At 30.0% G+C, this 115,343-nt stretch carries 109 protein-coding genes, 1 tRNA gene, 1 riboswitch and 2 other annotated features (2 of these 113 cut by a window edge); of the genes, 25 read left to right on the forward strand and 85 right to left on the reverse strand.

Annotated elements, in window-relative coordinates:
- Positions 1–1,203, reverse strand: the 5' portion of a protein-coding gene (locus JK634_RS04575) for a phospho-sugar mutase (protein WP_202766441.1). Its footprint begins 531 nt before the window's first position; 1,203 of the gene's 1,734 nt are visible here — the first part of the coding sequence; the start codon lies at positions 1,201–1,203; the stop codon falls past the left edge of the window.
- 252 nt (positions 1,204–1,455) lie between these two features.
- On the reverse strand, positions 1,456–2,046 hold the full coding sequence (locus JK634_RS04580) for a 50S ribosomal protein L25 (protein ID WP_207753587.1): 591 nt from the start codon (positions 2,044–2,046) through the stop codon (positions 1,456–1,458).
- A 137-nt stretch (positions 2,047–2,183) separates the two neighbouring features.
- Here JK634_RS04580 and JK634_RS04585 point away from each other — a divergent pair, with 137 nt between their 5' ends.
- Entirely contained in the window at positions 2,184–3,647 is a 1,464-nt protein-coding gene (locus tag JK634_RS04585; protein ID WP_202766442.1) for an aminotransferase class I/II-fold pyridoxal phosphate-dependent enzyme, read from the forward strand.
- A 45-nt stretch (positions 3,648–3,692) separates the two neighbouring features.
- Here JK634_RS04585 and JK634_RS04590 read toward each other — a convergent pair whose 3' ends face one another.
- The 13 genes from JK634_RS04590 to ytxC form a co-directional block, all read right to left on the reverse strand.
- Positions 3,693–4,136: a 2-thiouracil desulfurase family protein gene (locus JK634_RS04590; RefSeq protein ID WP_202766443.1), complete on the reverse strand. Its 444-nt coding sequence runs from the start codon at positions 4,134–4,136 to the stop codon at positions 3,693–3,695.
- A gap of 32 nt (positions 4,137–4,168) precedes the next feature.
- Positions 4,169–6,526: an endonuclease MutS2 gene (locus JK634_RS04595; RefSeq protein WP_202766444.1), complete on the reverse strand. Its 2,358-nt coding sequence runs from the start codon at positions 6,524–6,526 to the stop codon at positions 4,169–4,171.
- A gap of 11 nt (positions 6,527–6,537) precedes the next feature.
- Positions 6,538–8,871 carry a U32 family peptidase gene (locus tag JK634_RS04600; RefSeq protein ID WP_202766445.1) on the reverse strand — a complete coding sequence of 778 codons (2,334 nt, stop codon included), beginning with the start codon at positions 8,869–8,871 and terminating at the stop codon, positions 6,538–6,540.
- Positions 8,872–8,952: 81 nt separating this feature from the next.
- Complete coding sequence (locus JK634_RS04605; protein ID WP_202766446.1) at positions 8,953–9,498, reverse strand: cell division protein ZapA; 546 nt, start codon at positions 9,496–9,498, stop codon at positions 8,953–8,955.
- Between the two features lie 216 nt (positions 9,499–9,714).
- Positions 9,715–12,099: a phenylalanine--tRNA ligase subunit beta gene (pheT, locus tag JK634_RS04610; protein ID WP_202766447.1), complete on the reverse strand. Its 2,385-nt coding sequence runs from the start codon at positions 12,097–12,099 to the stop codon at positions 9,715–9,717.
- Between the two features lie 19 nt (positions 12,100–12,118).
- Positions 12,119–13,138: a phenylalanine--tRNA ligase subunit alpha gene (pheS, locus tag JK634_RS04615; RefSeq protein ID WP_202766448.1), complete on the reverse strand. Its 1,020-nt coding sequence runs from the start codon at positions 13,136–13,138 to the stop codon at positions 12,119–12,121.
- A gap of 175 nt (positions 13,139–13,313) precedes the next feature.
- Positions 13,314–13,571: a binding site (T-box leader), on the reverse strand.
- Positions 13,572–13,609: 38 nt separating this feature from the next.
- Complete coding sequence (locus JK634_RS04620; protein WP_202766449.1) at positions 13,610–14,401, reverse strand: TrmH family RNA methyltransferase; 792 nt, start codon at positions 14,399–14,401, stop codon at positions 13,610–13,612.
- Positions 14,402–14,416: 15 nt separating this feature from the next.
- Positions 14,417–15,085, reverse strand: a complete 669-nt coding sequence (locus JK634_RS04625; protein WP_202766450.1) for a potassium channel family protein — start codon at positions 15,083–15,085, stop codon at positions 14,417–14,419.
- A 10-nt stretch (positions 15,086–15,095) separates the two neighbouring features.
- A complete protein-coding gene (locus JK634_RS04630) occupies positions 15,096–16,442 on the reverse strand; it encodes a TrkH family potassium uptake protein (protein ID WP_202766451.1) in 1,347 nt (448 codons plus the stop codon).
- A gap of 143 nt (positions 16,443–16,585) precedes the next feature.
- Positions 16,586–16,945 carry a 50S ribosomal protein L20 gene (gene rplT, locus JK634_RS04635; protein ID WP_202766452.1) on the reverse strand — a complete coding sequence of 120 codons (360 nt, stop codon included), beginning with the start codon at positions 16,943–16,945 and terminating at the stop codon, positions 16,586–16,588.
- Positions 16,946–16,972: 27 nt separating this feature from the next.
- A complete protein-coding gene (rpmI, locus tag JK634_RS04640) occupies positions 16,973–17,170 on the reverse strand; it encodes a 50S ribosomal protein L35 (protein WP_202766453.1) in 198 nt (65 codons plus the stop codon).
- 19 nt (positions 17,171–17,189) lie between these two features.
- On the reverse strand, positions 17,190–17,711 hold the full coding sequence (gene infC, locus JK634_RS04645) for a translation initiation factor IF-3 (RefSeq protein ID WP_202766454.1): 522 nt from the start codon (positions 17,709–17,711) through the stop codon (positions 17,190–17,192).
- A 20-nt stretch (positions 17,712–17,731) separates the two neighbouring features.
- Positions 17,732–17,849: a sequence feature (ribosomal protein L20 leader region), on the reverse strand.
- Positions 17,850–17,890: 41 nt separating this feature from the next.
- Complete coding sequence (ytxC, locus tag JK634_RS04650) at positions 17,891–18,784, reverse strand: putative sporulation protein YtxC (protein ID WP_202766455.1); 894 nt, start codon at positions 18,782–18,784, stop codon at positions 17,891–17,893.
- Between the two features lie 143 nt (positions 18,785–18,927).
- On the opposite strand from ytxC, the gene JK634_RS04655 reads away from it, so the two are divergent.
- A complete protein-coding gene (locus JK634_RS04655; protein WP_202766456.1) occupies positions 18,928–19,635 on the forward strand; it encodes a DUF6873 family GME fold protein in 708 nt (235 codons plus the stop codon).
- Positions 19,636–19,755: 120 nt separating this feature from the next.
- Positions 19,756–19,829: transfer RNA gene (locus JK634_RS04660), tRNA-Cys, on the forward strand.
- Between the two features lie 49 nt (positions 19,830–19,878).
- Here the strand turns inward: JK634_RS04660 and hslO are convergent.
- From hslO to JK634_RS04675, 3 genes are all read right to left on the reverse strand, one after another.
- Entirely contained in the window at positions 19,879–20,769 is an 891-nt protein-coding gene (gene hslO, locus JK634_RS04665) for an Hsp33 family molecular chaperone HslO (protein ID WP_202766457.1), read from the reverse strand.
- A 12-nt stretch (positions 20,770–20,781) separates the two neighbouring features.
- Positions 20,782–21,519: a class I SAM-dependent DNA methyltransferase gene (locus tag JK634_RS04670; RefSeq protein ID WP_202766458.1), complete on the reverse strand. Its 738-nt coding sequence runs from the start codon at positions 21,517–21,519 to the stop codon at positions 20,782–20,784.
- A 62-nt stretch (positions 21,520–21,581) separates the two neighbouring features.
- A complete protein-coding gene (locus JK634_RS04675; RefSeq protein ID WP_202766459.1) occupies positions 21,582–21,833 on the reverse strand; it encodes an alpha/beta-type small acid-soluble spore protein in 252 nt (83 codons plus the stop codon).
- A 269-nt stretch (positions 21,834–22,102) separates the two neighbouring features.
- Here JK634_RS04675 and JK634_RS04680 point away from each other — a divergent pair, with 269 nt between their 5' ends.
- The 3 genes from JK634_RS04680 to dapB all read left to right on the forward strand — a co-directional run bounded on the left by JK634_RS04680 (position 22,103) and on the right by dapB (position 24,870).
- Positions 22,103–23,092 (forward strand): aspartate-semialdehyde dehydrogenase, encoded by a 990-nt coding sequence (locus JK634_RS04680; protein ID WP_202766460.1) that lies wholly within the window; start codon positions 22,103–22,105, stop codon positions 23,090–23,092.
- Positions 23,093–23,216: 124 nt separating this feature from the next.
- The gene (dapA, locus tag JK634_RS04685) at positions 23,217–24,098 is read left to right on the forward strand and encodes a 4-hydroxy-tetrahydrodipicolinate synthase (protein ID WP_202766461.1); all 882 of its coding nucleotides are present in this window, start codon (positions 23,217–23,219) and stop codon (positions 24,096–24,098) included.
- Between the two features lie 10 nt (positions 24,099–24,108).
- Entirely contained in the window at positions 24,109–24,870 is a 762-nt protein-coding gene (gene dapB / locus JK634_RS04690) for a 4-hydroxy-tetrahydrodipicolinate reductase (protein WP_202766462.1), read from the forward strand.
- Positions 24,871–24,949: 79 nt separating this feature from the next.
- On the opposite strand, the gene JK634_RS04695 is transcribed toward dapB, so the two are convergent.
- The 7 genes from JK634_RS04695 to JK634_RS04725 form a co-directional block, all read right to left on the reverse strand.
- Entirely contained in the window at positions 24,950–26,596 is a 1,647-nt protein-coding gene (locus tag JK634_RS04695) for a peptide ABC transporter substrate-binding protein (protein WP_202766463.1), read from the reverse strand.
- Between the two features lie 52 nt (positions 26,597–26,648).
- Positions 26,649–27,623, reverse strand: a complete 975-nt coding sequence (locus JK634_RS04700; RefSeq protein WP_202766464.1) for an ABC transporter ATP-binding protein — start codon at positions 27,621–27,623, stop codon at positions 26,649–26,651.
- Between the two features lie 3 nt (positions 27,624–27,626).
- On the reverse strand, positions 27,627–28,634 hold the full coding sequence (locus tag JK634_RS04705) for an ABC transporter ATP-binding protein (protein ID WP_202766465.1): 1,008 nt from the start codon (positions 28,632–28,634) through the stop codon (positions 27,627–27,629).
- Between the two features lie 11 nt (positions 28,635–28,645).
- Entirely contained in the window at positions 28,646–29,581 is a 936-nt protein-coding gene (locus JK634_RS04710) for an ABC transporter permease (RefSeq protein ID WP_238884890.1), read from the reverse strand.
- 16 nt (positions 29,582–29,597) lie between these two features.
- Entirely contained in the window at positions 29,598–30,527 is a 930-nt protein-coding gene (locus JK634_RS04715; protein ID WP_202766466.1) for an ABC transporter permease, read from the reverse strand.
- Between the two features lie 548 nt (positions 30,528–31,075).
- On the reverse strand, positions 31,076–32,209 hold the full coding sequence (locus tag JK634_RS04720; RefSeq protein WP_202766467.1) for a pyridoxal phosphate-dependent aminotransferase: 1,134 nt from the start codon (positions 32,207–32,209) through the stop codon (positions 31,076–31,078).
- Positions 32,209–32,745 carry a cob(I)yrinic acid a,c-diamide adenosyltransferase gene (locus JK634_RS04725; protein WP_202766468.1) on the reverse strand — a complete coding sequence of 179 codons (537 nt, stop codon included), beginning with the start codon at positions 32,743–32,745 and terminating at the stop codon, positions 32,209–32,211. Before JK634_RS04725 ends, JK634_RS04720 begins: the two co-directional genes overlap by 1 nt.
- Before the next feature lie 137 nt (positions 32,746–32,882).
- Between JK634_RS04725 and dapD the strand changes: the two genes are divergently transcribed.
- Positions 32,883–33,593 carry a 2,3,4,5-tetrahydropyridine-2,6-dicarboxylate N-acetyltransferase gene (gene dapD, locus JK634_RS04730; RefSeq protein WP_202766469.1) on the forward strand — a complete coding sequence of 237 codons (711 nt, stop codon included), beginning with the start codon at positions 32,883–32,885 and terminating at the stop codon, positions 33,591–33,593.
- A 203-nt stretch (positions 33,594–33,796) separates the two neighbouring features.
- Here the strand turns inward: dapD and JK634_RS04735 are convergent, their stop codons facing one another.
- On the reverse strand, positions 33,797–34,483 hold the full coding sequence (locus JK634_RS04735) for a single-stranded DNA-binding protein (RefSeq protein WP_202766470.1): 687 nt from the start codon (positions 34,481–34,483) through the stop codon (positions 33,797–33,799).
- 459 nt (positions 34,484–34,942) lie between these two features.
- On the opposite strand from JK634_RS04735, the gene JK634_RS04740 reads away from it, so the two are divergent.
- Positions 34,943–35,467 carry a DUF4364 family protein gene (locus tag JK634_RS04740; RefSeq protein ID WP_202766471.1) on the forward strand — a complete coding sequence of 175 codons (525 nt, stop codon included), beginning with the start codon at positions 34,943–34,945 and terminating at the stop codon, positions 35,465–35,467.
- Here JK634_RS04740 and JK634_RS04745 read toward each other — a convergent pair.
- From JK634_RS04745 to JK634_RS04775, 7 genes are all read right to left on the reverse strand, one after another.
- Positions 35,456–36,340: a YncE family protein gene (locus JK634_RS04745; RefSeq protein ID WP_202766472.1), complete on the reverse strand. Its 885-nt coding sequence runs from the start codon at positions 36,338–36,340 to the stop codon at positions 35,456–35,458. The two genes, JK634_RS04740 and JK634_RS04745, sit on opposite strands and share 12 nt — an antisense overlap.
- A gap of 186 nt (positions 36,341–36,526) precedes the next feature.
- Positions 36,527–36,772, reverse strand: coding sequence for a hypothetical protein (locus tag JK634_RS04750; RefSeq protein WP_202766473.1), 246 nt, complete (start codon positions 36,770–36,772; stop codon positions 36,527–36,529).
- A 13-nt stretch (positions 36,773–36,785) separates the two neighbouring features.
- On the reverse strand, positions 36,786–38,633 hold the full coding sequence (locus JK634_RS04755; RefSeq protein ID WP_202766474.1) for an LTA synthase family protein: 1,848 nt from the start codon (positions 38,631–38,633) through the stop codon (positions 36,786–36,788).
- A gap of 121 nt (positions 38,634–38,754) precedes the next feature.
- Positions 38,755–40,059, reverse strand: a complete 1,305-nt coding sequence (locus JK634_RS04760) for a bifunctional folylpolyglutamate synthase/dihydrofolate synthase (protein WP_202766475.1) — start codon at positions 40,057–40,059, stop codon at positions 38,755–38,757.
- A gap of 14 nt (positions 40,060–40,073) precedes the next feature.
- The gene (locus JK634_RS04765; protein WP_202766476.1) at positions 40,074–40,871 is read right to left on the reverse strand and encodes an HAD family hydrolase; all 798 of its coding nucleotides are present in this window, start codon (positions 40,869–40,871) and stop codon (positions 40,074–40,076) included.
- A gap of 211 nt (positions 40,872–41,082) precedes the next feature.
- Positions 41,083–43,725 carry a valine--tRNA ligase gene (locus tag JK634_RS04770; RefSeq protein ID WP_202766477.1) on the reverse strand — a complete coding sequence of 881 codons (2,643 nt, stop codon included), beginning with the start codon at positions 43,723–43,725 and terminating at the stop codon, positions 41,083–41,085.
- Positions 43,726–44,247: 522 nt separating this feature from the next.
- A complete protein-coding gene (locus tag JK634_RS04775) occupies positions 44,248–48,513 on the reverse strand; it encodes a 2-hydroxyacyl-CoA dehydratase (protein ID WP_243425553.1) in 4,266 nt (1,421 codons plus the stop codon).
- Positions 48,514–49,023: 510 nt separating this feature from the next.
- On the opposite strand from JK634_RS04775, the gene JK634_RS04780 reads away from it, so the two are divergent.
- On the forward strand, positions 49,024–49,368 hold the full coding sequence (locus JK634_RS04780; protein ID WP_202766479.1) for a tetratricopeptide repeat protein: 345 nt from the start codon (positions 49,024–49,026) through the stop codon (positions 49,366–49,368).
- A gap of 114 nt (positions 49,369–49,482) precedes the next feature.
- On the opposite strand, the gene JK634_RS04785 is transcribed toward JK634_RS04780, so the two are convergent.
- From JK634_RS04785 to JK634_RS04795, 3 genes are read right to left on the reverse strand one after another with little or no spacing between them, the layout of a single operon-like run.
- Entirely contained in the window at positions 49,483–50,637 is a 1,155-nt protein-coding gene (locus tag JK634_RS04785) for a transglutaminase-like domain-containing protein (RefSeq protein ID WP_243425554.1), read from the reverse strand.
- Between the two features lie 48 nt (positions 50,638–50,685).
- On the reverse strand, positions 50,686–51,324 hold the full coding sequence (recX, locus tag JK634_RS04790; protein WP_202766480.1) for a recombination regulator RecX: 639 nt from the start codon (positions 51,322–51,324) through the stop codon (positions 50,686–50,688).
- 2 nt (positions 51,325–51,326) lie between these two features.
- Positions 51,327–52,580 (reverse strand): M16 family metallopeptidase, encoded by a 1,254-nt coding sequence (locus tag JK634_RS04795; protein ID WP_202766481.1) that lies wholly within the window; start codon positions 52,578–52,580, stop codon positions 51,327–51,329.
- Between the two features lie 80 nt (positions 52,581–52,660).
- Between JK634_RS04795 and JK634_RS04800 the strand changes: the two genes are divergently transcribed.
- Positions 52,661–53,335: a response regulator transcription factor gene (locus tag JK634_RS04800; RefSeq protein WP_338031212.1), complete on the forward strand. Its 675-nt coding sequence runs from the start codon at positions 52,661–52,663 to the stop codon at positions 53,333–53,335.
- A complete protein-coding gene (locus JK634_RS04805; protein ID WP_202766483.1) occupies positions 53,332–54,831 on the forward strand; it encodes a sensor histidine kinase in 1,500 nt (499 codons plus the stop codon). The genes JK634_RS04800 and JK634_RS04805 overlap by 4 nt, the downstream gene beginning before the upstream one ends.
- A gap of 72 nt (positions 54,832–54,903) precedes the next feature.
- On the opposite strand, the gene ymfI is transcribed toward JK634_RS04805, so the two are convergent.
- From ymfI to glyA, 4 genes are all read right to left on the reverse strand, one after another.
- A complete protein-coding gene (ymfI, locus tag JK634_RS04810) occupies positions 54,904–55,647 on the reverse strand; it encodes an elongation factor P 5-aminopentanone reductase (RefSeq protein ID WP_202766484.1) in 744 nt (247 codons plus the stop codon).
- 20 nt (positions 55,648–55,667) lie between these two features.
- Positions 55,668–56,591: a dipeptidase gene (locus JK634_RS04815; RefSeq protein WP_202766485.1), complete on the reverse strand. Its 924-nt coding sequence runs from the start codon at positions 56,589–56,591 to the stop codon at positions 55,668–55,670.
- Positions 56,592–56,609: 18 nt separating this feature from the next.
- On the reverse strand, positions 56,610–57,461 hold the full coding sequence (locus tag JK634_RS04820; protein ID WP_202766486.1) for a metallophosphoesterase: 852 nt from the start codon (positions 57,459–57,461) through the stop codon (positions 56,610–56,612).
- A 146-nt stretch (positions 57,462–57,607) separates the two neighbouring features.
- The gene (gene glyA, locus JK634_RS04825) at positions 57,608–58,843 is read right to left on the reverse strand and encodes a serine hydroxymethyltransferase (RefSeq protein ID WP_202766487.1); all 1,236 of its coding nucleotides are present in this window, start codon (positions 58,841–58,843) and stop codon (positions 57,608–57,610) included.
- A gap of 142 nt (positions 58,844–58,985) precedes the next feature.
- Here glyA and JK634_RS04830 point away from each other — a divergent pair, with 142 nt between their 5' ends.
- Positions 58,986–59,753 (forward strand): threonine/serine exporter family protein, encoded by a 768-nt coding sequence (locus JK634_RS04830; RefSeq protein WP_202766488.1) that lies wholly within the window; start codon positions 58,986–58,988, stop codon positions 59,751–59,753.
- A 2-nt stretch (positions 59,754–59,755) separates the two neighbouring features.
- The gene (locus tag JK634_RS04835) at positions 59,756–60,190 is read left to right on the forward strand and encodes a threonine/serine exporter family protein (protein ID WP_202766489.1); all 435 of its coding nucleotides are present in this window, start codon (positions 59,756–59,758) and stop codon (positions 60,188–60,190) included.
- 54 nt (positions 60,191–60,244) lie between these two features.
- Here JK634_RS04835 and JK634_RS04840 read toward each other — a convergent pair whose 3' ends face one another.
- From JK634_RS04840 to JK634_RS04940, 21 genes are all read right to left on the reverse strand, one after another.
- Complete coding sequence (locus tag JK634_RS04840) at positions 60,245–60,514, reverse strand: metal-sensitive transcriptional regulator (protein ID WP_202766490.1); 270 nt, start codon at positions 60,512–60,514, stop codon at positions 60,245–60,247.
- 201 nt (positions 60,515–60,715) lie between these two features.
- Positions 60,716–62,500 (reverse strand): aspartate--tRNA ligase, encoded by a 1,785-nt coding sequence (aspS, locus tag JK634_RS04845; protein ID WP_202766491.1) that lies wholly within the window; start codon positions 62,498–62,500, stop codon positions 60,716–60,718.
- A gap of 15 nt (positions 62,501–62,515) precedes the next feature.
- Positions 62,516–63,766, reverse strand: coding sequence for a histidine--tRNA ligase (gene hisS / locus JK634_RS04850; RefSeq protein WP_202766492.1), 1,251 nt, complete (start codon positions 63,764–63,766; stop codon positions 62,516–62,518).
- A gap of 13 nt (positions 63,767–63,779) precedes the next feature.
- Positions 63,780–65,207, reverse strand: a complete 1,428-nt coding sequence (locus tag JK634_RS04855; protein WP_202766612.1) for a coproporphyrinogen III oxidase — start codon at positions 65,205–65,207, stop codon at positions 63,780–63,782.
- Between the two features lie 10 nt (positions 65,208–65,217).
- Complete coding sequence (locus JK634_RS04860; protein WP_202766493.1) at positions 65,218–65,820, reverse strand: MBL fold metallo-hydrolase; 603 nt, start codon at positions 65,818–65,820, stop codon at positions 65,218–65,220.
- A gap of 10 nt (positions 65,821–65,830) precedes the next feature.
- Complete coding sequence (gene dtd, locus JK634_RS04865) at positions 65,831–66,280, reverse strand: D-aminoacyl-tRNA deacylase (RefSeq protein ID WP_202766494.1); 450 nt, start codon at positions 66,278–66,280, stop codon at positions 65,831–65,833.
- Positions 66,281–66,294: 14 nt separating this feature from the next.
- Positions 66,295–68,469 carry a RelA/SpoT family protein gene (locus JK634_RS04870; RefSeq protein WP_202766495.1) on the reverse strand — a complete coding sequence of 725 codons (2,175 nt, stop codon included), beginning with the start codon at positions 68,467–68,469 and terminating at the stop codon, positions 66,295–66,297.
- Between the two features lie 106 nt (positions 68,470–68,575).
- Positions 68,576–69,094 carry an adenine phosphoribosyltransferase gene (locus JK634_RS04875; RefSeq protein ID WP_202766496.1) on the reverse strand — a complete coding sequence of 173 codons (519 nt, stop codon included), beginning with the start codon at positions 69,092–69,094 and terminating at the stop codon, positions 68,576–68,578.
- 26 nt (positions 69,095–69,120) lie between these two features.
- Complete coding sequence (locus tag JK634_RS04880) at positions 69,121–69,987, reverse strand: DHH family phosphoesterase (RefSeq protein WP_202766497.1); 867 nt, start codon at positions 69,985–69,987, stop codon at positions 69,121–69,123.
- A gap of 348 nt (positions 69,988–70,335) precedes the next feature.
- Positions 70,336–71,214 carry a protein translocase subunit SecF gene (secF, locus tag JK634_RS04885; protein WP_202766498.1) on the reverse strand — a complete coding sequence of 293 codons (879 nt, stop codon included), beginning with the start codon at positions 71,212–71,214 and terminating at the stop codon, positions 70,336–70,338.
- 4 nt (positions 71,215–71,218) lie between these two features.
- On the reverse strand, positions 71,219–72,475 hold the full coding sequence (gene secD / locus JK634_RS04890; RefSeq protein ID WP_202766499.1) for a protein translocase subunit SecD: 1,257 nt from the start codon (positions 72,473–72,475) through the stop codon (positions 71,219–71,221).
- A gap of 91 nt (positions 72,476–72,566) precedes the next feature.
- Positions 72,567–73,931, reverse strand: a complete 1,365-nt coding sequence (gene scfB, locus JK634_RS04895; protein ID WP_202766500.1) for a thioether cross-link-forming SCIFF peptide maturase — start codon at positions 73,929–73,931, stop codon at positions 72,567–72,569.
- Positions 73,932–73,991: 60 nt separating this feature from the next.
- Positions 73,992–74,129, reverse strand: coding sequence for a six-cysteine ranthipeptide SCIFF (scfA, locus tag JK634_RS04900; protein ID WP_202766501.1), 138 nt, complete (start codon positions 74,127–74,129; stop codon positions 73,992–73,994).
- 70 nt (positions 74,130–74,199) lie between these two features.
- Positions 74,200–74,565, reverse strand: a complete 366-nt coding sequence (locus tag JK634_RS04905) for a TIGR04086 family membrane protein (RefSeq protein ID WP_202766502.1) — start codon at positions 74,563–74,565, stop codon at positions 74,200–74,202.
- Positions 74,566–74,711: 146 nt separating this feature from the next.
- Entirely contained in the window at positions 74,712–74,990 is a 279-nt protein-coding gene (yajC, locus tag JK634_RS04910) for a preprotein translocase subunit YajC (protein WP_202766503.1), read from the reverse strand.
- 15 nt (positions 74,991–75,005) lie between these two features.
- On the reverse strand, positions 75,006–76,145 hold the full coding sequence (gene tgt / locus JK634_RS04915; protein WP_202766504.1) for a tRNA guanosine(34) transglycosylase Tgt: 1,140 nt from the start codon (positions 76,143–76,145) through the stop codon (positions 75,006–75,008).
- 20 nt (positions 76,146–76,165) lie between these two features.
- Complete coding sequence (queA, locus tag JK634_RS04920; protein WP_202766505.1) at positions 76,166–77,191, reverse strand: tRNA preQ1(34) S-adenosylmethionine ribosyltransferase-isomerase QueA; 1,026 nt, start codon at positions 77,189–77,191, stop codon at positions 76,166–76,168.
- Between the two features lie 17 nt (positions 77,192–77,208).
- Entirely contained in the window at positions 77,209–78,240 is a 1,032-nt protein-coding gene (gene ruvB, locus JK634_RS04925) for a Holliday junction branch migration DNA helicase RuvB (protein WP_202766506.1), read from the reverse strand.
- A gap of 10 nt (positions 78,241–78,250) precedes the next feature.
- Complete coding sequence (ruvA, locus tag JK634_RS04930; protein ID WP_202766507.1) at positions 78,251–78,844, reverse strand: Holliday junction branch migration protein RuvA; 594 nt, start codon at positions 78,842–78,844, stop codon at positions 78,251–78,253.
- Between the two features lie 122 nt (positions 78,845–78,966).
- On the reverse strand, positions 78,967–79,563 hold the full coding sequence (locus JK634_RS04935) for a hypothetical protein (RefSeq protein WP_202766508.1): 597 nt from the start codon (positions 79,561–79,563) through the stop codon (positions 78,967–78,969).
- Positions 79,564–79,624: 61 nt separating this feature from the next.
- A complete protein-coding gene (locus tag JK634_RS04940) occupies positions 79,625–80,446 on the reverse strand; it encodes a patatin-like phospholipase family protein (protein ID WP_202766509.1) in 822 nt (273 codons plus the stop codon).
- A 201-nt stretch (positions 80,447–80,647) separates the two neighbouring features.
- Here JK634_RS04940 and sufC point away from each other — a divergent pair, with 201 nt between their 5' ends.
- From sufC to sufU, 5 genes are read left to right on the forward strand one after another with little or no spacing between them, the layout of a single operon-like run.
- Entirely contained in the window at positions 80,648–81,400 is a 753-nt protein-coding gene (gene sufC / locus JK634_RS04945) for a Fe-S cluster assembly ATPase SufC (RefSeq protein ID WP_202766510.1), read from the forward strand.
- Between the two features lie 10 nt (positions 81,401–81,410).
- Positions 81,411–82,817, forward strand: a complete 1,407-nt coding sequence (sufB, locus tag JK634_RS04950; RefSeq protein ID WP_202766511.1) for a Fe-S cluster assembly protein SufB — start codon at positions 81,411–81,413, stop codon at positions 82,815–82,817.
- An 11-nt stretch (positions 82,818–82,828) separates the two neighbouring features.
- Positions 82,829–83,920 carry a SufB/SufD family protein gene (locus JK634_RS04955; protein ID WP_202766512.1) on the forward strand — a complete coding sequence of 364 codons (1,092 nt, stop codon included), beginning with the start codon at positions 82,829–82,831 and terminating at the stop codon, positions 83,918–83,920.
- A complete protein-coding gene (locus JK634_RS04960; RefSeq protein WP_202766513.1) occupies positions 83,913–85,133 on the forward strand; it encodes a SufS family cysteine desulfurase in 1,221 nt (406 codons plus the stop codon). Before JK634_RS04955 ends, JK634_RS04960 begins: the two co-directional genes overlap by 8 nt.
- A complete protein-coding gene (gene sufU, locus JK634_RS04965; protein WP_202766514.1) occupies positions 85,120–85,545 on the forward strand; it encodes a Fe-S cluster assembly sulfur transfer protein SufU in 426 nt (141 codons plus the stop codon). The genes JK634_RS04960 and sufU overlap by 14 nt, the downstream gene beginning before the upstream one ends.
- A 28-nt stretch (positions 85,546–85,573) precedes the next feature.
- Here the strand turns inward: sufU and JK634_RS04970 are convergent, their stop codons facing one another.
- The gene (locus JK634_RS04970; RefSeq protein ID WP_202766515.1) at positions 85,574–86,845 is read right to left on the reverse strand and encodes an Nramp family divalent metal transporter; all 1,272 of its coding nucleotides are present in this window, start codon (positions 86,843–86,845) and stop codon (positions 85,574–85,576) included.
- A 109-nt stretch (positions 86,846–86,954) separates the two neighbouring features.
- Positions 86,955–87,434, reverse strand: a complete 480-nt coding sequence (locus JK634_RS04975; protein WP_202766516.1) for a metal-dependent transcriptional regulator — start codon at positions 87,432–87,434, stop codon at positions 86,955–86,957.
- Positions 87,435–87,755: 321 nt separating this feature from the next.
- Here JK634_RS04975 and JK634_RS04980 point away from each other — a divergent pair, with 321 nt between their 5' ends.
- Positions 87,756–89,504, forward strand: a complete 1,749-nt coding sequence (locus JK634_RS04980) for a ferredoxin hydrogenase (RefSeq protein WP_202766517.1) — start codon at positions 87,756–87,758, stop codon at positions 89,502–89,504.
- A gap of 50 nt (positions 89,505–89,554) precedes the next feature.
- Here JK634_RS04980 and JK634_RS04985 read toward each other — a convergent pair whose 3' ends face one another.
- The 10 genes from JK634_RS04985 to JK634_RS05030 all read right to left on the reverse strand — a co-directional run bounded on the left by JK634_RS04985 (position 89,555) and on the right by JK634_RS05030 (position 99,480).
- Positions 89,555–90,454 carry a Gfo/Idh/MocA family protein gene (locus JK634_RS04985; protein WP_202766518.1) on the reverse strand — a complete coding sequence of 300 codons (900 nt, stop codon included), beginning with the start codon at positions 90,452–90,454 and terminating at the stop codon, positions 89,555–89,557.
- Positions 90,455–90,470: 16 nt separating this feature from the next.
- A complete protein-coding gene (locus JK634_RS04990) occupies positions 90,471–91,055 on the reverse strand; it encodes a nitroreductase family protein (protein WP_202766519.1) in 585 nt (194 codons plus the stop codon).
- 22 nt (positions 91,056–91,077) lie between these two features.
- The gene (nfsA, locus tag JK634_RS04995; protein WP_202766520.1) at positions 91,078–91,815 is read right to left on the reverse strand and encodes an oxygen-insensitive NADPH nitroreductase; all 738 of its coding nucleotides are present in this window, start codon (positions 91,813–91,815) and stop codon (positions 91,078–91,080) included.
- A gap of 161 nt (positions 91,816–91,976) precedes the next feature.
- The gene (locus tag JK634_RS05000; protein ID WP_202766521.1) at positions 91,977–92,423 is read right to left on the reverse strand and encodes a hypothetical protein; all 447 of its coding nucleotides are present in this window, start codon (positions 92,421–92,423) and stop codon (positions 91,977–91,979) included.
- Between the two features lie 130 nt (positions 92,424–92,553).
- Positions 92,554–94,557 carry an acyltransferase family protein gene (locus tag JK634_RS05005; protein ID WP_202766522.1) on the reverse strand — a complete coding sequence of 668 codons (2,004 nt, stop codon included), beginning with the start codon at positions 94,555–94,557 and terminating at the stop codon, positions 92,554–92,556.
- 260 nt (positions 94,558–94,817) lie between these two features.
- On the reverse strand, positions 94,818–96,821 hold the full coding sequence (locus tag JK634_RS05010) for an acyltransferase family protein (RefSeq protein ID WP_202766523.1): 2,004 nt from the start codon (positions 96,819–96,821) through the stop codon (positions 94,818–94,820).
- Between the two features lie 282 nt (positions 96,822–97,103).
- Positions 97,104–97,502: an HsmA family protein gene (locus tag JK634_RS05015; RefSeq protein WP_202766524.1), complete on the reverse strand. Its 399-nt coding sequence runs from the start codon at positions 97,500–97,502 to the stop codon at positions 97,104–97,106.
- Between the two features lie 319 nt (positions 97,503–97,821).
- Entirely contained in the window at positions 97,822–97,977 is a 156-nt protein-coding gene (locus JK634_RS05020) for an aspartyl-phosphate phosphatase Spo0E family protein (protein ID WP_202766525.1), read from the reverse strand.
- 325 nt (positions 97,978–98,302) lie between these two features.
- The gene (locus JK634_RS05025) at positions 98,303–98,773 is read right to left on the reverse strand and encodes a hypothetical protein (protein ID WP_202766526.1); all 471 of its coding nucleotides are present in this window, start codon (positions 98,771–98,773) and stop codon (positions 98,303–98,305) included.
- Positions 98,774–98,880: 107 nt separating this feature from the next.
- Positions 98,881–99,480 (reverse strand): nitroreductase family protein, encoded by a 600-nt coding sequence (locus JK634_RS05030; RefSeq protein WP_202766527.1) that lies wholly within the window; start codon positions 99,478–99,480, stop codon positions 98,881–98,883.
- A gap of 238 nt (positions 99,481–99,718) precedes the next feature.
- Here JK634_RS05030 and JK634_RS05035 point away from each other — a divergent pair, with 238 nt between their 5' ends.
- A complete protein-coding gene (locus JK634_RS05035) occupies positions 99,719–100,345 on the forward strand; it encodes a nitroreductase family protein (protein ID WP_202766528.1) in 627 nt (208 codons plus the stop codon).
- A gap of 44 nt (positions 100,346–100,389) precedes the next feature.
- Here the strand turns inward: JK634_RS05035 and JK634_RS05040 are convergent, their stop codons facing one another.
- From JK634_RS05040 to tenA, 4 genes are read right to left on the reverse strand one after another with little or no spacing between them, the layout of a single operon-like run.
- Positions 100,390–101,394 carry an ABC transporter substrate-binding protein gene (locus tag JK634_RS05040; protein WP_202766529.1) on the reverse strand — a complete coding sequence of 335 codons (1,005 nt, stop codon included), beginning with the start codon at positions 101,392–101,394 and terminating at the stop codon, positions 100,390–100,392.
- Positions 101,375–102,157, reverse strand: a complete 783-nt coding sequence (locus tag JK634_RS05045) for an ABC transporter permease (protein WP_202766530.1) — start codon at positions 102,155–102,157, stop codon at positions 101,375–101,377. The genes JK634_RS05040 and JK634_RS05045 overlap by 20 nt, the downstream gene beginning before the upstream one ends.
- Positions 102,158–102,919 carry an ABC transporter ATP-binding protein gene (locus JK634_RS05050; protein ID WP_202766531.1) on the reverse strand — a complete coding sequence of 254 codons (762 nt, stop codon included), beginning with the start codon at positions 102,917–102,919 and terminating at the stop codon, positions 102,158–102,160. It abuts the gene before it with no gap.
- On the reverse strand, positions 102,920–103,588 hold the full coding sequence (tenA, locus tag JK634_RS05055; protein ID WP_202766532.1) for a thiaminase II: 669 nt from the start codon (positions 103,586–103,588) through the stop codon (positions 102,920–102,922).
- 90 nt (positions 103,589–103,678) lie between these two features.
- A riboswitch (TPP riboswitch) is annotated at positions 103,679–103,778 on the reverse strand.
- A 149-nt stretch (positions 103,779–103,927) separates the two neighbouring features.
- Between tenA and JK634_RS05060 the strand changes: the two genes are divergently transcribed.
- Positions 103,928–105,607 carry a flavin monoamine oxidase family protein gene (locus JK634_RS05060; RefSeq protein ID WP_202766533.1) on the forward strand — a complete coding sequence of 560 codons (1,680 nt, stop codon included), beginning with the start codon at positions 103,928–103,930 and terminating at the stop codon, positions 105,605–105,607.
- Positions 105,608–105,623: 16 nt separating this feature from the next.
- On the opposite strand, the gene JK634_RS05065 is transcribed toward JK634_RS05060, so the two are convergent.
- The 4 genes from JK634_RS05065 to JK634_RS20635 form a co-directional block, all read right to left on the reverse strand.
- A complete protein-coding gene (locus tag JK634_RS05065) occupies positions 105,624–106,307 on the reverse strand; it encodes a DinB family protein (protein ID WP_202766534.1) in 684 nt (227 codons plus the stop codon).
- A 23-nt stretch (positions 106,308–106,330) separates the two neighbouring features.
- On the reverse strand, positions 106,331–107,659 hold the full coding sequence (locus tag JK634_RS05070; protein WP_202766535.1) for an MATE family efflux transporter: 1,329 nt from the start codon (positions 107,657–107,659) through the stop codon (positions 106,331–106,333).
- Between the two features lie 93 nt (positions 107,660–107,752).
- Positions 107,753–107,998, reverse strand: coding sequence for a hypothetical protein (locus JK634_RS20630; protein WP_338031206.1), 246 nt, complete (start codon positions 107,996–107,998; stop codon positions 107,753–107,755).
- Positions 107,983–108,282 carry a 2'-5' RNA ligase family protein gene (locus tag JK634_RS20635; RefSeq protein ID WP_338031207.1) on the reverse strand — a complete coding sequence of 100 codons (300 nt, stop codon included), beginning with the start codon at positions 108,280–108,282 and terminating at the stop codon, positions 107,983–107,985. The genes JK634_RS20630 and JK634_RS20635 overlap by 16 nt, the downstream gene beginning before the upstream one ends.
- Positions 108,283–108,435: 153 nt before the next feature.
- Between JK634_RS20635 and JK634_RS05080 the strand changes: the two genes are divergently transcribed.
- The 3 genes from JK634_RS05080 to JK634_RS05090 all read left to right on the forward strand — a co-directional run bounded on the left by JK634_RS05080 (position 108,436) and on the right by JK634_RS05090 (position 110,019).
- Entirely contained in the window at positions 108,436–109,164 is a 729-nt protein-coding gene (locus tag JK634_RS05080) for a YetF domain-containing protein (RefSeq protein ID WP_202766536.1), read from the forward strand.
- 13 nt (positions 109,165–109,177) lie between these two features.
- A complete protein-coding gene (locus JK634_RS05085; protein WP_202766537.1) occupies positions 109,178–109,543 on the forward strand; it encodes a DUF4363 family protein in 366 nt (121 codons plus the stop codon).
- Positions 109,544–109,647: 104 nt separating this feature from the next.
- Positions 109,648–110,019 carry a four-helix bundle copper-binding protein gene (locus tag JK634_RS05090; protein ID WP_202766538.1) on the forward strand — a complete coding sequence of 124 codons (372 nt, stop codon included), beginning with the start codon at positions 109,648–109,650 and terminating at the stop codon, positions 110,017–110,019.
- Positions 110,020–110,064: 45 nt separating this feature from the next.
- Here JK634_RS05090 and JK634_RS05095 read toward each other — a convergent pair whose 3' ends face one another.
- Positions 110,065–110,913, reverse strand: a complete 849-nt coding sequence (locus JK634_RS05095) for a GNAT family N-acetyltransferase (RefSeq protein WP_202766539.1) — start codon at positions 110,911–110,913, stop codon at positions 110,065–110,067.
- 189 nt (positions 110,914–111,102) lie between these two features.
- Between JK634_RS05095 and JK634_RS05100 the strand changes: the two genes are divergently transcribed.
- Positions 111,103–111,978: a radical SAM/SPASM domain-containing protein gene (locus JK634_RS05100; RefSeq protein ID WP_202766540.1), complete on the forward strand. Its 876-nt coding sequence runs from the start codon at positions 111,103–111,105 to the stop codon at positions 111,976–111,978.
- A gap of 37 nt (positions 111,979–112,015) precedes the next feature.
- Here the strand turns inward: JK634_RS05100 and JK634_RS05105 are convergent, their stop codons facing one another.
- From JK634_RS05105 to amrA, 3 genes are all read right to left on the reverse strand, one after another.
- Entirely contained in the window at positions 112,016–113,185 is a 1,170-nt protein-coding gene (locus JK634_RS05105; protein ID WP_202766541.1) for an amidohydrolase, read from the reverse strand.
- Between the two features lie 61 nt (positions 113,186–113,246).
- Complete coding sequence (gene amrS / locus JK634_RS05110) at positions 113,247–114,101, reverse strand: AmmeMemoRadiSam system radical SAM enzyme (RefSeq protein WP_202766542.1); 855 nt, start codon at positions 114,099–114,101, stop codon at positions 113,247–113,249.
- 14 nt (positions 114,102–114,115) lie between these two features.
- Positions 114,116–115,343: the 3' portion of an AmmeMemoRadiSam system protein A gene (amrA, locus tag JK634_RS05115; RefSeq protein ID WP_202766543.1), read on the reverse strand. 179 nt of this gene lie beyond the right edge of the window; 1,228 of the gene's 1,407 nt are visible here — the last part of the coding sequence; the start codon falls outside the window, past its right edge — the gene reads right to left on this strand; its stop codon occupies positions 114,116–114,118.

Here is a 115,343-nt window from a genome sequence, read left to right on the forward strand (position 1 = left end):
CCCAAATAAATATTTTTTACTATTATCCTTTTCAAATTCAGTCATCTTTTCCCCGATGTATTTGAATCCAGTTAGTACATTAATTAATTCTATATCAAAACTTTTGGTTATGTTTTTAGCTGATTCAGTTGTTACTATTGTTTTTACTATTACTCCATTATCAGGAAGTTCATTTCTTTCCTTTAATGAACTTAGTATATACTGTGTTAATAGCATTCCAGTTTGATTTCCTGTTAAAACTTTATATTCTCCTAAGCTATTTTTAACAACTACACCTATTCTATCGCAATCTGGATCAGTTCCGAATATTATATCTGGCTCTGATGTTTTTGCCATTTCTAATGCCATCTTAAATACTTTCGGATCTTCTGGATTTGGGTATGGTGCAGTTGGGAAGTTTCCATCTGGCAATTCTTGTTCTTTAACAACACTAACATTTTCATACCCTAATTCTCTTAACACTCTTCTTACAGGAATATTTCCTGAACCATGAATTGGTGTATAGATTATTTTTAAATCTTTAGCTTTTTCTTTCACTAATTCTTTTCTTATTGTAGATTCTTTTACTGCATCAATATATGCCTTAATAACATCTTCACCGATATAATTAAGATACCCTTTTTCTAATGCTTCCTTCTCATCCATAGTCTTTATTCTATCAAATGACTCTATCTCATTAACAAACTTTAATATATTTGCAGCGTCATTATCCGTAACTTGTCCTCCATCAGGTCCATATACCTTATACCCATTATATTGCTTTGGATTGTGGGATGCAGTAATAACAATTCCGCCTATACATTCTAAGTGTCTAACTGCAAAAGATAATACTGGAGTTGGCTCTAAAGATTCAAATAAAAATACTTTTATCCCATTTCCACATAAAGTTAATGCTGTAGCCTTTGCAAATTCCTTGGACATATTTCTTGAATCATATGCTATTGCTACTGATGTATTTCTATCTTTATATTCATTATTTATATATTCAGCAAAACCTTGTGTTGCCTTACCTATGGTATATATATTCATTCTATTGCTTCCAAATCCTATTATACCTCTAAGACCACCAGTTCCGAATTCTAATTCCTTATAGAAGCGATCTTCAATTTCTTTATCATCACTTATCTCTTTAAGTTCATTTTTAACTTCTTCCTCAATAATACTAGAGTCTAACCATTCCCTATACCTTACTTTATAATCCATAAATATACCTCCAATCATCTATTATAATTATATACATTTTTTTCATATGTTCAAGTATTTTACCACCTATGCAAAATATAAATGCCAATGAAATCTACCTTCATCAGCATTTATATTATAATAATTTTAATTTATTCTAAGTTTATATAGTTTTATTTATATATAATGCAAAAATCATATTACATTTCATTTAAACTCTTAGTTGAAACGCCTAAGAGTTCTAAGACATGAAATTCTTTAATGCATTATACATTATTCTCTCTTTTCTCTAATTTCTTCTTCCTTTAACTCCATGTCTAAAGATACAGTTTTACGTTCATAACTTATTGCAGCAATAACTGTATTAAGATCTTCAAGTATTGATATTTCCTCTCCTACTTCTACATCACTAAGTTTATATACGGAACCAATTCCACCATGTGAAATATCAAAGTATATTGCTTTAGGTAAATTTTCTGGTGTACATTTAACTTTAACGGATTTTTTCTCTTTTTGTACTACTGCTCCCGACTTAGTTACTAAGTCTTCTCCAGTAAATTGAATAGGTACATAGGAAGAAATTTCATTGTTTCCTTTTAATTCTTCTAAATCAATATGAATTATTTTTCTAGTAACTGGATCTCTTTGGACTTCTTTGATGATTGTCTTATGTTTTTGCCCATCAAAATTAGTTTCTAGAAAACCATGCTCTCCATGTTTAAGTATTTCTTCATTTAACTCTAATTCTGATACTTCAAACATAAAGTTTTGAATTGATCTTCCATATACAATTCCAGGTACATTTCCCATCCTTCTTATTTTATTCGCATTATTGTGAAGTTTTTCTCTCTGTTTAAGTTCCATTTCAATCCCTCCTATTGTGTATTATTACCATTGATAAAATTTTTATACTTTCTTTACAAGCTTTTTATTGAAATGGACATAATAGTCAAATATAATAATATTGTTTCTAATTTATTTATGTTACGAAGGAGTTTGATATGTACAGATTTAATCAAGATGAAACCCCACTATTTAATGCCCTAATGGAATATGTAAATAATAATACTATTCCATTCCATGTGCCAGGTCATAAAAAAGGTATTGGTATTGAAGATTCTTTTAAAGAATTTATAGGAGAAAATGCCTTTAAGATAGATGTTACGGTATTTAAGCAAGTAGATTCCCTACATCATCCAACTGGTGCCATAAAAAAAGCTCAAGAATTAGCAGCTGATGCTTATGGTTCAGAAGCGTCATTCTTTTCTATTCATGGAACTTCTGGTGCTATTCAAGCAATGATTTTATCGGTAGTTGGCGATGGGGATAAGATACTTATACCTAGAAATGTTCACAAATCAGTAACTTCAGGAATAATTTTAAGTGGTGCAACGCCAATTTTTATGACTCCTGAACTTGATAGAAAACTAGGTGTTGCTCACGGTGTTACCCCAGAAACTGTTGAAGCTTCATTAAAAGAACACCCTGATGCAAAGGCAGTGCTTGTAATTAATCCAACATACTATGGTGTATCAACTGATATAAAGAAAATTTGTGACATAGTACATAGTCATGGAATACCATTAATAGTTGATGAAGCACATGGACCACACTTAAAATTTAATGAAAAGCTACCAATGTCTGCTCTTGAAGCTGGTGCTGATATTTGTGCACAAAGTACGCACAAAATAATCGGTGCACTTACTCAGGGCTCATTACTGCATGTTAATAGTAAATTTGTAAGTCCTAAAAGAGTACAACAAGTTTTAAATTTACTTCATACTACTTCCCCATCATATATTTTGATGGCAAGTTTAGATTGTTCAAGAAAACAAATAGCTCTTGAGGGAAAAGAACTTCTTGATAAGACCATTGAACTTGCAAACTATACAAGAAATGAAGTAAATAAAATTCAAGGATTATACTGTTTTGGCTCAGAAATACTTGGAAACCCTGGTATCTTTGCTTTAGATCCAACAAAATTAACTATAAACTGTAGAGAACTTGGGATTACTGGCTACGAATTAGATAGAATTCTAGCAACAAAATATCATATACAAGTTGAACTTTCAGATCTTTATAATGTATTAGCTGTTGGTTCTTTTGGAGATACTAAAGAAAATCTAGATGCTTTAATTTCCGCTTTAAGAGAAATTTCTCATGAACATATGGAAAAAAATAATATTAAACCTGATTTTCTTGATATTCCTGAAGTACCAGAGATGAAAGTTAATCCTAGAGTTGCTTTTAATGCAGATAAAAAGAGCTTGCTTATAGAGAATTCTATAGGTGAAATAAGTGGAGAATTTCTTATGGCATATCCTCCTGGAATACCTGTTTTATGTCCAGGCGAAATAATAACACCAGAGATAGTTCACTATGTCAAAGATCTTAAAAGAGCTGGACTATATGTTCAAGGAACAGAGGATCCTAATGTAGAATATATAAATGTTTTAATTGATTAATTTAAATATAAAGAAAAACTCTTGCCATTTGGCAAGAGTTTTTCTTTATTTTGTAGATTCAGATAATAATCCCTTAAAGTTTTCTTCATTATATACTTTGATATTATTTTTATTTAATAATTCTGCAGTTATTCCATTCCCACTTTTTTTTACCCCTTGAAATGTCCCACTATATATTTCTCCAAATCCACAAGATGGAGAATTCTTCTTTAAAATAGCTGCATTAACATTATAGAGTTTAGCAATTTTTAATGTCTCCTCTGCTCCTTTAGTAAACTCTTTAGTAACATCATTACCGTTTTTAGTAATTACATTACCTAATTCATCAATCTCAGCAGGAGGTCTAGGAGTTGTGAGACCCCCTAATTGTTCTGGACAAACCAGAACAATTTCATCTTTATCGATAAATTTTAAAATATCATTTACTTCATTATTTTGTCCGTTATATTTGCAATTTACTCCTAGTAAGCATGCGCTAACTATTATCATTTCTCCACCTCCCACTCTGGGCGAAGCTATTTTTAGCTAAGTTTAACTACTGTTACTCCACTTCCACCTTCACCATATTCTCCTAATCTATATTCCTTTACATGAGGATGGTGTTTTAGCATATCATTTATTGATTTCCTTAATACTCCTGTTCCTTTACCATGAATTAATGAAACTTCTCCAAGGCCAGCTAAATATGCCTCATCTAAATATTTATCAGCTGTATAACAGGCTTCTTCTGAGTCCATTCCTCTCAAATCTACTGAAGAACTTACTGATTTTAAATTTAGACTTACTTCTCTCTTAGTTTTTTTCTTATCCTCTTTTACATCCCCAGAGACAACTAAATCCTTAAGTTTTACACTTATCTTCATTATGCCTGCTTCAACTTTTACTTCTCCTTTACTATCAGGCTTTGATATAATTACTACTTTTTGATTTAAAGACGGTAAAAATGCTTCCATTCCAAGCTTTACTTCTTTAATTTCTTTGCCATTACTTTTAGCTGATGGAGTTGCTTTTTCCTCAGTACTATCTAGCTTATCCCTTAATTTTCCTCTCTCTTCTTCAAGCTTTCTCCTTGCTTCAGATGATCCTCCTAATCTTTCTAATTCTCTCATATTTTTTAGGATTTCATCAGCCTGGTCTTTTGCATCTCTTAAAAGCTGTTTAGCTTCTCTTCTAGCTTCTACAAAAGCATTCTCCCTCATTTTATCTAATGATTCTAATTTACTGTTATACTTATCTCTTAATTTTTCTGCTTCTACCCTTAATGCATTTGCCTTTATTGCCTCTGACTCAGCCTTTATACTCTTTTCTTGTAGGTTTTGGATTAAATCTTCAAATTCCAACGATTCTGATGATATTAATTCTTTAGCACTATGAATTATATTTTCATCTAAACCAAGTTTTCTAGAGATTTCAAACGCATTTGATTTTCCTGGTATACCAATTAGCAGTTTATAAGTTGGCTTTAATGTATCTACATCAAATTCTACTGAGGCATTTTCTACACCAGCAGTTTTAAGTGCATATGCTTTAAGTTCACTATAATGAGTTGTAGCAACTATTTTACAATTTCTTTCTCTTAAACATTCAAGTATCGATATAGCTAGTGCTGCCCCTTCAGTGGGGTCAGTTCCTGCTCCAAGTTCATCAAATAATACTAATGCATCACTTGAAGCTTCATTAATTATTTCTACTATGTTTTTCATATGAGATGAAAAGGTTGATAAGCTTTGTTCTATACTTTGCTCATCTCCTATGTCAGCATATATATTTTTATAGAAACTTATAACTGAACTTTCTTCTGCAGGAATTAATAACCCACTCATACCCATAATATGAATTAATCCAATAGTCTTTAGTGTAACTGTCTTACCACCAGTATTAGGTCCTGTTATTATAAGCGATGTAAAGTCTCCTCCTAAATAGGATGTAGATGGAACAACTTTTCTCTCATCTATAAGTGGATGTCTTCCTTGTATTATATGAAATGCTCCATCTGCACTAACCTCAGGAGCAATAGCTCTAATTGAACTTCCATATTTAGCTTTTGCAAATATAAAATCCAATTCTATTAAAATGTCTAAATTTCTTTTTACTTCTACTTTATTGTTATATATCATGCTAGAAAGTGCTGATAATATTCTTTCAATTTCAGCTTTTTCTTTTAACATTAGTTCTTTAATTTCATTATTTAAATGTACTAGACTCATAGGTTCAATAAATAATGTAGCTCCCGAAGAACTTTGATCATGTACTAACCCATTAACCTGCCCTTTATATTCAGCCTTTACTGGAATTACATATCTATCGCCTCTCATACTATATAAATTATCTTGAAGATACTTGGAATTTTCTCTTATTAAAGAATTTACTTTTTCTCTAATGGATGAATTCTTCTCCTTAAGCGTTCTTCTAATGTTATATAATGTAGCACTAGCTCTATCCGAAACTTCCTCTTCAGAAACAATTGCATTAAATATTTGATCTTCAATGTTTTTTAAAGGTCTTATATTTTCACATATTTCTTCAAGTATTCTGTGCTGCTCTTCCCCCTCTTTTCTCTTTATATACTCTAAGAAGTTTCTTGAAGACTTAAGTACATTTCCTATTCTTAGTAATTGAGATGGATTTAATGTAGCCCCTTTAGCTGCTCTAGATACCCCATCTCTAACATCATAAAATCCTTCAAAAGGAGGATTCCCTTTTGTTATAAGTAAATGAACAGCTTCCTTTGTTTCTTGAATGTGTTCACGTACTTCATATATATTTTCATATGGTTTAAGCTCATCAATTATTTCTCTTGATGCTTCTGTTATCGCATATTCTTTTACTCTATCTTTTATTTTATTAAACTCTAGTACTCTTAAAGATCTCTCTTTCATTTTATACTCCTTTATTCAACTCCTCTTCTATAATGTCCCTTTGTATATTCACCACTTAGAGAAATTGAGTTATTTTTAATGGATTTAAGTATGTTAGTTACCTCTTCTTTAGATTCATCTATAAAATCAAACCTAAAGCTAGTAACTCCTTTTTCTTTTAATTCATCTATTTCATTTATTAAGTTTAATGTATCTGGATTATATATATATCCTCTGCAGAATTTATCTGTAAGCATCCTAAAATCTTTATTCATTCTGTCTCTTAATATAAAGTCCTCATTAATGCACGGTGCAGAACAGTTATTACAGGAGCTTTTCCCACCAACAGTTGATCCTATTGGGCAATATTCTGATATCATTACTTCTGTTTTGCCGTATACACTCATTCCAAAGTTTTTTTCTTTTCCCAATACATCTAAGATTTCTTTCCTATTTAGTTCTTGACTAATATACGGATACACATTGTTTTCCTTGAAGAATTTAATAGTATTTGAATTAAACATATTGCTCTTATAATCACTTATTATATTGATTTTCCCATTGAATCTTTTAACTATTCCTAAATTAGTAGTTATAATTCCACTAAATAGTAAGAAATTCTCTTCTATATCCTTAACGATTTGATTATATTCATTTTTTATTATATGAGGAAGCTTTAAGTAAATGTTTTTATTTTTAATCTTTTTTACATCTTCAATTGTAATACCTTTATTGCTTTTATTGTATATATTAACACCTATATTTTGCTCTCCAGAATCGAAAAGTGCTTCTAGTTGCTCTTTGGTATTAACAATGAATAGCTTTTCTGGAGCCATTACTTTAGCTTCAGAACCAAAAGAACTATTAATTTCTCTAGAGGACTTCAAGGTTCTTTTATACTTTGATATTTCGTGAGCTTGAATTTTTTCAATTACTTTTCTTCTTATTTCATTTAGTGCAGAAATAGGTAAAAAGCCTTCGTCATATTTTTCAAATTTAACATTAACTATTTTATAAGGATTATCACCAGATTTAGTTATAGAGTCAATAATTCTTTCTTGGGATAAAGGTCTTTTTTCAGCCTTTTGAATTATTTCTCCTTTTTCAGAGAATGTTTTATCTGCATATTGCACTGTAATCTCAATCGGCTTTCCGACTTCAAAAATAACTGTGCAGTCTAAATTTATTTTTTTACCAAAAATATTATTATATGATTCACTTAAGCTCTTTAACAATAGAGTATCTGAGGTCTTAAACAATTCATCCCCTCTATGATACTGCTTAGGATAAATAATGGCCTTTTCACCTTTGTAGGCAATTTCTCTTATTTCTCCATTAACTTGAATTTTTGAAACTACAAAGCCACCCTCACCAACACGCACACCATCTTTAAGTGATAAATCTTCCTGAAGTACCACTTGACTCTTTTCATCTACTTTTCCAAGTAATACTCCTGTGTTCTTAGGAAACTTATATGCCATCATATCTTTTCCTTCATTTTTATATAGATACGCCTTAGAAAAACCTTCTCTATTAAATAGCTTTAATAAAACATCTTTACCTTTTTTATTTTCTCCTTCATCAACGGCTTTTCTATATTCCTTAACCACACCTGCAACATATTCAGGTCTTTTCATCCTACCCTCAATTTTTAAAGAACTCGTTCCTGTAGAAATAATTTCTTTAATATCTTCTATTGTACAAATATCCTTTGGGCTTAACAGATATCCTTTAAATTCCTTGTTTCCAGTTAAGGATTTTAGTGTATAAGGTAATCTACAGCTTTGAGCACATCTTCCTCTATTACCACTTCTTCCTCCAATCATTGAACTCATTAAACACATTCCGGAGTAACATACACATAGCGCTCCGTGCACAAATATTTCTGTTTCAATATCCAAATCCTTAGATATATATTCAATTTCTTTAAGGGAAAGTTCTCTTGATAAAACTATTCTCTTAAATCCCTTTTCTTTTAAAAATAATGCTCCATCACCATTGTGTACAGTCATTTGTGTAGACGCATGTAGTTCAAAATCAGGTAATATATTTCTAACTAAATTAAATAGGCCAAGATCTTGTATTATTAAACCATCAACCCCAATTTCATATAAAAACTTAATATATTTGAGTGCTTCTTTTATTTCATTTTCTTTTATAAGAGTGTTAATAGTGATATATATTTTTAGCCCATACATATGAACATAGTCTACAGCCTTTATCATGTTTTCTTCATTAAAATTAGAAGCATAAGCTCTTGCTGAAAACTTATCTCCTCCTAAATACACAGCATCCGCACCATTATTTATAGCTGCATACAAACTTTCAAAACTTCCCGCTGGTGCAAGTAATTCTACCTTTTTCATCTTTTCATCTCTCCTGTTAAAATTCCTTAACTTATGTAAACAAATTTATTTTATGAAAAAAAGGAGCATTATTTACTCCTTTTATTTCAATTTATTTTTATTCTTTAAAAGTAAATTATCTTTTCCTTTTTCACTTGCTAGTTTAAATTGTATATCCATATACTTCTTTTCTAAATCCAAAACTTTATACTTATAGTTATGAAGCTGTTGACTAATTTCCTTATTCCTATTGAATAATACCTTATTCTTATCTCTTAGATCTTTATATTCCTTTTCTATCTCTTGTCCTTCTAGCTTTTGTCTTTCAGTTTCTTTTTTTAGTTCATCGATAATGTCTTTAGCTTGGTTTAACTCAAGAATCTCATTCTTTAATTGTTCATTCTCTTTTTTTATACTTTTATATTTTTCAGCTAATACTTCGTATTCCATATCTCTTTTATATAGTTCATCCGATATATTGATTGCTGCAAGCACTGTAGCTGAAGGTTGATTTAATTTAGGGTTTTTATCTAATAACTCCATGATTTTAGTATTAACATATTCTGCAACACTTTTCATATATTTTTCATCTTCTTGACCCTTTAAATTGTATTCAATTCCATTTATTTTAACTATTACAGAACTCATATTCCACCTCTTTTTAAGGTTATAACATCTTTACATAATACAAACTAATTTTAGCATATAACCTTGCATTTATCAATGAATCAAGCATTTACTTTATTAATAAATTAATATTTTTTTACTTTCTATATAACTGAGGATTCCCTCATATTTTATATTTATTACAATAAGTAGCCCTGGAATGATTACTACATTCCAGGGCCCTTATTTACAATATTCTTAATTGTCTCTTAATTGTGCTCCTAATTTATATTCTAAACTTCTTAATATCTTATCGTGTACCTTATTTACTTCTTTATCAGTTAAGGTTTTATTTTCATCTCTATAAGCTATAGCGTAAGCTATGCTTTTCTTGCCTTCTGGTATTTGTTTACCCTTATAGATATCGAATAGTGTTACTTTCTCAACTAAGCTTCCACCTGCTTTTACAATAGTATCTTCAATTTCTCCAACTAATACTGAATCATCAACTAATAATGCAATATCCCTAGTAACAGCTGGGAATTTTGGAAGTGGTTTATATGCTTTTATTGTATTTGATGCCTCATACAATACATCTAAATTTAATTCTGCCATATATCCTAAAGTGTCTATGCCATAGTTATCTAATAAGTCTGGATGTATCTCTCCAAAAACTCCTGCCTTTTGTTTTCCAACTAAAAGCGCTGCTGTTTTACCTGGATGATAACATACATTATCAATTTCTCTTACTAATGAAGTTTTAACAACACCTAATGCATCAAGTATGTTTTCTACTACACCCTTAAGATCAAGATAATCACATTCACCATACATTCCTATTGTTAAAATATTATTTTCCTTTGGTAAAGCATTTTCATTTTCATTTGGTATATAGGTTCTACCTATTTCAAATAATCTTACATAGCTATTGTTTCTCGAATAGTTTCTCTTTAATGATTCCATCATTGAAGGAATTGTAGTAGTTCTCATAATGCTATAATCTTCACCTAATGGATTCTTTATCTTTACAACGTTTCTTAAAACACTATCCTTAGGTAAATTTATTTCATCAAATACCTTTGGTGATACAAATGAATAACTTATTGATTGATTAATTCCTGATGAAAGTAAAGTTTCAATAACCAAATCATCAAGTCTTTCTTTTCTGTACTTTGGTTCTCTTTCAGTTGTACTAGTGCTTATAGTCATAGGAATATTGTTGTAACCATATATTCTTGCGATTTCCTCTGCTATATCCTCTTTGATATCTATGTCTATTCTAAATGTAGGAACTTTAATAATAAGTTCATCTCCATTTATGCTCGTATTTAACTCTAATCTATCTAAGAATTTCTTCATATCTTCGCTAGATATTTGTGTACCTAAGAACTTATTTACCCAACTTGAAGAAACCTTAAGTTCCTTTTCTTCTTTAATTTCCGGATATACATCTATAGTTCCATCAATAATCTCTCCGCAGCCAAGTTCTTCAATTAATGAGCATGCTCTATCCGCTGCTAAAAGTGCTAAATTAGGATCTATATCTTTTTCAAATCTTGAAGATGCTTCTGTTCTTAAGTTTAGTTTTTTAGAATTTACTCTAATGTTTGTTCCATCAAAGTTTGCAAATTCAAATATTACTTCTGTAGTATCTTCTTTTATTTCTGAATCTAAACCACCCATAATACCTGCTAATGCTATAGTTGTTTCTCCATTTTTAATACAAAGCATAGTATCATCTAAGTTTCTTTCAAGTTCATCTAAAGTTGTGAATTTTTCTCCAGCTTTAGCTCTTTCAATAACAATATGATTTGAACTAATTTCCCTCTTATCAAAAGCATGCATTGGTTGACCTAGTTCTAACATTACAAAATTAGTTATATCAACTATATTATTAATAGGTCTTACCCCTGCATCAAGTAGTCTTTCTTGCATCCAAGCCGGTGATGGGGCTACTTTTACATTTCTTACACCCCTTGCTAAATATCGTCTGCAAAGCGAATCATTTATAGTAACCTTAAGCTCATCATTAATATTTTTATCTTTTGCTACAGAATATTTTAAGTTTGGCATTTTAAATGATGTACCTAATGTCGCAGCAGTTTCTCTTGCTATTCCGATTACGCTTAAACAATCTGGTCTATTAGAAGTTATCTCAAAATCAATAACTTCCTTATTAAGGCCTAATACATCCTTAATATCTTTTCCAAGTGGAGTTTTAGGATCTAAAATCATTAGCCCATGTACTGGCTCATCTCCAGCAATACCTAATTCTTCCTCAGAACACATCATTCCATTTGAAACAACGCCTCTAAGCTTACCTTTTTTAATCTTTAAGTCATTAGGTAATATTGCACCATGTAACGCTACAGGAACAGTATCCCCTTCTTTCATGTTATTAGCTCCTGTTACAATTTGAACTAATTCTTCTGCTGCTACATCTAGTTGACATATTACTAACTTTTCAGCATCTGGATGAGGTTCTATTTTAACAATCTTACCTGTTACTACATTTTTAATTTCATCGCCTGAAATTATTACTTCTTCAACCTTTGAACCAGATAGTGTTAATCTATCTCCTAGTTCTTTTCCGTTAATATCTATATTTATATAATCCTTTAGCCAATAAACTGGTACTTTCATATAATTACTCCTTTCTATTTTAGAACTGATTTAAAAATCTCATATCACTTTCATATAGAAGTCTAATATCATCTATGCCATATTTAAGCATAACCATTCTATCTACTCCAAATCCAAAAGCAAATCCGCTATAAACCTCTGGGTCAATTCCACAATTTCTTAAAACTTGAGGATGAACCATTCCACATCCAAGTAGCTCTATCCAACCTGAACCTTTACAAACTCTGCATCCTTCTCCTTGACATACAAAGCATGTAGCATCCATTTCAGCTGATGGTTCTGTAAATGGGAAGTGGTGAGGTCTAAATTTAGTTTGCACCTTATCTCCAAACATCTTCTTTGCAAACAATTCTAAGGTTCCTTTTAAATCTGCAAATGTAATTCCCTTATCTATAACCAATCCTTCCATCTGGTAGAATATAGGTGAATGTGTAGCATCTACTGCATCACTTCTATATACCTTTCCTGGTGAGATCATCTTAATAGGTGGAGTTTGTTTCTCCATAACTCTTATTTGAACTGGAGATGTTTGAGTTCTTAAAACTAAAGAATCATTCACATAAAAAGTATCTTGTTCACTTCTTGCAGGGTGATTCTTTGGAATATTTAAAGCCTCAAAGTTATAATGATCTAATTCTACTTCCGGACCGTCTTCTATGGTAAATCCCATAGATATAAAGATTTCCTTCATTGATTCTAGTGTTAAATCTAAAGGATGTCTTTTACCAATAGTATTTTTCTTACCGGGCATTGTTATATCAATAACTTCATTAGCAATCTTCTCATTTTTTTCTTTATCTTTAATTACTTTTGTTACTTCTTCTAATTTTGCTTCAATCTCAGCTCTTACTTCATTTGCTAACTTACCAATAAGTGGTCTTTCCTCAGCTGAAAGCCCTCCCATTCCTCTTAAAATTGAAGTTAATTCTCCTTTTTTCCCTAGAAACTTTACTCTTAGATTTTCAACTTCTGATGAAATCTTTGCATTTTTTAATTCAGCTAAAGCAGCCTCTTTTATTTCAACCAACTTTTCTTTCATTAAAAATTCTCCTTTCTTTATTAAAAGTTATATATTAGGTTTTTATGTTCAACTAATAACTTATTCACGCCTGAAATCAAACAAGAATAACTTAAGCTTCCTACAAAAAACCCTATATTAGGCTTTAATTTTAAGATTAAAACCTTATAATACAAAATAAAATCCCCGTCCCAAACAAAGGGACGGGGTATCCGTGGTACCACCCTAATTAGCATATGCTCACTCATTAAATAACGGTTTCCCGCTAATGACTACTATTTTGTGTTTCCAAATCTCTAACTAAAAATTAGTTATCATCAAAGAAACTAAAAACTTCACCATTAGGACTCCTGAGGGAACTTCAATATAAAAACTACTAAGAAGGCTCTCAGTCTATGACCTTCTCTCCCTTAAGAAGTTTACTTATATCTACTTTCTCATTCACAGTCTTTCAATATAAATTTCATAATAAAGATTATACTCATAATTTTACTAGAATTCAATACCTTTTAGCATATTTTGTCTTATTCTTTCATAAATCATTATCGCTGCAGCAGTTGAAACATTTAATGACTCTGCTCCACCAGGCATTGGAATTTTAACTAATTTATTTGATAAACTATAAATATAATCACTTATTCCATTTCCTTCATTTCCAACGCATATTACTAAATTATTAGTTATATCCTCTTGAAAGAAATTTTTATCTGTATCTAAACTTGAAGCCAAAATATCATAACCTTGATTTTTCAAGCCATTAATTACTTCAAAGTTCATATCCTCTATAATTGGTATATGAAATATCGAACCCATTGTTGATCTTAATGTTTTATCATTATATGGATCAACTGTTCCTTTTGTGATTATAACTCCTGACGCCCCTGCTGCATGAGAGGTTCTAATTATAGTACCTAAGTTACCTGGATCCTGAACCTGATCGCATAATACATAAAATCCATCTTTCTTTATTTCTGAAATTTTTACATTTACGACCCCAACTACTCCTTGAGGAGCTTCGGTATTACATAACATCTGTAGCAACTTGGAATCTAATAAAAAAACCTTTGTGTTTTTTAGTTCTTCTTTATTAAAATAAATATTAAACTTTTCTATTTCATTTTCTGCAAGAAATATAATATCTACAGAACAAGTACTTTTAAAAGCTTCTGATAAAAATCTAAAACCTTCAACTAAAAACTTACCTGTTTTCTTTCTTTCTTTCCTATTTTTTAAATTTTTAGCTTCTTTAAAAATAGAATTTTCTTTGCTTTCTATTTTAATCAAAATATAAGTACCTCACTAACTCTTTTTTATTACAAAGTCTTCTAACTTAGTTAAATCCTCAGCAGACCCTATTGCAACAAGAATGTCATTTCCATCTATTGTTTCATCTGGAGATGGTGATATATTAACATCCTCATCCTTTTTTATAGCCATAACATTAATTCCATATCTACTTCTTAAGTTTAATTCTCTTAAACTCATATTATGCCACTCTTTTGGAGCTTCAATTTCAATTATACTATAATCTGATGATAATTCTATATAATCAAGAATATTAGATGATACAAGATTATGTGCCACTCTCACGCCCATATCTTTTTCAGGTTGTATTACTCTATCTGCTCCTATTTTATATAGAACCTTAGCATGCAAGTCGCTCGCACCTTTACATATAATATATTTTACTCCTAATTCCTTAACTAATAATGTTGTCATAACACTTGCTTGAATGTTAGAGCCTATAGTTATAACGGCCACATCAAAATTTCTTATTCCTAAAGTTCTCAATGCATTTTCATCTGTAGAGTCCATTTGTACTGCATGAGTTACAGAATCCGATATTTCTTGTATTAACTCTTCATCTTTATCTATTACTAACACATCATGACCCAAACTATATAATGTTTTGGCTACTGAAGTTCCAAATCTACCTAAACCTATAACTACAAATTGTTTATTACTCATAATTTCTCTCCTATCCTATTAAAACCTTATCCTCTGGATATCTTATACCTTTACTAGTTTTGATTTTAGTTAATGCTAATGCAACTGTAAGAGGCCCAACTCTTCCTAAATACATAGTAAAGATTATTAGTAGCTTCCCTATCCATGTAAGATTTGGTGTTAATCCAAGAGTTAATCCTACAGTTCCAAATGCAGACGTCACCTCATATAATATATATTCAAAAGATGCACCTACTTCAGTAATAGATAATAACATTGTCATAATAATTACTATAGTAAGTCCAACAAAGAATACTGTAAACGCCTTATATACTAAATCTTTTGAGAATCTTTTGCCAAAGACCTCGGTATCTTCTCTACCTTTTACTACTCCTATTAATGTTAAGACTAGAATCCCTAGAGTTGTTGTTTTAATTCCGCCAGCTGTTGACCCTGGAGATCCACCTATAAACATAAGTACAATTGTCAAAAACTTAGCAGCACCTGACATTCCATCTGTTGATATGGAATTAAATCCTGCTGTTCTTGGTGATACAGATGCAAACCATGAGTTTAACAACTTCTCCGGCATGGAAAAGCCCTTCATAGTATTAGGATTATTCCATTCAAATGCAAGCATTAAAACAGTTCCACCAATTAACAATATTGCTGTTACTAGTATTACGACCTTTGAATGAGTTGTAATTTTCCTAAAGGATTTCAAATTATATATCTCTGTCCATACAGTAAATCCGAGCCCACCAATTATTATAAGAAAACTTATTGTAAGCAATATTACTGGATTGTTATGATATGCTGTGACTGAATTGAAATTTCCAATTATATCTATTCCCGCATTGCAAAATGCCGAAACTGAGTGAAATATACTATAATAAATCCCTTTCCCTACTCCAAGTTCTGGAATAAACTGAGTAGCTAAAAGTAACGCTCCAAGAAGCTGCACTGAAAATGTAAATACTAGTACATATTTCACCATTTTAACCATACCTTGAAAGCTAAAAGTATTCATTGCTTCTTGCATAAGAAGCCTTTCTTTTAATGTTATTTTTTTACCTATAATAATTGCTATTAAAGTGGCAAAGGACATAAATCCAAGTCCACCAATCTCAATTAATAACATTATAACTGTCTTACCAAAGTAATTCCAATGTGTTCCAGTATCGACTGTTACGAGACCAGTTACACACACTGAAGTTGTAGAAGTAAATAGCGCATCTATAAAATTTGTATATTCTCCATTTGCCGAAGCAATTGGAAGAGAAAGTATAATTCCTCCTATTAGTATTACTGTAAAGAAACCTAATGACAGTACCTGAACTGCGTTAAATCCAATATTTTTTGTTAATTTATACTGCATAACTATCACTCCAAAACAACAAAATATAATAATACTTCTATTATAACCCAAATAAATGGTAATGGTAATGGTTATATTAATTGTCCAATAAAGTTTTTATCATTATATAACGCAAAAATGCGACCTAAGCCGCATTTTATATATTATCCATTAATTTGTTTTTTTGCTATTTCAACTAAATCTGCAAATGCTTTTGGATCATTAATAGCAATTTCAGATAACATTTTTCTATTTATATCAAGTCCAGCTAACTTAATTCCATTCATGAACTTTGAGTATGAAAGTCCATTTATTCTTGTAGCTGCATTTATTCTTGCTATCCAAAGACTTCTATAGTCTCTTTTCTTTAACTTTCTTCCTACATAAGCATTTCTTAATGCTCTAATTACTGATTCATTAGCTGTTCTAAATAATCTGCTTTTTCCACCGTAATATCCTTTTGCAAGTTTTAAAACTTTTTTATGATTCTTACGAGCGTTCACAGCTCTCTTAACTCTTGCCATATTTTAAACCTCCTACGATCTACTCTATTATAGATATGGTAATAATTTCTTCATTACTTTTTCTTGTGCTGGTGATACATATGCTGTAGTTCTAAGATTTCTCTTTCTCTTTGAGCTTTTCTTTGTTAAGATATGGCTCTTGAAAGCTTTAGCTCTCTTTAATTTTCCTGTACCTGTCTTCTTAAATCTCTTTGCTGCACCTCTATGAGTTTTCATTTTTGGCATGATAAAATCCTCCTCTCAGTTACACTTTCTTTGGAGCCAAAATCATTGTCATATTACGGCCCTCTAACTTAGCTGCCTTTTCTATCACACAAACCTCTTCTAATTTTGAGAAGAAGTTATCTAGTATTTTTCTACCTACGTGTGAATAATCAGCTTCTCTTCCTCTAAATCTTACGGTAATCTTTACTTTATCTCCATCATCTAAGAACTTACGAGCATTATTTGCTTTAATATTAATGTCGTGTTCCTCAATTGTTGGACTCATTCTTACTTCTTTCAAATTAATAACGTTTTGCTTTTTCTTAGCTTCTTTTTCTTTTTTAGATTGTTCGTAGATGTACTTTCCTAAGTCCATGATTTTACATACTGGTGGATTCGCAGTTGGTGAAATCATAACTAAGTCTAAGTCCTTTTCCTCAGCAATCCTTAAAGCTTCCTTAGTAGATATTACCCCTAACTGTTCACCGTCATCAGCAATAACTCTAATTTCTTTTTCTCTAATTTCTTCATTAACAGCAAAATTCTTATTAATATTGTTCACCTCCGATAAATATACCCATAAAAACAATAAAAGGACGGCATACGCCGTCCTTAATTATCCAATTCAAAAATTATATGGGATAACATAACCCTACTAGCAATGCTGTAAGGTGAGAAACGGCTGTTTCTTCTTTACTCAACCTATTATATTCTGATATCCCAATATTGTCAACACTTTTTTTATTTTTTAATTTTTACTCTACTAGAAACACATGATTTGCAACCTTCACAATATATAACCCTACTCTCAAATACTTGCTCGATTGTTTCTAGGAACTCAGGATTCTGGCAAAATTCTCTTCTATGGATAGTGATATTTTGTGGAGCATTAGTAATAAGACCACTTATGATAACATCCTCCATATTTGTGTTACTACCTAATTTACACTCGCCAATTTCCTTTAAAAAATCTTCATATAAATCTTTTCCATTTTCATCGATTATTCTATAAATTCCTTCATCTTGAACTATTAAATTGACCTCTTTAATTTTACTCTCTTGAATATCAACAAAATACTTAAGAAGCTTAATAAATTCTTTGTATTCTTTTTCAACTAAGTATTTCTCAACTACTTTATCAATAATATCTTCTATATCTAACGCCAATTCCTTCATTCTGAAGGTTATAAATCCATTTATATTTATATCATGATTTTCTTCCATGCATATTTTAATTTTTTCAATTATATTATTTATTCTATTATAACAGTATACGGAATTTTCGTCTTTAATTATTTCGTCTCCATTAAGAATTTTCATTATTCTATCTTCAACTTCTAATATCTCATCATGCTTTAAAAAGAAAAAAGTATCATTTAAATATTCAAATAAAGCTTTATTTTTATACGTATTTATTACCAACTTATAAAGTATATTACTTATATATAATTGAATTAGATTTAATATCTTCTTATCTTCTTCTTCATCACAAAAAATCTTTATAAAATGAGTCTCTCCTTCAAGACTCTCTGAAACACCTAAATGGATATTTTTCTCTTTAAAAAGGGCTCTTATTTCTTGTATATCTTCTATGAAATTCACTTCACCATCATATGCTAAAGAAAGAACAAGCATTATATTCACTCCCTTCTTACCTATAGTATGTATTAATTTTCATAGCATATACAGAAATAAATTATCAATTATCGACAATTCTATTGATTAAATCCTTATATGACATTATCCTTAAATTAAGAGATTTATTAGGATGTGAGATAATGAATATAGCTTTTGTCGACTATAGAACTTCTGATGAAGAAATGACTAACTTATCAAAATATGTAGATAGTATAATAAAGGTTCCAAAATTCTCTAAACTATATAATGCTATTGATGGACACCCAGATATTCAACTTTCATTAACTAATTCAGAAGATTTTTCATTAATTATTAATAAAGATATAGATTCAATATTTTTAGAACAATTGAATAACCTAAATATTAAATTCAAACTTTCTAATGGACTTATAGGTTCCAAATACCCTGAAAATATTTCTTTAAATGCAATAGTTCTAAAAAGTTATTTAATTCATAATCTAAAGTATACAGACTCTTCTTTATTAGATTTTTCAAAAGATAAAGTAAAAATAAATATAAAGCAGGGATATGCTAAGTGCTCCACAGTAACCTTAAGAGAGAAAGCTTTAATTACCTCTGATAAAGGAATATATAAAACATTAATAGAATATGGTTTTGATATACTTCTATTAAATCCAGGAGATATTCTTCTTCCGGGTTTAAACTATGGATTCATTGGGGGTTCAACTGGGTTATTATCTTCTAACAAACTTGGCATTTTTGGTGATTTATCTTATTATAATCAAGGGAATGAAGTTATAAAATTCTTAAAAAAATATGATATTGAACCTATAAGTCTTAGAAAAGGGCCCTTAGTCGATCGTGGTTCTCTATTCACTTTATCTTAAGCTATATTATTTTATGTATAAAACTAATACATGTTGAATATAATTTTAAGTTGCAAAAAAAATATATATTCCTTTATTGACTTTTATATTTAAAATATCTAAAATAGATTTATAAATTATGGCGCTATAGCCAAGTGGTAAGGCAGAGGTCTGCAAAACCTTTACCCCCGGTTCAAATCCGGGTGGCGCCTCCAAACAAAAAAGCAGAGTTTCGACTCTGCTTTTTTATGTTTAAACAACTCTTTATTTATCTTTCTTAACTTGCTTTAACAACTCTCCTACCTCTTCATTGGTAAACTTATAAGCTGTATTACAGAAATGACATATTAGCTCTTCTTCTTTACCTTCTTCATAAATTTCAGTTAAATCTTTTTCTCCAATACTTAAAAATGCTCTTTCCATTCTTTCTCTTGAGCAGTTACATTTATACTCTGGATAAATTGTCTCATTTATTTTTAAGTCCATATCCTCGAATATATATTTAATTATATCCTCTATACTCTTTCCTTGTGAAAGCATAGATGTTAGTTGAGGTATTTCTTCAAGTCTATAGGTTATTATATCTGCAATAAACTCGTCTGCACCGGGCATCATTTGAATAATAAATCCACCTGACGCCTTAATTGAATAATCTCTATCAACTAACACTCCTAACGCTACTGCTGAAGGTGTTTGCTCCGAAACTGTAAAATAATAAGAAAGATCTTCTGCAATTTCTCCAGAATGAATTGGAACTTGTCCAACATATGGATCTTTTAAGCCAAGATCTTTAATAACTGTTAAACTACCATTTTTCCCTATAGCTCCTCCAACATCTAGCTTACCTACTGAATTTAAAGGTGGATTAACATAAGGATTTCCTATAAATCCTTTAACTGTAGCATCACTATATGCTGTAACAGTAACTCCTTTAGCTTCTCCTCCCCCCTTAATTTGCAATGTAATTACCTCTTTATCAGATTTTAACATTGTACTCATAAGCGCAGCCCCAGTTAACATTCTACCTAGCGCAGATGCTGCAGTGGGTGTGCAATCATGGATTCTGGCACCTTCTTGGACTAAATTTGTTGTTTGACCTGCAATTATTCTAATATAACCACCTTTTGCAGTGGCTTTAATAATTCTATCTTCCATTTATAATTCCTCCTATTTTTTTAATATATATACAATTCTTTCTGATTCAGGCATTACTGAAGTCTCAGTGTAGTCATCATGCTTACCTAAAATTTCAAATCCAATAGATGATATAATATCCTCAATCTCTTTTTCTTCATAAGCCCTTTCTCTATGATACTCCTCAAATCTTCTATAATTAGTACCCTCTTTAACAAAAAAAGTAAGCTCCATTTCAACTACATTATCCTCTATATAGTTTTCCCAAGAATAAAATATTTCATCTGTATTATAATTAAAAATATTATTTCCTAATACTTCTTTAATCTTATAACTAGAATTTATATCGAATATAAAAATCCCATTATCCTCAAGATGATTATATACCCCATTAAAATATAGTCTTAAATCTTCAGTAGACAAAATATAATTAGTAGAATCTAAAACGCAAGTTATTAAATTAAATTTTCTATTTAATTCGAGATACCTCATGTCTTGCAATACTACTTTAGCATTACTTTTGTTTTTCCTTACTTTTTCGCCAGCTTCCATTAACATTTCTTCTGATAAATCTACAAGAAAGTTTTCTCTAAAATTTTTGCATATATATTTTGCTACATTTCCTGTTCCTGTTGCTAAATCTAAGTATTTATCATTATTAATATTATGTGACTTAGCAACATTCATTATAAAATCTGATATTTTTTCATAATCTATATCCTCATATATTAAATTATCATATATATTGGATAAATTTTTATATTGACTCATAATATGTCCCCCAAAGAAAATCTTACTAAATTATATTATAAATTATAATATCATAAGTCAACTTATTTTCTACCTAAAATTTCATCATTGCTAGGAATTTTAAGCATTCTTTTTCTTTTTGTCATTATACCGCCAATTCTTCCTGTTTCTTCTGCTGTAAGTCCTGACCAGCCAAATTCATCCACTTTCTCTTTAAGTCCTAACTCATCAGCAATTTCATATTTAATTTTTTCTCTTAATAATTCTGCTTCAGTTAATTGTTTATTAGCTTTAATTTTAGACTTAATAATCTTTTTAAGTGGTGTTTTTGTCATAATTTACCCCCATAAAGTTATTTCATCTTCTATTCTGCTATTAAAATTTAAAAAATATACCTACATATGATATAAATTTTCTAAAAAACTTGATATTTATGTGACATTTCACTATAGTAAAATTATGATGATTTTAAAATCATTTTTAGGGTTTTAAGTTCAACTAATAATTTATTCATGCCTGAAAATGTCCTGAAGCTGACATTTTCAAACAAGAATAAATTAAGTTTTCTATAAAAACCCTATATAATATTTAGGAGGGGATTATTTTGTATAACGTGGCAATAGTTGGGGCTACTGGAAACGTAGGTAGAAAGTTCATTGAAATTCTTGAGGAAAGAAATTTTCCAGTAAAAGAACTTTATCTTTTTGCTTCTGAGAGAAGTGAAGGAAAAACTTTAAAGTTCAAAGGACAAGATATCCTTGTAGAAGCTACTGTAGAAAAAAACATAAAAGATAAGAAAATTGACTTTGCTCTATTTTCAGCAGGGGGAGATACTTCAAAAACATTTGCTCCTATCTTTTCTAAATATGGGGCTACAGTAATTGATAACTCAAGTGCTTGGAGAATGGATCCTGAAGTACCATTAGTGGTACCAGAAGTAAATCCTGAAGATATTAGTTGGCACAAAGGAATAATAGCAAATCCAAATTGTTCAACAATTCAAGCTATGGTTGCTTTAAAGCCAATTCACGATAAGTACGGTATTAAAAGAATTGTTTATTCTACTTATCAAGCAGTTTCTGGGGCTGGCGTTCAAGGAATTAAAGATTTAGAGGATGGAATAAAAGGTGTTGCACCTAAAAAGTTTCCTTATCCAATTGCAGGAAATGTTATTCCTCAAATCGACGTATTTTTAGAGAATGGCTATACTAAAGAAGAAATTAAAATGATTGAAGAAACAAAGAAAATACTTCATAATCAAGATTTAAAGATTACTGCTACTACTGTAAGAGTTCCTGTATTAAATTCTCATTCTGAGAGTATAAACTTAGAACTTATAAATGATTATAAAATAGAAGATATTTTTTCTCTTCTAAGTAACTCTACTGGTGTAGTTGTATATGATAATATCAAAGAAGATAAATACCCTACCCCACTTTTATTTAGTGGAAAAGATGAAGTTTTTGTTGGTAGAATTAGAAGAGATTTTTCCATAGATAATGGTTTAAATCTTTGGGTTGTTGCTGATAACATCAGAAAAGGCGCTGCTCTTAATGCTATACAAATAGCTGAACTTATTATTTCAAAAAAATAAGAATCAATAAAGGGTAAAGGTATTGAATATTTTTACCCTTCTTTATTGAAATACATTTATAATACTATACATAGGATAAAAAAACTTATTCTTTCCTATGAATATGAATTTGGAGGTAAACCCCATGTCTATTTTTACTGGTGCAGGTGTTGCTATAATAACTCCCTTTGATAATGAAGGCGTTAATTTTAATAAACTTGAAGATTTAATTGAATGGCAAATACAAGAGGGAACAGATGCTATTATTGTTTGTGGTACAACTGGCGAAGCTTCTACCATGACAGAAGCAGAACGCAAAGCTACCATATCATTTACTGTAGAAAAAGTTAATAAACGCATTCCAGTAATTGCTGGTACAGGAACAAACAATACAAAGGCTTCAATAGAAATGAGTGTTTGGGCTGAAAGCATAGGTGTTGATGGTGTTTTAGTTATAAACCCTTACTATAATAAAACTTCAAAAAGAGGTTTGTTTGAACATTTTAAGGCAATAAATGATTCAATAAATATACCAATTATAGTTTATAATGTTCCATCAAGAACTGGTATGAATATTACGCCTAAATCTTTAGAGGAACTTTCTAAACTTAAAAATATTGTAGCAGTTAAAGAAGCCTCTGGTAATATAAGCCAAATTGTAGAAATTGCATCTAAATTAAGAGGAAAAATAGATATATATTCAGGAAATGATGATCAAATACTTCCAATATTATCTTTAGGTGGTAAAGGCGTAATATCTGTTTTATCAAATATTGTACCTTCTGTTGTTCACACAATGTGTAGTCGTTATTTTGATGGAGATTTACAAGGTGCCTTAGATTTACAATTAGATTATCTGACCCTTACAAATAATTTGTTTATTGAAACAAATCCTATTCCTGTTAAAACAGCATTAAATTTAATGGGTTATGAGGTTGGAGATCTTAGGCTACCACTTTATAATATGGAAGAAGAAAATAAACTTAAGTTATTAGAATCTTTAAAAGAGCATGGTCTTGTAAAATAGGAGGACTGTTATGATAAGAATATTACTACATGGTTGTTCAGGAAGAATGGGGAAAGTAATTACTGCAACATGCGCTAACTTTCCTAACTTAGAAATTGTAGGTGGCATTGATAAATATACTGCACCAGAGCTTAAATACCCTATTTTCTCATCTTTAGATGAATGTAATATAGAATATGATGTTCTACTAGATTTTTCATCTGCTGCAGCACTTAATAACTTGCTTAATTTTTCAATTAAAAGCAATAAGCCAATTGTTATATGTTCTACGGGCTTTGATGAGGAAGCTTTAAAATTAATAAGTACTACTTCAAAAACAATTCCAATATTCCGTTCTGCTAATATGAGTATAGGAATTAATCTAATTAATAATATATTAAGAAAAGTAACTCCATTTTTATATGATAATTATGATATTGAAATCGTGGAAAAACATCATAATCAAAAATTAGACTCTCCATCCGGTACAGCTGTTCTATTAGCTGATACCATAAAGGATTCAATTAAAGAAGAAACTCACTTTGTAAATGGTAGAGATGGTCTTGCTAAAAGACAACATTCTGAAATTGGAATTCACGCTGTAAGAGGCGGAGGTATTGTTGGCGATCATGAGGTTATATTTGCAGGTACTGGAGAAGTTATAGAACTTACTCATAAAGCAATATCAAGAGAAGTATTTGCTGTAGGTGCTTTAAAAGCTTGTGAATATATGGCTGGTATTACTTCACCTTCGCTTTATAATATGGATGACGTTTTAAATCTAAAGTTTTAAAAGTACTGCATTTGCAGTACTTTTTCTATTCTATAGTTTATAAAATAAAAAAGAGGCTTAACGCCTCTTTTTTTATTTTTTAGTGTTTAGCTATAGTTACTTTGTCAAAGTATATGAATCCTAATGGAGAAACTCTTACACCTTTAACATAGTCTTTAACACCTTTAACTGCTGTATAGTAGTATATTGGTAGTATTGGAAGATCCTTCATTAATAGATCTTCAGCTTGATGCATATATTCTGATCTCTTTGTTGCATCAGTTTCTGATTTAGCTTTTTCTATTAACGCATCGTAATCTGGGTTCTTGTATCCAGAGTCATTTTGACCTGAATCAGAAGTCCACATATCTAAGAATGTCATTGGGTCAACGTAGTCACCTAACCAACCACCTCTAGCAAGTTCGTAGTTCTTTTGCTTTCTTGTAACTTGGAATACTTTCCATTCTTGGTTCTTAAGTTCAACGTTAATACCTAAGTTCTTCTTCCACATATCTTGAATAGCTTGAGCTATATCTTTATGACCACCTTCAGAGTTGTATAATAATTCTAAAGTTGGGAATCCTTTACCATCTGCGTAACCAGCTTCAGCTAATAATTGCTTAGCTTTAGCAACATCACCCTCTGGATTAAAGTATTGCTTACTAGAAAAGTCTTTTCCATTAGCATCTGAAATACCTTGAGGTACGAATGAGAATGCAGGAATTTGACCACCCTTAGTTACTTTTTCAGTTATATCTTTTCTGTTTACTGCAAGGTTTAATGCTTCTCTAACCTTAACGTTTGCTAAAACTTTAGCTGCATCTGCATTTACATTTTTAGCATTATCAGACACATTAAAGTGATAGTAATATGATCCTAAGTTAGGGAAGTTTGTAGCTGTTTTATCAGCTAAAGCATTTTGTACTTCAACAGAAGGAACTGTATCTGTCATATCAAGATCTCCTGCTTTGTATGAAGCCCATGCTGATGTTTCATCTGAAATTAATTTATAATCAATTTCAGTTAAGCTAACATCTTTAGTATCATAATAGTTGTCATTCTTAACAAAAGTGATAGAATCCTTTGGCTTCCATTCTTTCATCTTGAATGCTCCATTAGTGATATAAGTTTCAGGTTTTGTAGCCCAATCCTTATCCTTAGAAACAACATCTTGTTTTACTGGGAAGTATGTTGGGAATGCCATTAATGATAAGAAGTATGAAGTTGGTTTTTCTAACTTAACTTCAAGAGTTTTATCATCTATAGCTTTAACTCCTACATCTTCTTTCTTAGCTTTTCCAGTGTTGAATGCTTCACCATTTTTAATGTAATACATTTGGTAAGCATATTCTGCTGCTGTAGCTGGATCTAATGCTCTTAACCAAGCATATTCGAAATCCTTAGCTGTTACAGCCGAACCATCTGACCACTTAGAATCTCTTAAGTGGAAAGTATAAGTTAAACCATCAGCACTTACATCATATTTTTCTGCAACACCTGGTATTGGTTTATCCTTATCATCTAGTTTCATTAATCCTTCAAAAGTATTAACTAAAACTATAGCTCCATCAACTGCAGAGTTTAGAGCTGGATCTAAAGTTTTAGGATCCGCACCTAAGTTATATTTTATAACTTGAGGAACGTTAGCTGATGCATCTTCTTTCTTTCCACATCCAGCTAATACAGATAAGCTTAATGCTACTGCTAAAGAAGTAGCAAAAACTCTTTTTAACTGAGTCTTTTTCATAAATTTTCCCCCTTAATAAATTATTTATAATAATTGCTTTGCAATTATAAGCTTAATATAAGTGACAGGCAACAAAGTGACCGTCTCCAACATCCTTCATTTCTGGATCTATCTCAGCGCAAATAGGCTTAGCATATTTACATCTTCCTCTAAATCTACATCCTGGTGGAGGGTCGATAGGTGAAGGAATATCTCCTTCTAAAACTATTCTCTTTTTCTCCTTAGCTTCATCTGGATCAGGGATTGGAATCGCTGATAATAAAGCTTGAGTATAAGGATGAAGTGGCTTTGCATAAAGTTTATTGCTTTCTGCTTTTTCTACCATTCTACCTAAATACATTACCCCAATGTGAGTAGAAATATGTTTTACCATCGATAAATCATGCGCAATGAATAAATAAGTTAGTCCTAATTCTTCTTGTAATGTTTCAAGCATATTAACAACTTGCGCTTGAATAGATACATCTAAAGCTGAAATCGGCTCATCACAGACAATAAAATCTGGTTCAACAGCTAATGCTCTAGCTATTCCTATTCTTTGTCTTTGTCCACCTGAGAATTCATGTGGATATCTGTTAATATGGTCTCCATTTAATCCAACTTTATTCAACAGATCTCTTACTCTTTCTAATTTTTCATTACCTTGTAATATATTGTGAATATCCAATGCTTCAGCAACAATATCTCCTACTGTCATTCTAGGATTTAATGATGCATATGGATCTTGGAATATCATTTGCATTTTTTTTCTATATGGTATCATTTCTTTAGTTGATAAATTAGTAATATCTTTACCATCATAAATTATGCTACCAGAAGTAGGATTATATAGCTTAAGTACAGTTCTACCAGTTGTAGTTTTACCACATCCTGATTCCCCTACTAAACCTAAAGTTTCACCCCTATTTATGGAGAAACTAACTCTATCAACTGCTTTAACATAGCTTTTTTTAGAAAATATTCCTTTGTTAGCAGGAAAGAATTTACTTAACTCTTTTACTTCTAAAATCACTTTATTTTCTTTCATTGGTTATTCTCCCTTCTTAATAGGTGACTCTACCTTAGGCGCATTTGGATGATTTAACCAACAAGCAGCTCTATGATTTTCACCAATTTCCATTAATGGTGGTTGATTTTCTAAACATACCTTCATAGCATATTTACATCTAGCCGCAAATGGACATCCTGCTGGTGGGTTTAATAAATCTGGTGGTTGACCCTCAATAGGTGTTAATTTTTCTTTTAATAGTTTTTTAGGATTAGGCACACTGCCTAAAAGTCCCCATGTATATGGGTGTCTTGGATTATAGAATATTTCTCTAACATCTCCAGTTTCAACTATTAGTCCACCATACATTACATTTATTTTTGAACACACATCAGCAACTACTCCTAAATCATGAGTAATTAGAATTATTGATGTTCCTAATTCATCCTTAAGCTTTTTCATAAGTTCAAGTATTTGAGCTTGAATTGTTACGTCTAATGCAGTTGTAGGCTCATCAGCTATAAGTAGCTTTGGCTCACAAATTAGTGCCATCGCAATCATAACTCTTTGTCTCATACCACCAGAAAATTCGTGTGGATATTGTTTCATTCTTTTTTCTGGTGAAGGTATACCTACTAAGTTCAACATTTCTATTGCTTTCTTGTCAGCTTCAGCCTTGGATACTTTTTTATGTTTAATATAATGTTCTGTTAGTTGTTGTCCAACTGTGAAAACTGGGTTTAAGCTTGTCATAGGATCTTGGAAAATCATTCCCATTTCATTTCCTCTGATTTTTTCCATTTCCTTTTCGTTAAACTTAGTTATATTTTTTCCGTCGAAGTCTACTTCCCCTCCGGTTATTTTCCCATTCTCTTGTAATAGTCTCATAATACTCATCATGGTAACACTTTTACCACAACCTGATTCACCAACTATACCTAAAGCTTCTCCCTTTTCAAGTGAAAAAGATATTCCTCTTACAGATTTAACTTCTCCAACATGAGTGAAAAAGGAGGTTTTCAAATCTTTAACTTCTAGTAATTTACTCATAATCGTTCCTCCTACTTTCTCATTTTAGGGTCTAAAGCATCACTTAATCCATCCCCAAATAAATTAAAGGCTAAAATGATTAAACAAATCATTAAGGATGGGAAGAATAATTGATATGGGAAAAGGTATATAGCTCCCATTGCGTCACTAGCTAATGTTCCTAATGAAGCTTTTGGCGCAGAAATACCAAGTCCTATAAAGCTTAAAAATGCTTCAGTAAATATTGCAGAAGGTATTAATAATGTCATTGTAACTATAATTGAACCCATAGCATTAGGTATTAAATGTCTAAATATTATTCTACTTCCTGATGCTCCTAAAGTTTTAGCAGCTAGTACAAATTCTTGATTTTTAAGTTGAAGAATTTCTCCTCTTACAATTCTAGCCATATTTAACCAGTAAGTAACCGCAAGTGCAATTATTATACTTGTTAAATCGCTACCACCAGCCTCACCAGGTTTACTTAATACAGTCATTAATAATACTACTATGATTGTAGTTGGTATAGCATATAATATATCTACTATTCTCATCATTATATTATCAATTCTACCACCAAAATATCCAGATATTCCTCCGTATATAATTCCTATAACTATGTTTATAACAACTGATACGAAAGCTATTATCATTGAATATCTTGCACCATACATACATCTAACGAATACATCTCTACCTAATTGGTCTGTTCCAAACCAATGTGTTCCAGATGGTTTTAAATTTGCTGAATTTAAATCATTGTTAGCATAATCAAACTTAGAAAAACTAGGTACAAAAATTGCTAGCAATGTAATTATTACTATTACAACTAAAGATATAAGTGCTACCTTATTTCCTTTTAATCTTCTCCATGCATCTTGCCAATAAGTTACTGAAGGTCTAGCGATTTGTTCAATTTTCTTTTCTTCACTACTTAATGGCTCAAATAATTCTTTTGAAAATTCCACTTTATTCCCTCCAATTCTATGATTCTGAGTTTTCTAGTTTTATCCTTGGATCTATAAGGACGTATAAAATATCTACAACAAAATTTGCAACTATTAGGAATATACAAAAGAATACTGTTACTCCCAGTAAAGTTGTATAGTCTCTATTTGTAACAGATTGAACAAATTCTCTTCCAAGACCAGGAATAGAAAATATTTTTTCTACAACAAATGATCCAGTAAGTACTGCAGCTATAAGCGGTCCCATATATGTTACTACAGGAATCATTGAATTTTTAAGCGCATGCTTAAATATGACAGTAGTTTCACTTAATCCTTTTGCCTTAGCAGTTCTTATATAATCTGCTTTTAATACATCTATAAGTCTATTTCTTGTTAATCTTGTAATAAATGCTGTTGATGAACCTGCAAGCGCTATCACAGGCATTATATAATTTTTAGGACCTGAAAAGCCAGTTGCCGGAAGCAGTTTCCATTGAACTGCAAAGTAATAAATTAATACCGCCGAAATAACGAAACTCGGTATTGTAACTCCTAGGGTAGCTAAGAACATACAAAACTGATCCTGCCACTTTCCTTGTTTTAAGGCAGATACTATTCCAAGTAAAATACCTATAATTAAAGATGCTACTATTGATAATGCACCAACTTTTGCAGAAGCTGGGAATGAATAATTTACTATCCAATTTACTGTTCTACCTGGATAAGTAACAATTGAGTCACCTAAATCCCATTTAACTAAATTTCCTAAATAATTAATATATTGTTCTCCAAGTGGCTTGTCCAAACCATATTTAACTTCCAAATTCTTTTTTGTCTGAGCGGTCATCTTTTCACCATCAAATGGACCACCAGGCATGAATCTCATCAAGAAGAATGTAGCTGAAACAACAACCCAAATGGTTATTATGCTTGCAACCAATCTCTTAAGCACATACTTTAACATGTTATTCCTCCTCTTTACCTTTCGCCAAATACATACAAATAATTCAATTACAATTATATTATATTATCGTTAAAAGTCAATATAATATAGTAATATTTATTAACTTTCATTAGTACTTTGTTAATTTACTAATTATTTTTTTAACTAATTCTCATATACAAGTACAAAAGTAGAAAACGTTTGTATCCTTTTATATCAGCCATTTCAAGTTTTCAGATCCTTTATCAGTGCAAATCAACTCCTTAATTTAGTATGGTTATAAACATTAAATTTGATAAAAATATATACTTATAGATATCATTTTAATATTTTTGTAAAAATATTAAAATTGTGTTTTATCATATATAAACCTAATAATAATTTTAACCATTCCTTGAAATAATTTCAATAAAAATATATTTCTATTAACATTATACTACTATAATTTATCTATTTAGAATATATTTATCTTAATTTAATAAATGCATTTATATAAAAAGAAGATGTTTCAAAATCGAGTAATTAATACTACTTATGAAACACCTTCATTGGCATCTTTCTTTATAACATTATATTTCAGAAATAAATTGTTCAATTATATCCAGAGCTTCAATCAAACTCTCTTTAGAATAACAATAGCTTATTCTAAAAAATCCATCACCTGCTACTCCAAAAGCATCCCCTGGAACACAAGCAAGTTTCTTTTCAAATAGAAGTTTTTCACAAAAATCCTTAGATGAAATATTATATTTCTTAATGGATGGAAATATATAAAATGCCCCTTTAGGTTTTACTACTTCTATTTCCATACTTTTTAATCTATTATAAACCAAATCTCTTCTTTCTACAAAGGATTTTTTCATTCTATCTAAATCTTCTAATGCCAAATCAAATCCATAATAAATTCCCCATTGAATAATTGATGGAGCACATGAGACATTATACTGATGTACCTTCATAATTTCCTTCATATATTTAGATGCAGCTCCAATAAAACCAATTCTAAGTCCAGTCATAGAAAACATCTTGGAGAATCCACCTATGTATATAATATTATCTTTTAATTCTTTAACTTGAGCTATTGAATAATACTCATCATAGCATAAAGAACTATAAATTTCATCTGTCAAAGCAATTATATCATATTTTTTAATTAATTCAGCAATTTTTTTTCTATCTTCTAAAGATAAAATCGCTCCAGTAGGATTTGATGGGTAGGATAATATAATTTTCCTAATGCCATATTTCTTAATCTTACCTTCTATATCTTCTATATTTAGTGTGAAATCCTCATTCAAATTATACGTTACTGGCTCACTATCTATTATTTTCAATATATTTTCATATGCAGGATATCCTATAGCAGGTATTAATACTTTCTCACCTGGTTCAACAAGCGCAGATAATACTGAGTACAATCCTTCACTTCCTCCAATTGTTATGCATATTTCATCAGCCAAAAATGAAATTCCTAAGCTTTCTAGATATGATGATATTCGTTCTCTTAATGGCAGTATTCCAGCATTTGATGTATATTCTGTCTTGTTTTCTTCTAACGCTTTTACTATTCCAGCCTTAATGCTCTCAGGCACATTAAAATCCGGCTGTCCAAGCGTCAAAGATATAGCCCCATCTACTTCATTAACTAAATTAAAAAATTTACGAATTCCTGATATTTCAACTTTTTCGACATTTTTATTCATTAAAATTCAATCCCCTTTCTAGCACTTACTCCCTTTGAGAAATAATGTTTTATTTCAACCATTTCTGTTACCAAGTCTGCTCTTTCAATAATTGATTGAGGAGCATTTCTTCCTGTTAATATGATTTCTGTTTCATTTCTTTTATTCTCAAATAAATTAATTATATCATTTTCATTCAGAAAACCATTATTAAGCACTCCAAATGCTTCATCCAGTATTAGCACATCGCATTCGTCATTCTTCAACAGCTCTAACGCATAATTATACTCAGTTTTTATTTCAATTTTAAGTTCTTCAATTTGTTCTTTGTTCAAATTCCATACGAAATCTTTTTTGCTCTCCATTCTTATAACCTTAAAATTTTCTACAAGATTTCCTAATATTTTTAATTCACCTGTTTCATTGCTTTTTAAAAATTGAATCATTATAACATTAAGTCCATTTCCTGCTGCCCTAATCCCTTGACCAATTGCTGAAGTTGACTTACCTTTTCCATTTCCCGTATATATTTGAATCATTCCTTTTTCTAGTTTCATTTGATTCACTCCTTAGTAATATTTTATGTAAAAATGAATAATTTGCATTTTCCCCCTTTTAAGAGTACCGATAATTGTTTATAATTATACTTATTATAGCATAATTTACATACAAAATTCATTGAAGGGGTGATCACATGAGTTATAATTTTACAGATCCATATGAAATTGCAAGATTTATAAAAGAAGCTAAAAAGTCAACACCTGTTAAAGTGTACATAAATGGAGATTTAAGTGGTTGTGATTTTGGAAATATTGAGTGGTATGGATCAGCAAATTTTTATGTTCTATATGGAGAAAGCGATGAAATCACAAAATTAATTCTTGATAACAAAGAAAAAATCAGACATTTCAGGGATGAAATAGATAGAAGAAATTCTGCAGTACCTATGTTGAACTTACTAGAGGTCGATGCAAGAATTGAACCAGGTGCTATAATAAGAGACAAAGTAAAAATTGAAAAAAATGCAGTAGTAATGATGGGGGCAGTAATAAATATAGGTGCAGAAATTGGCGAAGGTACAATGGTTGATATGAACGCCGTTGTAGGAGCTAGAGGAAAACTTGGCAAAAGAGTTCATCTAGGGGCTGGAGCTGTTGTTGCCGGAGTTTTAGAACCACCTTCAAAAGAACCATGCATTATAGGTGATGACGTTCTTATAGGAGCAAATGCAGTTATCCTAGAAGGAGTTAAAATAGGTAACGGTTCTGTTGTTGCAGCTGGTTCTGTTGTTGTGGAAGATGTTCCAGAAGGTGTAGTGGTGGCTGGAACACCTGCAAAGATCATTAAAGAAGTTGATGATAAGACAAAGGATAAAACAAAGATATTAGATGATTTAAGAAAATAAAAAAATTGGCAGGCGACTAATTCTTTTTTTACTCTTTAGGGGCGTCTAGTAAATTCTTAGATAATAATTCAAACTTATGATGTTATCCTGAGCCTAAAATATTATAAATTCCTCGTAAAGAGTAAAAAATTAAACCTGGATATAAATAATATCCAGGTTTTTTTATACCTATAATCCCTATTTCTTTATATAAAAACTATTTGCTACGCTCCAAATGAAGTATTTTCTTGCAAACTTTGACTTTCTTCATTTTCAAGACAGCTTTCGTCTTCCTTTTGAACTTTTTCCATTTTAGAAATAGAAACTTCGTAAGCAACTTTTTTTATGACTTGATTTTCCCCAATCTTCTTTTGATATTCTCTACTTTGAAGTCTTCCCCAAATTCTAATATTGTCTCCTACTTCTAGTGTTTGACAAAATCTTGAATTTCTTCCCCAAGCAATTGTAGGAATGTAATCTGATTTATTATAAGCTCTATTAACTGCTAGTAATAAATCTGCTATTTCTCTTCCAAAAGGAGTTGTTCTGTAAACTGGCTCTTTACAAACGTATCCATCTAGGAAAATTTCATTAGGATTTTTACTTCTTTCTAGACAAGGTATAATATTTCTAGCAAATACAGTTAATATTAATCTGTTTGAACCATCAACAAATTTATTATAGCTTCTTAACTGTCCCTCAACTATTATATCCATACCTATCTCTAATTCTATTTCAGTTAAAAGTCTTTCAGAAACTGTTATACTTAAAACGTCAACAGAATCAGATAGTCTTTGAACCTCCATATTAAAGCTGTAAAATCCCTCACCATACATCTCATGTGAAAATTCTAATTTTGATAATACTTTCCCCTCTAAATAAATCTTATTGTTTAACATTAAATTGTCCATCTTTACCCCTCTCTCCATTAGTTTTTATAAAAACTTTATCAAAAGCCAATTATAGGAAATTTTTAGATATACATCAATTATAATACAATTCTTTTTATTTTTTCAATAAAATTGATTAAAATTCACAATTAATTTTTCTAAAAAAAAGTTGTTTATATAATACTTAGCACAATTAATATTATATAATAAATTCAATTTATACAGTATATTTCCAGCTTTTAAGTATATTATCGTAATATCCTAATTATTTTTTACCTTACTTGTGAATTTTGACTCTTACTTATTATTATTATAATTAATGATAAAATATTAGCCCTTTAATCTATATATATTATGTTTATTTAATATTCATTACTTACAAACCCAATATTTTGTGCTATAATTAAGAAAGTAAAATCAAAATACACATTATAGACTTTTATGATTTCAATTTATTATACAAATTCAACGGAGGGCAATATGAAGGAAAACACTCTAGAATTAGCTGAAAATAAGTTAATACTTTTATATATAGTTAAAAATATAAAATATCCATTAACCAAAACTCAATTAACTGATTTGGTTTTAGAAACTAGTTTTATAAACTACTTCACTCTCCAACAATATATAAATGATTTAGTTACAACTGATTTCATTAAATATGAAGAGGTTAATGAAAAAAGTTTTATACATTTAACCTCTAAAGGAAATAGCGTATTAGATTTCTTCGGAGATAGAATATCTTCATCAAAATTATCAATTTTGGATGATTATATTAAAGAAAAAAGTGAAAAAATTAAAAAGGAGCTTACTATTCATAGTGACTACACACTAGATAATAATAACTCCTTTTTAGTTAATCTAAAAGCATTAGAAAATGGCTCCTTGTTAATTGATATTAAATTAAGTGTTGCTTCAAAAAAGCAAGCAGTTGATCTTTGTCATAAGTGGAAGGAAGACTCTTCTGAAATTTACACTAAAATAATAAACGCTTTAATCCAGTAAGTTATAATAAACCATATCATTAGGTTCTTTTCCTAAAGTTATGGTTTTTTCTATTTCTCTAGCTTTATTAATTATATATAGTTTATTCTTAAAATTATCTGCAACGTATACTCTATCTTTAACTTCAATAATCCCTCTTGGCATACCACCGATTTTAATATCTGTATAACCCTCATTATCTACGTCTATAAACCCAACAGTTCCTTCTTCAAAATTTGAAACATATATATAATTTTCACTATAATAAAAATCTACAGGCCCAAACCCAACTTTATATTCATAAACTTTTTTACCACTTCTGAAATCATATATAGATATACTACCTCTTCTGTTTAATCCCAAATTACTTTCACATACATATATTTCTTCATCGTTTTTAGATATATAACATTTTGTAGGTGTTTCTTCAACTTGTATATTTATTATCTTCTCATCTTGATTACAATCAAAAATTGTGATTTCATTCGAGTCCATATTTACTATTGCTGCCTTACCTGATTTATTTATATACATAAAGTGAGGATATACCCCTAAGGATATTTCCTTCATAATTTTTTTGCTAATTAAGTCAATTATGATTAAACTATTACTCTCACCACATAATACATAACCTTTATTCCGATAAACCTTGATATCATTTGGATGTGATCCAATATATAAGTTTTCCATTTCTTTTTTTAATCTTATGGAAACTACTGATAAGGAATCACCATAACTATTTGCTGTAATAATATTTTCTCCCCATAAACATAATCCATGTGGGCCTGAGGGACATTCTCCTAAAACTATAGGACATACTATGTGCTTATAATTATTTATATCTATAAAACTTAACGAATTAGAAGCAGTATTACAAATACAAAGTCCTTCCACCTAACTTCACCCTCCTTATCTTTTGTATTACAATATATGTGTCTTATTATATAAATGATATTAATTTTTTCTAATATTATTTTAATAAAGTACCATGAAACACCAATGCTACAGTATTATAAAAACAGAAAGGCTAATAACAAAAGTAATTTTGTTATTAGCCTTTTATAAATTCATAACTATTTTTTAAAGTAACATTTTTGCTAAATAGCTTTCTATCAGTCTGGAAACTACATTAAATGCTAGAATGAAAGCTCCCGATAACATTACATTAGTAAATATCTTACGTTTAATAGTATTCTCTAAACTTTCAATATTCTTAAAGCTTCTATATATAAAATATATTGCAATAGCCCATGGAATTAAATCTTCCTTTGACATTATAGGAAATATTAATGGTATCAATGCTGCGAAATAATATATTTTCTTCACGTTATTCCTCCTACTACTTATAGTAATTAGCTCTAATAAGCTTATCACTTAAATCTATAGCCTTAAGCATGTCTTCTTTTTCTCCTTTATAGGATTCTGTTCCTACGAATTCTCTTGTTTCAAGCACCGTGAAATCTTTGTTTGTATTTAATAAGTTTCTTCCTACTGTTTTATTGCTATCTTTGTCTAAGTTCACACCAAAAAGATATGCAACTGTCGGTAAAGTATCAACTTGTCCACCCTGAACATGTTTTACTTCTCCAGAAATACTGTCATTGTATATAATAAGTGGAACTTCTCTATTATTTTCTTTCATCCATGGTTCAAGTCCACTTGTTTTTTGAACTTCATCTCCATAAAACTTATGAACACCTTCATGATCTCCATAAATAACTACAACAGTGTTTTTTAGAATTCCTTCTTTATCTAATTTATCAAAGAAATCTCCTATATATTTATCAGTGTAATTAATACATTGAAAATATCCACCAAGTTTTGTGTTCTCCAAATTGCTTGGTAGCTTTAATGTTTTATCAGCTTCTGGTAATTCAAATGGCGAGTGACTAGTTAATGTTACCGTATAAGATAAGAACGGGGCTTTTAATTCTTTTAGCTTATCGGCATATTGACTTAAATAACTTCTATCACTAATTCCTAAGTTAATTACTTCATCAATATTATAATTTGTTGAATCTGCTGTTTTTTGATATCCTACTGATTTAAGCACTGGCATCCAGTTCCAATATGATCCTTTATCTGGGTGAGAAGCAAAGGTTGAGTATCCCATATTCTTAAAAATATTTGGGAAAGAGTATTGATATTGATTTCCTGGATATCTAAATGCTGTGGCTCCTTCTCTAACTGGTAGTGTTGATGTATTCGTAATTATCTCTCCATCAGAACTTGTACCATTCCATGTTTGTTCATGAAAATTATCAAAATAATAAGAATTCTTTAGAATCCTATTAAGATTTGGAGTAATTTCTTGTCCATTAACTTTTTGGCCAATTACAAAATTCTCTAATGATTCCCATTGAATTATAAGAACATTTTTTCCTTGCATACTATTAAAATACTTATTATCAGGAAGATTTTCTTTCTTTTTTGAGAACCAATCTTCAGTCTGTTTCTTTTCTTCACTTGAAAGTTCATATGGCTTAGATTCCTTATAATAATTATATGAATCGAAAATATGATATCCAATTGGAGTTAAATTTGATATAGTCTGATTGGGACTCCAACTCTTTCTAAATATCATCTGATTTTCAAACCCTTTATTATATGTATCTATTTTAATATGCGCATATGTTAGATAAAGGATTGGTAATATAAAGGCTATTAGAAATGCTACCAAATTTCTTTTTACTTTAATTTGCTTATCTCTTATTATCATAATTAATAATATAACAATATCAATAATAAAAGCTAAGTCTACTAACCTGACCATAGAAATAATTGATGAACCTAAATTATCTAGATTGCTTGTCATTTTAAGCATATACAATGATATAAATGAAGAATTACTTCTAAAGTACCACAAATCACCTATCACAAATATTGTAAATATCACATTAAGTATTAAAAAACTAACAGCTTGTCCTTTTTTGGAAAATAAAAATCCAAAGGATAAAAATATTAAAATAAAACTAAAGTAAACTAAAAAAGGTGGATATGAATAAAACACCCTCATAGGGTTAATTCCATTTGCTTTATCATCTGAAATTAACGCCATAAATAAAATAGATTTAAAGAAAATAAGTATAAATGTAATTATAAAATACTTATTATGAACTATATCTTTTATTGTATCTCTAAATGTTCCCAGGAATCTTTTTTCCTTGTTAGTATTATATGCTAGCATAATTACCTCCAGTTATTAATAAGTATATTAATTATATCATCAATTTCTTTTTTAAATTTTAAATATTTTCTTAAATTTATAAAGCTCGGTTTTTTCCGAGCTTTATTTACATATAACAAAATCAAATATTTTTTCTAATTATCTTTCTCATATCTCCAATCATATAAAGTGAGCCACAAATTAAAAGCATATCATCTTCAGCTATTTTACTTACAGCATATCTATATGCCTCTTCATAATTATCCATGGAAATAGCTTTTATTTCTTGTTCTAGGATTTTATCCCTTAAAACCTCAGAAAGTTCTGCTCTATCAGAATGTGGAGTAACTGCAACAACTTCTTTAGCTAAAGGGCATATTTCCCTAATCATTTCATCTACTTGCTTATCAGCTAATATCCCCAAAATCAATACTAAATTCTTATAATTAAAGTAGGTTCTTAGGTTTTCTTTAAGTTTTCTTATTCCATCTATATTATGAGCCCCATCTATTAGTATATAAGGCTTACCACTTAGTAGTTCCATTCTTCCCTTCCACTCTACTTCTTCTAAACCTTTATAAATATCGTTATCGCTTATAGATATTTCACCTAGTTCTGATAAAACCTTTATTGCTGTTATTGCAGTTAAGCAATTAACAACTTGATGTTTACCAAGTAAAGGTAAATTTATTTCTAAACTTTTATTTTCTATATTGTATTTGATTCTTTGAAATACTTTAGAATCCTTTTGTAGCACTCCTAAAAATTCTGAAGAAATAGGATTAACACTATATATTTTTGATCCTAATTCCTTTGCTTTAGCTTTAATGACTTCTAATACTTCTCGCTCTTGAGGATATAATATAACTGGAACATTCTCTTTAATAATACCAGCTTTCTCACCAGCTATTTCCTTTAATGTATCCCCTAAAATATTCATATGATCGAAACTAATTGAAGTTATAACAGTTAAAATAGGTGTTAATACGTTAGTTGAATCTAGCTTACCACCAAGTCCAACCTCTATTACTCCAAAGTCTATTTTCATATCATAAAAATACTTAAACATTATACATGTAATTACTTCGAATTCTGTAGGTTGACCTAATCCTTCGTCAGCAACTACATCAACTATTTCCCTTATTTCATTGACACACTTAGTTAAATGTTCTTTTGGAATATTAACTCCATCTATTTGTATACGTTCCTCAAATTCTTCTAAATATGGAGAAGTAAACATACCAACCTTATATCCTGCTTCTTTTAATATATTACTTATCATAGCTGTGGTTGAACCCTTGCCATTAGTACCTGCTAAGTGAATAAATTTTATTTTTTTATGTGGATTACCTAATAGCTCAAGTAACCGTTCTGTTCTACTTAATCCAAAATTCATGCCGAACTTATTTAAACTATGAATATATTCAATACAATTTTTATATTCCATACTTCCTCCAACTTTTATGCTTCTTTTAACACCTTTTCCTTTATTACTTGAATTACTCCTTCTTCATCATTAGTTTTTGCTATAAATCTACTATATGATTTTACATCCTCTGGAGCATTTTTCATCGCATAACTATAATAGGCTTCCCCTAACATTTCAACATCATTATAATAATCTCCAAAAACCATCGTTTCTTCTTTTTGAACTCCTAGCAATCTTTGAATAGTTCTTAGTGATTTCCCTTTATTTATACCTTTCTTTCCTATGTCTAACCAAACTTGTCCTGAAACTGTGATTTGAAATTCCTCGCCCCAAACAGGAGTTATTATATTATTAGAATTTTCTGCAGAACCTAATTTATCATGAATTGATATTTTAATAATATCATCATCAACTAAAAGTAAATCATCAACTTTTTCATATTCATGATAATATTTATTAAACTCTTCCATAAATACTTCATCATCACTATTTTCAATATAAGCTCTTTTTTTACCACATAAAACTATATTGGTTTCTGGAACTTTTCTAGCCTCTTCAATAATTTTATCAACCTTTTCTTTTGACATAGTTGAGGAGTATAGTTCCTTACCCTTATACATTACATATGCACCATTTTCAGCTAAGAAAAGAATATCATCCTTTATTTCATGAAAATTATTTTTCAAAGTATGATATGGTCTTCCACTTGCAGCAACAAAAACTACTCCTTTATTTAAAACTTTTTTAGCTATCTTAAAGAAATCCTTAGGCAATTGCCCTTTTGAATTTAATAAGGTTCCATCCATATCACTTGCAATTAACTTAATCATAGCTTTTCCTCCTAATGTTTCTTTATATATATTAATTTTAGTATTACGTCTATGTTACAATTTGATTTTAACACATTTGATCTTCATTTTACAAATGATAATTATTATTAACTAATCTAGTAAATCCCATATAAGGTTTTCATATAAAAAGAAAACCCTAAGACTTCAAAATTATCTTAGGGTGATTTTTACTATATTTGTTTATTTAATATTAGCCTAAAGCTTTAATTCTTAGAAGTACAGCTTCAAGCATTTCTTTATATTTTTCTCCTTTAGCTTTTTCAGCTTCAACTACATCTTGAGGAGCTTTTGCAGTAAATCTTTCATTTGAAAGCTTTCCTTCTACTCTCTTAATTTCCCCTTCAAGTTTAGTCTTTTCTTTGTTTAATCTATCTAATTCTTTATCTCTATCAACTAAATCTAATAGAGGCATAAATAATTCACCAACTTCAACTACAACTGAAACAGCATTTTCTGGGGCATTATTTTTATCTTCTATAAATTCCATCTCAGAAGCTGAAGCTAATTTTTCAAAGTAGCTTATTCCATTTTTAAATGCTTCTTCTGCTTCTTTATTTATATATGCAACTACCTTTGCTTTTCTTGATGGTGGTACATTCATTTCAACTCTTACATTTCTTAGTGATTTAATAGCATCAATTATATATCCCATTTCTTTTTCTGCTTTTGCATCAACTAAGCCTTCGTTGTATTCTGGCCAACTTGAAATAGTAATTGACTCACTTTCATCACATAAATGAGTATATATTTCTTCTGTTATAAATGGCATAACTGGGTGAAGAAGTTTTAATCCTGTTTGAAGTACATCATATATTACATTGTATGCTATTCCTTTAGCTTTTTCATCTTCTCCATAGAATACAGGTTTAACTAATTCGATATACCAGTCACATAACTCATTCCACATGAAATCATAAACTTTTTGCAATGCAATTCCTAATTCAAATTTCTCTAAGTTATCAGTAGCGTCCTTAATTAAGGTGTTACATCTAGATAAAATCCATCTATCAGCTAATGAATAGTCTTTTTCGTCTTTATACTTATTCATTAAATCTTTATCTAAATTCATCATTAAAAATCTTGATGCATTCCATATTTTATTAGCAAAGTTTCTTGCAGACTCTACTCTCTCAGGATAATATCTTATATCATTTCCTGGTGCATTTCCTGTAACAAGCATAAATCTAAGTGCATCAGCACCATAAGTGTCTATTACCTCTAATGGATCTACACCATTACCAAGAGATTTACTCATTTTTCTACCTTCAGAGTCTCTTATGATACCATGAATAAGAACATTTTCAAATGGTGTTTCACCCATATTGTGAATTCCAGAGAATATCATTCTAGCAACCCAGAAGAATATGATATCATAACCTGTAACAAGTACTGAATTAGGATAGAAGAAATCTAAATCTTCTGTTTTATCTGGCCAACCTAATGTTGAAAATGGCCATAAGGCTGATGAAAACCATGTATCTAAAACATCACTATCTTGAGTTATCTTATTAGATCCGCATTTTGTGCATGAACCTGGTTTTTCTTCGCTTACCATTAGTTCTCCACATTCATCACAGTAGAATACTGGTATTCTGTGTCCCCACCATAGTTGTCTAGAAATACACCAGTCCTGAATGTTTTCCATCCAGTTATAATATACTTTTTCAAATCTCTCTGGTATGAATTTTGTTTTCCCTTCTCTAACTACTTCTAATGCAGGTGTAGCAAGAGATTCCATCTTTACATACCATTGTTTTGATATAATTGGTTCTATTACAGTATTACATCTATCATGTGTTCCTACATTATGAGTATGAGGTTTTATTTTTACAAGTAATCCTTCTTTTTCAAGATCTGAAACCATAGCTTTTCTAGCTTCATATCTATCTAGACCCGCATATTTTCCGCCAAGAGAATTAATTACTCCCTTATCATCCATTATTCTAATTTCTTTAAGTCCATGTCTCTTTCCTACTTCATAATCATTAGGATCATGGGCTGGTGTAATTTTAACTGCACCAGTTCCAAATTCAATATCAACATATTCATCTGCAATTATAGGAATTTCTCTTCCTACTAAAGGTAATATAAGAGTTTTTCCTACTAAATGTGAGAATCTTTCATCATTAGGATTAACAGCTACTGCAGTATCCCCTAGTAGTGTTTCTGGTCTTGTAGTTGCTATTTCTATAAACTCATCTGAATCCTTAACTGGATATTTTATATGCCAGAAGTTTCCTTCTTGTTCTTTATATTCTATTTCGGCATCAGATAAAGCAGTTTCACATTTTGGACACCAATTTGTAATTCTGTTTCCTTGATATATAAGACCTTCATTATATAATTTAACAAAAACATGTCTAACAGCTTTGTTTAAATTCTCATCCATAGTAAAAGCTTCTCTTGTAAAATCAGCAGAAACTCCCATTTTCTTAAGCTGGGTTCTTATTCTTTCTCTATATTCATCTGACCATTCCCATACTTTTTCTAAGAATGCGTCTCTTCCTAATTCTTTTTTTACAAGTCCTTGCTTTAACAATTCATTTTCTACTTTAACTTCAGTTGCTATACTAGCGTGGTCTTCTCCTGGAAGCCAAAGAGTACAGTATCCTTGCATTCTCTTAAATCTTATTAGTATATCTTGAAGTGTATTATCAAGTGCATGCCCTAAATGTAACTTTCCAGTTATATTTGGAGGTGGCATAACTATTGTATATGGTTTTTTTGATCTATCTACTTCAGGAGTAAAATACTTTTTTTCCTCCCATACTTTATAAATTCTTTCCTCAAATTCTTTTGGATCATAGGTTGTTGAAATATTATTTTCGCTCATGTTATCCTCCTTAAAATACTACGTGAAATAAAAAAAAGCCTTAATCCTATAAAAGGACGAAGACTCGCGGTACCACCTTTTTTTCTACAACAATTGTTATAGACTCTTAATACTTTATCGGTATAGAACTACCGTCCTTGCTTACTAAAGAATTTTATTGTGAAACTTAATTTATACTTGTAATAAAATTGTGGTTTCTGACAATTTTATTGCATGTGTAAATTGCTAGATGAACTAAAATTCTTATAAATACGCATATTTATTTTCAGCAAAGATGCTCAAAAGCTACCTTCAAGATAACAGATATAGAAAACCTTACAGCCTTGGGTTTTCCTCTCTTAATATCATTAATATCTCTACTCCTCTTTATCATAGCATAGATATAAATTTGTATATTAATTATATTATATTATTGAATCTTAATCTGTCAAGGATAAATAGTAATAATTTCATTATATAATAAACCACTAATATTTCTAAAAACAAAAACCAGAAGCCCTAAAACTTCTGGTTTTTCACTATTTAAACATTTCTAACTTCTTCATTAAGCCATAAAACTTTCTTAGGTTTTTGATTTGCATCTAAATTCTTAAATGCTGTTGCAAACATTAGCTTAATTCTATTTAATTGGTTTACTTCAGAAGCACCTGGGTCGTAGTCAATAGCTACTACATTAGATAATGGATATCTATGCTTAAGTGCTTTAATCATTCCCTTTCCAGTAACATGATTAGGAAGACATGCAAATGGCTGCATACAAATAATATTATTAACACCACTTTCTATAAGCTCCATCATCTCAGCTGTTAAGAACCAACCTTCACCAGTTTGGTGTCCTAAAGATAATATTTGCGATGCCATATTTCCTAATTCTTGAATACTTACTGGCGGATGGAATCTTTCACTTTCCTCTAATGCTTTTTTCATTTCTTTTCTATATAACTCCATAGCCCAAATAGCTAGGTGTCCATTGTTCTTACTCTTCTTACTAAATGAAAGATATCTATATTTAAAGTCTGAATCGTAAGCTGAATAGAAGAAGAAATCTAAAAGATCTGGAACTACTGCTTCTCCACCTTCATTTTCTATTATACTAACTACATCATTATTAGCTAATGGATGGAATTTAACTAGGATTTCACCTACTACCCCAATCCTTGGCTTCTTAATATCTAAAAGTTCTAATTCATCAAATTCCTTAATTATACCTCTAACAGTTTTCTTAAAGGTCGATAATGAACCTCTTTTAACACTTTCAATAGCTATTGCTCTCCACTTTTCATATAGCGCATTTGCACTACCTTTAACTTTTTCATAAGGTCTTACTCTATATAAAACTCTCATGAATAAATCTCCATATACAAGTGACATTAAAGCTTTATTAAGTAACTTAAGTGTAAGCTTAAAGCCAGGATGTTTTTCCATACCAACTGCATTAAGTGATAAAACTGGAATATTTTCAAAACCTGCTTCTACTAATGCTTTTTTAAGGAATGCTATATAGTTAGTTGCTCTACAACCACCACCAGTTTGTGAGATGATTACAGATGTATTATTCAAATCATATTTTCCTGATTTTAATGCATGTATTATTTGTCCAATTGTAATTATAGAAGGATAACAAGCATCATTATTTACATATTTTAATCCCTCTTCTATAGCCATCTTATCTTCTTCTGGCACTACAACTTTATAACCTGACGAATTAAATGCAGCCTCCACCAAATCAAAATGGATAGGTGACATTTGAGGTGCTAATATTGTATGAGTTTTTCTCATTTCCTTTGTGAAAGTAGGAGATTTATATTTAAACTCTTCCTTCACTGGAACATAATGATTTCTAATTCTTTCTTCAATAGCTGCTTTTAAACTTCTAATTCTTATTCTAACAGCACCTAGGTTATTTCCTTCATCTATTTTTAATACAGTGTATATCTTTCCACTAGCATTTAAAATTTCTTGTACTTGATCTGTAGTAACTGCATCAAGTCCACAACCAAAGGAATTCAATTGAACTAACTCTAAATTATCATTTTCACACACATGTGCTGCTGCACTGTATAATCTTGAATGGTATGTCCATTGGTCAACAACTCTAAGTGGTCTTTCTAAGTTTCCTAAGTGAGCAACAGAATCTTCAGTTAAAACAGCCATTCCATAAGAAGTAATTATATTAGGTATACCATGGTTTATTTCAGGATCCACATGATATGGTCTTCCTCCTAAAACGATACCCTTCTTTCCAGTTTCTTTTAGATAAGCAATTACTTCTTCACCCTTATCTCTTATATCCTGCTTATATTTTTCTCTTTCATTCCAAGCTAAATCTAAAGCTTTCTTACACTCTTCAACAGTTACATTAAAGCCCTTAAATTCTTCAACTAATCTTGGAAGCAATCTTTCCTTATCATTTAATGAGAAAAATGGATTCAAGTAGTTAATGTTTTTTTCTTGTATCACATCCATATTATTCTTTATTACTTCTGGATAGGAAGTAACTATAGGACAATTGTAATGATTATTTGCTCTTTCATCTTCTTTTTTTTCATAAGCTATAGAAGGATAGAATATATTTTCAATACCTCTATTAACTAATGCCATTATATGTCCATGAACAATTTTAGCTGGATAACATGCAGATTCCGAAGGTATAGTTTCTATTCCCATTTCATAAATCTGTTTAGTACTTCTTGGCGATAATTCCACTCTAAAACCTAAGTCGTTTAAAAAAGTGAACCAGAATGGGTAATTTTCATATATATTTAATACTCTAGGAATTCCTATGGTTCCCCTTTTGGCTTCTTCTTTCTTTAAAGGAATATAATTAAATGTTCTCTTATATTTATAATCATAAAGATTAGGTACATCATCATTTGATACTTTACCTATTATTGGTCTTTCGCATCTATTTCCTGATATAAATGTTTCTCCATTAGAGAATTTATTTTTTGTTAATAAACAGTTGTTACCACATAGACCACATCTCTCTAATGATGTATCAAAACCAAAGCTTTCTAATTCATGGGCCTTAAGTATGTTACTCTCAGAATCTTGAACATATCTTTCTTTTGATATTAATGCTGCACCAAAAGCGCCCATTAGTCCTGCAATATCTGGTCTTATAACTTCTCTTTCTGAAACTAATTCAAAACTTCTAAGAACAGCATCATTATAGAAGGTACCCCCTTGAACAATGATCTTCTTACCCATTTCTTCTTTTCTTCTAATTTTAATTACTTTAAATAAAGCATTTTTTATAACTGAGTAAGAAAGTCCAGCAGAGATATCTCCTACTGTTGCTCCTTCCTTTTGAGCTTGCTTTACTCTTGAGTTCATAAATACAGTACATCTAGACCCTAAGTCTACTGGATTAGAAGCATATAATGCCTCTTTAGCAAAATCTTTAACTTCCATATTAAGAGACTTAGCAAAGGTTTCAATAAATGAACCGCATCCTGACGAACAAGCTTCGTTTAGTAATATACTGTCAATTACACCATTTTTTATTCTAAGACACTTCATATCTTGTCCACCAATGTCTAAAATAAAATCCACACCCGGTAGGAAATGCTCTGCAGCCTTGTAGTGAGCTATGGTTTCTATTTCTCCAATATCAATATGTAGTGCTGATTTTATTAAACCTTCTCCATACCCAGTTACAGTTGAATTTACAATCTTAGCTGTCTTAGGTAATTTTTCATAGATATCCTTTAATATACCTACAACTCTTACTAATGGACTTCCTTCATTTGATCCATAGTATGAGTATAATATTTGTCCTTCTTCGCCAATCAAAGCAACTTTAGTAGTTGTTGATCCAGCATCTATACCCAAATAGCAATTTCCAGAATAATTTTCAATCTCATCTCTTTTTGCTTTATTTTTATCATGTCTATCTTTAAATTCTTGAAGTTCTTGTTCATCTTTAAATAAGGCTCTTAAACTATCTATTTCATGTTCTTCAATATTAGATAAATCTTTTAGCTTGTCTACTATATCTTTAAATATAACAGTTTCATGTTCTTTTGATGATATTGCAGCACCTAAAGCAACAAAAAGTTGTGAATTCTCTGGAAAAATCACATCATCATCTTTTAAATTTAATGTTTCAATAAATCTTTTTCTTAACTCTGATAAGAAGAATAATGGACCTCCTAAAAATGCTACTTTTCCTCTTATAGGCTTTCCACATGCAAGTCCACTTATTGTTTGATTAACTACCGCTTGTAAAACAGAAGCTGCTATATCTTCCTTCTTTGCACCTTCATTTATTAAAGGTTGTACATCTGTTTTAGCAAAAACTCCACATCTTGCTGCAATTGGGTATATAACTTCATAATTCTTAGCAAGATCATTAAGACCAGAAGCATCAGTTTTTAATAAGGATGCCATTTGATCAATGAATGCACCTGTCCCCCCAGCGCAGCTACCATTCATTCTTTGCTCAATTCCACCTTTGAAATATGTGATTTTAGCATCTTCTCCGCCTAATTCGATTGCAACATCTGTTTCTGGAATAATCTCTTCTACCGTTTTAGTACAAGCTACAACTTCTTGTATAAAATTAACTCCAAGCCACTTTGCAACTGAAAGTCCGCCTGAACCTGTAATGCTTATTGATATTTCAGTATTACCTAATTGCTTATAAGATTCCCTAATCAATCCTATAATAGTGCTTTTAATATCTGAAAAATGTCTTTTATATCTACTAAATACTATTTTATTAGACGCATTTAATACTACTAATTTAACGGTGGTAGACCCAACGTCTAACCCTAAATTATACATTAAACCCCTTCCTTTCTTCATAAAAAATCGTCAAGGCGATTATGAGCCGTCGATTTTTTTCTCGCATCTGCCTTTCCAAACGCATGTGTGGAAAACTTGGCAGGCGACTAATTCTACTTTTTACTCTTTGGGAGTCTAGTAAATCCTTAGATTATAGTTGAATTATATTGTTATCAACAATCTTAAAATATTAGAAATTCCTAGGAGAGTAAAAAAACTAGAAAGACCCCACTTAATTATATTATTAAAAATGCGGTTTTAAAAGTTAAAAATATATTTACTTAAAATATAGTTTAATAGCTAATTGGGCTTTAAGTTCAACTTTTAACCTATTCATTCTTGAAAATATCCTGAACTTAAAACTTTCAAAAAAGAATAAGTTGAGTTTCCTGTAAAAACCCTAGAATATAGATTTCATAAGAATATTAACTATTTTTATGTTTGTTGAATATTAAATTTTTTTATGTCAAAAATTAAACTATAATAAACCAAAATAATTATGGAGGTACTATGAGTTATTTTCAAGAAGCAAACAATCTTTACAATAGTAAAAACTACCTTAAGGCATTGGATTATTATGAAAAAGCTATAAAAATCAACGAAAATTTATCTTGCTCATATTATAATGCAGGAGTATGTGCTATAAAAATGAAAAATTATAATATAGCAATCAAATACATAGAAAAGGCTTTAAGCTATTCAGCTGAAAGTAAGTATTTTTTTAATCTTGCTTATTCATATGCAATGATTTCTAATTCTAAAAAAGCACTTTTATATTTTAATAGAGCATGGGCTTTAGATAATAATGATACTGATTGTAAAAAAGCAATTGATTTACTTTTAAAAAAACTTTAATAGGGATTCCATACATTTGGTATCCCTATTATTATAAATGAGTTTTTAAATTAATCAATAGTATTTAAACAAATTATGAACGAGTTAATATTTCAAATTCATATATAGAAAACATTACCACTCCCCAATTACTTTATCTTTCTTATGATCGCTATCAAAATTTTTATTATCAAAATAATTTCCTCCAACATAGAATGTCGGATCAACATTTATCCATCTTTTTTCTTCTGGTAAATATACTTCATTCCATGCATGACTTACCCACTTTGTTCCATCAAATCCTTGTCCAACTACTATCCTAACCTTTAAATTATTGGCTCTAGCCATGGCTACATATAAACACGCATAGTCAAAACATATGCCTTTTCTTGTGTTATATGCTTCCATTGCACCAGACTTATTCCTATAATTATCACTCATTATAGCTTCAGCTTTTGAATAATCATATTTTATATTGCTTCCTACCCAAGAATAGATTACTTTTGCTTTTTCCTTAGTAGATGTCCTATTTTTGGTTATACTTCTCGCCAACGAGTCAATTTCATTATTGGATTTAACACCTTCATCCAAGGTTATTCCATTATAAAGTACAATTCCCCCTTTAGGGATGTTTGTACTATTTCCTACATTTGTTTCGCTATTAACTACATCTATTTTTAATGAGTCACCGATTAAATCTGGTAAAGTCTTTGCAAAATTAGATGTTGAAATAGGATTAAATATATTTTTATAAAAATATTGATAGGATTTTGATTCACTTGCAACCTTAGTAATTTTATCTGAAGGCTTTAGGAATATTACCCCTTGCAATAACATACCAAATAGACAAGCTAAAATTATTCCATAAGGTATCTTAAAAAATCCTGAAATTATTGCTCTTCTAATGCTACCTCCACCATCTGAATAACTCTCAACTCTTTTAACTATTGGCTTAATAATCACACTATTAATTATAGCAAAAGGTATTAAACTTATTCCATATGCGATTGAAGTACATATTATAAGAATTATATAATACGATAGTTTAGGATTATTCTGCACAAACTCGCTAAATGAAGGTGATATTGTATCAAAAAAATTCTTGTTAAACAATGAGCTTTTATTTAAAAAGTTTATTGTAAAGAAAAATGAAATAATAAGACATATACTTTCCTCAATGCTTTTTATCTCATTCATAAAATTATTAGCTTTAAATCCATTAAATATTCCTATTACTATAGGAATCAGTAAACAAGAAAAAAATAGTATATCTATATAGTAACTTTTCAAAAGAACACCTCCTTAATGGATTAGTAATCATATTATACCTTTAAAATCCTAATCGTAAATACTTATGTTCAATGTTTCTTTTGCAACACCAGATGCCATTTCATAGTCATAGCCTTTAGATATTAAAAATTTAATAAGCTTAGTTGAGATAACATATTTGTTATCTTCTTTTCTCGCTAAACTCTGTAGTTTTTTTTCTGCAAGTTTAATACATGTATCTTTTTCAATATTTTCATCTATGTTCATTAACTTCTCATTAATTGTTTCTTTATCAATACCTTTTCTCATCAATGTATACTTAATCTTATTTCTTCCTTGATTTTTAATCTTATCTTTTATATACAGTTCGCTATATTTATCATCATTTATAAAATTATATTCCTCTAAAAATTTAAAAGTTCTTTCAATTGTCTTCTCTGAATATTCTTTTTCTATTAGCTTATCTTCAATTTCTTTTCTGGTTTTATGATTTTTTTCAAGTATTCTTAATGCTGAATTTTTGCATTTTAAAAATTCTTCTTGAGCAACTAACTCACTTAGTTTATCTAAATCTATCACCATATCTTTAGATAAATTAATTTTATATATTAACTCTCCAAAACAAGAGAATGCATATGCGTCATCTATATATACATTTACTCTTTCTTTATTTCTTTTAGCTACTTCAATTTTTGTTATCTTACTCAATCTTATTCATCTCTTTCATTGGGTTTTAAAATATGAATTGTTGGAGCCTTAAGTAAAAGTTCTGAAACTTCATAAATATCTTCTGGCTTTAATTTGTTTAGCTCATCCATATCTTCAATAAATTCATATATATCTTCATCTTCTAACAACTGATGTAAACAATAGTTTCCTAAATCTGTTGGATCTTCCAAAGTGGATATTACCGCAGTTTTGTGAACTTTTTTCATTAAAGAAAATGTTGAATCATCAAAAATTATTTTTCTATTCTTTATATCTTCTATACAGTTATTAATTACCTTCATAGTCTCAGATGCACTCTCTTCATCTACTGATGTAAATATATGAAGGGTTTTAACATCTTTGCTTATATCCAAATGAGTATATACATCATAGGCTAAACCCCTATTTTCTCTTAATTCTCTAAAAAGTAATGAATTTGAACTTTCCCCTAACTTATGATTTAGTATTTTCAAAGGAAGTTCCATGCTCTTAGGTAATTCCTTAAAAGCAAATAAATAAGTAATTGTGGTTTGTTCAATATCATTCTTATAAGTTTCAAATATTCCAGGTTTATTTTTTTCAAATATAAACTCAGGTTTCACAGGAATTGATTTTTCCCAAGAACTAAAATGTTTTTGAACTAAATCTATTGCTTCATCATGAGAATAATTTGATACAAATGTAAGAATCGCATTGGTTGAATTATAGTATCTTTTATAGAACTCTGCTAAGTCTTTTCTTTTAAATGCAGCAACACTTTCTTCTGTTCCCATTATATCATACTTAAGCCCGCTTTTTTGGAAAGCAAAATCACTAGTTCTTCTAAAACTCAAATCCTCAATATCATCCTTACTTGTTCTGATTTCAGATAGAATTACTCCTCTTTCCTTTTTCAATTCTTCCTCATCAAAAACTGGATTTATAATCATATCACTCACTAACTCTATAGCATTTTCAATCTCCTCTTGAAGACAGGTAACTGTATAGACAGTTGAAGTATAATCTGTATAAGCATTATATTCCCCACCTAAATTTTCTAATTCATTATTTAATTCCTCGTTATTTCTTTTTTGTGTCCCCTTAAACACCATATGTTCAATAAAATGAGATATTCCCTTCTCATTATCATTCTCATATAAGGCACCTACCTTTATTCCTAAATTTATAGATGCTAATTGTGTATCTTTATTTATTGTTATAACCTTAAACCCATTTTTTAAAACATGGGACTTTGCATCAAAATTAAGTTTCACCATTCATTTGCTCCTTTTATTATTAATTACTTTAATTATACCTGTAAATTATTATATAATATATTAATGAAAGGAGTAAGAGTATTATGGAAAATATATTAATTGTTGAAGATGAACATAGAATAAGAGCGCTATTAAAAGATTATCTTGTTATTGAGCAATTTAACATAATTGAAGCCTCCAATGGTAATGAAGGATTACACCTTTTTAAGCAAAATGACATAAAGTTAGTTATATTAGATATAATGATGCCTGGACTCAATGGTTTAGCTGTAATGGAGGAAATAAGAAAAACTTCTTCAGTCCCTATAATTTTACTAACTGCTAAAAGCCAGGAAGAAGATAAATTATTAGGCTATGAGCTAGGTGCAGATGACTATATTACTAAACCTTTTTCACCAAAAGTTCTTGTGGCCAAAATTAAAGCATTATTAAAAAGAACTAGTTCTAGTACTAAGGGTACTATTATAAGCTTTTCTAAGCTAAGTGTAAATAAGGAATCCATGGAAGTATTGGTTAAAGGAACTTCAATTACACTTACACCAAAAGAATATGATTTATTGTTATATCTTATTGAAAATGAAAAAATTGTTCTTTCTAGAGACACAATCTTGGACGGAGTTTGGGGATATGATTATTTTGGAGATAACAGGGTTGTAGATACTACAGTGAAACGTTTGAGAGAAAAGCTAGCTGATGCATCTGATTACATTGTAACTGTTAGAGGAAGTGGATATAAATTTGAGGTGAAAGAATGAATAGTAAAATAGGTAAAAGAATATTTATTATCACCCTATTAACACTAACAATTCTAGTTTCACTTATTCTAATTTTTCAAAAAAGTTTCTTTGAAAAATTCTATATACAAGAAAAAACTAAAAATCTTAGTAATAACCTAGATACATTTAGTAAAAATAATTCTTTCAAGGGTGATGATAGTACTACCTTACTAGAATCAATGTATAAATTTCAAGAAGATAACAATGGCCAACTAGGAGTATTATACCTAGATACATCTAAAGTATTTTTCCCTCCTAATACAAGGAGTGAGTTTAAAAATCTATTTAGATCAATTTTTAATGGGTTAGCCTCCGATAAAGCTACAGTTAATTCATTGATATCTTCAGGTAAAGTAAAAACTGAAACATACTATAGTGAAGAATTGGATACAAATATAATAGTATCAGCTTGTCCAATGTCATTAAATTATAAATATGATTCTATTCTTATTGCTGTTTCTACTGTTCATCCAATTAGAGAAGCTTCAAGTGTATTATCCTCATTTATACCATACTTTATAGCTGTTTCTTTATTAGTAGCCGTATTATATTCAGTTATTTTATCTAGATATATCGCTAATCCACTTATAAAGCTTAATAAAATTGCAACTAAAATGAGTAACATGGATTTTTCAGAAAGATATACACCTAAAGATAATGACGAAATAAACAATCTCGGAGAAACTTTAAACTTCTTATCTTCTAACTTAAGCAATGCACTAGAAGAGCTTAAAAGCAAGAATTTGTCACTCCAAAATGAAGTTGAAAGGGAACGAGAGATTGAGGAAATGAGAAAAAACTTTATCGCAAATGTTTCCCATGAATTAAAAACTCCTATTGGAATAATAGAGGGATATGCTGAGGGATTGAGGGATGGTATATTAAAGGATCCTGACGGAAATTACTTCAATATCATAATTGATGAGGCTCATAAGATGAATAAACTTGTTATGGATATGTTAGAGTTATCTAAAATTCAATCTGGAGTTCTAAAACCAAAGTTTGAAAGTTTCAACTTAATAAGAATGATAAATTTATCTCTTAGAAAATATGAAGGTTTGATAAATGAAAAAAATCTATCTATAAATTTTAACCCTTCCTTTGAATATCTTTACGTAACTGGCGATACTTTTCAGATTGAGCAAGTATTAAGTAACTTTATAACTAATGCAATAAAGTACACTCCTAACAATGAGGAGATAATTATCACTTTAGAAAAGTTAAATGAATTAATCCTTGTATCCATAGAAAACTTAGGCGCATCTATAGCCCCAGAAGAGCTTGATAATATATGGAATAAGTTCTATAAGGTGGATAAGTCAGGTAAGCGTGATGGTAATTCCTCTGGATTAGGGTTATCTATTACAAGAGGCATATTAGACCTACATAAGAGTTCTTACGGAATTAAAAATACTGAAAAAGGTGTTTTAGCTTTTTTCACATTAGAAGCTTCAAAAGAAACTGAATATGAATAATAGAAAGAAGAAGCCTCTGCTTCTTCTTTCTATTAGCATTCCATAAGTAGCCTTTTTTAGCTTTTATTTAATCTATAAAAAGCCCCCATCTATTGAGATTATTTGCCCAGTTATATATTTGCTTTCATCACTGGATAAATAACTAACTAAATCACCAACTTCCTTTCCTTCACCAAATCTACCTAATGGGATTTCTTCTTCTAATTCTTTTCTTTCTTCTTCATCCATCCATTTATTCATTTCTGTATCTATAACTCCTGGTGCAACTGCATTTACTCTTATATTAGCAGAACCCATTTCTTTTGCTAAAGATTTTGTAAATAAATTTATTGCCCCTTTGGTTGAAGAATAAACTACCTCACAAGAAGCTCCTGCTATTCCCCACATTGAAGAAATATTTATAATACTTCCTCTTCTTTCAGATAACATATGTGGAATAACAACATGGGACATATTAAGTACTCCCTTAATATTTACATCTATTAATGAGTCCATTTCTTCTACTTTGGTATCCATAAATAGTCCTATCTTTGAAATGCCTGCATTATTTACTAATATATCTATTCTTTTAAACACTTTAAGAGTCTCTTGAGCAATATATTTGCAGTCATCATAATTTGCAACATTCCCTTTTACTATATGGCTATCCCCTCTAAGAGCCTTAATTTTCTCTTGTGTGTCAATTGCACCTTTTTCATCACTATTATAATTTATAATTATATTTGCACCTTTTTCAGCCAAACTAATTGCAATAGATTTTCCTATTCCTTTTGATGCTCCAGTGACAATTGCTACTTTTCCTTTTAAATTACTCATTTTTCCTCCTAGTTGTATAATTATAAAATTTCTTTTATAACCCTTTCAGCATTTTTATAAAATATTTTTTCTATCTCATTTTCTTTAAATCCATTCTTAATAAGTGCTTCCTTAAGCAAGGGCATTTTTGAAACATCTTCTATCTCCACCTTATTCTCTATTCCATCAAAATCACTACCTAAGGCTATAACTTCAATTCCGCCTACATTTCTGATATGTTTAATGTGAGCAATAATATCGTCTATTCTAGATACTTCGCTTTTTCCTAAAAACCAAGAGCAGAAATTAATACCCATTACCCCCCCGGTATTCCCCAGTACCTTTATCATGTCGTCAGTTAAATTTCTAGGATGATTACATATTTCTCGCGCGTTAGAATGGGAAGCAATAAATGGTTTTTTTGAATATTTATAAACATCGTAAAAACCCCCGTCAGAAAGATGGGATGTATCAATGAGCATTCCTAATTCATTCATTTTACTTACTACTTCAATACCAAATTCCTTAAGACCTTTATTCATAAATTCCTTTTTATAATTTGGATATCCTATTGAGTTTTCATAATTCCAGGTTAATGTAATTCCTCTAATACCTAAATTATATACTTCTATTAAATTATCTATAGTTCCTTTTATTACTTCTCCTTCTTCAATAGTAAAAAGCGCTCCAATTTTATCACTATTTAAATGCTTGTAACTAGTTACTCCATTAATTACATCTTTATTATAATTCAATTCTTTTTGGAAGTTACTAAACATACTTTTAAACTCTTCAAAAGGATCTTCTACCTTTTCTAAATTTATGAAGAAAGCAAAAAACTGACAAAATGCTTCCCCTTTAATTAATTTATCTATGTCTACAGATCCACTACTCTTTTTAAGATTCTCTCCCCTATTTTTATATAAAAATGATGGTGTATCACAATGCATATCTATAAATTTCATTTCTTCCTCCAATAATATTTATAATTCTTTTCTGCTTAAAACTATTCTATTATCTAATTCTATATCTAAAGTCCACTTAATTAATTTAAATCTTTGATTTTCATACTCTAAGGTAGTAATATGGTTTGGAAACACACAACACCCGTCATTATAATACTCTCCTGTCTTTAAATCACTTATTCTGCTACTATGTGTATGACCTGCTATAATCCTCTTATTATTTTTTGTACACCATTCTATAATCCTACTATCTATTTTATTTCTTTTAGAAATATTTCTTGCTGGAGATATAGGCGTCTTAATTCCAAAGTTTTGCAATTTACTCCATACACTTCTTAATAAAAATCTTGAAAGTAACCATAAATCACTATTAAAAAAATCCACTTGATGCCCATGTATTACTAAGTATTCATTTTCTCCATTTGTTAACTTAATACCTTCGCATATATCACCTTCACCATATAAATCCATAAGCACTTTATAAAAAGCTTCATTCTTACTAAAATTAATTATTTTTGTTAGTCTTTTCTTATTCTTCTTGATCATATCATGATTTCCCCATATTAAATAAAGATCATTTCTTTTTTTAAACTTAAGAAGAATTTCAAAAATATCTTTATATACAAACCCTATATCCCTAAAATCTTTATTTTCCCAAAGCTCGTCTCCATCCCCAATTTCTATTAGCTTAAATTTATTTTTTAAATAGTAGTTTAAAGCTCCTTTATATATATTATAATTTTGTATTAAACTATCCCTATAGCTTCCATCCCCTCTATGGCAGTCACTTATAAACACAAACTTATCTCTTGGTTTTAACTCCACTATTTTAGAATTACAACATAGATTATCTAATCTTTTATTGTACATATTTTCCTCTTTAATTATTAATATCATTATACTATATGAAAAAGACATATATCTAGGCACACTGAAGATAATTATTCTCATTAGTTATGATAATTTGAGTAAAATAAAAATCACCATATACTTATATGGTGATTCTGAAATCATACTTAATTATATAGTGGATGTTTTTCGCATAAAGCTCTAACTCTAGCCTTAGCTTCCTTTAAATCCTCATCCTTATTTTCAATAACATAGCTAATTATAGAAGCTATTTCTTTCATATCTTCCTTACCAAAACCTCTTGTTGTTACTGCAGCAGTACCAATTCTTATTCCAGAAGTTACGAAAGGACTTCTTGTTTCATTTGGTACGGTGTTTTTATTAACTGTAATGCCTACTGTATCAAGCAATTTTTCTGCTTCCTTTCCAGTAATGTCTTTGTTATTTAAATCTAATAATATTAAATGATTATCTGTTCCATTTGATACTATCTTAAATCCATTCTTAACAAGTTCTTCAGATAAAACAGCACAATTTTCTACAACATTTTTTCCATATTCTTTAAAAGATGGATCTAATGCTTCCTTTAAACATACTGCCTTTGCTGCAATAATATGCATTAAAGGGCCACCTTGCATACCAGGAAAAATACTTTTATCAAGATCCTTAGCATATTTTTCTTTGCAAAGAATAAGGCCTCCTCTAGGTCCTCTTAAGGTTTTATGTGTTGTAGTTGTAACGAAGTCTGCATATGGCACAGGACTAGGATGAACTCCAGCTGCAACTAATCCAGCAATATGAGCCATATCAACCATAAATAACGCTCCAACCTCGTCAGCTATCTCCTTAAATTTCTTAAAATCTATTACTCTTGAATAAGCTGATGCTCCTGCAACTATAAGTTTAGGTTTATGCTCTAACGCCAATTTTCTTACTTCATCATAATTAATAGTTTCAGTTTCTTTATCAACTCCGTATGACACAAAGTTAAATAATTTTCCTGAAAAGTTTACTGGTGAACCATGAGTTAAATGTCCTCCATGACTTAAATTCATTCCTAATACTGTATCACCTGGATTTAAAATTGTAAAATATACTGCCATGTTTGCTTGTGAACCTGAATGAGGTTGAACATTTGCATGTTCTGCTCCAAAAAGTTCCTTGGCTCTTTCTATTGCTAAAGATTCAACTTCATCAACAACATGACATCCACCATAATATCTTTTTGCTGGATATCCTTCTGCATATTTATTTGTCAAATATGATCCCATTGCTTCCATTACAGCTTTAGAAGTAAAATTCTCAGAAGCAATAAGTTCAATTCCATATTGTTGCCTGTCTAACTCCTTATTAATAAGGTTTAGGATATCACTATCCATTTCTTTCAAATTTGTAAAGTTCATATTAACACCCCAATTTCTTAAAATTTACGTTACATATTTTATTTTATCATACGAAAACATAAAAATAAATTAATAGTTGAAGTTAAAGGGTTATATGCTATAATTTCATATGAAAAGAAATGTTTAACGGAGATATAAATTTATGGATAGCAATAAAATATTACATGTGGCTACATATGCTGGCAGAATAATTTTAGAAAACGGTGGCGAAACCTATAGAGTCGAAGAAACAATAAATAGAATATGCCATGCTTTTGGTATGGAGGATGCTGATAGCTTTGTAACGCCTACAGGAATAATGGCATCTGCTTTTCACACAGAAAGAGGTACATTTTCACTTGTGAGAAGAGTTAGATCTAGAACTGTTAATCTTCAAAAAGTTCATGAGGTAAACGACTTATCAAGAAATATACTTTTAAAAAACATGACCGTACTTGAGGTATTAGACGAACTAAAGAAAATAGATAAATCTAAAAGATATGATAATAAAACAACCATATTCTTTTCTGCTTTAGGTGCCGGTGCATTTTCGATGCTTTTTGGAGGGAATATAAAAGATTTTGTAGCTGCTTTCATTATAGGTCTTGTAATAAAATATTTTTCAATTGTTAGTAGCTCTCTTTCAATAAATGATTTTTTCACAAACAGCATATCTGGAGCTATAACAGCCATTATGGCTTTAATTTTCATTAAATTAAATATTGCATCTAATTTAGATATGACCATAATTGGAGCCATTATGCTTCTTGTGCCTGGTCTTGCTATTACAAATGCAATTCGTGATACTATTGCAGGCGATTTTGTTTCTGGATTAACAAGAGCTGCTGAAGCCTTTCTTGTTGCTATTGCAATTGCTGTAGGTTCAGGAATTGTATTAAGCTTTTGGTTTAAATTTTATGGAGGAATATAATTATGATTAAAGAAATTGTAGTATCTATAATTGCAACTTTTGGCTTTGGAATTATATTTAATATAAAAGGGAAAAATCTTGTTTTCGCTTCTTTAGGCGGTGGATTAGGTTGGTTAGTTTATAAATTATCTTTAAATCATTCAAATTCTGCTACCTTAGCTTTATTTATATCTTCTATTATTTTCTCTGCATATTCAGAAATATTAGCAAGAATATTAAAAAGTCCAGTAACTACCTTCATAATTTGTGCATTAATTCCTCTAGTTCCTGGTGGAGGAATGTATTATACTATGTATGAAATAGTCCAAGGAAACATTGATAAGTCTCTTGAGCTAGGACTTAATACATTAGCTTCTGCAGGAGCCTTAGCGTTAGGTATTATTTTCGTTTCTTCAATAACTAGGATTATAATAACTCCAAAAGCGAGAAAAACATAAATTAAGATAAAAAAGTGGATGTCTCAAAATTTAATTATGAGACATCCACTTTTATTATTTCATAAAAGAATTAAGTGTTTTAATCAGATTTTCTAATCCTTCTTCTCCTTCACTTCCTGGTTCTATTCCTATACAATTTCTAGCATAATCCTCTAATATTAATCCACCAACTTTATTTATTGCTGCTCTAATTGCTGAAATCTGAACTAGTACATCTGAGCAACATACATTTTTATCTATCATTCCTTGTATACCCTTAACTTGGCCTTCTATTCGTTTAAGCCTTGTTAGAATATCTTTTTTTAACTTTTCTTCTTTTTCCATTTTTTCATCTCCTTATACCTATAAGGGGTATTTTCTATAATTATAACCTATGCTTAATTTATTATTCAAGCAAAAAATCGTCAAGGCGATTAGGAAAGCTATAATGTTATCCTTAACCTTAAAATATTATAAATTCCTAAAGAGTAAAATAACCCAATCCATATTTATATAAAAACATGGATTAGGCCATATACCACTTAATTATTTATCTTCTTTATTTAATGAAATTCCTAATTCCACAAGTTGTTTTTCGTCTGCTACATTAGGAGCTTCTGTCATTGGGCAGAATGCATTTTGATTCTTAGGGAATGCAATAACATCTTTTATATTATCTGTTCCTGCTAAGAACATAATCATTCTATCAAAACCAAATGCCAATCCACCATGTGGAGGTGGTCCAAACTTAAAGGCTTCTAATAAGAATCCAAATCTTTCCCATGCACTTTCTTGTGTAAATCCTAAAACTCCAAACATTCTTTCTTGAAGCTTAGTATCATGTATTCTTATAGAACCTCCACCTAGCTCTTCACCATTAAGTACTAAGTCATATGCTTTAGCTCTAACTCTTCCTGGATCAGATTCTAGATATTCTAAATCTTCATCCATTGGACATGTAAATGGGTGATGAGCTGCAAAATATCTTCCTTCTTCTTCATCATATTCTAAAAGTGGGAATTCCGTAATCCAACAGAAATTAAATTCATTTTTATCCTTTATTAGGTCATATTTTTTAGCTAATTCTAATCTTAATTGACCTAAAGACTGGAATACTACAGAATTTTTATCTGCAACTATAAGTATCATATCGCCAGTTTCAGCTGACATCACATCTATAATATTTTTCAATTCATCTTCTTTTAAGAATTTAGATATTGGAGATTTTATTTCTTCTTCCTTTAATTGGATCCAAGCAAGACCTTTAGCTTTAAATGTCTTAACAAATTCACCTAATCTATCTATATCCTTTCTTCCCATGTTTGCTCCATCTTTAAGACATATAGCCCTAACTGATCCACCATTTTCTAAAGCATCTTGGAAAACTTTAAACTCAGCATTTTTTACTGTTTCGGATAGATCTCTTATTTCCATACCAAATCTTAAGTCTGGTTTATCTGAACCATATTTCTCCATAGCTTCTTTATATGGCATTCTTCTTATTGGAAGCTTAACATCAATATTTCCAACTTCCTTGAATACATGCTTAATTAACCCTTCATTAAGTTCCATAACATCATCTTGTTCAACGAAACTCATTTCTAAGTCTATTTGTGTAAATTCTGGCTGTCTGTTTGCTCTTAAGTCTTCATCTCTAAAACATTTAACAATTTGGAAGTACTTATCAAATCCAGAAACCATTAAAAGTTGCTTAAATAGTTGTGGTGATTGAGGTAATGCATAAAACATTCCTGGATAATTTCTTGAAGGAACTAAATAGTCTCTTGCTCCTTCTGGTGTACTTTTTGTAAGCATTGGAGTTTCAATTTCTAAGAACTCACTGTTCACAAGATAATCTCTAACTGCTTTCGCTGTTTTACTTCTAATCATAAGTATTTTTTGCATATCACTTCTTCTTAAGTCCAAGTATCTATACTTAAGTCTGATATTTTCAGCTGCATCTAAATTATCTTTAATATATATAGGAGGTGTTTCTGATTCTGAAAGAATTTTTATTTCTTCTCCCTTTAATTCAACCATCCCAGTTGCCATTGCATTATTTGGAGCTTCTCTTCTTATAATTTCACCTTTTATTGCTATACAATATTCAGGTCTAACTTTATTAGCTTTTTCGAATGCTTCTTTGTTTATTACTTCTCCAAATACTACCTGTAAAATTCCTGTTCTATCCCTAAGATCTACAAACTCAAGTCCCCCTAAGTTTCTATTTCTTTGAACCCATCCCATTACAGTTACTTTTTGTCCTATGTGCTCTTCTCTTAACTCTCCACACATTATGGTTCTTTTCCATGAATTTAAGGCTTCACCCATTTTTCTTCCTCCTAATTACTTAACTAAACTTACTATTTCTTCTAATGAATCTAATTTTATATCAAATGTTTCTCCATCAGACATTCTTTTGATTTTACCTGTACCATTTACAATTTCATCATCACCTAATATTAAAGTAAAAGCTGCTCCTATTTTATTTGCATACTTCATTTGAGCCTTTACACTTTTCTTCATGTGATCACAGTCACTCTTAATTCCAAGTTTTCTTAGCTTGTAAGTAAGCGCAAAGGCTTTGACTCTAGCTAAATCTCCCATTGAACCAATAAATAGATCAATTGTATTTGGTTCTGGAATCTCTATTCCTTCTTCCTCAAGAGTAAGTAATAATCTTTCTAGTCCTAATCCAAATCCAACTGCAGGTGTCTCAGGACCACCTATTTCCGATATAAGACCATCATATCTTCCACCACCGCATACAGTTATATCTTTATTTATTATTTCAAAAACTGTTCTAGTGTAATAATCTAGTCCTCTAACTATTTTAGGATCTATCTCAAAATTAATATCCATAGCATTTAAATAAGTTTTTACTTCCTCAAAGTGATTACTACAATCTTCACAAATATAATCTAAAATAACTGGTGCATTTTTAGTAATTTCTTTACAACTTTTTTCTTTACAATCCAGTATTCTCATTGGATTTTTCTCATATCTACTTTTACAAGTATCACAAAGATTATCATAATTTTCTTTTAAGAAATCCATTAATGCCTTGTTATATTTTGCTCTACAATCTGGGCAACCTAAACTATTTATATTTAGAGTTAATCCCTCTATTCCAAATTCATCTAATGCTCTCATTGCTAAGGAAATGACTTCTGCATCAATAGACGCTTCCTTTGAACCAAATATTTCAATACCAAATTGGTTAAATTGTCTAAGTCTTCCCTTTTGCATTTTTTCATATCTAAAACAAGGAGTAAAATAATATAACTTTGTAGGTTGTGCATCATTAAATAATGAATTTTCAATAAATGCTCTAACAGAAGGGGCAGTACCCTCTGGTTTTAAAGTTATACTTCTTTCACCTTTATCTAAAAATGTATACATTTCCTTTTGAACAACATCTGTAGTTTCTCCAACTCCCCTTTTAAAAAGTTCAGTGTGCTCAAATATAGGAGTCCTAATTTCTCTTATTCCATATTCTTTTGAAAGCTCTCTAAATTTATTTTCTACATATTGCCACTTATATGCATCCTTAGGAAGCATATCTTTTGTCCCTTTTGGAGCTTGAATTTTATCCATTAACCTTCCTCCCTTATTCATACAAAGTATCTAATAAATCTATTTTCCCTTGAATCATTTCATCAATTCTATTTACATATTCTTTAACATCTTTGACGTTACCGAATCTTTCAATCCTATTTTCATCATGAAAAACTACTTTTGATACGGCATCTGCACCAATTGCTATTATGGTTTCTGTATCTTCAATCATTAGCATATTATATATGCATTCCTTATTACTCAAAGAATATCCTACATTCTCCATATTTCCTACCATATTCTTTTGTCTATACATATAATAAGGTTCCATTTTTAAATCCATTGCTAATTCTCTAGTTTTTTCATACATTCTATTTAACTCATCTTGAGCAGGTCTATATAGCTTTTTCCCTAATATAAGTTCTTCATGTAACCTGGAAGCTCTTTTAATTGACATTCCATGAACAGTTAGGGATTCTGGTTTCAACTTAAGTATATCTATAAAGGTATTATTTATTTCATCAATGCCTTCACCTGGCAGACCTACTATTATATCCATATTAATATTATCAAAGCCCAAACTTCTCGCCAAGTTAAACTTATTAATAACCTGTTCCTTTGTATGGCCTCTACCTATATTCTTAAGTGTAACATCATTCATTGATTGCGGATTAATACTAATTCTATCAACTCTATATCTTTTCATAGTCTCTAGCTTTTCTTTTGTTATTGAATCAGGTCTTCCGCATTCCACAGTATATTCAATCGGGTTAAAAGGCTCAATTAAATTATTATAAATTTCAGCCATTAATCCTTCAAATTCTTCATTGTCAACTGACGTAGGCGTTCCACCACCAAAATATACCGTATTAACTTCTAACTGCTTACTAGAAATGTATTTACTCATAGCATCAATTTCTTTTTTTAATGCTGAAATATATGGTTCAACTTGTTTCTTAGCTCCAGCTATTGGGTTAGACGCAAATGAACAATATAAACACCTAGTTGGACAAAAAGCCATCCCAATATAAATACTTATTTTTTCTTTTTTAACATCCACAAATCCTTTTTCTCTCTCTGCAATTTCAATGCATAGATCACTTTTTTCCTTAGATGTTAGATATTTATTTTTAAAATATTCACGTATTTCTTCTTTTGATTTTCCTTCATTCAATAAAGAAAGCGCTATTTTACTTGGTCTTATTCCTATTAAAGTACCCCAAGGATAATAATCCTTAGTTAATTCACTTAATAATTTAAATAGCTCTCTTTTAACAGATTCCTTCCCATCTTCTTCCAAAGAAACCTCTCTAAGCACTTCTTTATTCTCTATAATAAGTAATGAATCTTTAATTGTAATCTTATAATCAAAATCATCTGCTCTATTTATTTTAATATCCTCTAAAGGGAAAAATATATTGAACATTTGATATACGTCATATCTTAAATTTTCATCTGATAGTGTTATATTTAGTATCATTTTCTCTCCTTTATCTAGCAAAAGGGTTTCCTCTTTTTTCAGTCATAATAGAAGTCTTAGGTCCGTGCCCTGGATAAACTATTGTATTATCATTTAGTACAAACAATTTTGTCCTAATGCTGTCTACTAATGTATCCATATCTCCACCTTCAAAATCTGATCTTCCTACGCTTAGGTAAAATAAAGTATCTCCTGCAAAAAGATGTTCACCATTTAAAAGGAAACACATTCCTCCTGCACTATGGCCTGGTGTATGTAAACACTTAATTTTATGTCCCGAAAAATCTATCTCTTCACCATCATTTAAGTATCTATCCGCTTCTGGAATTTTTCCGAATACATAGGATGTACCTTGCATATACTTCTTCTCTTCTTCATTAATATAATGAGGAACTTTAAAAGTATTTTTCAGTTCAGAAACAGCGCCTACGTGGTCAAAGTGACCATGGGTTAATAATATAAACTTTAATTTAGCTCCAAGTTTACTAATTATATTTACTAAATAATCACCCTGATCCCCTGGATCCACAACAAATGCTTCCTTTGTTTCTTCATCCATAACCAAATAACAATTTTCTTGTATATCTCCTACCGGGATAGTTTTAATTATCATAAACTTCCTCCTAAAAATCCTTTTTACTTTCTAATAGAAGAGTTACTGGACCATCATTGATTATCTCAACTTCCATATCTGCTCCGAATTCTCCAGTTTCAACTCTTACACCTTCTTCTTTAAAGGCCTCAATAACTTTTTCATAAATGCCAATAGCTTCTTCTCCTCCAAGTGCATTTATAAAGCTTGGTCTTCTGCCTTTTCTACAATCTCCATATAAGGTAAATTGTGATATTATTAGTATTTCTCCTTCAACATCCTTTAAAGAAAGATTCATTTTATCATCACTATCTGAAAATATTCTTAAGTTGACAACCTTATCTCTAATGTATTTAATATCTTCGTCAGTATCACCTTTTGTAATACCAATTAATACGTTTAGACCTACACCTATTTCTCCAATTATTTTTCCATCAACCTTAACACTACTTCTTTTAACTCTTTGTACTACAGCTCTCATTTACTTAACACCCTTTAATTATTCATTCTATATACGTCTAGAACACCTTTTAGTTTTCTAATTTTCCTCATTAAATCTTTTAGTTGATCTATACTGTCTATACTTACCTTAATATTAACCAAGGATAGATTTCCTTTTAATGATTTAGCATTTACTGCATTTACTTTTATCTTAGATTCACTTAGAATTATCATTACTTCTGCTAAAATTCCCATTCTATCTTCAGCTTCAACTTGAATTTCAGCAGTATATGATTTACCTTTTGATGTTCCCCAACTCACTTCCACTATTCTAGTTTCTTCACTGTCCTTTAATTCAAGAACATTAGAACAGTCTTTTCTATGAACTGAAACTCCCCTACCTTTTGTTATATATCCAATGATATCATCACCAGGAACAGGATTACAGCATCTTGCAAACCTAATCATGAGATTGCTTAGTCCCTTAACAGTTACGCCATAAGCCTTGTCATTTGCATGAACTTTTTCAGTTCTATTTGAATTATCCTCAATATTTTTATTTATATTTTCTAAAATATTTTTTTCATCATGTTCTTCTTCCTTTAATCTTGCAAATACAACTGAAGCTGACATAATACCATTACCAACTGCTGCATATATATCTTCTTGTGAGTGTAAATTATATCTCTTAAGTAATCTTTCAAATAACTCGCCTTTTGCAAGTTCAGAAAATACTAAAGATTGCTTTTTTGCTTCTCTTTCAATTAATTCTTTTCCTTTTAGAACATTATCGTCTCTTTGTGCTCTTTTAAACCATTGTTTTATTTTACTCTTAGCTTGATTACTTTTTACCATACCAAGCCAATCTATATTAGGTCCTTTTGGAGCAGAACTGGTCATGATCTCAACTATTTGTCCCGTTTTCAAATTGTAGTCAAGTGGTACCATTTTCCCATTTACTTTTGCCCCAACGCATCTGTTTCCAACATCCGTATGTATTTTATAAGCAAAATCAATTGGAGTTGCATTTGCAGGTAAATTAATAACTACTCCTTTAGGGGTAAAAACAAAGATTTCATCTGAAAACAAATCAATTTTAAAGCCTTCCATAAATTCTTGAGCATCTGAGGTCTCTTTTCCCCACTCAAGCATATCTCTAAGCCAAGATAATTTTTGTTCAAAACTATCCCCTTTTGATGCTTCTCCTTCTTTATACTTCCAATGGGCAGCTATACCATATTCAGCTGTTTTATGCATCTCAAATGTTCTAATTTGTATCTCGAAAGTCTTTCCTAAGTGCCCAATTACTGTTGTATGCAATGATTGATACATATTAGGTTTGGGCATAGCTATGTAGTCTTTAAATCTGCCTGGTATTGGTTTATAAATCGTATGTACTATTCCTAATGCTGCATAACAATCTTTAACTGAATTAACTAAGATTCTTATAGCAGTTAAGTCAAATATTTGTTCTATATTCTTATTCTTATTAACCATCTTTCTATAGATGCTATAAAAATGTTTGGGTCTTCCATCAATATCAGAATCAATTCCTGAACTAGAAAGTTTCTGCTCAATCTCATCCATTATTTGAGAAATATATGCTTCCCTTTCTTTTCTTTTTTCTGCGATTTGATTAACCAAGTCATAGTACTCTTGTTGATGTAAATATCTAAAAGAAAGATCTTCAAGTTCCCATTTTATTTTAGAAATACCTAATCTATGAGCAAGTGGTGCATAAATATCTAATGTTTCCTTAGCTTTTTCTTTTTGTTTCTCCTCAGGCATAAATTTAAGCGTTCTCATATTATGAAGTCTATCTGCAAGCTTAATTATAATAACTCTAATATCATTTGCCATCGCTAGTAGCATTTTTCTTACATTGTCAGCTTGTTGTTCTTCTTTTGACTTATATTTAATTTTACCGAGCTTAGTAACGCCCTCAACTAGATCCGCAACTTCCTTATTAAACATTCTCTCTAAGTCTGAATAATTATATTCAGTATCCTCAATGACATCATGAAGTAATCCAGCTACTATTGTATTAGTATCCATACCTAACTCAGCAAGAATAGAAGCCACATCTAATGGATGAATAATATATGGTTCACCAGATTCTCTCTTTTGCTTAGAATGGGCTTCTGATGCAAGATTATACGCTTTTTTAACTAGTTCTAGATCTATATTATTGCAATTTAAACTTATTTTCTCCAATAAATCCGTTAGCATATGGATTACTCTCCTCTAAAAAATAGAATTAAATTTAAAGGCTGGTATATATACCAGCCATATTTATCTATAATTATATAATATTGAATTTTGTTTTTCAAGAAAATTACACATCATATTTTAAAAGGCTTTGAATATCATATCCTTTTAGTTTATCTCTACCTCTTAATTCTTCTAATTCTATTAAAAAGTTTAAAGTAACAACTTCTCCACCTGCTTGTTCTACTAACTTAGCAACTGCTGCAATTGTACCACCTGTAGCTAGTAAATCATCAACAATAGCTACTCTTTGACCTGGCTTAATTGAGTCTTTATGAATTTCTAGAGCATCTTTTCCATACTCTAAATCATATTCTACCTTTACTGTATCCCATGGAAGCTTTCCAGGCTTTCTAACAGGAATAAATCCAATTCCTAATGCATATGCAACTGGTACTCCAAAAATAAAACCTCTTGCCTCTGGTCCAACAATTAAATCTATATTTTTGTCTTTTATATAATCTACAATTTCATTGATAGCATACTTAAAACTTTCTCCATCTTCAATTAGAGTAGTTATATCCTTAAAACTAATTCCTTCCTTAGGAAAATTATCAATTATCCTTACTTTTTCTTTTAAATCCATTATTAAATTCCCCCTATGAGATTTTCTTATATAAAAATATTTGTTTTTTTTCTTTCAAAATTTAAGTATTTAACAATTTGTTCTGCCCTATCCATATCAGATGTTGTAAGTAATTCAACAATTATTTTTGCTGTATCCATTACACTAACTGAATTATTAACTGGCGTAAGTAAATTTATTATACCATCTATATCCTCATCCTTAATGGACTCAATTTTAAGATACTCTAATATGGCTCTAAGTCCATAGTTATTTGTTTCTCTTAAATAATTAAACCCTTCACTCAAGAATACTTTGTTCTCACCTTGCTTTTCACATTTCTTAAATACACTACCTAGAAAAATCAAATCCAAATATCTATTAATACTATTCATATTATAATATATTCCAATAGCTTGCATCAATTTAAATGTTAATGCTGAATTTGATAAATTTTTGTATCTGTATGAACATCCTGTTTGATTTGGATTTATATAAATTGTATTATGTATACCATCAGTCTTAGAATTTTCCATTATTATTGTTTCTATTCCTAATGCTTTACTAAGTTCAACTTCCCTATTGCCTTTAAATCTACAACCTACAGTAATAAGAAGATCCGCTCCCAAAAAGTGAATTCTATTTTTGATATCCGCTTCTTGAATCAAGTGATTCTTATGTGAATAATCTTCTATGATATACTCTACGTCTGCATTTAAATATTTCAATAAAAGAATTAGTGAAGATAATGCACATATACCGTCAACGTCGCATAAACCATATACAAGTATCTTTTTACGTGAATTTATTGCATCAACCACTCTTTCAATGGCTCTATTCATATTTTTAATTATAAAAGGATTATAACCAGATATATAGTTTGGGCGGTATATCTTCTCCCACTGCTTGCTCATTTTAAAATTCCTCCGTATTCATAGAAAACAACTATATTATAAATTATATTACGAGTTTTTACAAATATTTTTATAAAATTTAAAGATACCCCTAAATAATATGGGTAAATAAAGTGTTAATTGTAACTTCTATATATATATTATTCGTAATATTTGTCAAAAAATAAATAAGGATGGATAAAAAGTACTTTGAATGCATATTTTAGTAGATAGCATCAAAATACATTTCACCACCCTAGCTAAATATTATAAGAGTAATCCATCTTTCTAATTCTTATAATATAATTACATTTAACTATAAATAAACTTTAATTATAAAATACTCATGGAATTTTACACTCTAAAATTTTATTTTGAAGTTCTGTTTTTTAACATTACCCAAACTGGGCTAGCTATAAATATTGAAGAATATGCTCCACATGCCATACCTACTACTAGAGGAAATGCAAATTCTCTAACAGATGGTACAAATATATTAACTGCGGTAGTAGTTAATAATGTAGTTAATGTAGTATTAAGCGATCTAGTAAATGTTTGAGTTAAACTATGATCAGCAATTTCAATTGGAGTATTTCTTCTCATGCTCCTTTGATTTTCTCTAATTCTATCAAATATTACTATAGTATCATTTATAGAGTATCCTATAATTGTTAGAATAGCTGCAATAAATGGTGAATTAACAGGGATATTAAAAATTGCATATATTGATAAAGTTATTAAAATATCATGGAACAAAGCAATTATTGCTGCTATTCCAAATTTAAATTCAAATCTAATTGCTATATAAATCAACATCGCAACAACTGCAACTGCTAACGCTTTTATAGCACTACTTGTAAGTTCATTTCCAATTGAAGGTCCTATTTCATCATGTGAAACAAGAGCATCTTGTTTTAAAGAATACTTTTCTGATAACTCTTTAAACATGTCAGAAACTTTAGTTGAGTCTAAACTTTTAGATTTTATCTCTATTTGAACCTCGTTAGCTGAACCATCTACAGTTTCAGAAACTGTATTTGTAACAGCATCTTCGGCATATTTTTTAACTATTGTATCTACATCACCTTTGTTGAAATCCTTAGGCATTTTAATATCTACTTGTGTACCACCTTTAAAGTCTAACCCTAGGTTAAGTCCACCTCTATATATCATGAAACCTGCACCAATTAACATTATTATTAATGACATTGTAAACCAAATTTTAGTTTTTTCAATTATCTTAAGCATACTACTACTCCCCCCTCTTAACTCTGAAGCACCATAGTTTACTTAAAAGACCCATATTTGCTGCAAGGTTAACTAATGCTCTTGTTACAAATATAGCTGTAAACATAGATACTATAATACCGATTAATAGTGTAGTAGCAAAGCCTTTTACAGCTCCAGATCCTAAGAAGTATAGTACTAGTGCTGCTATTGATGTAGTTATGTTTGAGTCAATTATTGATGACATAGCATGTTTAAAACCTTCATTAATTGAACTCTTTATAGATTTACCCTTTTTAAGCTCTTCTCTTATTCTTTCAAATATAAGTACATTAGCATCAACTGCCATACCTACCGTTAACAAGAAACCTGCTATTCCCGGCAAGGTTAAGGTCGCATTAAGCCCTGCGAAACATGTTAAAACCAATGATGCATATAATATCAATGCTATACATGCTAAGAACCCTGGAACTCTATAATATAAAACCATTAGTAGAAATACTAATGCAAATCCAATAAAGGCTGCTTTTATTGCGTTAGGTAGTGCTGTAGCTCCTAATTGTGCCCCAACAGTCTTTACTGATGCTACTTTAACTGGCACTGGAAGTGCTCCAGCATTTATAATACCTGCTGTTTTTTTAGCTTCCTCGAAGCTTTTATTACCAGTAATTTGAGCTTCACCATTAGAAATAACACTTTGAACTGTTGGACTTGTTAATAATTGGTCATCCATATAAATAGATATTTGTTGACCTAAGTATTTTTGTGTTGCTTCCGCAAACTTTTGTTTTCCATCTTCATTAAGCTCTAGCCCAATTACAGGTTGATTTGCATTTTGTTGATCTGTATATACTGTAGCTTTTTTTACGTCTTTACCTGTAAGGATTACATCTTTTGATTGGTTTGGAGCTATAAATTTTAACTCTCCTGTCTTATTCAAACTATCAACTATTGTCTTAGAATCATATTGTCCTGGAATATCTATTCTGATTCTCTTTTCCCCTTCAGTTGTAACAACTGTTTCAGATACTCCAACCTTATTAACTCTTAAGGATAACATTTCTTTTGTCTTATCTCTATCATCAGTAGAAACCTTATCTTCTTGCATTTCCATTAATACGGAAACTCCACCCTGTAAATCCAAGCCTTTAGTTATAGCTTTATCAAAACTTTTATATTCCCAACCAAAAATTTTCGCACCAAAAAATCCTATATAGGTAAATAAAAATATAAAACCAACAAGCAATATAAATAATATTGTACTTCTACCTTTTGTTTTCATTTTTCTCCCCCTCAGTTTTTTTCATAATACCGTCGTATTATACATAATATAATTATATTTCTATAGAGAGCTTCATGTCAATAAATCCCATTTAAACTTTTGAAGTCATTGCTTTTAATGCTATAGCACATTCAATTCTCTTCTTTTGCATCTCACAACCAATTTCATAAGGAACATGTATGTCTCCATTGAAATTAAAGTTATTTGCTTGACAACCTCCGCTGCAATAGAATCTAGCCCAACAATTTTTACATACAGGTTTTCTATATATGTTTGCTTTTTTAAATTCTGATGCCAGCTTAGTATCTAAATCTCCATCATCTATATTTCCTAGTAAGAAATCTTTGTTTCCTACGAATTGATGACATGGATAAACTTCTCCATCAGGTGTAATAGCCACATATTCAAATCCTGCACCACATCCAGAGATTCTTTTATATACACAAGGTCCTCCATTTAAATCTATATTAAAGTGATAGAATTTAAATGAATCTCCTTCATTGTGTCTTCTAAGCATCTCTTTATATAAAAGATCGTATTGATCAAATATCTTAGGTAAGTCTTCTCTTCTTAATGAAAGTAAATTATCATCAGGTAAAACTACTGGCTCAACAGAAATTTCTCTAAACCCTTCATTTACAAGTGACATAACATCATTAAAGAAGTCAGTATTATTTCTAGTAAAGGTTCCCCTTACATAATATTGTTTTGACTTGTCTCTTCTATCTACCATTTCTTTTATCTTTGGCAATATTCTTGAATAACTTCCTGATCCATCTTTTCTTATTCTTACTGCATCATTAACTTCTTCTCTACCATCAATTGATAATATTATGTTCCCCATATTTTTATCCAAATATTCCATAATTTCATCATTTAATAAAGTAGCGTTTGTAGTCATAGTAAATCTGATATTTTTATTAAATATTTTCTCTTGTTCTCTGGCATAATCCACAATTTCTTTTATTGCATCAAATACCATAAGTGGCTCACCGCCAAATAAGTCTACTTCTATATTTTTTCTTGGTCCAGATTTCTTAATAACAAAATCAATTGCCTTCTTACCAATTTCAGGACTCATAGGTTTTCTATGTCCTTTATATTCACCTTCTTCAGCAAAGCAATATTTACATTTTAAGTTACAATCATGAACTACATTTAAACATAGCGCTTTTATATAGTCATCTTGGTCATCTTTTAAAGCAATATCTTCATAGTAATCCTTAGTATAAAGAAGCTCTTCTTTAACTAATTCTTCCAAGTCTTCATATGCCTCTCTTATATCTTCTTCAGAATATACCCCCTGGAATTTCGCTATAACCTCATCTACTGGGGCTAATTTATCTACATCAATTAATAAATCGTAAATCAGCTTGTCTATAATATGAAGACTACCTGAATTAACATCTATTAAATAATATTCACCATCTTGAGTAAATTTATGAATCAAACTCAATTTTTTTCCTCCTTACTGAAATATGGCAGTAACTAAGTTACTGCCACCTACTTTGTTTTATTAGTTTTCACAAGCTAAGTTAGCAACTGTACAAGAAGTCTTACATGCTGATTGGCATGAATTTGCACATTCCTTACAGCCTGGTTTGCATAAGCTATTCTTTAAGTTTGAACTATTAATTGTTTTAATATGTTTCACGTCGTACGCCTCCATTCCGATACAATTACTAGTTGATTATAACACATTTTAATTGCATTATAAAGAATTTTTATATATTTATTCCAAGCATGCCAGATAATATACCTATTGCCATGGCAAAAAATAGTCTATATACGTCAAAAGATACAAATTCTACTTTTCCTTTAGCTATCGCAGATACTACTCCTATAAAAATATAATATAGTATTGCAACAAAAAGTCCCACTAGCCATCCTTTTGACTGATTTTTTCTAGCTCCGTATACTCCGCCAAAGACTATACTTACACATGTAATTATTATGTAAGTAACATATAAATTTTTTTGAGATAAATCCAAGAAGTTCATAGTCAAAGCAAGTACCATAAGTAGAAATATGGTTAATAACAATGCCCTTATAAGTCCCCTGCCTGAATTTTTTACAACCTCTAAATTCATTACCACACCCCCTTCTATTTAGGGTTTAGTTCAACATCAATATTTTAATTCTTAAAAACAGCTTCTCATGATTTCAAGAAATTTATTTTTGTTTCACATATAAACCCTTATTCACTATAAATATATGAACATAGGGGGCATAGTTATTACATTTCAGTTTCTTGATTTATTCTTGTTGATATTCCTTGTTTTGCAATTGTTATCTTAATTCCATCTGGCTCTATCTCCAAAATTAATGTTTCTTCATCTAATTGAGTTATGTTTCCTATTATTCCACCTCTAGTCATAACTCTATCACCTACTTTAAGTGAATCTAACATTTCATTATAACTTTTTCTTCTTTTTCTTTCTGGCAATAGTAAGAATCCATAAAATGCAACGCAAATTATAACTAATGTCAATATCTGCATTAAACCACCTGGCATATTAACTCTCCTCTCCTAAGCTCTTCCGCCCCATTTTTCTAATTTTTCCTTTTTAAACTCTGCAAAGTAATTTCCATCGATTGCCGCCCTTATCTCTTCCATTAATTTATTGTAGAAATATAAATTATGTAGAACACATAATCTCATGGCTAACATTTCTTTAGCCTTAAATAAATGTCTAATATATGCTCTTGTATAATTCTTACAAGTTGGGCACTCACAACCTTCATCTATTGGTTTTTCATCTAATTCAAATTTAGCATTCATTAAGTTGATCTTACCGTATTCAGTAAATACATGGCCATGTCTTCCATTTCTTGCTGGCAATACGCAATCAAAGAAGTCTACACCTCTTTCAACAGCTTCTAAGATGTTACTTGGAAGGCCAACTCCCATTAAATATATTGGTTTATCTTCTGGAAGATGTGGCACAACTGCATCTATGATTCTATACATTTCTTCATGAGTTTCTCCTACTGCAAGACCACCGATTGCATATCCATCTAAATCCATTTTACTGATAGTTTTTGCATGCTCTATTCTGATATCATCATAAACTCCACCTTGATTTATACCGAAAAGCATTTGTTCTTTATTTATAGTATCATCAAGTGAGTTAAGTCTATCCATTTCAGCTTTACATCTTTGAAGCCACCTGGTAGTACGCTCAACTGATTTTTCAACATATTCTCTAGGTGCTGGATTTTCAACACATTCATCAAAAGCCATAGCTATTGTAGATGCTAAATTACTTTGAATCTGCATACTTTCTTCTGGACCCATAAATATTTTTCTTCCATCTAAGTGAGAGTTAAAATAAACGCCTTCTTCTTTTATCTTTCTCATAGATGCTAGTGAAAAAACTTGAAATCCGCCTGAGTCTGTTAATATTGGTCTATCCCAGTTCATGAACTTATGTAAACCACCCAATTGTTTAACCACTTTATCACTAGGTCTTAAATGCAAATGGTATGTATTAGATAACTCCACTTGACACCCTATTTCCTTTAAGTCCATTGAAGAAACCGCACCTTTAATTGCAGCTAATGTACCTACATTCATAAATACTGGAGTTTCAATTACTCCATGAGGGGTTTCAAATCTACCTCTTCTTGCTTTTCCGTCTTTTTTTAATAAAGTATATCTTTTAACCACAAACTTTTCTCCCTTCAAAATTATATAATAAGCATTGCGTCTCCAAAGGAGAAGAATCTATATTTTTCTTTTACAGCTTCCTTATATGCATTTAGAACTTTTTCCTGTCCTGCAAGAGCTGAAACCAGCATAATTAACGTTGATTCTGGCAAGTGGAAATTAGTAATTAATGCATCAATAACTCTATATTTATATCCTGGATATATAAATATATTAGTCCAGCCTGAAGCTTCCTTTACCATACCATTTTCATCCCCGATAGTCTCTAGGGTTCTTGTAGATGTTGTTCCAACTGCTATAACCTTATTGCCTCTTTTTTTTGTTTCATTTATTATATCTGCAGTTTCTTTTGAAATCATATAAAATTCCGAATGCATATCATGTTCTTCAATATTTTCAACCTTTACCGGTCTAAAAGTTCCTAGCCCAACATGAAGAGTTAAATAAACTATATTTACACCTTTACTTTTAATTTGTTCTAAAAGATCTTGAGTAAAATGTAGTCCTGCAGTTGGAGCTGCAGCAGAACCTTTTTCTTTTGAATAAACTGTCTGATATCTTTCTTTATCTTGAAGCGTTTCATGTATATATGGTGGTAGTGGCATCTGACCAAGTTCATCCAAAACATTTTCGAATAAACCGTCATAAAAAAACTTTACTATTCTATTACCATTATCTAAGACCTCTTGTATCTCACCTAGTAATTTACCTTCACCAAAGGAAAATCTAGCTTTTGGTTTTGCTTTTTTACCTGGCTTTGATAAACATTCCCATAGATCATCTCCAACTCTTTTAAGTAATAGAAGTTCTATTTTACCACCAGTTTCTTCTTTTTCACCTATTAACCTAGCTGGAATAACTCTTGTATTGTTTAAAACCAATGTATCGCCAGGCTCAAAATATTCAATAACATCATAAAAATGTTTATGCTTTAAATCATCACTATTTTTACCTAAAACCATAAGTCTTGAACTTGTTCTATCTTCAAGAGGATGTTGAGCAATCAACTCCTCAGGTAGATCAAATTTAAAATCTTCTACTTTCATCTATAACTACACCTTCTCTAGTCAAAAAATTTTGTTTGATTGTCTATTGCATTATTAATCTTTTTTCTTCCTAAATGTTTATAACTTTTATCTGTTGCCATTCTACCTCTTGGAGTTCTAATTATAAATCCTCTTTGTAACAAATATGGTTCATAAACATCCTCAATAGTGCCTAATTCTTCTCCAACGAAATAAGATAGGGTTTCAATTCCAACTGGACCTCCATTAAAGTTATCTATTATGGCTTCTAATATCTTATTATCCACTCTATCAAAACCTTCTCCGTCAACTTCTAAAAGTTCTAGAGCATCCTTTGCATCTTGAAGATTAATTATGTTATGTTCCTTAACTTCAGAAAAATCTCTTACTCTTTTCAGTAATCTATTTGCAATTCTAGGTGTTCCTCTTGAACGTCGAGCTATTTCAAAAGCAGCGTCATAATCTATATTACATCCTAGAATATCAGCACTTCTAATTACAATCTCCTTTAGTTCCTCATTGGTATAATACTCCATTGCTGCTAAAACTCCAAATCTATCTCTTAATGGAGCTGAAAGCATACCAATCCTTGTTGTGGCACCTAATAATGTAAACTTAGGCAAATCAAGTCTTATTGACTTAGCTGCTGCTCCTTTACCTATTACAATATCCAGTGCATAATCTTCCATAGCAGGATAAAGTATTTCTTCAACACTTCTATTTAATCTATGTATTTCATCAATAAATAAAACATCATATTCATTTAATGATGTTAGTATTGCCGCTAAATCTCCTGCTCTTTCAATGGCAGGGCCTGAAGTTATCTTTAATTCTCCACCCATTTCTTTAGCAATTATATTAGCAAGTGTTGTTTTACCTAGCCCTGGAGGGCCATATAAAAGAACGTGGTCTAAAGACTCCCTTCTTTTTTTAGCAGCCTTTATGAAAATATTCATTTTTTCCTTAACTTTTTCTTGTCCTATATATTCGCTAATCCTTTGGGGTCTCAAACTATACTCTGATTGAACATCTTCTTCCATTTTAGATGTAGTAATAATCCTATCCTCCATAGTAATCCCCCTATCTCATTAGATTTCTTAAACAATCTTTAATAATATTTTCAATTGTTTGTTCCTTATTTACTAAAGATATTGCTCCTTTTGCTTCTTTTTCACTATACCCTAAAGCAACTAATGCAGTAAGTGCTTCATTAATATTATTAGCATAATCATCATTTATTGAGATTTCTGCTTCTCTTTCAATTAACTCGTCTGGTTTCAACTTATCCTTAAGTTCCAAGATAATTCTTTGAGCCGTTTTTTTCCCAATTCCAGGAGCTCTAACAATATGCTTTTCATCCTCTGTCATAATAGCATATTTCAAATTATTAACTGAGCTGATTGAAAGTAGTGATAATGCAGCCTTAGCACCTACTCCATTTATAGTTAGTAAGATATTAAACATTTCTAATTCTTCCCTAGTTATAAAACCATATAATCCAATAAAATCTTCCCTTACAATTTGTTGAATATATATTAATACTTCATCCTCAATTTTAGGAAGCTTTGCAATAGTTGTTCCTGATGTATATACCTTATATCCTATACCGCCATTATCAATAATTATGTATTCTTTATTAAAACCCTTATAAATTCCTTTTATGTATTCATACATTATAATCACCTCAATATAAACCTAAATTATACTTTAGCATTTATTATGAGGTTTTTCAATTATGAAATTCCTTTATTAATAAAAATAGGAAAACCTTATTAATGGTTTTCCCTTTTTACTTATTATGAAATAAATTCACTTAATTTTTCTTCAGCTTCATCTTTTGTACTAAAAGAAAATACAAAGCTTGTAATCTTATTCCTATCTAGTTCATTTAATTGTGATACTTTTTTGTAATCTCTAAACACATCTTGTTTCTCATCTTCAATGGTAGGATTTCCATTTGCATCTGCCTTGTAAATTGCAAAATATCCATCCTTTTCTCCTAAATAATACTTGTTAGGCGTAAGCTTTGATTCACTTATCTTATTAAAAACCATTTGTTCATCTTTCTCGGTTTCTAGAGTATAGTTATCTTTCTTAAGATCTTGAAGCAATGCTTCTCTATTCAAGTCACCTTCTATATTATTTTTACTCTTGTATTCTTTTAATGTAAGCGATTCTTCAACTTTATCTTTATTCTTTAATATTATTTCAACATCATCGCCTAAAATATTATTTCTAGCATCTGCAAGTTTTTTATTATCAATCTTTTCTTTTTCTGCTGCATTTGTAATTTCTATATATTTTGAAGCAATAGTATAACTAATAACAAAAACCCCTATTAAAAATATAATTGCTGTTACCACTAATGGAATAATTTTTTTCTTATTAAACATAATCTCACCTCTATTAGCGATTATGTCCATATTTTTCTAACTTATTCAAACTTCTTGACAATTATAGGATTTTTTTACAATCCTCGTAACCTAATTTATATAAGCTAATTAGCTTTTCTCTATTCTTAGTCATTCTCTCTACTTGAAGTTTTTCGCTTGGCCTTATAACTATGGCTTTACCATCTTTTTCAAGTTTCTCTATTAACTCTAATTGCCTATTATATACTTCACTTCTACTTTCAAGCGCTTTTAATAGATTAGGGTATTTTTTATATTTTTGCTTAACAAAAAAAGATACCTTTGAATTTGGCTTTCTATATCCAGCATTTCTTGTTAATACAACAACAAATTTATCATAACCATCTTTAATTGCCTTCTCTATTGGAAGTGGATCTGCTAATGCACCATCTAAATATAGTTTATCCTCATAATGAACAATTGGTGAAATTATTGGAAGTGATGAAGAGGCTCTTACAATCATATTAGGGTCACTTGCTTCGCTTTTTTCATAATAGTTAGCTTTGCCAGTCTCAACATCAGTAACTCCAATATAAAATGTAGCTTCGCTTTCTTTAAACGCTTTATAATCAAAAACTTCTAATTCATTTGGAAGTACATCATATATAAAATCCATTCCAAAAAGTGAACCTTCTTTTAAGTAATTTCTTAAACTTAAATATCTTTTATCCCTGATGTAATCTGCAAAAATCCTTTTGTTTCTACCTCTCTGCCCAGAAATATAAGAAAAAGCATAACTGGCACCGGCAGATACTCCAATAACATATGGAAATCTAACCTCATTTTCTAAAAAATATTCTAGAACACCAGCCGTATATACTCCTCTCATTCCTCCGCCTTCTAAAATTAATGCATGATCTTTCATTACTATTCCTCCTACTAAATACTGCGTCTATATATAATATACCAAATTTTTACGTATTAATCTCTTAAAATTATGTAAACTTAAGTTTTCATTATAGAACTGCAAGTTCCACTTCAACTATTAATATCTTGACTTAGAAAGTTATGGGTGATAATATAAAAATAAATCAGAGTAAATTAATCGGAATTAAGAGGTGTTTTTATGAAAGAAAACTTAATAACAATAAATTCATTAAGTACAAAAGTTCAAGATAGAGATATATTAAAGTCTCTCAATCTTTCAATAAATAAAGGAGAAGTTCATGTAATAATGGGACCTAATGGTGCTGGAAAGTCAACCTTAGCCTATACCATTATGGGACACCCAAAATATGAAGTATCTGAAGGATCCATAGTTTTTGAAGGTGAAAATATAACTGAATTAAAGGTTAATGAAAGAGCAAAAAGAGGTATATTTTTATCTTTTCAAAGTCCAGAGGCGGTTCCTGGTATAACTGTTGAAAACTTCATAAGAACTGCAAAAAGTTCAATTGAAGATAAAAATATAAGCCCTTTCTCATTTAACTTTAAGTTAAGAAATAAGATGAACTCTTTAAAAATTCCTGAATCATATAGTGAAAGATATTTAAACGTTGGATTCTCAGGTGGAGAGAGGAAGAAAAACGAAATACTTCAAATGCTCTTACTTGAGCCAAAGCTTGCAATACTTGATGAAACTGATTCTGGTCTAGATGTTGATGCAGTCAAAATTGTTTCTGAAGGCGTTTCAATGTTTAAGAATGAAAATAACTCAATTTTAATAATTACACATAATACTAAGATTCTAGAACACTTAAAGCCTGATTTCGTTCATGTTTTAATAGATGGAAATATTGTTAAAACTGGTGGAGAAGAAATTATTAATGACATTAATGAAAATGGCTTCAGTAGTTTTAAAACTCTTATAGAAAAGTAAGGTGAGAAATATGGAAAATAAAAAGACCTTCATAGAAGATGTTGATAGAGGCATATATGATGTGAAGAATGAAGATAAATTCAGCTATAAAACTGAAAAAGGATTAACAAAAGAGGTTATCTTAGCAATTTCTAAAGAAAAAGATGATCCTGATTGGATGAGAGATTTTAGATTAAAATCTCTAGACATTTATAACTCAATTGAAGTTCCAACTTGGGGTCCTGATATTAGTGATTTAGATATGAATAATATTGTAGCATATGTAAAACCTGATACTTCTATGAAAGGAACTTGGGATGAGGTTCCAGACGAAATCAAAAATACTTTTGAATTACTTGGAATTCCTGAAGCTGAAAGAACTTCCTTAGCTGGTGTTGGTGCTCAATATGATTCTGAAGTTGTTTACCATAGTATACGAGAAGATCTAGTTAAACAAGGAGTTATATATACTGATATAGAAACTGCACTAAAAGAACATGGAGATATCGTTAAGAAATACTTTATGAAACTAGTCCCTCCCCAAGATCATAAATTTGCAGCATTACATGGGGCTGTATGGTCCGGAGGTTCCTTTGTTTATGTTCCTGAAGGAATAAACGTTGAAATTCCTCTTCAATCTTACTTTAGATTAAATTCTCCTGGTGCAGGTCAATTTGAACATACATTAATTATAGTAGAAAAAGGTGCAAAACTTCATTTTATTGAAGGCTGCTCTGCTCCAAAATATAATGTTACAAATTTACATGCAGGTTGTGTAGAACTATTTGTTAAAGAAGGAGCTACCTTAAGATATTCCACTATTGAAAATTGGTCGCGAAATATGATGAATCTTAATACTAAGAGAGCTTCTGTAGAGAAAAATGGTAAAATTGAATGGATTTCTGGTTCATTTGGTTCTAAAGTTTCAATGCTATATCCTATGAGTATTTTAAAAGGCGAAGGTGCATCTTCTGAGTTTACCGGAATTACCTTTGCATCTTCAGGACAAAACTTGGACACAGGCACTAAAGTTGTTCATGCCGCACCAAATACTACTTCTACTATTAATTCTAAATCAATTTCAAAGAATGGTGGTATTGCAACATATAGAGGTGTAGTTAAAATTACCCCTGCTGCAGTAAATTCTAAATCAACTGTTTCCTGTGAATCATTGATGTTAGATAATGAGTCTATCTCTGATACTATTCCAGTTATTCAAATAGAAAATGATGAGGTAGATATCGGACATGAAGCTAAAATCGGAAGAATATCTGATGATGCTATCTTCTATTTAATGTCTAGAGGCCTAAGTGAGGATGAAGCTAAGAAAATGATTGTAAGGGGATTTGTAGAACCTATATCAAAGGAACTTCCACTTGAGTACGCAGTTGAAATGAATAACTTAATAAATTTAGAACTAGAAGGAGCCATAGGTTAGGAGGGGTATTTATGTCAGAAATATTTAAAAATTTAAATGAAATACCAGTAAAGACTTTTCGTTGGCTTGGAATAAATAACTTGTCACTAAAAGATATTGCAATTCCAGAAGTTCATAACCTTAGTAGAAACTATAGTGATATAAAAAATGATAACTATGATTTAATCTACTCTAATAAAAAATCACCTGAACTTTTAGAACTGAAGAACGAAACTTTTGGTATCTCAAATGAAGTAATTAAAGAAATAAATGAAAATTATAATTTAGGTTTTTTCTTAAACATTAAAAAATCTACTACAGAACCAATAATATTAAACTTTGAATTTGATGATAATGATAAATCAATTATAGATAACAACTTAATTATTGCTGATGAGAATTCTAACGCGACAGTAGTTTTGAATTACTCTTCCCTAAATGAATCATCAAGCTATCATAATGGACTTATAAAAATAATTGCAAATAAAAACTCAAAAATCAATGTATTTGTTATTCAAAAGCTTAATAATAGCAGCATAAACTTAAACTCATCACTTTCATTGATTAGAGAAAATGCTGAAGTTAACTTTAGTTCAATAGATTTAGGAAGTAAATACTCAATTTCAAGTTACAATTCCTTCTTAAATGAAAATAAAGGCATATCAAATTTAGATTCCTTATACCTTGGCGAAGACGAAAAAATTATTGATATCAACTACTCAATAATACATAATGGAAAGGAAACTAAAAGTGAAATCAATGCAAAAGGTGCCTTGCTTGGTAAAAGCAAAAAAATATTCAGAGGAACTTTAGATTTTAGAAAAGGCTCATCAAAATCGGTTGGAAAGGAAGAAGAGTATGTAATGCTACTTTCTCCTAACGTGAAGAACAGTTCAATTCCTCTACTTCTATCTAGAGAAGATGATATTCAAGGAGAACATGCTGCTTCAGCAGGAAAAATTGATGAGAGCACTTTATTCTATTTAATGAGCAGAGGTTTATCTATTGAAGAAAGTAGAAAACTACTTATTTTAGCTCACTTTACTCCACTTATTAATAAGTTACCAGCGGACTTTAGAGATGATATTATTACTACTATTGAAAGGAAGTTAAAAAATGCATAACAACATTAAAACTCAATTTCCACTACTTAATAACAATAAAAATTTAGTATATCTTGACTCCGCTGCAACATCTCAAAAGCCCTATAGTGTTATTAATGCACTAACTGAATATTATAATAATGCAAATGCAAATCCTCATCGAGGAGCCTACTCTATATCAATTGAATCCACAAGGATCTATGAAGAAGGAAGAGAAAAAATAAAAAGATTTTTAAATCTTCCTTCCTCTCATGAAGTAATTTTTACTAAAAACAATACAGAAGCTATAAATCTTGTTGCTTACTCATATGGGTTAAACTTTATAAATGAAGGTGATGAAGTTCTTATTGCAATTACTGAGCATCACTCAAATCTAATACCTTGGCAGCAAGTTGCAAAAGTTAAAAATGCTAAGCTAAATTATCTTTATTTGAATGAAGATTATGAAATTACAGATGAGGAAATTAAAAATAAATTAACTGAAAAAACAAAAATCGTAGCAATTGGTCAAGTTTCAAATGTTTTAGGTACAGTAAATCCAGTTGATAAGGTGATTAAAAGAGCACATGAATTAAATGCTAAAGTAATGATAGATGGTGCTCAAGGACTTCCTCATTTGAAAACTGATTTATCAAAGTTAACTCCTGATTTTTATTCTTTTTCACCGCATAAAATATTTGCACCAATGGGGATAGGAGTTTTATGTGCAGATAAAAATTTGCTCGAGGAAATGCCACCATTCATGTTTGGTGGTGATATGGTTGAATATGTATACGAACAAGAAACTACCTTTGATGAGGTTCCTCATAAATTTGAAGCAGGAACCCAGCATGTAGAAGGAGTTCTAGGTTTGACAAAAGCCTTAGAATTTGTTGAATATTTAGGCTATGATTATATAGAAGAAACTGATAGAGAACTTACAGAATATGCACAAGAAAGATTAAATTCTTTACCTTATATTAAAATAATTGGACCAAAAGAAGCATCTAAGAAAATAGCTGTAATTTCTTTTCTAGTTGATGGTATACATCCACATGATATTGCTACAATATTAGATTCTAAAGGTATAGCTGTAAGAGCTGGTAATCATTGTGCACAGCCTTTGCTAAGATTTTTAGGCATTAATTCTACCATAAGAATAAGTTTATCAATATATAATGAAAAAGCTGACATTGATAAACTGATAGATGCATTAGAATATGCTAGGAGGTTATTTGGGTATGGACATGAATAAACTTTATACTGAACTAATCATGGAGCATAATAATTCTAAAAGAAATAAACGAGAATTATTAAATCCAGATGTCACTGAAAAAGGTCATAATCCTTCTTGTGGTGATGAAATTACTTTAGCTGTAAAATACAATGGAGATATTATTGAAGATCTTGCATTTACAGGAACAGGCTGTGCTATATCTCAAGCCTCTGCTTCAATAATGATTGACTTACTAAAAGGAAAACGTAAAGAAGAAGCCTTAGCTTTAGTTGAAAAATTTATTGGAATGATTAAACGAGAAATAAATAATGAGGATGAGTTAATGGAATTAGAAGATGCCTTGGCATTTCAAAATATTCAAAATATGCCTGCAAGAGTTAAATGTGCAGTTTTAGCTTGGCATACATTACAAGAAGCAATTAAGCAATAAAAATCAGAGGTCTAACCTCTGATTTTTCTTACTTAAATATTGTTAAATACAAAAGAACTATATTTAAACTTATAATAATCCCTGCAATAATCATACCAATGGTCTTAACGGATTTTTTATTAACTAAACTCCCCATTAAATCTTTTCTATTTGTTATCTTAAGTAATTGTAATATTGGGAAAGGTAATATAAAGCTTAATGCAACTTGACTTATAATAAGTGCATTCATCGGATTAACTCCTAGTGCAATAATTATAATTGCTGGCGCCATTGTCACTATTCTTCTTAAATTTACTGGTATGCTTAAATTTACAAAGCCTTTCATAATTGTCTGACCAGCCATTGTACCAACAGCAGAAGAAGAAAATCCTGCAGCTATTAATGCTATTCCAAATGCTCCACTAGATAACTCACCTAAAAGTGGTTTCAACGAATATTGTGCCTGCTCGATTGTGTCTACTACTATCCCATTATTAAAAAATACCGCTGCTGAAACTATAACCATTGCTGCATTTACTATAAATGCAATGTTCATTGCTAAGACAATATCTAGTTTTTCCATCTTTAGATGTAACTTTTTGTCCTGTTCGGAAAATTCTTTTCTTCTATGCTGAACTAGCTGTGAGTGAAGATATATAACATGTGGCATAACTGTAGCTCCAAGCATTCCAACAGCAATAAGTAATGCATCTCCACTAGAAATTTGTGGAATTACAGAATGTACTGCTACTTGTCCCCACTGTGGTTTTGCTAAAAATAATTCAAATATATATGAAACTCCAATTATTGCTACAAAAGTAGCAATAATAACTTCTACAATTTTTTGACCATACTTCTCCATATATACAATTAAAAATGTACATATTCCAGTTATTAAAGCTGCATATATCATAGGAATATTAAAAAGCAGGTATAATCCAAGTGTTCCACCTAAAAATTCAGCTAAATCTGTTGCCATAGCTCCAATTTCAGCAATGATCCAAAATGTCCAATTAGCTTTTTTAGAGAATACCCTGCTACACATCTCAGGCAAACTACACCCTGTAGCTATTCCTAGTTTTGCAGAAAGAGTCTGTAAAAAAATTGCCATAAGGTTACTACATAAGATTACCCATATTAATTCATATTTAAATTTAGACCCCCCACTTATATTGGTCGCAAAATTACCTGGATCTATATATGCAACACTGACAATAAAAGCAGGCCCAATATATTTTAAAATTCCCTTTAATTTTTGAAATGATCCCTCTTTTTTATAGGTTACTCTACTTATTTCTGCAGTTCCTGTATTAACTTCCATCTTTAGCACTTCCTTTAGTTTATATTGTTTATCCTCAATTAAGTTTTAGCCTTGGCTAATTTATCAGTTAATATAAACTATGAAAAGAAGTATAAAAATGTTACCCTCGTCAAACTTTTTTATATTTTTCTTTAAATATACAAAACTCATCCTTTATTCTAGGAAATTCCTTAAAAAATTCATTTAATAGATTTAAACTCTCTAAGATATTCTTATTTATATCATGCTCAATCAATTCAACGTCCTGGAGTGAAGAATCTACCTGCATATTATTTAAAAAGGTTTCAATTATATTATGTCTATTTAATAAAAATGCTCCTAATTCCTTTCCCTTTTCAGTTAATATTACTACTCCATACTTTTTATAATCTACCATGTCTAACAATGAAAGTTTTTGAACCATCTTTGTTACAGAAGAAGGTTTTACATTTAATAGTTTTGCTAAAATATTAATACGTATGTACCCTTCTTTAGCTCCATGTCTATATATCATCTCCAAATAATCCTCCATACCTGAAGTAATTATTTCTTTGTTATCTTTTAATAATTGATACCCTCTTACTGTATAAAACTTTTCTTCTGATTCCATAAAAACACATCCTAAAAAGTACTTCATTTATTTATATTAAAAATAGCTCAATAATATTTATTTATTCTAATAATAAATCCAATTACCTACTAAGTATATTTGATAAGTATGTAATGTCTTTTTTTATTTCCAAAATTTAATAATTAATTTTGAATGAATGTAAACGGTATAATAGTAAATATTTTGAAATACTATTAATTACTTACTTGTAGTGCATCTCTATATTTGGTAGAATGAATTGGTTAAAAAATTCACAACTCTTCATCTAAACTGATTATTAGATGATTATGGAAAAAATGATTTTACAATTGAGGTGCGAATATGAAAAATATACTTATCAACGGAACAAAGATAGAAACTAATGAAGACATTACTATTTTAAACTTAGCTAAGAAAAATGGAATAGATATCTCTACACTATGCTTTTTAAAAGATTGTAACGACGTTGGAACTTGTGGTGTATGTGTAGTTGATATTGAAGGAAGAGATGATCTTGCAACATCATGTAATACTATGGCTGAAGATGGTATGGTTATAACTACTTCTTCTGAAAAAATTGAGAACCATATCAAAGAAAGATTATCTACTATGTTAGATAGCCATGAATTTAAATGTGGTCCATGTAAAAGAAGAGAAAATTGTGAGTTCTTAAAGCTTGTAATAAAACATAAAGCAAGAGCTTCAAAACCATTCGTAGTTGCTGATAAGTCTGAATATGTTGATGATAGAAGTAAATCCATTGTTATTGATAGAACAAAATGTGTTCTTTGCGGTAGATGTGTTGGAGCATGCGAAAATAAGACAAGCACTTGTACTATTAAATTCATCGAAAAAGATGGTAAAAAAGTAATTGGAACTGAGAATGATCAATGCTTTGATAATACAGATTGTTTATTATGTGGACAATGCGTTATAGCTTGCCCAGTTGATGCTTTATCAGAAAAAAGCCACATTGATAGAGTTAAGGAAGCAATTGCAGATCCAAATAAACATGTTATAGTTGCTATGGCTCCATCTGTAAGAACTGCTATGGGTGAATTATTCAACATGGGATTTGGTGTGGATGTAACTGGAAAATTATACACTGCATTAAGACAATTAGGTTTTGATAAAATATTTGATATTAACTTTGGCGCAGATATGACAATAATGGAAGAAGCTACTGAACTTGCTCAAAGAATTAAACAAGGTGGACCATTCCCAATGTTTACTTCATGTTGTCCAGGTTGGGTTAGACAAGTTGAAAATTATTTCCCAGATATGTTAGAAAATCTTTCTTCAGCTAAGTCTCCACAACAAATATTTGGAACAGCAAGTAAGACATACTACCCTACAACTGTAGATATAGATCCAAAAAATATCTTTACTGTAACTATAATGCCATGTACAGCTAAGAAATATGAAGCAGACAGACCTGAAATGGAAACTAACGGCTTAAGAGATATTGATGCTGTATTAACTACAAGAGAACTTGGCAAAATGATCAAAGAATTAAAGATTGATTTTGCTAAACTTGAAGATAGCGAAGTGGACCCAGCTATGGGTGAGTATACTGGAGCTGGTGTTATATTCGGAGCAACTGGTGGAGTTATGGAAGCTGCTCTTAGAACAGCAAAAGATTTTATTGAAAATAAAGATTTAGCTGATATTGAATATGAACAAGTAAGAGGACTTAAAGGAATAAAAGAAGCAACTGTTGAAATTGGTGGAAATAACTATAACATAGCAGTTATCAATGGCTCTGCTAATCTATTCGAATTCATGAATTCAGACAAGCTTTATAACAAACAATATCACTTTATAGAAGTTATGTCCTGTGAAGGTGGATGTGTAAATGGGGGTGGACAACCTCATGTAAGTTCTGCTTTAAGAAGTACTGTTGATATAAAAACTGTTAGAGCTTCTGTATTATACAATCAAGATAAAAATCTTAAAAAGAGAAAATCACATGAAAATGTTGCTTTATTAAATATGTACAAGTCTTATATGGGTGAACCTGGCAAGGGACTTGCTCACAAACTATTACATATGAAATATAAGAACGCTAAAACAGAAGAACAAAGCAGCTAAATTGTATTTTAATACATAAACAAAGCAGTCTCCAACGGAGGCTGCTTATTTTAGTTAATTTTCATTACTATCTTTTCACATATTTCATGAGTTCTTAAGGAATCTGAAATGGATGGGTTTGGCATCTTATTTTTTTCAATACACTCTATAAAGTGATCTACTATCTGATAAAAGCCTCTTTTGAACAATGTTGGCTCCCAATCACCGAATTTTAATATATCTTTCTCTTTATCATGAAAATGTATTGTTTCGATTATGTTATCAACAATATATTTATCACCAGCAGTCATATATTCTATTACCTCTTCAGTAACACCATTATTTCTATTCATAATTCCAATTGCCGTACAGCTTTCTCCTATAAGCTCTATAATTACATTGTGAAGCAATTCTCCCTTTTTTGAATATCGAACACTTATATCCTTTACTTCTTCATCCATTAAAAATCTTAGTGTATCAACTACATGTACAAAATCCTCAACTATAAATCTTCGCGTGTAATCTGGCTGCATAAATCTATTTTTTTGGATTATTATAATGTCTGCTTTTCCATGTTCTTTTAATTTTTTAATCATTGGTGCAAATCTTCTGTTAAATCCAACCATTGCAAATTTCTTGCTTTCTTCTGCTAATTTAACTATTTCTTGAGTTTCATCAAAATTTAGTGATATTGGCTTATCTATATATACATGTATTCCATTTTGCAGTAACTTCTTTGCAATTTCAAAATGCGCCTCAGTAGAAGTACTAACAAATACACCTTCTACTCCCATCTCTATTAATTCTTCTACTTTAGTAACACACTCACTTATTCTATATTTTTTTGACAACCTACTTAGGGTATCTTTGTTTCTAGTGCATAACACTAATTCAATACCTTCCTTTTCAGATAGTACTGGTAAATATCCCTTTTTAGCAATGTCACCTAATCCTATAATTCCAATCTTCATAAACTCTCCCTCAACACTACTTTATTATTGTTACTGTATTTTCTTTTCTCTTTGCTGCTGTCGGCATATCTCCATCTCTATAACCTACAATTATGGCGCCGCATACTTTATGACTTTCTGGTACTCCAAGCTCAATCAATAATTCTCTTAAATCATTATTGTCCCCAAACCAAGTTAATTGATTTACATAGCATGAGCCTAAATTAAGTGCATTAGAAGCTAATAGCATATTTTCAATTGCACATGCACTATCAGCCATAGCATTTCCATAATTGCGTTCATTTGTGACAATAATTAATGTGGGAGCATTATAATAAAAGCTGTATGCTTCGTTCTTTGCCGCAACTTTGCCAGAACGTATACTTCTATATGTATTTTCATTAACTTCTAATTTATCAAAGGCGGCTCTCACATATTTATTTAATTCCATAAGCTTCTCTTTATTTTGAAGTACAGTAAAATGCCAGGTTTGAGAATTCCCTCCACTTGGAGCATGTTTCGCAGCTTCTAAAATGATGCTTAAATCTTCATCTAATATTTGATCTTCTAAATATTTTCTGATACTTCTTCTACTTAAAATATTTTCTATTACTTCTTTCATTACTCTATATTCTCCTTATTCACTATTTCATTTTAAAGCCTTGTTCTTTCAAAAAATCCTTCATATGAGGTCTTTGCGGATTACTCATTAGACTTCCTACTTGATTAGTCCAGGTATCTGCTCTTTGTCCATTGGTTCTTTTAATATAGTAATTCTTAATTTGCTCATCATATTCCTTTAACATTTCAACGTCATCATCAGAAGTATAATAATCTGTCTTAAGAACAATTTCCATTGGCAATCTTAACTTATTTCCTGTATCCTCATCTGGATATCCTAAACACATTCCAAACACTGGATATACATTAGTTGGCAACTTAAGTAATTCACTTATCTTATCTGGATTATTTCTAATTCCTCCAATGTAAACTCCTCCTAATCCCATTGATTCCGCTGCTATTAAAGCATTTTGTGCTGCAAGAGTTACATCGACCGTTGATAATATAAAAGTCTCCACATACCCTTCCACAAAAACCTTATTATTCATTTCACAAGCAATTTTAAGACGATTTAAATCGGCGCAGAAAATAAGAAACAAAGGACATTCTTCAATATATTTTTGGTTGCCTGAAAGATTTGCTATACTCCTCCTTTTCTCCATATTATTTATTCTTATAATAGTATAAGCTTGAATATAACTTGAAGTTGAAGCACTTTGAGCACACTCAATTATTTCTTTTATCTTTTCTTCTTCTACTGAAACTGCTTTAAATTTCCTAACAGACTTATGTGATTTTAATAGATTAACTACATCATTCATAAACAAACTTCCCTTCATTTTTCTTTTATTATTTTAAGTTTATCATCCAGAATATGAATTTAATAGTAGTTACCTTTCTCCCATATAATTTCCTAGAGGATACTAGTAAGTTATATATAGTAAAAAACTATGGATACTTTATTCAATATCCATAGTTCATTTTAATACCTCCTATAAATGCCGGTTCCCCTATTTCCCATTAGAATCATAGCTATAATTCCAAAGATAGCGGCTATTAAAGCAATTATTAATATTATTGCAATAATTAAAAAAATAAAATAGCTAAAAAAGTAAAATCCGATCCATATTATTGATAAACCTACGATACCAATTAAAATTCTAAAAGCCAAAGGTATTTCTTCTAACTCTAGGGCATGAATTATTGTCATGACACCTAAAAAGCAAGCTGATGCAAAAGCAATTAAAACAAGAATAGTATCTTTTAGATACAATAATGGATAGTTAATATAATATTTTATAAATTCAATTATATTTTGTGTTCTTGGAAGTTTAGATATACCGCTAAGTGAAAGATAACTAAATAATATAGTTAGTACTATTAAAATAATATATGTAGGTTTTGATCTAAGAAAATAGTATGCTCTCATCTACCTCATCTCCAATATTTCTCTATAAAGCATATGTTCAGAAACTAATAAATATTTTATAAAACTACATTTTAATATATATAAAAAGCACAAGATTATTAAAATTATAATCTTGTGCTCAAATATTTCTTTATTTTACTTGTTCTATAGTATATCCTTTTGATTGTAAGTATTTAAGTATTCCATCTTCTCCACTAAAATACTTAGTTGGAAGTGCAACAAAGTATTTTTTCTTATCCTTTAAATAGCCATCAATTTTTTCTGAATATTCTTTTTTATATTTTGAATCGATAGAATTCTGAAACTTACTAACAATATCATTTAATTTTTTATAAATTTCTTCTTCTCCCGCTGGAACAATATATTTATCATTTAGCTTATTATTTATATCTTCAATATCTCCCTTCTTCCAAGCATCTATTAAGACTAAAGTTTTATCTACATTCTTATCACTATAATATTTTAAAAGTTTTAGTGATGCATCAGCTACTTCATCTGGAGCATTTCCAACCTCTTCAATAAGCTTATATTTATCTGTAAGCTCTATTAATGGTAATTTATTTTGGCTTGCACTATAAATAACATATCTATTTGGTGAATAATTTAGATTCTCTTTATAAATATTTATAAATGAATCAATAGAATTAACTGCTAGAATTTGAGGTTTATTATTTTTTAATTTATCATAAGGCTGATTAGATTTAGTCATCTGTTCAAAAAGTTTAGTTTTTTCTTTGTAAGCTTCCACTGCTTCACCTGAAACATGTTTTTCTATATTATCACCAGATTTTAAAATAGCAATACTATATAACTTTTGTGCATCTACTTTATCTAAATCTGCATTTATTACTACCCCTTCTGATTGTTTTATAGCATCTTCAACTTTTGAATTTAATGGATACATGTCTTTAGTTCCATATTCAATAGTTCCATAAAGATATATTACTTCATCTCCATTTGATATTTTCCACATTGGGCCAATAATATCTGCTGATGCTTTATCATCAATTTTACTAAATGCAGGCATCTCTCCACCTGTCAATGTCCTTTGTGTACTAGCACTTGGACGACTTGAATTGGCAGCTATTAATATTACTACACAAGCTAATATAGTAAAAATAGCAAATGCTTCTTTTTTCTTATATATTTGATAGTCAGGAGATTTTTTTCTTACTACAAAATATGAGATTGTTACAGCTATTCCTGCAATAACAATAAAGTATATAATTGAATTCCCTGCAACCTTAGGAAACATAGTAGCTATAATAACCATAAGTAATTCATGAATACAATATACCCATAAGCTCATATCTCTAAATAATTTTGATTTTCTTTCACTTATGCTCAATTTTGAATTTAATAATCCAATAAAAATAAACGGTACTAATATTATTAATGAAACGTACATATTATGATCGATTGGAATATTATTAGTTATAAGCAAATATGCCTCTACCCCAAATATAACTGCAGATAATAATATAAATACTGCTGCTTTCTTAATTTTTTCATTTAATTTATATTTATTAATTATAACTCCTAAAGTTATAAATGGTACTCCAAAACATAAACCGTTTCTTGTTCTTACAAAAACACTATTATATGCACTTACTATTTTCTCAAATGGAGTACCTAAAATAAATCCATAATAGGTATCTCCAAGTAGTCCTATTGCATAGACAATTATACTTAATATTATTAAACTCTTTACCCAATTTTTTCTTAAGAATAGTGCTACAACTGCAATAGATAAAATTAATGCGGGTAAATACCATAAGCTTGGACTAATTCCATCAAATAGAATATCTTTAACTATTAACTCTATGCTATTATTTCTTTGTTTTATAAAATTAAATAGTATCACTCCATATGCTAAAGAAAATCCTAAATAATATATTAGTATTCTCTTTAAATACTTTATTAAATATCCTTCTTTGCTATATTTTTCATAAATAAAATATCCTGTTGTTATAAAAAAGAATGGTACTGCTATTCTGGCTATTACAAAACTCAAAGTAGCACCTGGAACCTCTCCTAAAGAAAAAAGTGCTGAAGTGTGGATTGTAATTACTAAAATTGCACAAGCAAGCCTCATTATATTAATACTATCATATGTTTTTTTAGTGTTCTCCATATCATCTACCCCCCATAATACATTAATACTAGTCTCGCCATAATATTTTGTCAATTTAGGAAAATAACCCAAATACTACTAATTAAGGTTGTTTATACCTCTTTCCCTTTTATTCTCTTCTCTTTGCTTTTCTTTTGTATTCGTTTATTTTGTTACATTTCAATCTTCTGCGATACATACAATGTAATTTTCTTTCTTTATAAAATAATAGTCCAATAGAAAATAGTTTTTACCTATTTTCTATTGGACGCCATAAATTTTTATTTTACTTGTTCTATAGTATACCCTTTATCTTGTAATTCTTTAAGTATTCCATCTTCTCCGCTTAAATACTGGACTGAAACCTCTACAAAATAATTCTTTTTATCCTTAATATATCCGTCTATCTTCTCAGTGTATTCTTTTTTAATTTTTAAAGTACAAGTATCATCATACTGGGTTACTATATTATTTAATTTTTTAAAATTTTCCTTTTCCTCATCTGGAACAATATACACATCATTTAACTTATTATTTATTTCTTCTAGATTACCAGTTTTCCATGCATTTAATATATCTAAATTTTTTGACATATTGTTTTCGTTATAATATTTTAAAAGTTTTAATGATGCATCAGCAACTTCATCTGGAACATCAATAGAATCCTGAATACTTGTATATGGATCTGTAATTTCAATTATAGGTAATTTGTCTTTATTAGCTCTATATAAAATATATAGGTTTGGATAGTATCTTACATTATCCTTATAAGTCTGAATATATGTGTCAATACAATTCATAGCTAAATAGCTCGGTTTTATAGGCTTTAATTTTTCATAGTCTATTTTTGTATTTAATATTTTTTCAAATTCTTTGACCTTATCTTTATATATGTCTATAGCTTCCTTTGAAACGTGTTTTTCATAAGTATCACCTTGTTTCAAATTAATCATATCATTAACTTTTCTTGGATCAATTTTATTAGAATTTGCTTCTACCACTAACCCTTCTGACTGCTTTATTGCATCTTCAACCTTAGGACTTAATGGGTACATATCCTTAGTTCCAAAATTAACAGTACCATAAAGATAAATTTTTTCATCATCCTTTGATATCTTCCACATTGGTCCAATTATATTTGAAGTTGGAGCTTTCTCATCTATTTTGTCAAAAATTGCAGTTGCCCCTCCACTTGCTGTTGCTTGTGTGCTTGGGAGTTTTGAATTTCCTGCAGCTATTATAAGTACAGAGCAAGCTAGTATTGCTGCTACTATAAATCCTTCTTTTTTCTTAAATGTTTGATAATCTGGAGATTTTTTTCTAACTGCTATATATGCAATTGTGACGCTAATACCAGCTACTACTAAGAATAAAATAACTGAATGCATAGCTACTTTAGGTGCATACTTCATAATTGTTATCATAACCAATTCATGTATACAATATATCCATAAGCTCATATCTCTAAATAGTTTAGACCGTCTTTCACTTATACCAATCTTTGAATTTAATAAACCAATAAATATAAATGGTACAACTAATGCTAATGAAATATACATATTATGGTCAATTGGTATATTATTTACTATTAGTAAATATGCCTCAATTCCAAAAATAACTGAAGATAGTATTATAAACAATGTAGATTTTTTTATCTTATCATTTAAGTTATATTTATTAATAAGTATACCTATAGTTAAAAATGGTACTCCAAAGCAAACCCCATTTCTTGTGTGTACAAATATGCTATTATATCCATTAACAATATTTTGAATGGCTGTTCCTTCAATTAATCCATAATAAGTGTCTCCTAATAGTCCAATTGCATATACAATTACACTAAGTAGCATTAATCCTTTTACCCAATTTTTTCTTAAGAATAGTGCTACAACTACGATAGATAAAATTAATGCTGGTAAATACCATAAAGTTGGACTGAATCCATCAAACAAAAAGTCTTTTATTATTAACTCTAAGCTATAATTTCTTTGTTTAATATAACTAAACGCTAAAATTGTGTAGGCAAATGAAAATCCTAAGTAATAAATAAATATCCTTTTTAAGTATTTAAATAAATAACCCTTCTGATTAAATCTTTCATAATAGAAATATCCTGCAGTTATAAAAAAGAACGGTACTGCAATTCTTGCAATCCCTAAGCTTAAGGTCTCTCCTGGTATTTTCCCCAAATCATAAAGTGCTGAAGTGTGAATTGTAATAACTAAAATTGCACATATCACTCTCATAATATTAATACTGTCATAAGTTTTTTTAGTACTTTCCATTTTATCTCTCCTCCTTATACCTTTTATATACGTATGCATTTCCCTTTTTCTGTCAAAGTTAAGAAAATAATTTTTTATATTTAAATAAACAAGTATCCAATGCATATTCTAAGTTAAACTAGTAATACTATTGTTGTAAGTATTTTAAATTATTGTGCACTATACTTATTACATGTTCAAACTCCTAACTAAAAAAGCCATAAGTTAAAAATTTTAACTTATGGCTTTTAAAATTATATATTTAACCAATCGATTTTTTGTATGTATAAAAATAGCTAATTCCTAATTCATCATTCCCATAAACATTCCTAAAAAGTACGGTATCAACCAAACTAACCAAACAAAAATACTAAATTTATGGAACACTTTTTTTCTTTTAATATCATCTTTATAAACTACCCATGCTGCCCAACCTGCATGTAATAACATAAGGATTATGGCTAGCATTCCTGTTATACTATGTATATTTTGAGTAAAATCAGATTTAATTTGCACTTGTCCACTATTAGCAATGTTAGTCATAATGGTAGTACCTGTTATATCAAAAAATAATCCCACCCAGAAAACAATAACCTGATTCTTGTTTAATACTTTTGTTTTTCTCTCCCAGAAGACCCCAGTTGTATAGAAAATAAGTGCTGCTGTTATAGCTATAATTGCAATTATTAATTTAAAATCCATTACTATATCACTCCCCGCGTAAAATATGTGTTCTATACCAGTATACTCCAAATTCATTAATGTGCAATATAATTTTAGTTAATTAAATGTTGGAAAATTAAATGAGTTGAAATTATTATTTTTATACTAAATACTATAAATATTTCCTGGTAAATATTTACTTTGAAATGTAAAAAAATAGGTATTCACTCTAATGAATACCTTATATAAAGGAGATCTACGAAAAAAACTTATTACAAACTTATTGTAAAATTTGAATATGTCATTACTGTGACACTATAATGATAAATATGTACTTTAAATATAGTTTTTATGCTTTCTAACATTCCATTAATCTTCTTTTTTGCTCTATCGCCATCAACTTATCTAACTCTTGGCTCTTTACTAGTGTCCTACAATCGTTTATCCCATACATATCAATAGCTTCATGTACTTCTTCACGCTTTTTTTCTATTAACAAACTTAATTTTTTCATGTTGCTACCTCCCAGGTGTCTATTTAAAACCTCTATAAAATAATAATTTCACTCAGAACGATATAATTTTATACTAAATACTTATGCTTTATATATTTCGATATAAACTAGAGCATATATTAAGGTAGTAATTATATATATCATAAAGTCTTTTGTAAAATAGAAAAATTTCTCTTCAAAGTTCTATATTATATATATCGTTTTTTTCTCTTAAAAATATACTATAAATTTACATAAAAGTATAGCATATCATTACAAACTATTTTATTCCTTAAATACAAATAACTTAAAAAGAGCTGTATTGCTACAACTCCTATAACTTGTTTCAATGTAAAAATTTTTCCTTTATACTAAATGTAATTCCTTCATCTTTCATTAACTTCGGTATATTTTCTAAGTCATAATATATAAATATTAATTCATAATAATACTTCAACTTGTCGGTAAATTTATTTTCTTCAATTTCTTCTGGTAATATATCGAGTAATATATGGATCGCTAACATTAGTGTTAATCTTTCTTTTATTATATTCTTTTGTGCCTCTTCACTTATTTCATTATTATTTTTTATAGGTTTAATTACTGCTGCAAAATGCACAGGAGAAAGAGATAGCTTTCCTAACCTAATAACATTGTTAGTATTAATAGTACTTATTTCTTGAATTTCAGACTCTTTCATTAATGGCAAATAATTATCTATTAACTTGGAATATGTTTTTATTACTTTATTTATTTTATTTTTATTATAATCTTGTTTCTTTTTAAAAACTTTTTTTCTTTTTTTACTAACTGGCATTTCACAACTCTCCTTTCTCCTATATTTATATGTATATTTTAAATACTCGTGAATTTTTATTACTATAAAAATAGAAAGCATATATCAGCTGATATATGCTTTCTACCCTATTCAAATAATTTTACTCTTTCTTCAATTGGATTATAATTTTTTTCTCCTGGTGCTGAGGATGGTTTTCCGAATGGCATCTGTGCAATAAGCTTCCAATTCTCTGGTACACTCCACTCTTTCTTTACATCGGATTCTATTAGTTCATTATAGTGCTGTAATGAAACTCCAAATCCTTCTATCTCTAAAGCTGTCCAAATGACATATTGATGCATACCATTTGATTGTTGAGCCCATACAGGAAAGTTATCTTTATACAAAGAGAATTGATTCTGTAGGGATTCTATTACACTATTATCTTCAAAATAAAGAATTGTTCCATATCCATTTTTAAAAGAATTTATTTTCTCTTCAGTTGAGCTAAATTGATCCTCTGGAACTATTTTTCTTAGTGACTCCTTTGTAATGTCCCACAATCTATCGTGTTGTTTATTAAGTAATATTATTATTCTAGTGCTTTGAGAGTTAAATGCAGAAGGTGTATGCATTACGGCGTGCTCAACTACCTCTTTTATTCTCTCATCAGCTACAACAGTTTCCTTTGTTATTCCATAATATGAACGTCTTTTTTCAACTGCATTATAAAAATCATTATTCATTTAAATTACCTCCATTTATCATTTATAATATAAATTATTAACTTACTTTTTGATATTTACTTTAATTAAATTATTGCACTTTTTTCTCTCTTCGTCAAGATATATTCTCCTCAAATATATTAAAAATATGTGAGTTTACTTACTTTTATATATTAACTTGACATTTATAAGCTACTTGTCATATTATAGTACTATAGGTAATTTTTCTAATACATTATATATACATAGGGGGAACATAATGTCAGAATTAAAAGAAATAATAGAGAATAGACGTTCAGCAAATAATTTTATTGAAGGTGTTAAAATACCTGATAGCCATTTTAACGAAATTTTTGAGCAATTGAAACTAGCTCCATCTTGTTTTAATATTCAACATGCACATTATTTAGTTATTAATGATATTGACAAAAAGGAAGCTCTAAGAAAGGCTGCTTTTAATCAATATAAACTTCATACTGCTTCGGCTGCTATATTGGTACTAGGTGATAAAGACGCATATAAAAACGCCGCTAATATTTATTCTGGAATGCTTAACTTAGGTATTATGAGTAAATTAGATTATGATAATATGGTAAGAGATATAGATAATCTTTACGAAAGTAGAGGGGAAGGTTTTAAATACGATGAAGCAATAAGAAATGCATCTCTTTCTGCGATGATGTTCATGCTTATAGCAAAAGATAAGGGCTGGGATACTTGTCCTATGATTGGATTTAATTCAGATGAGGTTCGTAAGTTATTTAATATTCCAGACAATCTCGAAATTGCACTTCTTATTGCTATGGGCAAAGAAGATACATCAAAACGCAGATTAAGAGGTTACAGAAAACCTGTAGGTGAATTTGTTAACTATAATGGCTTTTAAAATGAAATAGGGTGCTTTCTGCACCCTATTTTAATGAAACTTTTCTATTTTATTATTTGCTCAAAAACGTCTTTGCTATTTACATCTGTCTTAAGTAAATTCTTATCTTTTAACCATTTTATATTCCCAGCCCAATTAGCTTCATCCTGAGTTAGAAAATCTCCACTTTTATCTTCCATTAATGGTAAAAGTATATCTAAACTCTTCTTTTCTACATCTGAATCAAGAGGGAAACTCTTATCTTGTGCTTTTAACACTAAATCTAATGCTTTATCAGGATTCTTTTTAGTATAATCAAATCCTTTCTTAACAGCATTAAGGAACGCTTGTATTTTTTCATTATCGTTCTTTATAGCGTCATCACTAGCTACAAAAGTTAATTCATAATTGTTTGGAACACCATAGTCAGCTGGGTTAAATGTAACTAATTCAACTCCGTCTTTTTCTAGTAGTATTTTTTCATGATTTATATATCCACCAATTATTGCATCTACTCTTTTAGATTGAATAGAACTCATTAAATCATATCCTACATCTACAAAATCGATTTTTGATGGATCTCCTCCAGCTTTTTGTACCATAGCTTTTACAGTTTCTTTATCTATATCAAATGAAGCATAGCCAACTTTTTTTCCTTCTAAATCTTTTAATGTTTTAACACCTGAATCTTTCCTTACCATCAATTGATTTAAAGAACTTCTAACTATAGCTCCTACTGATTTTACTGGAATGTTTTCTCCTCTTGCTAATATTATTTGTTTAGGATAACTAATTGCAAAATCTGCTTTATTAGCAGCTACTAATTTAATTCCGTCATCAGTTCCAGCTGGTGTTATCAGGTTAACTTTTAATCCAGCTTCTTTAAAATATCCTTGTTCTTCTGCAGCATATAAAAATGCGTGAACAGCATTCGGATACCAATCTAAAAGAACATTAACTTCTTTTAAATCCTTACTTGTACTTTGTTCTTCCTTTTTACTACATGCTGTTAATGCTAAACTAAATAGCATAACAATAGCTAAAATAATACTAAATCTTCTTAATTTCATAGTTACTCTCCTTTATTCCTTTTCTATATCTTAATAAAACTCTTTCTAGCAGAACTCCTACTGAAAATAGAAGTAATCCTAGAAATGATAAAACAAGCACTCCTGCAAAAACTGAATCGGATTGTAGCATTCCAGCTACTCTCTTTACATAAGTTCCTAGTCCCTTTTCTGCTCCTAACCATTCTCCTATAGTTGCACCAGCTATGCTATAAGTAGCAGCAATTTTGAAACTACTTAGAAAATTTGGCAATACTGAATTCATATGAAGTTTCATAAATATTTGAATTTTACTCCCTCCTAAGGCCTTTAGTACATCTTCTAAATCTTTGTCAACACTATTTAATCCATCCAATGTACTTACAACGATCGGGAAGAAGCAAAATAGTATTACTACTGCAACCTTTGACCATATTGTATATCCAAACCACATAACCATAATTGGTGATAATGCGATTGTAGGAATTGTTTGAGAGAAAATTATAATTGGATATAATGTCTTTCCAACCCCTTTTGACGCATAAATTGAAAAAGCACAAAGTATTCCTATTACAACTGATATTGCTAACCCCAATAAAGCCTCTCCTAAAGTTACTAATGAATGACTATATAGAAGCTCTCTTTGGGTATATAGTGCTTTTATAACATTCGAAAACTTAGGCAAAATAAACTTTGGAACGTTAAAATATGGAACTAAATATTGCCATGCCAATATAACTAAAATTGCAAAAATCAATGGGAATATATTATTTCTAAGCCTATTCATTTACATTCCCTCCTTTGATTCTTCCAGCTTATCTAAGATGTTTAAAATTTGTCTTTTTAATTCAATAAATTCATTTGTTAATGTAGTTTCATAAGTTCTTGGTCTTTTAATATTAACTTCAATGGATTTAAGGTTTTTATAAGGTAATTCTGTACAAATTAGTATTCTGTCTGACAAAAGCAATGCCTCTTCTATATCATGAGTAATCATAAATACAGTATTTTTTTCCTTTTGGCATAATTCTAGTAACCAAGCTTGCATTTTCCTTCTTGTTAGGGCATCAAGTGAAGAAAACGGTTCATCTAATAGAAGTAATGACGGATTATTTACAATTGCTCTTAAGAAAGATGCTCTTTGTCTCATTCCTCCTGATAATTCATGTGGGTATAGATTTTCCGTTCCTTTTAGATTAAAGCTATCAAAATATGTAGCTGCCTTTTTTCTTGCTTCTTTTTTTGAATATCCATTTAACTCTAGGCCTACTGCAGTATTATCTAATATTGTTCTCCAAGGCATTAAGCAGTCTTTCTGAGGCATATATCCGATAATATTTTTACTATTATTATTTTCTAACTCTATACTTCCCTTAATAGGCTTCAGTAACCCTAGTATTAGTCTAAATAAAGTACTTTTGCCGGTTCCGCTAGGAGCAATAATAGTTACAAATTCATTTTTATCAATGTTAAAAGATAAATCTTCTAATATAAGCTTGTCTGTCTCTCTATATTTAAAAGATAAATTTTTAATTTCTAATGCCTTCATTTAAATTACCCAACCTTCTTTTTTGTAACATGCATCCCAAAACATATATTCATATTTTGACGATAGAATGAAGATTTCTTCTAATTTCTTAAGCTGTCTTTCAGGAAGACCTTCTGCTACTTTATCCATTAAATTGATGCACCAATTAACTTCACTATTATACTCTTCACTAGCATAGGTTAAAATCCATTCCTTATAAAGTTCATGCTCTAAAGCCTTATCTTTTTTTGCTAAGCTTTTACCAATAAAGCTATAACTCCACATACAAGGTAGTAAAGCTGCAACGAGTTCAGCTAACGTTCCTTCTGTCGCTACTTGAAGCATAAATTTTGTATATGACAAATTATTAGAATTAGGTTTAGTATCCTCAAGTTCTTCCTTAGTTATGCCAAATCTTTTGGCGAATTCTATATGCCCGTCCATCTCTATACTTACAATATCATTTGCACATTTAGAAAAGTTCTTCATGTCTTCTAAGGAATCAGCTTTAACCATTCCTAGTGCAAAAAGTTTTATATAATCGATTAAATAAACATAATCTTGTTTAATATAAAAACAAAACTTGTCCTCGTCTAAAGTACCATTACTCATATCTTTAAGAAATGGATGATCTAAGCATGAATCCCAAATATATTTTCCTTCTAAGTACAATCTTTCAGAAAAGTCCATAAAAAAACTCCTTTCAAACAGTATTAGGCATACCGATCGAAAAGAGTTAATAATCTAATAGAATATCTACATATGAATAGACTTTTCCCATATACTACTTACTCACTTCCCTTCGCTGGCATTACCCAGTGCAGGTTTAAAGGGTCTGAAAAATTTCATCTCAGCCATTACAGCTCCCCTAGTGCACGCTAAAATTTTACCTCTTAATGATTATAATGTCAATATTCATAATTCTTTTAATTTTACTTTTTAAAATTATAAGCGCTAATAAATACGTCTATTTACTCATTTATTCTAATATAATTGTATAAATTAATTATTTTGGAGATATTTAAGTTTATGAATATATTAGATTTACCTGGTCAACCTTCAAATCCTACAAATGAACAAAGATATTCACTAATAAGAAGTGACCTTGCTAAAGCTGGAAGGGAAGAAGATTTCAATAACATTATAAATTTATTAGGGCCCCCTCCTAATATTATAAATTATGCTTCTCATGGTTCTCTTAAAGGAAAGAAGGTAGGTATAATTGGTGGAGGACTTGCCGGAATGTCTTCTGCTTTTGAACTTAGAAAATTAGGCTGTGATATCACCATATTTGAAGCTAGAAATAGAATTGGTGGTAGGGTTTTTACTCATTATTTCGATGATGAAAAGAAGATTTATGGAGAATTAGGAGCCATTCGAATTCCAGTGACTCATGAAACTACCTGGCACTATATTAATCTTTTTAACCTTAATACCTATCCTTTTATTCAGTATAATCCAAATGCATTTTTATATATACTTAATACACGACTTAGGAATAACCCAGAAGAAATTCAGAGAGTGCTTTATCCTAAATTTAACTTAACTCCTAGAGAAAGAAGTACTCCTTGGCCTGAACTTTATAATTATGCTTTCAATTCACCAATAAAAACACTACCTCCTAATATCAGAACTGAATTATTAAAGATTCTTCCAGTTTATAATCCTAAGTATATTCCTTTATTAAATATTAGTGTACGCCAAAACCTTGAACTTTTAGGCCTTAGTAATGAGGCTATACAACTATTAACAAGTGTTGATGCATTTTCTGGCTCTTTAATTGACGAGGCTTATAATGAAATATTACAAGAAAATTATCCAATATTTTTCCAACACCTATATAGAATTGATGGTGGCAATGTAAATTTACCTTTAGCATTTTACTATTCTTTATTATCCCAAAAGCCTAAAGAATACGATAATATACCTAATGAGGCTTTAGGAACTGTAAACTGGATAGGTGGATACTGGGTATCAGGAATTCATAAAAATGAGGCTGGTGATAAAGTTATAATTACTTATAAGAATAAAGAACTTACTGAAACTTTAAATGAATCCTTTGATTATGTTGTATGCGCTATTCCATTTACTACACTTAAAACTGTTGATATTGATCCAGTATTCTCCAATAGAAAAATGGAAGCAATAAGAGAAATTGCATATGTAAATGGTCATAGAACTATATATTTATGTAAAAAACGTTTTTGGGAAGAGGATACTCCTTATGGTGGAATTAATGGAGGTATATCTTACACTGATAGTCCATTAACCACAACTCTATATCCTTCAGATCATATTAATAATCCAAATCCTAATGAGCCTGGGGTATTAGTAGCTTCATATAACTTACATATGGATGCTACCAGCCTTGCAAACATAAGTCCAATTATTCATAATGACATAGTCGCAACTGAACTTGAAAAGCTTCATGGATTACCAAAGGGATTTTTAAAATCTATTGTTGAAAAAACAATGTATATATCATGGGATATGGAAGAATGGTCCAGAGGTGCAGTTTGTCATATGAATGCCGGACAAAAAAGAGTTTTCTCATATGAAATTACGAGACCAGAATATAATAATAGAATTTTTTTTGCTGGTGAACATGCCTCTGTTTCTCATGGCTGGATGCAAGGCTCATTATATACTGGAATGCAAGCAGCAAATCAATTAGCATATTATGCAAACGCTGAAAAACACTCTATTTAATGAGTGTTTTTTTATTTTAATGATTAAAAATATATCCTCTCTTTTTGGCCGCGATACTCTCATTAATATGCACTATATGATGCCTTAATGCTGGCATTAATATCAATCCTGAAACATTTTTTCTTCCCCAGAAGTCAATTAACCAAACAGCTGACTCATCTTCTGACACTGCTTTTTTATCTATAACTCTTTGAAGTCTCTCTTTTGGAATCTTTCTCTTCATATCTGTGGTAGTAAGTTTTTTAATAATCTCTTCTGTTCTTCTACCAACTTCTATTCTATATCTTTTTAGTTCCTCTATATTTATTTGTTTGCTAAATTCTAAAATTTCTTCTTCTGTAAGTTCATTCCCAGTGTCATAAATCGTTGCATTAATATTTTTTATAAAATCTCCCCTGTCTATAACTTGCTCACTGTCATCAACTAATAAATTCATGGTTATGTCTTCTATTCTTGTAGAATGCCATATACCATAAGCAATAGTTCTACCTTTTGAATTAATTGCCGTACGAATTATCTCTTCATTTAACCCTTCCCATAATTCATCCTCAAATGTCTTCTCATTCATATGAGACATACTGGATGCATGTACCGTGGCATGTAACTCTAAGCATAGCTTTATAGCTTCACTAAATTCATCTTGCTTTAGTATTATACTTTTCAATAATTTCAACTTCTCATTCCAATTCTTTAACTCCATATATACCCCCTATTTGTAAATATTTATACATTATAAGCTCGTCTATGTTTTATGCACACTGGAACTTCATAAGCGAGCATTACTATCCACCCAAGCAAGCACGCTACAGCTATACCTACTATCTCCATTCTTGGTGCTAGTAGATATGAAAAAATAACCCTAGTTGATATCTGTAGGAATGTTGAAATTAACGTAACTTTAAAGTCACCCATTCCTCTGAAATACCCTTGTATACCGTTTGTCCAACTTGGAAGCAAGTAAAAAAATGCCATAAGTTCTAGATACTTAACTCCAAACTCTATGACTTTCGAACCCTTATCTGGAACAAATAAATTCATAATATTATGAGCTCCAAAATACACAACTACCACAAGAATTGTCCAATAGATAGTTTCAATCTTCATTCCTTCAACAAAGACTTTTTTAACTCTCTCCTTTTTCTTAGCCCCTCTATTTTGTGCTAAGAAAGTTGTTAATCCATGTGCTATACTTTGCTGAGGTGTAAATGCAAAATCATCAACACGATTTACTGCATTAAATGTAGCTATAGCCTCTATACCTAGTGGATTTACTGCACCTTGTACTAAAAATTTTCCTACATATAGACAGGTTTGTTGCATTGCTGTTGCTGAGCTATAGTTTATGGTTTTTCTCAAAAGAAATTTATCTAATATAAACTCATTTTTCTTAAAATGTAAAATTGGTATCTTCTTATAAACATACACTATACAAAAAACACTAGAAAGCATTTCAGCAACTACTGTTGCCATACCTGCACCAGCTACTCCCCACTTAAAAAAAACAACAAAAATTATATCCATAACTACATTTAAAATGGATGATATTATTAAAAATATTAACGGTGTCTTTGAGTCCCCAATACTTCTTAATGTTGAAGAATATATGTTATATAAAAAGGTAAAAATAAGTCCAAAAAATATAATTCTTAAAAACATTGCTGCATCAGGGAGTATTTTTTCAGGAGTATTAATTAACCGAAGTATAGGCTTAGTAAGAATCATACAAATTATAATCATTATGATTGTAAATATAAATCCTGCTATAAATGTAGTTGATACCTCTCTCTTAAATTTTTTAATATTTCCAGCTCCAAAATATTCACTCATTAGTACTGATGCTCCCATACAGATTCCAACAATAAAGAAAATAACTATATTCATTATTGGGTTTGCAGTACCAACTGCTGCTAACGCATCAGTACCTACAAAGCGTCCAACTATTATAGAATCAGCTGCATTATAGGTAAGTTGAAAAATATTACCTAATATTAAAGGGACTGCAAATTTAATTAAATGTTTTGAAATATTTCCGTTTGTCATATCTGTTGCCACAATTAGTCACATCCTATTCAATGTTCCCTAACTATTTATAAAAAATTATAGGTCTCTTTTAATTGTAGCACAAATAAATTCTGTAATAACAATTTATCTATGTAAAATAAATTCATTATGTAGTTTCCAAGTGTTTTCTTTCCACCTAAAAATTGAAATATTATCAAAAAAGCAATCAAACTCACACGGAGTTAAATTAACAAAATTCCAAACTTCATTATATTTAAGTTGTAGATTTTTTGAAGCTAAAGTTACATGAAATATCTTATCTTTTCCATCCTTTTTACTAAAATCTAAGTAAGGAATTTGAATCATCTTTTCGATTAATCTATCATGCATCCTCTTCCTTCAAGAGACATTAGTACCTTCATATAAATTACCCTGTCATTAAAATGTTCATATCCAGATAGTTTAAAAGGCTCTGCTTTTTCTTCTGCACAGAATACTTGAAATAACTCCTCTAGATCATTAATACTCCCCTCATATTCAAAAGGTGCTTTTATAGTAAAGTGTGCTGGAAGCTTTGATGCTTTTGCTTTAAACTTATTCCTTATTTCCTTACTCAAGTTCTCGTTAAAGTACCCTGCTTTTCCTTTTACAACACAAACAATAACATATCTCATATAATCCTCCATGTACTACCACTGTATAGTTAGCTTTAAAATCCATTATTTATTATACCTATGCATTGGTAAAAATATAAACTAATTATCACAGAATAAATACGTTAAATTGTCTAATACTAACTACATATTATCATTATAGGGGGTATTAAATTGAATGAAGGTTTAGTAGTTTTAGTTCGATCCATTATTGGATTTTTTACATTATTAATCTTTGCCAAGCTATTAGGAAAACAACAAATAAGTCAATTGGCTTTCTTTGATTATGTTCTTGGAATTACAATTGGTTCCATTGCAGCTTCACTTACAACTGACCTTTCAAGTAGAGCTTGGCCACATTGGATTGGTTTATTAGTATGGGCTATTCTAGGCTATTTAATGGAATATATAACTATGAAGTGGAGATATGCAGCAAAGTATATTGAAGGTGAACCAACTATAGTTATTATGAATGGTAAAATAATGGAAGCTGCACTTAGGAAAATGAAATATAGAGTTACTGATATTATGGAATTACTCAGAAATAAAGATATTTTTGATTTAAATCAAGTGGATTTTGCTATTATAGAACCTAATGGTCAATTATCTGTGCTAAAAAAACCTGAATATGAGCCACTAACAGCTAAAGATATGAGTATAACTAAAACTTCAACTGGTATTAGTACCGAAATTATTTATGATGGAATATTAATACAAGAAAATTTAAGACAATTAAATAAAAGTAATAACTGGATAAATAAGCAGTTACATGCTCATGGAATAAATGATATTTCTGAAGTTTTTCTAGCAACTTTAACTCCATCTGGATCCTTATATATTGATAAATATAAGGATCACATAAAAAAAGTAACTTATATTGGAGATTATAAAGGACCATATTGAGGAGGAATAAAACTTGAGGAAATTTTTTGTAAGATCTATCCCTATAGTAACAATTGCTCTTTTTGTATTAATAATGCTCAGTGGGAATTTTTTTAAAAGAATCCCAGTCCATAATATAACTATCCCTGGAGCTATTGATCTAATAATTAGTGATATTGAAGATGAAAAATGGGAAGATGCTTCTAAAAAGGTAGATCAACTATCAGCCTCTTGGGATAAGATGGTTAAAATTGTTCAATTTAGTTCTGAAAGAGATGAGATTAATTTATTTGATGCTGATATAGCAAGGCTTCGTGGGGCTATTATGGCTAAGGATAAGACTAATTCACTAATTGAACTTAAGGAAGCAAATGCCCACTGGGAAGAACTAGGACAATAATGGATATTTTTATTTGAATAATAAACCCTCCCAAGTAAATAATAATCTTGTATTTTAAGATTTAAAAATCTAGTTGAATTTTGTACATAAAGGAGGGCTTTATTATGCCAGTAGCTATGAATATACCTGTAAGTTCACTTATTTCTAACGGAAATCCACATCAATCCTGTATTGATATTTGTTCAAAATGCGCCCAAATCTGTAACGAATGCCTCAACCTATGTTTGCACGAATCAGACGTAAAATCTAGAATTGATTGCATTAGAACACTTCAAGACTGTGCAGAGATCTGTACAGCATCATCCTGTTTCATGTCTAGAGGAAGCGGAAGTATTAAAGAAATATGTAATCTTTGTGCAGTAATATGTGATAAATGTGTAGTTGAATGTGAGATGCATGATGATCAGCACTGCAAATCTTGCGCTGATATTTGCAGGCAATGTGCTGATGAATGTAGAAGTGTTTCAAGTATGTAATTATTATTGAACATAAAATAGAAGAGGGATTTCCTCTTCTATTTGCTATTCATTATAAACTTCCTTATTTCGATAGGGTAAGTAATTAGGAATTGTTGCTGCAAACTCCTTAAGTTGAATTATTTTGTTAAACTTATCAAAGTTTATCCAAGATACCCCATTAAAATCATCTACTTTGCCATCAAATTCATTTTTAAAATACCATTCACATATTACAGTATTTTCAGTAACTACAATATTTTTTATATCCCAAGCTATCACTTTTCCACGCTTATTCCAATCTCTAAACCACTTTTGAATTTCTTTAAGTCCATTATATACAGGACCATAAGATTCAATATATATTGCTTCTTCTGCGAACACTTCTCTAAGCACACATTCATCCCTATCTATCCATGACTTAAAGTACTTCCTAACAACTTTTTCAATATCTTTTTTCTTTTCTTTATTATATTCGAATAAAATCATAGAATTATTTTCTAAAGGCTTGTACTCTCCTATCTTTACATAACCATGTTTTTCATAAAAATATTGATTTCTAAAGTTTTTATAAGGCGTATCTAAAGACCATTTCTTTATATTAGAATATTCCTTTTCTATAAACTCTAGTGCCTCTGAGCCTACTCCTTCATTATGGTACTCTGGATCAATAAAAATAGCACCTAATCTAAAGTGTTCTTTGTCTATTTCATATAATTTAAATGCACCAATTATCTTATCATCTCTTATAATTTTGTAGTACATACCATCTCGAACTTTTGATATATGCCACTCTAAAGTATCTATATTGGGTGGTATAGCTCCATATTTAATTCTATCTTCTTCAAAGGCTCTTAGCGCAATATCTTTTAGGATACTTGCATCTGATTCTAAACATTCGTCAAAAAATAACATTTATTACTCCTCCTAATATAGAAATTCTCTATTTATCCTTCACATATTTTGTAATAAGTACCATATGGAAATTATATCATATCCTAATTGTAAATTTCTCATCATCTTATATTTAAAGATTGTGATATTATATAAAAAATGATATTCTCATATAGAAATAAAGTATCCTAGGAAACGGAGTTAATACCTATGAAGAAATTCAAAAAAATATATATAGAAATTACTAATGTATGTAATCTCTCTTGTAAGTTTTGTCCAAAAACAAATAGACCTTCAAGTTTTATGTCCCTTGAAACCTTTGATAAAATACTAAACCAAATAAAACCATATGGAGAATATATTTATTTTCATATAAAAGGTGAACCATTATTACATCCTGAGATAGATAAGTTTTTAGATTTGAGTTTTGAAAAAGGATTTAAAGTTAACATAACCACAAATGGAACTCTTATAAATAAAGTTAAAGATAAACTGATTTCAAAACCTGCACTTAGACAAGTAAACTTTTCTCTACACAGTTTCGATGGGAATGAAGATTCTAAAAATAAAGATGAATATATAAATAATATTATAAGTTTTGCTAAGGAAGCAAAGGAAAACAACATAATTTCAGCACTTAGATTATGGAACTTAGATGAAGATGATGAAAAAAACCTTCAGGTATTTAAGAATAGACATATACTTGAAATTTTAGAAAAAGAATTTAATTTAGATTACAAAATTCAAGATAGGATAAACCCTATTAGAGGTATCAGAATCGATGATTCAATATATTTAAATCAAGACCACGAATTTAGTTGGCCAAGTTTACAGGAAAAAGAAGATGAAGGAATTGGTTTTTGTTATGCACTTAGAAGTCAAGTTGGTATTTTAGTTGATGGTACAGTTATACCTTGCTGTTTAGATGGAGAAGGTATCATTAATCTAGGAAATATTAATACTGAAGTTTTTGGTGAAATTATTGAAAATGAAAGATCTAATAATTTATTTAATGGTTTTTCTAATAGAACTGCAGTAGAGGAACTATGTAGAAAATGTGGTTATCGAAAAAGATTTGGAAAGTAAAATTCATGCTAAAAAAGATGTGAACTTCACATCTTTTTTAGCATCTTTTCTCATTAGCATCATAAACAACAATTCCATCAATTATTGTATATTTCACTTTTGATTTAATATCTAGTGGTTCCATATCATAAACTACGATATCTGCATCGTACCCTGCTTCTAATTTACCTAATCTGTCACCACAATTTAGAATTTCTGCAGCATTTATGGTTATTGCTTTTAATGCATCTTTGTGAGATAAACCTTCCCCTTCAGCAATTGCTGCAATTGACCTTAAACAGTCTATTGAATTATAGGGATGATCTGTTATTAATGCAGTTGTAATTCCCTCCCCAACTAATTCTACTATATTAGAATATTTTCTAGCCTTAAGTTCCATTTTTATTCTAGGTGTTAGTAATGGTCCATAGGCAATAGGTATATTTTTTTCTTTTATGTACTCCTTAATAAGATGTGCTTCTGTTCCATGCTCAATTACCATTTTATTTATATTAAATTCTTCTGCAATTCTTATTGCTGTTACTATATCATCTGCTCTATGAGCATGAACACGAAGAGGTATCTCCCCTTTTATAACTGGGATTACAGCCTCTAATTTTATATCTCTTTCCTCTAACTTATTTGCTTCTTTACGCGCTATATAGTCTTCTGTTCTCATAAATAAATCTCTTATTAATGCAGCTACTCCCATTCTTGTCACTGGAGCTTTTTCTTTTACACCATAAGTTGCAAGTGGATTTTCTCCCAATGCTATTTTAAACCCTACTGGATTTTTAACTATCATTTTGTCTATAATTCTCCCATAAGTTTTTACAGCAACATTTCTTCCCCCAACAACATTGTTACTTCCAGGTCCGCTCATTACACAAGTTACTCCAGACCTTACTGCATCTTCAAAAGACACATCTAGAGGATTTATTCCATCAATACCATTTAACTGAGGCGTAACTGACTCAGATGTTTCATTGTTGTCTTGCCCAATTTTCCCTGTACATTCTTCTATTATTCCAAGGTGAGTATGACAATCAATAATTCCTGGTGAAACATAGGCCCCATTTAGCTCTATAACTTCTAAGTCACTTGCAGTAGCAGTTAAATTTTCAGAAACTTGATTTATTTTTTTATCTTTTATAAGAATGTCTTTTTTCTCATAACTATCTTTTTCAAAATTATAAATTAACCCATTCTTTAACAATATATTTTTCATTATCATCACCTTCCTCATTAATATTCATTTCTAAATAACATTAATTATCGAATTCCACATATTATATATTCCCCAAATTCACTTTATTTAAATATTTTTTAGCTAATTCCTCTGCTTTTTTCATAAAATTAATATCTGTTGGCGAGTTCTCAAGCTTATATCTAGGAAAATATCTTGAAAGGTGAAGTGGAATATCTGGATTAATAGAACTTAAAAACTTAGCTATTTCCTCTACTTCTTCTAAATTATCATTTTCTCCACTTACTAATAGGGTTGTAATTTCTACATGACATTCTTTTACAGCAATTTCTATGGTCTTAAGTACAGGTTTTAAACTTCCACCACATAGGTCTTTATAGTACTTATTGCTAAAGCTCTTTAAATCTATATTCATAGCATCAACATATGGAAGTATCTCTCTGATGGGTTCTTCACTTATATATCCGTTGGTTACAATTACTACTGATTTACTTGCATCTGTTTCTTTTAATAGTTTAGAAGTATCATACATATATTCATACCAAATGCTAGGTTCATTATATGTAAAAGCCAATCCAATATTATTTTTTGTAGTTACTACAGCTTCGATCAAATTTTCTGGAGGGACATAGTCACTATTAGCAACTGACTGAGATATACTATAATTTTGACAAAATTCACAAGTAAAGTTACATCCAAAGCTCCCTACTGAAAAAATCTGAGTATTAGGTTTAAAATAGTTTAGGGGTTTCTTTTCTATAGAATCTAACGAGGCTGAAGTTATCTCCCCATAATTTAAGGTATATAATACTCCATCCTCATGTTTTCTTACATTACATTTTCCTATATGCCCATTTTCAATTACACAATTATGCGGACACAAATAACAATGTATTTTATCATCTAACTTTTCATAAAACATGGCTTCTTTTTTCATAAGTTTAAACCTTCCTACTCTTCTTTATGTCTAATTACCTTGAATTTTTGTATCTCATAATCCTCATCATAATTTATTCCTGCTTTATCTAATGCAATGGCTAGCTGTTCTTCTACAGTATTCACTCCTTCTAAGTCTGGTAGCAAAAGTCCTGTTCTTCCTTTAGACTTTACAATAACTCCATATTCCTTTGGATCTAGTTCATCTATTGATGCTCTTTCTGGTTCTGTAAGAACATCTACTGAAAAATCTATATCTAATAATTCCTCTTCTTCAACTGAATAAAATCTTGGATCATTTATACCTGCAGAAATGGCGTTGCGAATTATTTCTTCTGCTATATTAATTGTTATTGGAAATATAGTCCCTATACATCCTCTTAGTTCTCCGTGCTTTTTTAATGATACAAACACTCCTCGTTTTTTATCTTTCATTTCATCTGTAACATAATCAGGGATAATTTTTAGTTCTTTTCCAGTTTTTAAGTAGGAAGTTAAACTTTCTCTTGCAAGCTTAACATATGGATCTTTTTGATTATTTATATTTTCATAAGCTTTATTCTTTAATTCCTCTAATTCTACTAATTTTGATGGTCCATCTGCTATAATATTAAATTTCATTATTCCATATCCAACTCCAAATGTTCCCTCATAGCTCATTAAATCGCCAATAAACTTCTTTTCATCTAAAGCTCCAAGCATGATAGCAATAGATCTTCTACCACATTCTCCTGCATTAGATATAGTTCCTTTATCTATATCAAAAACACCATTTACATCTCCTATGTGCAAACAATGAAGTAATTCCTTATCAAATTTCTCCCCAGCAGCATCAAAACCATAAGGTCCTTCTTGCTTTAGCTTATGAGATAAATCACCACTTGCTATAAGTACACAATCTTCATTTAATTCTTCTACTGCTTTATTTATACAAATACCAAATCTATATAAATCTATATCACTTAATGCTGAATAGGTTATATGAACAAGCTTATAATCCTCATAGTACTTATTGATGAAATATAATGGAACCATAGCTCCATGATCTAACGACACTGAGGAATTATATTTATTCAATAAAGTATTTGTAGCTATAATTGATGATATGCCTACGCTATATGCAAGTTCATAAATTTTATTTGTAAGTTCCTTATCTATTTTTAACTTCATTGAAACATCAGGCACACGAAAATTTTTAAAATTCCCTAGTATCTCCTCTACATAGCTTAATGAAATGGCATCT

Origin of the sequence: Clostridium paridis (assembly GCF_016765615.1) — a bacterium.
Lineage (GTDB): Bacteria > Bacillota > Clostridia > Clostridiales > Clostridiaceae > Clostridium_T > Clostridium_T paridis.

Coding starts and splice junctions, on each gene's coding strand:
- JK634_RS04580 (WP_207753587.1), bottom strand. CDS start 2,046: ATGGAACTTAAACAGAGAGAAAAACTTCACAATAATGCGAATAAAATA.
- JK634_RS04585 (WP_202766442.1), top strand. CDS start 2,184: ATGTACAGATTTAATCAAGATGAAACCCCACTATTTAATGCCCTAATG.
- JK634_RS04590 (WP_202766443.1), bottom strand. CDS start 4,136: ATGATAATAGTTAGCGCATGCTTACTAGGAGTAAATTGCAAATATAAC.
- JK634_RS04595 (WP_202766444.1), bottom strand. CDS start 6,526: ATGAAAGAGAGATCTTTAAGAGTACTAGAGTTTAATAAAATAAAAGAT.
- JK634_RS04600 (WP_202766445.1), bottom strand. CDS start 8,871: ATGAAAAAGGTAGAATTACTTGCACCAGCGGGAAGTTTTGAAAGTTTG.
- JK634_RS04605 (WP_202766446.1), bottom strand. CDS start 9,498: ATGAGTTCTGTAATAGTTAAAATAAATGGAATTGAATACAATTTAAAG.
- pheT (WP_202766447.1), bottom strand. CDS start 12,099: ATGAAAGTACCAGTTTATTGGCTAAAGGATTATATAAATATAGATATT.
- pheS (WP_202766448.1), bottom strand. CDS start 13,138: ATGAAAGAAAAGTTGGTTGAAATAAAAGAGGCTGCTTTAGCTGAATTA.
- JK634_RS04625 (WP_202766450.1), bottom strand. CDS start 15,085: ATGAGTAATAAACAATTTGTAGTTATAGGTTTAGGTAGATTTGGAACT.
- JK634_RS04630 (WP_202766451.1), bottom strand. CDS start 16,442: ATGCAGTATAAATTAACAAAAAATATTGGATTTAACGCAGTTCAGGTA.
- rplT (WP_202766452.1), bottom strand. CDS start 16,945: ATGGCAAGAGTTAAGAGAGCTGTGAACGCTCGTAAGAATCATAAAAAA.
- rpmI (WP_202766453.1), bottom strand. CDS start 17,170: ATGCCAAAAATGAAAACTCATAGAGGTGCAGCAAAGAGATTTAAGAAG.
- ytxC (WP_202766455.1), bottom strand. CDS start 18,784: ATGCTTGTTCTTTCTTTAGCATATGATGGTGAAGTGAATTTCATAGAA.
- JK634_RS04655 (WP_202766456.1), top strand. CDS start 18,928: ATGAATATAGCTTTTGTCGACTATAGAACTTCTGATGAAGAAATGACT.
- hslO (WP_202766457.1), bottom strand. CDS start 20,769: ATGGAAGATAGAATTATTAAAGCCACTGCAAAAGGTGGTTATATTAGA.
- JK634_RS04670 (WP_202766458.1), bottom strand. CDS start 21,519: ATGAGTCAATATAAAAATTTATCCAATATATATGATAATTTAATATAT.
- JK634_RS04675 (WP_202766459.1), bottom strand. CDS start 21,833: ATGACAAAAACACCACTTAAAAAGATTATTAAGTCTAAAATTAAAGCT.
- dapA (WP_202766461.1), top strand. CDS start 23,217: ATGTCTATTTTTACTGGTGCAGGTGTTGCTATAATAACTCCCTTTGAT.
- dapB (WP_202766462.1), top strand. CDS start 24,109: ATGATAAGAATATTACTACATGGTTGTTCAGGAAGAATGGGGAAAGTA.
- JK634_RS04695 (WP_202766463.1), bottom strand. CDS start 26,596: ATGAAAAAGACTCAGTTAAAAAGAGTTTTTGCTACTTCTTTAGCAGTA.
- JK634_RS04700 (WP_202766464.1), bottom strand. CDS start 27,623: ATGAAAGAAAATAAAGTGATTTTAGAAGTAAAAGAGTTAAGTAAATTC.
- JK634_RS04705 (WP_202766465.1), bottom strand. CDS start 28,634: ATGAGTAAATTACTAGAAGTTAAAGATTTGAAAACCTCCTTTTTCACT.
- JK634_RS04715 (WP_202766466.1), bottom strand. CDS start 30,527: ATGTTAAAGTATGTGCTTAAGAGATTGGTTGCAAGCATAATAACCATT.
- JK634_RS04720 (WP_202766467.1), bottom strand. CDS start 32,209: ATGAATAAAAATGTCGAAAAAGTTGAAATATCAGGAATTCGTAAATTT.
- JK634_RS04725 (WP_202766468.1), bottom strand. CDS start 32,745: ATGAAACTAGAAAAAGGAATGATTCAAATATATACGGGAAATGGAAAA.
- dapD (WP_202766469.1), top strand. CDS start 32,883: ATGAGTTATAATTTTACAGATCCATATGAAATTGCAAGATTTATAAAA.
- JK634_RS04735 (WP_202766470.1), bottom strand. CDS start 34,483: ATGGACAATTTAATGTTAAACAATAAGATTTATTTAGAGGGGAAAGTA.
- JK634_RS04740 (WP_202766471.1), top strand. CDS start 34,943: ATGAAGGAAAACACTCTAGAATTAGCTGAAAATAAGTTAATACTTTTA.
- JK634_RS04755 (WP_202766474.1), bottom strand. CDS start 38,633: ATGCTAGCATATAATACTAACAAGGAAAAAAGATTCCTGGGAACATTT.
- JK634_RS04760 (WP_202766475.1), bottom strand. CDS start 40,059: ATGGAATATAAAAATTGTATTGAATATATTCATAGTTTAAATAAGTTC.
- JK634_RS04765 (WP_202766476.1), bottom strand. CDS start 40,871: ATGATTAAGTTAATTGCAAGTGATATGGATGGAACCTTATTAAATTCA.
- JK634_RS04770 (WP_202766477.1), bottom strand. CDS start 43,725: ATGAGCGAAAATAATATTTCAACAACCTATGATCCAAAAGAATTTGAG.
- JK634_RS04775 (WP_243425553.1), bottom strand. CDS start 48,513: ATGTATAATTTAGGGTTAGACGTTGGGTCTACCACCGTTAAATTAGTA.
- JK634_RS04780 (WP_202766479.1), top strand. CDS start 49,024: ATGAGTTATTTTCAAGAAGCAAACAATCTTTACAATAGTAAAAACTAC.
- JK634_RS04795 (WP_202766481.1), bottom strand. CDS start 52,580: ATGGTGAAACTTAATTTTGATGCAAAGTCCCATGTTTTAAAAAATGGG.
- JK634_RS04805 (WP_202766483.1), top strand. CDS start 53,332: ATGAATAGTAAAATAGGTAAAAGAATATTTATTATCACCCTATTAACA.
- ymfI (WP_202766484.1), bottom strand. CDS start 55,647: ATGAGTAATTTAAAAGGAAAAGTAGCAATTGTCACTGGAGCATCAAAA.
- JK634_RS04815 (WP_202766485.1), bottom strand. CDS start 56,591: ATGAAATTTATAGATATGCATTGTGATACACCATCATTTTTATATAAA.
- JK634_RS04820 (WP_202766486.1), bottom strand. CDS start 57,461: ATGTACAATAAAAGATTAGATAATCTATGTTGTAATTCTAAAATAGTG.
- glyA (WP_202766487.1), bottom strand. CDS start 58,843: ATGAACTTTACAAATTTGAAAGAAATGGATAGTGATATCCTAAACCTT.
- JK634_RS04830 (WP_202766488.1), top strand. CDS start 58,986: ATGGATAGCAATAAAATATTACATGTGGCTACATATGCTGGCAGAATA.
- JK634_RS04835 (WP_202766489.1), top strand. CDS start 59,756: ATGATTAAAGAAATTGTAGTATCTATAATTGCAACTTTTGGCTTTGGA.
- JK634_RS04840 (WP_202766490.1), bottom strand. CDS start 60,514: ATGGAAAAAGAAGAAAAGTTAAAAAAAGATATTCTAACAAGGCTTAAA.
- aspS (WP_202766491.1), bottom strand. CDS start 62,500: ATGGGTGAAGCCTTAAATTCATGGAAAAGAACCATAATGTGTGGAGAG.
- hisS (WP_202766492.1), bottom strand. CDS start 63,766: ATGGATAAAATTCAAGCTCCAAAAGGGACAAAAGATATGCTTCCTAAG.
- JK634_RS04855 (WP_202766612.1), bottom strand. CDS start 65,207: ATGATACTAAATATAACACTATCAGATGAAAATTTAAGATATGACGTA.
- JK634_RS04860 (WP_202766493.1), bottom strand. CDS start 65,820: ATGATAATTAAAACTATCCCGGTAGGAGATATACAAGAAAATTGTTAT.
- dtd (WP_202766494.1), bottom strand. CDS start 66,280: ATGAGAGCTGTAGTACAAAGAGTTAAAAGAAGTAGTGTTAAGGTTGAT.
- JK634_RS04870 (WP_202766495.1), bottom strand. CDS start 68,469: ATGCTAACGGATTTATTGGAGAAAATAAGTTTAAATTGCAATAATATA.
- JK634_RS04875 (WP_202766496.1), bottom strand. CDS start 69,094: ATGGATTTAAAAGAAAAAGTAAGGATAATTGATAATTTTCCTAAGGAA.
- JK634_RS04880 (WP_202766497.1), bottom strand. CDS start 69,987: ATGAGCAAGCAGTGGGAGAAGATATACCGCCCAAACTATATATCTGGT.
- secF (WP_202766498.1), bottom strand. CDS start 71,214: ATGCTTAAGATAATTGAAAAAACTAAAATTTGGTTTACAATGTCATTA.
- secD (WP_202766499.1), bottom strand. CDS start 72,475: ATGAAAACAAAAGGTAGAAGTACAATATTATTTATATTGCTTGTTGGT.
- JK634_RS04905 (WP_202766502.1), bottom strand. CDS start 74,565: ATGAATTTAGAGGTTGTAAAAAATTCAGGCAGGGGACTTATAAGGGCA.
- yajC (WP_202766503.1), bottom strand. CDS start 74,990: ATGCCAGGTGGTTTAATGCAGATATTGACATTAGTTATAATTTGCGTT.
- queA (WP_202766505.1), bottom strand. CDS start 77,191: ATGAAAGTAGAAGATTTTAAATTTGATCTACCTGAGGAGTTGATTGCT.
- ruvB (WP_202766506.1), bottom strand. CDS start 78,240: ATGGAGGATAGGATTATTACTACATCTAAAATGGAAGAAGATGTTCAA.
- ruvA (WP_202766507.1), bottom strand. CDS start 78,844: ATGTATGAATACATAAAAGGAATTTATAAGGGTTTTAATAAAGAATAC.
- JK634_RS04935 (WP_202766508.1), bottom strand. CDS start 79,563: ATGTTTAATAAGAAAAAAATTATTCCATTAGTGGTAACAGCAATTATA.
- JK634_RS04940 (WP_202766509.1), bottom strand. CDS start 80,446: ATGAAAGATCATGCATTAATTTTAGAAGGCGGAGGAATGAGAGGAGTA.
- sufC (WP_202766510.1), top strand. CDS start 80,648: ATGAAAGAAAACTTAATAACAATAAATTCATTAAGTACAAAAGTTCAA.
- sufB (WP_202766511.1), top strand. CDS start 81,411: ATGGAAAATAAAAAGACCTTCATAGAAGATGTTGATAGAGGCATATAT.
- JK634_RS04955 (WP_202766512.1), top strand. CDS start 82,829: ATGTCAGAAATATTTAAAAATTTAAATGAAATACCAGTAAAGACTTTT.
- JK634_RS04960 (WP_202766513.1), top strand. CDS start 83,913: ATGCATAACAACATTAAAACTCAATTTCCACTACTTAATAACAATAAA.
- sufU (WP_202766514.1), top strand. CDS start 85,120: ATGGACATGAATAAACTTTATACTGAACTAATCATGGAGCATAATAAT.
- JK634_RS04970 (WP_202766515.1), bottom strand. CDS start 86,845: ATGGAAGTTAATACAGGAACTGCAGAAATAAGTAGAGTAACCTATAAA.
- JK634_RS04975 (WP_202766516.1), bottom strand. CDS start 87,434: ATGGAATCAGAAGAAAAGTTTTATACAGTAAGAGGGTATCAATTATTA.
- JK634_RS04980 (WP_202766517.1), top strand. CDS start 87,756: ATGAAAAATATACTTATCAACGGAACAAAGATAGAAACTAATGAAGAC.
- JK634_RS04985 (WP_202766518.1), bottom strand. CDS start 90,454: ATGAAGATTGGAATTATAGGATTAGGTGACATTGCTAAAAAGGGATAT.
- JK634_RS04990 (WP_202766519.1), bottom strand. CDS start 91,055: ATGAAAGAAGTAATAGAAAATATTTTAAGTAGAAGAAGTATCAGAAAA.
- nfsA (WP_202766520.1), bottom strand. CDS start 91,815: ATGAATGATGTAGTTAATCTATTAAAATCACATAAGTCTGTTAGGAAA.
- JK634_RS05000 (WP_202766521.1), bottom strand. CDS start 92,423: ATGAGAGCATACTATTTTCTTAGATCAAAACCTACATATATTATTTTA.
- JK634_RS05005 (WP_202766522.1), bottom strand. CDS start 94,557: ATGGAGAACACTAAAAAAACATATGATAGTATTAATATAATGAGGCTT.
- JK634_RS05010 (WP_202766523.1), bottom strand. CDS start 96,821: ATGGAAAGTACTAAAAAAACTTATGACAGTATTAATATTATGAGAGTG.
- JK634_RS05015 (WP_202766524.1), bottom strand. CDS start 97,502: ATGGATTTTAAATTAATAATTGCAATTATAGCTATAACAGCAGCACTT.
- JK634_RS05020 (WP_202766525.1), bottom strand. CDS start 97,977: ATGAAAAAATTAAGTTTGTTAATAGAAAAAAAGCGTGAAGAAGTACAT.
- JK634_RS05025 (WP_202766526.1), bottom strand. CDS start 98,773: ATGCCAGTTAGTAAAAAAAGAAAAAAAGTTTTTAAAAAGAAACAAGAT.
- JK634_RS05030 (WP_202766527.1), bottom strand. CDS start 99,480: ATGAATAATGATTTTTATAATGCAGTTGAAAAAAGACGTTCATATTAT.
- JK634_RS05035 (WP_202766528.1), top strand. CDS start 99,719: ATGTCAGAATTAAAAGAAATAATAGAGAATAGACGTTCAGCAAATAAT.
- JK634_RS05040 (WP_202766529.1), bottom strand. CDS start 101,394: ATGAAATTAAGAAGATTTAGTATTATTTTAGCTATTGTTATGCTATTT.
- JK634_RS05045 (WP_202766530.1), bottom strand. CDS start 102,157: ATGAATAGGCTTAGAAATAATATATTCCCATTGATTTTTGCAATTTTA.
- JK634_RS05050 (WP_202766531.1), bottom strand. CDS start 102,919: ATGAAGGCATTAGAAATTAAAAATTTATCTTTTAAATATAGAGAGACA.
- tenA (WP_202766532.1), bottom strand. CDS start 103,588: ATGGACTTTTCTGAAAGATTGTACTTAGAAGGAAAATATATTTGGGAT.
- JK634_RS05060 (WP_202766533.1), top strand. CDS start 103,928: ATGAATATATTAGATTTACCTGGTCAACCTTCAAATCCTACAAATGAA.
- JK634_RS05065 (WP_202766534.1), bottom strand. CDS start 106,307: ATGGAGTTAAAGAATTGGAATGAGAAGTTGAAATTATTGAAAAGTATA.
- JK634_RS20630 (WP_338031206.1), bottom strand. CDS start 107,998: ATGCATGATAGATTAATCGAAAAGATGATTCAAATTCCTTACTTAGAT.
- JK634_RS20635 (WP_338031207.1), bottom strand. CDS start 108,282: ATGAGATATGTTATTGTTTGTGTTGTAAAAGGAAAAGCAGGGTACTTT.
- JK634_RS05090 (WP_202766538.1), top strand. CDS start 109,648: ATGCCAGTAGCTATGAATATACCTGTAAGTTCACTTATTTCTAACGGA.
- JK634_RS05095 (WP_202766539.1), bottom strand. CDS start 110,913: ATGTTATTTTTTGACGAATGTTTAGAATCAGATGCAAGTATCCTAAAA.
- JK634_RS05100 (WP_202766540.1), top strand. CDS start 111,103: ATGAAGAAATTCAAAAAAATATATATAGAAATTACTAATGTATGTAAT.
- JK634_RS05105 (WP_202766541.1), bottom strand. CDS start 113,185: ATGAAAAATATATTGTTAAAGAATGGGTTAATTTATAATTTTGAAAAA.
- amrS (WP_202766542.1), bottom strand. CDS start 114,101: ATGAAAAAAGAAGCCATGTTTTATGAAAAGTTAGATGATAAAATACAT.